Here is an 80,978-nt window from a genome sequence, read left to right as displayed (position 1 = left end):
CAGATGCTGGAGACGGGGTATCAACATATCTGGCGTTGATTTTTGGCACGCTGTTGAGTTCTCAAGGAACGGTCGCTTCCTTTGTACTCACCCTCGCGGGCTTTCCTCCGGGCGCTTCCCTTCGTTCTTGCGTTTCCGACTCTATCAGATCTTTTCTCGACCCGATTTCCTCGGTGCTTTCCAGGTTCTCGCTTCCGCGTTTCCCTTTCCGGCGGTTCCGACTCTATCAGATCCTTTCGGTGTCTGACCCCCAGTCAGCGGGGCTTGTCTTCGCGGCTGTTGGGCCGTTCCGACGTCTCAAACCCTAGCGGATCCGCTCGGCGATTCCCAATCGGGCCGTCGAGTCCCTATTCGAATTGAATTCCGGCATGCCGAAATCAATCCCGCAGGGAGATCGTGCTGATGGTGTGAGGTGCCGCTCGACGCGGCGGGAGTGCTGCCGAGAAACCGATACGGCTCCGTGGCAACCCGAAGAACTGTACGGATCGGGCAGGGGGGTGTCAAGCGCCCCTGTCAAGATCTTTTGCGGGCTCAGTCCAGGTCGGTGAGCCGGCCGCCGGCGTCCGGCTGGGCGTGCTCCACCCGGCGCAGGAGCCTGGTCAGCACCTCGCCCAGCACCGTGCGCTCCGCGGGGCTGAGGTCCTGGAGCAGCTCTTCCTCGAAGACGGTGGCGAGGCGCATCGCCTCCAGCCACTTCTCTCGGCCCTCGGGGGTCAGCTCGACGATCACCCGGACGCGATTGGTCTCGTCACGCTCACGGGTGACAAGACCCTCCGTGACCATGCGGTCGATCCGATGGGTCATCGCGGCCGGCGTGAGGCCGAGCCGCTTGGCCAGCTCGCTGGGTCCCAGGCGGTACGGAGCGCCGGAGAGGACAAGGGCCTTGAGGACCTCCCACTCGGCGTTGCTGATGCCGAGGTCGGCGGTCTGGCGGCCGTAGGCCACGTTCATGCGGCGGTTCAGCCTGGACAGCGCCGACACGATCTTCTCGACCTGGGGGTCGAGGTCCTGGAACTCGCGCTGGTAGGCGGCGATCTGTTCTTCGAGGGTCGGCTCCGTGACGCCGGGCGTGTCGGCCATGGCCGCAGTATGGCACGACGCCCCTTTGCTTTGAAGTCCTTGACTGTGTACTCTTTAGCTTCGAACTTTAGCTTCGAAGTCTTCACTCCTAACTAGTGAGAGAGGTGAACGTGACCAGGGCGATGGGCGCAGCGATGCGCCGGATCCACGTGGGCAACGCACTCAGCGCATTCGGGCTCGGCTTCACAGTCCCCTACCTGTACGTCTATGTGGCGCAGGTGCGGGGTCTGGGGGCCATGACGGCGGGTCTCGTGCTCGCCGTCTTCGCCGTGGCCGCGCTGATCGTGCTGCCGTTCGCCGGCCGGGCGATCGTGCGCCGCGGCCCGCTGCCGGTCCTGCTCGCCGCCCTGGTCACCGCCGCGCTCGGCGCGCTGAGCCTGGGGCTCGCGGGCAGCGCCGGCGCCGTACTGCTGTCGGCCGCGGCGCTCGGCGCCGGACAGGCCGTGATGCAGCCGGCCCTGGCGACGATGATCGTGGACTGCTCCACGGCGGAGACCCGGTCGCGGGCGTTCGCGACGCAGTTCTTCCTGCAGAACCTGGGGCTGGGTGTCGGCGGCCTGATAGGCGGCCACCTCGTCGACGCCACCCGGGTCTCCTCCTTCACTCTGCTGTTCGCGATCGAGGCGGGGATGTTCCTGCTGCTGGTCGCGGTGATGGCGACCGTGCGCATGCCGCACTCGCCGCGTATCGCCGACGCTCCGTCCGGTGGGGCGCGGGGAAGCTGGAAGCGGCTGCTCGGGAACCGGGCGATGGTGCAGCTCTGCGTGCTGGGCTTCGTGCTGTTCTTCGCCTGCTACGGACAGTTCGAGTCGGGTCTGAGCGCGTACGGCGTGGAGGCCGCGGGGATATCGACCTCGGCGCTCGGTACGGCGCTGGCCGCGAACACCCTGATGATCGTCGTCGCGCAGTTCGCCGTGCTGAAGTTCGTCGAGCGCCGCCGGCGGTCGCGGGTGATCGCCGCCGTGGGGCTGGTCTGGGCGGTGGCCTGGCTCGCGGCGGGGTACGCCGGGCTCGGGCACGGCAGCCAGGAGATGGCCACGGCCGCGTTCGTCTCGACGTACGCGCTGTTCGGTCTGGGCGAGGCGATGCTGTCGCCGACGGTCGCCCCGCTGGTCGCGGATCTGGCGCCGGAGGGTATGGCTGGTCAGTACAACTCGGCGTTCGCGCTGGTCAAGCAGTTGGCGCTGGCTGTCGGACCCGCGGTGGGCGGGCCTCTCGGTGCCTCGCTGCACGCGCCGTACGTCGTGACCTTCCTGCTGTTCTCGCTGGGGATCACCGTGCTGGCGTTGCGGCTGGGACGGGGGCTGACCGTCGCGCAGGATCAGCCGTGGGCCGCCACGAGGAGTCGAGTGGTGGCCCGGGGCGCGGCCGCGGAGCCGGTCGCCGCGGAGGCGTAGGCGCCCGGGGGTGGCGCGGGCCGGAGGGTGTCGCACTCGCGGGGTGCCTCGACCGTCGGCCCTCCGTGCCAGTGGCTGTGGAGGGCTCCTAGCTCTTCGACAGCAGGAACTCGCACCAGACCGCCTTGCCTCCGCCCGGGGTTCTTCGTGAGCCCCAGGTGGAGGCGATGGTGGCCACGATGGCGATGCCCCGGCCCGATTCGTCGGCCGGTTCCGCCTGACGGCGGCGGGGGAGGTGGTCGTCGCCGTCGGTGACCTCGATGATCAGGCGGCGGTCGGTGCGGCGCAGCCGCAGCCGCATCGGGGGCGTGCCGTGCTGGAGGCTGTTGGCGACCAGCTCACTGGTGGCGAGGACGCCCAGGTCGTGCAGTTCGGCGGGGAACCGCCAGCTGGTCAGGACACCCGAGGCGAACGCTCTGGCCCGGGGGGCCGCTTCCACACCGCCCAGCAGCTCCAGGGCCGCGTTGCGGAAGAGGTCGCCCTCGGCGCCCTTGTGGGCGGGGTGCTGGAGGACGAGGACGGCCACGTCGTCGTCGTGGTCGGCGGTGACGCCCGCCGAGCGGACCAGGCGGTCGCAGACGACCTGCGGGGTGCCGGTGGCGCCGGACAGGGCGCGTTCCAGGGACGCGATGCCCTCGTCCAGGTCCTCGTCCCGGCGCTCGACCAGGCCGTCGGTGTAGAGGACCGCCGTGGAGCCGGGGCCCAGCGGGATCGAGCCGGAGGCGTGCATCCAGCCGCCGGTGCCGAGCGGCGGGCCGGTCGGTTCGTCGGCCCGCAGCACCGTGCCGCTCTCGTCGCGGACCAGGATCGGCAGATGGCCGGCGGACGCGTACACCAGGCGGCCCTCGTTGGGGTCGTGGACGGCGTAGACGCAGGTGGCGATCTGGTTGGCGTCGATCTCGGTGGCCAGGCCGTCGAGGAGCTGCAGTACCTCGTGCGGCGGGAGGTCGAGGCGGGCGTAGGCCCGGACGGCCGTGCGGAGCTGGCCCATGACCGCGGCCGCCCGCACGCCCCTGCCCATCACGTCGCCGATCACCAGGGCCGTGCGGCCGCCGCCGAGGGTGATCACGTCGTACCAGTCGCCGCCCACGGCGGCCTCGGTGCCGCCCGGCTGGTAGGTGGCGGCGATCCGCAGGTCGTCGGGCTGTTCTAGTTCCTGCGGGAGCAGGGAGCGCTGCAGGGTGACGGCGGTCTCGCGCTGGCGGCGCTCGCTGGCGCGCAGGCGTTCGGCGGCCTCGGCGTGGTCGGTGACGTCGGTGGCGAAGACGAGCACCCCGGCGTCGCGCTCCCCGTCCTCGGCGACCGGGGTGCAGGTGAACGTGTACGAGCGGCCGTCGACGGCCTTGCGGGACTTCAGCGTGCGGGATCTGCCGCTGCGCAGTACCTGGTCGAGGAGCGGCAGCAGGCCGAGTTCGGCGAGTTCCGGGAGGGCCTCGCGGGCGGGGGCGCCCGGTGGCCGCAGGCCGAAGGCCGAGGCGTAGGCGTCGTTGACGTAGGCGATGCGGTGGTCGGGGCCGTGGACGAGGGCGACGAGGGCCGGGACGCGGTCGAGGACGTCGCGCGCGGGCAGTTCGTCCACGGCGGACGCCGGCGCGCTTGCGTCGGCCGGCTGTCCGGCGCGGGCCATGGGCACGGAGCCTTCCCCCCGGCGGTCCGGGGAGACCGCGGTGTCGGTGCGCGCGGCGGCGCGGCGCTGCGTTCCGGGGAGCCGGGCGCTCCAACGCGTGAAGTTCACAGTGAGGAAAGCCTCGTGGGTGCTGAGGGCGGGCGGGTGCCCGTCCGAGGACGTGGGGCAGTCTGGCAGGTGGCCGTCCGCGGCGATATTCGTCAGACGCCGGGGCGGCCCGTGGAGTTCCCGGGTCCGGTCAGGACGACCCCTTCGGGTCGTCGGAGGGGCTGTGGGGAGGCTTTCCACCGGCCGCGAGTTCGAACTCCGCCCGGGGATGCTCGAGTGAACCCAGCGAGACGATCTCCCGTTTGAAGAGCCCGGCGAGGGTCCACTCCGCGAGGACCCGGGCCTTGCGGTTGAAGGTGGGCACCCTGCTGAGGTGGTAGAGGCGGTGCATGAACCAGGCAGGGTAGCCCTTCAGCTTGCGCCCGTAGATCTGGGCGACGCCCTTGTGCAGGCCGAGCGACGCCACCGAGCCGACGTACTTGTGCGCGTACGTCTCCAGGGGCTCGCCGCGCAGTGCGTGGGCGATGTTGTCGCCGAGGACCCTGGCCTGGCGGACGGCGTGCTGGGCGTTGGGCGCCGTGAGGGTGCCGGGTTCGGCGGCGGTGACGTCGGGGACGGCCGCGGCGTCGCCCGCGGCCCAGGCGTGCGGGGCGCCGTCGACGGTCAGCTCGGCGGTGCACCTCAGGCGGCCGCGCGCGTCGAGGGGCAGGTCGGTGGCGGCGAGCAGCGGGTGCGGTTTGACGCCGGCCGTCCACACGAGCGTGCGGGTCGGGAAGCGCTGGCCGTCGCTGAGGACGGCGACGCGGTCGGCGCAGGACTCCAGGCGGGTGTCGAGCAGGACCTGGATGTTGCGGCGGCGGAGCTGGGTGACGGTGTAGCGGCCCATCTCCTCGCCGACCTCGGGCAGAATGCGGCCGGAGGCCTCGACGAGGATCCACTTCATGTCCTCGGGGCGGACGTTGTGGTAGTAGCGCGCGGTGTAGCGGGCCATGTCCTGCAGTTCGCCGAGCGCCTCGACCCCGGCGTAGCCGCCGCCGACGACGACGAAGGTGAGGGCGGCGTCGCGGACCGCGGGGTCGCGGGTGGAGGAGGCGATGTCCATCTGCTCGATGACGTGGTTGCGCAGCCCGATGGCCTCCTCGACGGTCCGGAAGCCGATGCCGTACTCGGCGAGGCCGGGGACGGGCAGCGTCCGGGCGACCGAACCGGGGGCGAGGACGAGTTCGTCGTAGCCGATGAGTTCGGCGGTCCTGTCCTCCTCGGCGGTGGCGAGGGTGGCGACGGCGGCGGTGCGCACCGCGTGGTCGATGGAGGTGACCTCGCCGACGACGATGTGGCACTGGTCCAGGACGCGGCGCAGCGGTACGACGACATGGCGCGGGGAGATGGAGCCCGCGGCCGCCTCCGGGAGGAACGGCTGATACGTCATGTAGGGGTCGGGAGTGACGACGGTGACGTCGACCTCCCCCCGCCTGATCTCCTGCTTCAGCCTCCGCTGCAGGCGCAGGGCCGTGTACATCCCGACGTAGCCGCCGCCGACAACCAGAATGCGCGCACGTTCCTTCACCATCCCATGACGCACCCGACGCTCTTGTTTGTCCACAGCCCCGGCAATTTGTGTGACCGCGAGCTGGTGCGCGCGCGTCGGTGCGCGCTGCCGGAGCCGGGAGAAAGCGGGCAGGTCAGCAGGGGTGGGCGAGAGCGGGCGAAGGTGCGTTATCGGGGCGTAACTGACCCGTACTCCGATCGAGGGGCGCACTGTGCGGAACCTGCCCCTTCTGAATTGACTGTCTCTCAACTATGTTCGTGTGTCGACGGGGTGTAGGGGATGTGGTCGAACGGGTCCGCGAAGGACGGTCCCGCTCGGGACCGATGCCAGGTCCGCGCACTCCGGACTCAGCGGCGGGGAGAGTCTCCGGGGGGAGACGTCATTTACCGGGGGAAACACATGCATGCTCAGGACACTCATTGGTCGTCGGCAGCCGCCCTCGCCTCGGGCGGCACGGCGGTGACCGCGACGGCGGGCAACGGACGCGCGGACTCATCGCGTACGACGCCGCTGCGGGTGGACGCACAGCGCAATCTGGAGCACGTGCTGCGAGCGGCACGTGAGGTGTTCGGCGAGCTGGGGTACGGCGCGCCGATGGAGGACGTGGCACGGCGGGCGCGGGTCGGGGTCGGCACGGTGTACCGGCGCTTCCCGAGCAAGGACGTGCTGGTCCGGCGGATAGCCGAGGAGGAGACCACGCGGCTGACCGAGCAGGCGCGGACCGCGCTCGGCCAGGAGGACGAGCCGTGGTCGGCGCTGTCCCGCTTCCTGCGGACGTCCGTCGCGTCGGGTGCCGGCCGGTTGCTGCCGCCGCAGGTGCTGCGGGTCGGCTCGACCGGTCCGGGCGAGCCGGGCGGTCCCGTCGGACTGGTGGGCGCGGTCGGTGCGGGCGGTCCGGTGGGCTCGGGCGACGAGCCCCGGGTGCCGCAGCAGCGGACCCAGCCGGGCGCCGGTGAGCTGCGGCTGGTGCCGGAGGACGCGTCCTCGGCCGTGCCCGACGACGCCGGGGTCGGCGCGCTGCTCGAGGTCGTCGGGCAGCTGGTCGACCGGGCCCGGGAGGCCGGGGAACTGCGGACGGACGTGTCCGTGGCGGACGTGCTGCTCGTGATCGCCACGGCGGCGCCCTCGCTGCCGGACGCGGCGCAGCAGGCCGCGGCTTCGGCACGGCTGCTGGACATCCTGCTGGAGGGGCTCCGGTCCCGGCCGGCGTAGCGGCGGCCGGCCACGGCCCCGGCTCCGTTCCGGCGGGTCCTCCACACCCGCGCCCCCGGTGCGCCATCGCGGCCGGAGGCGCGGGTGTCGTGCGTGTGCTGCGCGTGGTCGCGGTCACGGCCGGTTCGGCCCCAACTGGTCGTGGTGCGGCCGAATTTCTCGTTCGGGTGACGCCTGGTACTGCGCGGATGGCCGCTGTGGCACCCTGAGCCGGTGATGGGTTGGGCTTTGCCGGTTTCGGGGGCTTTGCGCGATGGATGTTGACGGGTGGGACGAGTCTCGTGGGGACGGGGACTCCGAGACCGGTGGGCTGACCTCGCCGCAGGTGCCGAAGCAGGGCGGTCCGCCCGGGGTGCCCGCCGAGACGGGCGTGCCCGCGCAGCGGGACGGCAGGGTGCCCGCACCGCACCGGACACCGCCCGCGGACGGCGAGTTGATCCACCGGATGCGTACGGGCGACGACTCCGCCTACGAGGAGCTGTACCGGCGGCACGCGGAAGCCGTGCGGCGCTACGCCCGGACCTGCTGCCGTGACGCGCACACCGCCGACGACCTGACCGCCGAGGTCTTCGCCGGGATGCTCCAGGCGGTACGGGGCGGCACGGGGCCCGAGTACGCCGTGCGCGCCTATCTGCTGACCTCGGTGCGGCGCGTGGCCGCGCACTGGGCCAGGACCGCCCGGCGCGAGCAACTCGTCGACGACTTCGCCGTGTTCGCCCAGCAGGCGGCGCGGCCCGTCGAGGGCGCCGGTGACGAGGCGGTGGACGTGGGCGCCGATGTGCGCGCGCTGCACGAGGCCGAGCAGTCCATGGCGCTGCGGGCCTTCCGTTCGCTGCCCGAGCGCTGGCAGGCGGTGCTGTGGCACACCGAGGTGGAGGACGAGTCGCCCAGTGAGGTGGCCGTTCTGTTCGGGCTGGACGCCAACGGCACCCGGGTGCTGGCGAGCCGGGCCCGGGAGGGGCTGAAGCAGGCCTATCTGCAGGCCCATGTCAGCTCGGCGCTGACCGCTGACGAGGAGTGCGCCCGCTACGCCGACCAGCTCGGCACCTACGCCCGGCGCAAGCTGCGGCTGCGCGCCGAACGGGGACTGCGCAAGCACCTGGAGGAGTGCGCCAGGTGCCGGCTGGCGGCCGCGCAGATCGAGGAGGTCGCGGGCGGAATCCCGGCGGTGGTGCCGGTCGCGGTCATCGGCTGGCTGGGGACCGCCGGGTACGGGAAGGTCCTCGGGATCATCGCCGGTGGCGCGGGAGCGGGCGCCGCGGGGGCCGCCGCGGCGGGCGGGTCCTCCGCGGGTTCAGGCGCGGGTGCGGGCGGCGCGGCCGCCGCCGAGGGGCTCGGAGCGCCGGTGAAGGCCGGGATCGCGGCCGGGGTGGTCGCGGTGGCGGCGGCCGCGGTGGCGCTGGCCCTGGTGAACGACGGGCATCCGGTGAGAGAGGCGGCCGGGCCGGCGCCCTCCGCTCCCGTCGTGCGGACCCCGCGGCCGTCGGTCCCACCGCCGGCGTCCGCATCGCCGCCCGCTTCGCCGCCCGCGTCATCGGCCGCCACGAGGAAGCCGCCCGTCGCGCCGCCGGTGGCGCCGGCCTCCGGGACGAGCCCGGCACCGGCCTCGTCGGCTCCCGCTCCCGCGCCGGAGCCGCCGGGTGCTCCCCGGCCCACTTCGGAGCCGAGTCCCGCTCCGAGTCCGACGGCCACTCCCAGTCCGGCTCCGACTCCCCCGCCGGCTCCCGTCGTCTACGAGTGGGGCCGCCTGCGTTACGACGTCAACGGGGACGGGAGCGGGCCGGAGATGCGGCTCCTGGGGAGCACGTGGGTGTGGCAGCGGTACGGGATGTCCGTCGGCGGGAAGCGGTACGGGCGCGGGGTCAGCGTGCACGGGGGATCGTCCGTGGTCGTCGACCTCAATCGCCGGTGCACCGCGTACGACGCGCTGGTCGGCGTCGACGACATGACTCTCGGGCTCGGCAAGGCCGTGTTCTCCGTGTACGCCGACGGGGTTCCGGTGTGGCGGTCCGGGGTGGTCCGGGGGCGGGACGCGGCGGTGCCGGTGCACGTCGATCTCACCGGGCGGGAGAGCGTGCGGCTGGTGGTGTCGCCCGGGGGTCTGGGGCTCGGCCGGGTGGCGCTCGCCGACTGGGCGGAGGCGCGGTTCAGCTGCTGACCGTCGTCGGCGGGGTTTCGCCGGGCCGGTGCGCGCAGGCTTGCTGAGCCGTCGCTGTTCGGCGCCTTGAGCCACGGTGGGCCGGGGCCCGGGGCGTGCTGAGCCGGCGGCTGCTCGGCGCTATCAGCCACGATGGGCCGGTGCCGCAGAGCCTGCCGAACCTGCTCGGCCCCCTCAGCCACGACGGACCGGCACCACGGGAACTACCGAACCGACGGTTCTCGACCCCCTCAGCCACGGTGGGCTGGGGGCCTGGACGCGCATCCGCGCCGAAGGGATGCCGCCGCGCCCACCCGTGCCGCCCGTGGCGGCACGCATGCCCGCAGCCACGGGGTCGCATCAGCCGCTGCCGGGTGGGCGCCGGCCCTGGCGACACGCAAGCCCGCGGCTACGGCGGCACGTGGTCAGGCGCCGGAGGCGAGGGCGTTCTTGCGGGGCTGGATGCCTGCGGGGACCGCTCGGGCCCGGGCCGGGGTGCCGGTCCAGCAGGTGCCGCGGCGGGACAGCAGGCGCCGGAGCCAGAGTTCGAGCGCGGTCAGGTCGGCCAGGCCGTCCAGGGGGAGGGGTTCGCCCGTCGCGGCGGCGCGGACGGCCTTGCGGATCACCCGGGCCTCCACCAGGCCGGCGTCGGCCAGCAGGGGCGTGGCGAAGAGGTCCATCAGGTCGTCGGCGGCGAGGCGCAGGCCCGCGCGGGTGGCCGCCGCCGAGGAGGCCTGGGACGGGGCGCCCCAGCCGGGTGGGAGGTCGGTGACGCCGGCGCCCTCCAGGACCCTGCGCAGGACGGAGGCGCGGGCGCCGGGCTGGACGCGCAGGGCCTCGGGGAGGGCGCGGCAGGCGCGGACGACCTGGTTGTCGAGGAAGGGCGCGTGCAGCCGCTGGGAGCGGACCTCGGCGGCCTGTTCCAGGACACGCAGGTCGGCGGCGTACCGGGCGAGTGCGGCACGTGCCCGGTAGTCGCCGGGGCGCTGGCCCGAGCCGAGGGCGGACCGGTCCGCCTCCCCCTGCAGCAGAACCGATACTTCAGCCAGTGCCTCCCCGGTCAGCCAGCGGGCCGCCGGCCCGGGTCTCGCCCAGGTGAGCCCGGCCAGGGAGGCGCCGACCGCGCCCTTGGGGTCGTCGAAGCGGTGGCGCATCAGCCGCTCGGCGAGCAGTTCCAGGCCCGTCCGGTACGGGGTGCGGGCCAGGCGCCGGGCGGCGCTGTACACGCGCGCGGGGACCATCACCGAGCCGTCGGCCCGGGCGAGCGCGGCGACCGGCCGGACCAGATGCCGTCGTCTGCGGTCCAGCAGGAGGTCCGCGAGGCGGGCGGGGTGGGCGTCCAGGACCTCGCGGGCGCCGTGTCCCGTGAAGTGGTCGGCGCTGCCGGCGGCGAGGCGGGCGCGATGGCGGGCGGCGGTCACCAGCGAGGGACCCGGCTCGTCGGTGAGGGGGCCGTCGAGATCGGCGTACGGCAGGCTCTCCTCGCCGCCCGTGACCACCACGTGGTGCAGGCGCGGGTTGGCCGCGAGGGTGCCGGCGCGCTCGACCTCGGACTCGCGGCCGCGCACGGCCAGGTCGTTGAAGGTGACCGCGAGCAGCCGCTCCCCGGCGCCCGTGCCGTGCCCCAGCAGGGTGCCGGGTCGGCCGGGCAGCCCGGCGGCGAGCAGGGCGAGGGTGCCGGAGGCCGGTCCGCCGGACAGGTCGGCGCCGATGCCGGGCACGGGCATCCCGCGCGCGGCCCGCCGCTCGGCCGGACCCATCCCGGGCACCGGCCCGGGGTCGAGGTCGGGCACGTGCCGGGGTGCCGAGAGCCGCGCGCGCACCGCCTCGACGAGGGCGTCCCGTACGGCGTCCACCGCGACGTCCGGGTCGGCGGGGGGCGCGGCGACCGCGAGGGAGGCGACCGGCTCGTATCCGGTGATCTCGCGCGCTCCGGCGCGCAGGACGAGCGCGTGCCCCGGCGGGACGCGCCGCACCCCCTCGTACGGGGTGGTGTCGCGCAGCGCGGCCGGTACGTCCGGGGCGGCGAGCAGGGCGGCCAGGTGGCCGAAGTCGAGGTTGGCCTCGATGAGGTCGGCGAGCGGCAGCGCGGCGGTGGCGTAGGCCGTGCCGCCGTCCCAGGGGGTGTGGAAGACCGGGCGGGCGCCCGCGAGGTCGCCGCAGACGGTGATGCGGCGGCCCACCTGGACGACGGCCGTGTAGCTGCCCGGCCAGGTGGTCAGATGGCGCAGCGCGCCCCCGCGGGCGGTGAACAGACCGCGCCGCAGCTCCTCGTCGGTGGCGCCGCAGGTGCCGAGGACGGCGATGCGGTTCTGCGCGTCGGCGTGCACCACGCGCACCTCGTCGGGCCGCCAGTCGCCGACGGCCCACAGCGGGTCGGGGTCGCCCCACAGGAGGTGGGAGCCGACGGGGCGCAGCGTCTCGCCGTCGTATCCGGTGGCACCCGCGGAGCCGATTTCGGCGACGCCAGCGGCGGTGCTGCTCCAACCCACCAACCACCGCATCGACGCCTCCACACAGCGTGGACAACCAGTGCACCGTACGAACCGGGACCCATGCTGCCATGAAGAACGCGCCACGGAGGCGCGGCGACGCCGCCTTCGATCGAGGGAAACCGGTGCCGGAAGCCGCAGGGGGCGGCAGAGTATCGGTTGCGGGCCGGTGGGTGAACACCTGGGCGGCCGGGGGAGGATGCCGGAAGTGCGTGTGAGGGGTGCGACGCGAATGCGCCCCCTGTATGCGCCCCGAAAACGCCCTTCACGCCCTCAAGTCCCGTGGTGAGAGCGGTAATCGCTCTTGGGGGCGAGGACTATTTTCAGCCAAATCGGTGACAGCCGCGGGGGTTTGAGCACGCTCCGTACAGGCTCGCGCAAGGGTTCCGGCACGGGCACGCGCACAGTCCGGGAGGCGGTCTTCGCCTCCCGGACCGGTCCGCCACCCGCGGGGATGAAGGCGGCGGTGTCCCCCAGCCCACTGGATCCAGTACAGCGGGCCGACCCACGCGACAGCCATGGAACCGCTCCCCGGGTGGCCGGAGAAGAGCGCACGGACGGGCGCACGGCCACACGTGCGGGGGCACGCCGCGACGCCCCGTGCACGGTGCGTACAGGGCCGTACTCCCGTACGGACCACAATCCCGCCATCCGGAACAATGCCCCTTAACGCTTGGGATGCGGCGAACTACGCTGGGTTTACGAATGCCGCACGGTTATGCCAGCGCGGCAGCCGTCTGTGTCGAGGGGTGACGCATGTCCAGGGAGCAACGCGGGCCGAACGACAAACTCGGCACCGTTCTCGCCCTCGCGGGAATCAGCAACGCGGGACTCGCGCGACGCGTCAACGACCTTGGCGCCCAACGCGGGTTGACGCTTCGCTACGACAAGACCTCGGTGGCGCGCTGGGTCTCGAAGGGGATGGTGCCGCAGGGTGCGGCGCCGCACCTCATCGCGGCCGCCATCGGCCAGAAGCTCGGCCGCCCGGTGCCGCTCCACGAGATAGGGCTGGCGGACGCGGATCCGGCACCCGAGGTGGGCCTGGCCTTCCCCCGGGACGTGGGGCAGGCGGTGAGGTCGGCCACCGAGCTGTACCGGCTCGACCTGGCCGGACGCCGGGCCGGCTCCGGCGGCATCTGGCAGTCCCTCGCCGGGTCGTTCGCGGTGACGGCGTACGCGACGCCCGCGTCACGGTGGCTGATAACCCCCGCCGACAGCTCCGTCGCGCGGGAGGCGAACGCCGCCGAGGGCTCCGGCGCGCCGATCAAAGTCGGCCACAGCGATGTGCAGAAGCTACGGGAGGCCGCCGAGGACGCCAGACGCTGGGACTCCAAGTACGGAGGCGGCGACTGGCGTTCGTCCATGGTGCCGGAGTGCCTGCGGGTGGAGGCGGCGCCGCTGCTGCTCGGCTCCTACTCGGACGAAGTGGGCCGCGCCCTCTTCGGGGCCTCCGCCGAACTGACCCGGCTGGCGGGCTGGATGGCCTTCGACACCGGACAGCAGGAGGCGGCGCAGCGGTACTACATCCAGGCGCTGCGGCTCGCCCGCGCGGCGGCGGACGTCCCGCTCGGGGGCTACGTACTGGCCTCCATGTCGCTGCAGGCGACGTACCGGGGCTTCGGCGACGAGGGCGTCGACCTCGCGCAGGCGGCCCTGGAGCGCAACCGGGGACTGGCGACCGCCCGCACGATGAGCTTCTTCCGGCTGGTGGAGGCGCGGGCACACGCGCGTGCGGGGGACGCGCCGGCCGCCGGCGCGGCGCTGAAGGCGGCGGAGAGCTGGCTCGAGCGATCCAGGGAAGGTGACAACGATCCTTCTTGGCTTGGTTTTTATGGCTATGACCGGTTCGCCGCCGACGCGGCGGAGTGCTACCGCGATCTGAAGGCGCCGCGCCAGGTGCGGCGGTTCACCGAGCAGGCGCTGTCGAAGCCGACGGAGGAGTTCGTGCGGTCGCACGGGCTGCGCCTCGTGGTGTCCGCCGTCGCCGAGCTGGAGTCGGGCAATCTGGACGCCGCCTGCGAGCAGGGGGTGCGGGCCGTGGAGGTGGCCGGGCGGATCTCCTCCGCGCGTACCACCGAGTACGTGAAGGATCTGCTGCACCGGCTGGAGCCGTACGGGGACGAGCCGCGGGTGGTGGAGCTGCGCGAGCGGGCCCGGCCGCTGCTGGTGGCTCCCGCATAGGACCCCCGGTCCGGGTTTGAAGGCATTGTCAGTGGCGCAGTGCACTATCGGAGCCGGGAGGTGGTGCGGGTGCGTGAGGGTGCGTACGACTGCGACGTACTGGTGATCGGAGGGGGGATCGTCGGCCTGTCGACGGCCTACGCGATCACGCGTGCGGCGCCGGGTACGCGGGTGACCGTGCTGGAGAAGGAGCCGGGGCCCGCCCGGCACCAGACAGGGCGCAACAGCGGGGTCATCCACAGCGGTGTCTACTACCGGCCGGGCTCGCTCAAGGCGCGGTACGCCGTGCGCGGCGCGGCCGAGATGGTGAAGTTCTGCGCCGAGTACGGCATCGCGCACGCCGTCACCGGGAAGCTGATCGTCGCCACCGAGCGGGACGAGCTCCCCCGGCTGCACGCGCTCGTGCAGCGCGGCCGGGAGAACGGGATACAGGTGCGCGAGCTGGGCGCCGCCCAGATCGGCGAGTACGAGCCGGAGGTGCGCGGCCTCGCCGCGATCCACGTCGGCACGACGGGGGTCTGCGACTTCGTGGGCGTGGCCCGGCAGCTCGCCCGGGCCTCGGGGGCGGAGATCCGGTACGGCGCGCGGGTGGTCCGGGTGGACCGGCGCCCGGAGCGGGGCGTGGCCGTGCTGACCGCGGCCGGCGACGTCGTACGGGGCCGGGTGCTGGTGAACTGCGCCGGGCTGCACTGCGACGAGGTGGCGCGGCTGACCGGGGACGAGCCCGGGGTGCGGATCGTGCCGTTCCGGGGCGAGTACTACGAGCTGGCGCGGCCCGAGCTGGTGCGCGGGCTGGTGTATCCGGTGCCGGATCCGGCGTTCCCGTTCCTCGGGGTGCATCTGACCCGGGGGATCGACGGCGGCGTGCACATCGGGCCGAACGCGGTCCCGGCCCTGGCCCGGGAGGGGTACGGGTGGGGCGTCGTACGGCCCGGGGAGCTGGCCGGGACGGTCGCCTGGCCCGGCTCGTGGGTGCTGGCCCGGCGGCACTGGCGGTACGGGGCCGGGGAGCTGCGGCGGTCGGTGTCCAAGGGGGCGTTCCTGACGGCGGTGCGCAGGCTGCTGCCGGCCGTCGATGAGGCGGACCTGGTGCGCGCCCCGGCCGGGGTGCGGGCACAGGCGGTGCTGCGGGACGGGACGCTGGTGGACGACTTCCTGATCCGGGAGGGGAGCCGGGCGGTGCACGTGCTCAACGCCCCGTCGCCCGCGGCGACCGCCTCGCTGCCGATCGGCCGAGAGATCGGGCGCCGGGTGCTGGACATGCTCGGTGCGCTGTGACGCCCGCCCGCTGTGACGTCGGCCTCCGCTGCGGGCGGCGGCCCGGGAAATCGCGCCGCCGCCGTAAAATCGGTGTCACTGTGTCTGACTCGCTGAACCTCCCCGAAGCCCCCCGGCCCGCGACCGCCGCCGCGCCGCGGCCCTCGCACGTCCCCGGTGTGTCCGTGCGGCACAGCCGGGACAAGGGGGAGCCGCGGTTCCCCGACGGGCCCAAGGCCGACCCGGCCGGATCGCACTTCGAGCGGCGGATCCGGAGTTTCCAGCCCCGGCGGAGCCGGGTCACGGCGGGACAGGCCGACGCGCTGCAGCGGCTGTGGCCGAAGTGGGGTCTGGACATCGACGGACAGCGGGTCATCGACCTCGGCGAGCTGTTCGGCGACGACCGTCCCGTCGTGCTGGAGATCGGGTTCGGGATGGGCGAGGCCACCGCGCGGATGGCGGCCGGGGACCCCGGCACCAACATCCTCGCGGTCGACGTGCACACCCCGGGCCAGGGCAACCTGCTCAACCTCGCCGACCAGGCCGGACTGTCCAACGTCCGGGTGGCCAACGGCGACGCCATCATCCTGCTCCGGGAGATGCTCACGCCCGACTCGCTCGACGGGCTGCGCGTGTACTTCCCCGATCCCTGGCCCAAGAAGCGGCACCACAAGCGGCGGCTGATCCAGCCCGAGTTCCTGACGCTGGCCGCGAGCCGGCTGCGGCCCGGGGCGGTCGTGCACTGCGCGACCGACTGGGAGCCGTACGCCGAGCAGATGCTCGAGGTGCTCACCGCGCACCCGGACTTCGAGAACACCCGGGCCGACGGCGGTTTCGCGCCGCGTCCGCCGTTCCGGCCGCTGACCCGTTTCGAGGGGCAGGGGCTGGAAAAGGGACACGTGGTGAACGACCTGCTCTTCCGCCGCGTACCGCACCGGGATCGCTAGGCCCTGTCCCGCCGTCCAGCACCAGCCCGTTCCCCGGTCACCGTTAGGGTCGATGCCGTGGCCATCAGTCCTCCGTACCCGAGCTACTCCCCCGGCCCCGGAAGCGGAACGCACCCGCACTGGTGGCAGCGCCGGTGGGTGCGCTACGGGGCGCTGATCACGCTGCTGGCGCTGTCCGGCCTGGTCATCCTGGCGCTGGTGCGCCGGCAGACCGGCACCACGGGCTTCCTGGTCGGTCTCGGGCTCGCCGTGCTTCCCGTGCCCTGGCTCCTCGCCGCCTTCCGCTGGCTGGACCGGGTCGAGCCCGGCCCCTGGCGGAACCTGGTCTTCGCGTTCGCCTGGGGCGCCTGCGCGGCGGCGCTGATCGCCATCGTCGCCAACAGTTTCGCGACGAAGTGGATAGCCACCTCGACCGCCGATCCCGCGGGCGCCGACACCCTCGGCGCCACCGTGATAGCGCCCGTGGTGGAGGAGTCCGCGAAGGCCGCGGCCGTGCTGCTGGTCTTCCTCTTCCGCAGACGGGACTTCACCGGGATCGTCGACGGCGTGGTGATAGCCGGCGTCACCGCCACCGGCTTCGCGTTCACCGAGAACATCCTCTACCTGGGCACGGCCTTCGGGACCGACCAGCTCAGCGGCGGCCACGGCATCGCCTCCGTCACCGCCGCCACCTTCTTCGTGCGCGTGGTGATGTCCCCCTTCGCGCACCCCCTGTTCACCGTGCTCACCGGCATCGGATTCGGCGTCGCCGCGCTCTCCACCGAACGGCAGCCCGCCCGGCGCGTGCTGGTCCCGCTCGGCGGACTGCTGCTGGCGATGAGCACGCACGCCCTGTGGAACGGCTCCGCGACCTTCGGCCAGTTCGGTTTCCTCGCCGTCTACGCCGCCTTCATGGTGCCCGCGTTCGGGCTGCTGACCTGGCTGGCGGTCTGGACCCGGCAGCGGGAGCTGCGGACCGTGCGGGAGGAGCTGCCGGCGTACGTGCACGCCGGGTGGCTCGGGCCGGCCGAGCCGTTCGTCCTCGGGTCGATGCGGGCGCGCCGCGCCGCCCGGGACCACGCCCGCCGCCACTTCGGCGGGCGGCCCGCGGCGCGGGCGGTCGCGCAGTACGAGGCGTACGCCACCTCGCTGGCCTTCCTGCGGCACCGGGGGCGGCGGGGACGGGCCGGCGCCGACTGCGCCGCGCGGGAGCAGGAGCTGCTCGCCGAACTGTGGCGGCGCCGGGAGGTGGCCCGGCCGGCGCTGGAGCAGGCTGCCAGGACGGTGGCCCCGGTGCCGGCGCCCTCGGCGTACTGGGCGCGGTACGGGTATCCGGCGACACCCGCCGCCGGGCACCCGGGGGCGTACGGGCAGGGTCACCCGACGGCGTACGGGCACCCCGCGGTGCCGTACGGACATCCGGCGGCGCCGTACGGCGGCCAGGGGTCCCCGTACGGGAACCCGGCGGCGCCGTACGGGGGCCCGGGGGCGCCGTACGGGAACCCGCCCGTGCCGCCGGCCCGGTACCCCGGGTACAACCCGTACCGGCCCTAGGGGGCGTCTCCGCGTCGCGGACCCACGAAGATCGGGGAGACGCCCCCTAGCCGGGCACCCGGCCGGGAATCAGGCGGAGGCCTGGTTCAGGCGGTCCACTTCCTCCTGGGTGAGCCGCAGCTCCGCCACGCCCAGCAGCGCCGGGAGCTGTTCCACCGTGCGGGCCGAGGCGATGGGAGCCGTGACCGTCGGCTGGGCGGCCAGCCAGGCGAGGGCGACCGTGGCGACGGGCGCGTCGTGGGCGCCGGCGACCTCGTCCAGTGCCGTGAGCACCCGCTGACCGCGCTGGGAGTCCAGGTGCTTGGCGGCCGAGCCGGCGCGGGCGCTGTCGACCTTCGTGCCGGGGCGGTACTTGCCGGTGAGGAAGCCGGAGGCGAGCGCGAAGTACGGGACCGCCGCGAGGCCCTCACGGGCGGCGAGGTCCTGCAGCGGACCCTCGTAGGTGTCGCGGGAGACCAGGTTGTAGTGGGGCTGGAGGGCCACGTACCGGGCCAGGCCCTCGCGGTCGGAGAAGTCGAGGGAGGCCCGCAGCCGCTCGGGGCTGATGTTGGAGGCGGCGATCTGCCGGACCTTGCCCGCCTTCACCAGCTCGTCCAGGGCGCCGATGATCTCCTCCACCGGCACCTCGGGCTTGTCGAAGTGCGTGTAGTAGAGGTCGATGTAGTCGGTGCCCAGACGGCGCAGGGAGGCGTCGGCGGCGGCCTTGATGTTGGCCGCGGTGAGCCCCTGGTACTCCGGGTGCTGGCTCACCTTGGTCGCGACGACGACGTCGGAGCGGTTGCCCCGAGCCGCCAGCCACTTGCCGATGAGGGTCTCCGACTCACCGCCCTCGTTGCCCTCGATCCACGCCGAGTAGGAGTCGGCGGTGTCGACGAAGTTGCCGCCGGCGGCCGTGTAGGCGTCGAGGACGGCGAAGGAGGCCTTCTCGTCGGCGGTCCAGCCGAAGACGTTGCCGCCGAGGGCGAGCGGGAAGACCTCGAGGTCGGAGGAGCCGAGTTTGCGCGGGGAAGCAGTCATGCCCTGTTACAACGATCATTCCGGTACCGCCCATTCCGCGATCGCGCGAACGGTGTGTGAACGCGGCCGGCGGCCCCGGCACCAGGGGTGGTGCCGGGGCCGCCGGGAGAGCGGTCCGGGGTGCCGGGCGGGTTCAGGAGGCCCGGGTGGGGCTCAGGGGTTGAGGCCCTTGCCGTGCAGCCACGCCATCGGGTCGATGCCGGTGGCCGCGCCGCCGGGGTGGACCTCCAGGTGCAGGTGCGGGCCGGTGACGTTGCCGGTGGCGCCGACACGGCCGATGACGTCGCCGGTGCCGACCTTCTGGCCGACGGAGACGCTGATCGAGGACTGGTGGCAGAACCAGAGCTCGGTGCCGTCGTCGAGGGTGAGGATGGTGCGGTAGCCGTAGGAGCCGGCCCAGCCCGCCTCGGTGATGGTGCCGCTGTGGATGGCCTTGATCAGCGTGCCGGTGGGCGCGGCGAAGTCGAGGCCGGTGTGGTAGCCGGAGGACCACATCGAGCCGGCCTGGCCGAAGGTCGAGGTGATCGTGTACGAGGACGTCGGCAGCGTGTACTGCTTGGCCAGCTCGGCCAGCCGCTCCGCCTCGGCCTTCTTCTCGGCGGCGGCCTCCGCCTCCTTCTTGGCCTCGGCGGCCTTGGCGGCGGCTTCCTTCTTCGCCTTGGCGGCCGCGTCGGCGGCCTGCTTCTCGGCGGCGGCCGCCGCTGCCGCGGCCGCCTTGGAGTCGGCCTTGCTCTGCTGCTGCTCGGCCTGGGCCATGATCCGGCTGCGCAGGGTCTCGCCCGCGTCGGAGCCGTCCTGGCCGGTGTCGGCGGCGGCGGCGGTGGTGGTGCCGACCGTGCTGAGCGAGGCGGTGGTGGCCTCGGACGCCCCGGAGGGGCCGTCGTCGAACAGGGAGCCGACGGACGGCAGATCGGGCATGGAGATGGACACCGGGGGCTTGCCGGTGTGGGCGCTGGCCATGCCGCCCGCTCCGACGGCCGCTATGACGCCGACGCCGAGGACGGTGGAGCTGCGAGCGAGTCCGCCGCCGCGCTGCTTGGCGACGCGGTGCCGGCCGCGTACGGGGCGGATGGACTCCTCGGTGGGGTTCCACTCCTCCCAGGGGCCCTCTTCGGCGCGGTAGCCGCCGTAGACGAATGTTTCGGTGTCAGGCTGGCTGGGCACGTATGGGGCTTCGGGGGCAGGCCGGTTGGACGCCACGCGGGCGTACTCCTTTCCTTCCTCCGCCTACCGGGTTAGCTGACGGGTTCGGAGCAGGAAGGTCTCCTACGCGCGTATACGTACCGGGAACCGGATCGGTTCACGGTGGCATCCGCGTGATTCACCCCAAGGTGGTGGTTCCCCGGTTCCCTCGCGGGATTCGGCGCGTGCGCACGGAGCCGTCTCTTGTGACGGCTGGGACGACCGCGCTGCGTTATCGAACGTTAATAGACTCACCTGTGAGATTCCAAGCCGTTCGGCTTGATCATTAACGTTCCCCGGGGTGGACGTACACCGCACGTCCGTGAAAAACGGGCGAGTTGACCGGCTTTCAGGAGTCACCGGGTTTTTGATGGTGACTCAGCGGGCAAGCGGAGGGCGCCCGTCCGATCACTCCTGGTCACATCGGCCCGGGGCGGCGTAAGGCCAGCAGCGCCATGTCGTCCGCCATACCGCCCCCGGAGTGCCGCCTGACCTCCGCGGCGAGCCGGGTGAGCAGGGTGCGCGGGTCGGGGAAACGGCGCCCGGCGAGCCGGCGTACCGGGTCGTAGAACCGGCCGTGGGCGTCGCGGGCCTCGGTGAGTCCGTCGGTGAAGAGCAGCAGGGTGGCGCCGTCCGGGAAGCGGGACTCGGCCGCGCGGTCGGGCCGGCGGCCCAGTTCGCCCATGCCGAGCGGCAGCGCGGGCTCGTCCGCGGTCAGCGCCCGCAGGGTGCCGTCGGCGTGGAGCAGCAGGGGCGACGGATGACCGCGGTTGACGATCCGCACCACCCCCTCGCCGTGCGGCAGTTCGGCGAGGACGACGGTGGCGAAGCCCTCCAGCGCGTCGATCCCGTCGCGCCGGGCGCCCTCGCGGGCCAGCGCCCGCTCCAGCCGCCCGGCCACCGCCTCCAGCGTGGCCTCCTGCTCGGCGGCCTCCCGGAATGCCCCGATCAGCACGGCGACGGCGGCGACCGCCCCCATGCCCTTGCCGCGCACGTCCCCGACGACCAGCCGTACGCCGTGCGGGCCGTCCTGCACCGCGTAGAGGTCGCCGCCGATGAACGCGCCCTCCTGCGCCGCCTCGTACCGGGCCGCGATGTCGAGACCGGCGATGCGGGGGGCGGGCTCGGGCAGCACGGCCCGCTGGGCGGCCTCGGCGATCTCCCGGACGGAGGCGAGCCGGCGGTCGCCGAGACGTACGACCCGGTTGATGGCGACGGCCAGCAGGGCGACCGTGGCCACGGTGACGACCTGGGTGACGGTGTTGACGTCCAGACCGGGGCCGAAGTGGGCGTGCACCACATAGGTGGCGGCCAGGGCGGCCAGGCCGGTGAGGAGCGTGGTGCGCAGGGACGTCAGGGGCGCGGCGACCAGCGGGGCCGCGGTGAAGAACGGCACGGCGGTGAAGTCGCGCGGGGTGAGCAGGTCGTACAGCAGCCCGCCGACGACGAGCAGAAGGGCGAGGGCGCGGGGCAGGGTGCGCGTCACGGGGCGGGGGCACCGCTCCGGCGGCGTCTGCGCGGGGCCGGCGCCGAGGCCCTGGTCCGGGACGGACTCACCGGAGAGCCGGCCGCCCGCCCTGGCGTACGGGCTCTCCTCCACCTCACCAGGGCGCACTGCTGGTCTCCCGTGTCCTCGACGTACGACCAGCGTGGCGGGGGCGCGGGAGGCGGGCGACTGCTGTGGCCCGAGCGGATGACCTGCTGTGACGTACGCCACTCACCGGGCGCCACGGCGTCCCGGGCGCCCGGCGGGACCCGGAAAACACTCAGGGCCGGAATCCATGAACTGGATTCCGGCCCTGAGTCTTCAGTAGCGGGGACAGGATTTGAACCTGCGACCTCTGGGTTATGAGCCCAGCGAGCTACCGAGCTGCTCCACCCCGCGTCGTTGTGTCTCAAGCATACGCCATCCACGGGGGTGCTCCGCACACACGTTTTCGCGCGGCGCCGCTCAGGGCAGCAGATGCGCGTTCGGCGCCTTGGCCGGGCCCTCGCACTCGGGGAGCAGGACGACGTCCACGCCGGCGGCCGCCAGCACACCTGTGCCGTCGGCGCCGGGGACGAAGGTGTCCGGCTCCCGCCAGGCCGTGACCACCCGGCGCACGCCCGCGCGCAGGATCAGCTCGGCACAGGGTGCGGGGCGGGAGGCGCGGCGGGAGCAGGGCTCCAGGCTGCTGTAGACGGTGGCGCCGGGCAGCCGGGGGTCGGCCGGGTCGAGCTTCGCCAGGGCCGCCTCCTCGGCGTGCACCACGGGGTCGCCGCCCTCGCGCGAGTGGCCGCGGGCCAGCTCGGTGCCGTCGGCGGCCACCACCACCACGCCGACACTGAACGCCGTGCGGGAGGGCGGGCACAGGGCCGCCAGCTCACAGGCGGTGGCCAGCCAGCGCCGGTCGGCGGCGGCCGGCAGGGGGCCGGCGCCCGGGGCGGTGGGTTCGTAGCGCATGAGGACGACGTCCTCGATCCGGCGGGACTCGGTGAGCCGGAGCCGGCCGCCCTGGTAGGCGCCGGGGCCGAACAGGCGCGGGGCGGCCGGGTCGCCGACGAACAGCGGGGCGAGGACGAGCTGGAGTTCGTCGGCGAGTCCTTGCTGGAGGAGCTGGGTGTGGACGGTTCCGCCGCCCTCGACCATCAGGCGCCGCACGCCGCGCACGTCGTGCAGGTGCTCCAGCAGGGCGCGCCAGCCGAGCTCGGGGCCGAGCGGGACCACGTCGGCGGTCCCGGCGAGGACGCGGGCGGCCCGTTCGGCGCCCCGGTCCGTGGTGCAGACGAGCTTCTCGCCGCCGGTGTGCCAGAAGTTCGCGGCCGGGTCCAGGTCGCCGGAGGCGGTGACGGCGATCTTCAGCGGGTACGCGGGCCGGCCCTCGGCCACCCGGGCGGCACGGCGCGCGGGCGAGTTGACGAGGAGCCGGGGGTTGTCGGCGCGGATGGTGCCGGCGCCGATCAGGATGGCGTCCACCGAGGCCCGCACCTCGTCGACGCGGTCGAAGTCGGCCGGGCCGGAGAGCAGCAGCCGCTCGGGGCCGGTGTCGTCGAGGTAGCCGTCGAGGGAGACGGCGGCGGACAGCAGGACGTACGGGTACGGCATCGGCGCGCTCCCTCGCGAAGACCCCGGCGGAGCCTTGGTTCAAGTTTGAAACAAACCTACACTGGCGGCATGACGACCCGCTGGCTCACCCCCGAGGAGCAGCGCGCCTGGCGCGCCTACATCGCCGCCTCCCGGCTGCTGGAGGACGCCGTCGACCGGCAGCTCCAGCAGGAGGCCGGCATGCCCCACCTTTTCTACTCCGTGCTGGCCAACCTCTCCGAGACCCCCGACCGGCGACTGCGCATGACCGACCTGGCCGAGACCCTGAAGATCACTCGCAGCAGGCTGACCTACGCGGTGACCAGGCTGGAGCGGGACGGGCTGGTGCGCCGGGAGGACTGCCGCCAGGACCGGCGCAGCAGTCTCGCGGTGCTGACACAGGAGGGGATGGCCGTGCTGGAGCGTACGGCACCCGGACATGTCGAGACGGTCCGCACGACCCTGTTCGACCGGCTCACGCCCGAGCAGGTGGGACAGCTGGAGGAGATCTGCGCCGGGGTGGCCCGGGTGCTGGAGGGCGAGGAGACCGGGACCGCCGCGGAGGACGTGCCCTGGCGGCGGCGGGCGTCGCCCTGTTCGGGACAGCCGGCCGGGCCGCCCGGTTCCTGAGCGCGGCCCCGCGCGACCCCGCGTGGCGCCGCGCGGAATCCGTTGCTTGAACTTTTAAGCATGAGGTAGGGTCCCGGACGGAGCTGCTGCTTCAAATCTGAAGCAGCAGCCAAGGGACGGAACCCGGAGGCCCGCATGTCCGACACCCCCGCCGCCACCCCGCGCGCCCGCGTCCGGGTACCGCTGCGGTTCCACGACGGCTACCGCGTCGACGCCGAACTCGTCACCTTCCACGGTCTGGAGGACGGCCAGGAGCACGTCGCCGTCGTCCTCGGCGAGCCCGGCGCGGTCCCGCTGGTGCGGCTGCACTCCGAGTGCCTGACCGGGGACGTCTTCGGCTCGGCCCGCTGCGACTGCGGGCCGCAGCTCCGTGAGGCGGTCGAACGCATCGCGGAGCGCGGGGGCGTGCTGCTCTACCTCCGCCAGGAGGGGCGCGGCATCGGCCTGTACAACAAGCTCGACGCCTACGCCCTCCAGGACCAGGGGCTCGACACCTACGAGGCCAACGCCGCGCTCGGACTCCCGGAGGACGCCCGCGACTACACCGCCGCCGCCCAGATGCTGCGCGCGCTCGGCGTCGGGGAGCTGGACCTGCTGTCCAACAACCCGGACAAGGCCGAGCAGTTGCGCTCGCTCGGCGTCGTCGTCCGGGACCGGGTGCCGACCGGGGTCTTCACCACGGCCCACAACGTCCGTTACCTGCGCGCGAAGGTCCTGCAGACCCAGCACACGCTGCCGCTCGGCGAGTTGGAGGCCCTGCCGGAACTGAGCGCGGGCTGAGCGGGGACGGCACGGCGCCCGACGGTGCCGGACGGTCCCGGAACTAGTGCACGGAGAGGCCGCCGTCGACGAAGACCGACTGGCCGGTGACGTAGCCGGAGGCGCGGCTCGCCAGGAACACCGCGGCGCCCGCGAAGTCCTCGGCCAGGCCGTTGCGCCCCACCATCGTGCGGGCGGCGAGCGCCGCCACCCGCTCCGGGTCGGACGACAGACGCGCGTTGAGCGGCGTCATGACGAACCCCGGCACGAGCGTGTTGCAGGTGACCCCGTACGGCGACCAGGCCTCGGCCTGCGACCGGGCCAGCGACTCCAGCGCGCCCTTGGAGACACCGTAGGCACCGCTCTGCACGAACGCCCGGTGCGCCTGCTGGGAGGTGACGTGGATGATCCGCCCGAAGCCGCGTTCGGCCATGCCGGGTCCGAACCGCTGCCCCAGCAGATAGGGCGCCTCCAGGTTCACCGCCATGGTGGCGTCCCAGACGTCCTCGCCCAGCTCGCCCATCGGGGGCCGCAGATTGATCCCGGCGGAGTTGACGAGGATGTCGGGTTCCCCGAACACCCCGGCCACCTCCTCGGCCGCCGCGCGCACCCCCTCGCGGGTGCCGAGGTCGGCGCGCACCGAGGCCGCCCGGCAGCCGTCAAGGGCCAGCTCCTCGACCGTGGCGGCGAGTTCCGCCTCGCCGCGCGCCACGACCACCACGCTCGCCCCGGCCCGCGCCAGGGCACCGGCGACGGCCCGCCCGATGCCGGAACTGCCCCCGGTCACCAGGGCGACCAGGCCGTCCAGCGAGAACAGCTCCGAGAGATAAGCCCGCGAACCCATCCCCGCACCCTAGGCCGTGCCCGCACGGTCCCCCGGCCGGCCCCACCCGTCGAGGGACACCCGGGGGCCGCCGCCGAGGTACCCGGACAGGGCGTGGCGGGTGCCGGGCACGCAGTTCACGGGCAGCTCGTCGATGCCGGTCCAGCGGACCTCGGCGTGCTTGGCGGGTTCCCGGTTCTCGGGCTCTCCGCTCCACTCGTGGGCGGCGAAGACGACGGTGAGGTAGCCGCCCGGCGCCTCGACGCCCCGGGCGCCGTGGATGAGGTGCGCGACCTCCAGCGCCTCGGGCCGCACGGTCAGACCGGTCTCCTCGTACAGCTCGCGCACGGCGGTGGTGGTGACCGGCTCGCCCGGTTCGCTCTTGCCCACCGGGAGGTCCCACAGGCCCCGGCCGAACTTGGCCCGCTCGCCGCGCCGGAGGAGGACGACCCGGCCGGCGGCCCGGTCGTGGACGATGACGGCGGCGGCCAGCAGCGTCATGGACGCGAGAGCGGGGGGCAGGGCCCCGGGTCGGCCGCCGGTCTGCGGCTGGGTCACGGCATGTCCCTTCGGCGGGCCGCCGGGCACCGGCCCGCGGTCGCGGAGAACCCCGGGAAACGGCTCGCCCCCGGCTCGGTGTGTCGTTGAACCGGGGGCGGCACTGCGTAGGCCCTGTGGGACTCGAACCCACAACCAATGGATTAAAAGTCCACTGCTCTGCCAATTGAGCTAAGGGCCCTGGCGATGTTGCCTGTCCGAGCATAGCCGGACGCGGCCGGGGTTCCGATCGGGTATCGCCGACCCGGCCGCGTCGGGCGGGGGACGTGACTACTTCTCGGCCGGTTCGGCCGGCTCGGGGGCGTGGACGCGGGCCGGGCGCAGGAACCAGTGGCGGGCGGAGGCCAGCCACCAGGTCGCGGCGAAGCCCAGGACGACGAGGACGGCGACCGGGGCGTAGTTGAAGGTCTTCCAGGTGACCGGGGAGACCTGGGGGAGCATGAACAGCACGGTGATGACGCCCACCCAGGTGACGGAGACCAGACCGATCGGGACCGACCAGCGGCCCAGGTGCCACGGACCCCGCTCGAAGGCGTCGCCCTTGCGGACGCGGAGGAGGGTCGGCACGACGTAGGCGATGTAGAGGCCGATCACCGCGATCGAGGTGACCGCCGCGTACGCCGTGGTGTTGATGAGGTAGGGCAGGCCGAGCGCCAGGGCGCCGAGCGCGGCCAGCCAGACCGCCGCCACGGGGGTGCGGGTGCGGGGGCTGACCGTGTGCCAGACCCGGGAGAAGGGCAGCGCGCCGTCGCGGGAGAAGGCGTAGATCATGCGGCTGTTGGCGGTCACCGAGGCCATGCCGCAGAAGAGCTGGGCGCCGATCACCACCAGGAGCAGCAGCTTGCCGGCCGTGGCGCCCAGGGCGTCCAGGAGGATCTGGGCGGGGGGCGCGCCGGTCGGGGACGCCAACTCCCTGTCGTACGACTGGATGGCGAAGGTGAAGCCGAGGAGCAGGACGAAGCCGGCGATCCAGGAGGTCCAGATGGAGCGGACGATGCCCTTCGGGCCGGCCGTCGAGGCGTCGTGGGTCTCCTCCGTCATGTGGGCGGAGGCGTCGTAGCCCGTGAAGGTGTACTGGGCCATGAGCAGACCGAGCAGGACGACGTAGAGGCCGCTGCCCCAGCCCGTCCCGTTGACGAACTTCGTGAACACGAAGGACGCCGGCTGGTGGTGGTCCGGGACGAGGGCCAGCGCGCCGACGATCACCGCCACGCCCAGGACGTGCCACCACACGCTGACGCTGTTCAGGAAGGCGACGATCCGGACGCCGAAGGTGTTCAGCAGACCGTGCAGGAGCAGGATCGCCGCGAAGAGCAGGACGGTACGGCCCGGGGTCACCTCGAAGCCGAACTGGAGGTTCAGCCAGGCGCCGAGGAACGACGCCGCGCCGAAGTCGATGCCGGCCGTCACCGCCACCTGGCCCAGCACGTTGAACCAGCCGGTGAACCACGCCCAGGCCGCCGCCGAGCGGGGCGGCGCCAGCCGGTGGGCCCAGAAGTACAGGCCCGCCGACGTCGGGTACGCCGAACAGATCTCGGCCATCGACAGCCCCACGAACAGGGTCATCAGACCGACCGCCACCCAGCCCCAGGTGATCACCGCGGGTCCGCCGGTGACCATGCCGAAGAGGTACAGGGTCAGGCAGCCGGACAGGACCGAGATGATCGTGAAGGACACGGCGTAGTTCGAGAACGCCGACATCCGGCGGGCGAGGACCTGGGTGTAGCCGAGCTGGGCGAGCCGTTCCTCGTCCGACGGCCCGTCCGGGCCACTCTTCGCTATCGCGTCTTCTGTCATGCCCCCAGCGATTCCCTTCCGCACGTCGTGACATGCGTCACACGAGTGTCGCCCTGGTGCGCCGTCAGGGGGTGGCAGGGTGTGCGGCACGGCGGGGGCCTCGGTCTCAACGAGGATCTGGCAGGATAGGCCGCAGACCAGGAGTCCCTCCAGCAGCGAGGCGGGCTGGCCGCCGCCGGCCGGGCCGAAGAGGGCAGCGCACCCGGCACGCGATCCGCTCCCCGCTGTCCACCTGCTGAAGCCGGAACGGCCGCGGGCCCCGGAGAATCTCCGGGGCCCGCGGCCGTGTGCGGTGGGGACCGGCGGTGGGCCGGTCATCCGATGTCAGCCGTTGCGCTTCCAGCGCGGCTTGTCGTCACGGCGGCCGAAGGAGCCGGAGCCGGAGCCGGTGCCACGGTGGTCGTCACGACGGCCGTAGGGGCGGTCGTGACCGCCCGAACGGAAGCCCGGACGGTCGTCACGGCGCTCGCGGTTGAACGGACGGTCGCTGCCACGGTGACCACCGCGGTCGTCGCGGCGGAAGCCGCCCCGCTCGTCACGGCGCTCGAAGGACCGGCCACCACGGTCGCGGTCGGCGGGACGGCGGTCGTCACGGCGCTCGAAACCACGGCCACCGCGGTCGCCGCGGTCCCCACGGTCGTCACGACGCTCGAAGGAACGGCCACCGCGGTCACCGCGGTCGTCACGACGCTCGAAGCCACGGTCGCGGTCCCGGTCGAACGGACGGCGGTCGTCACGGCGCTCGAAACCACGGCCACCGCGGTCGTCACGACGCTCGAAGGAACGGCCACCGCGGTCACCACGGTCGTCACGACGCTCGAAGCCACGGCCACCGCGGTCGTCACGACGCTCGAAGGAACGGCCACCGCGGTCACCACGGTCGTCACGACGCTCGAAGCCACGACCACCGCGGTCGTCACGACGCTCGTACGGCGCAGAAGCCGCCGGACGGTCCTCACGCTCGGTCTCGCGCTCCGCCGGCTGCTGCGCCGCGGCCTCGACCACGGCCTCCGCCGCGGCCGCCTGGGCCTCGGCCACCGCGGTCTCCGGGTCCTCGCCCCGCTCGCGGGCGACCCGGGCGACGAGGCGGTCGGCCTCCTCGCGCAGCTCGGTGGCCCGGCGCTGGGCGCGCTCGAGCTGCTTGGTGAGCTGGGCCAGGTCGCGCTCGGCCTGCTGGGCCGCGTTGTTCGCGGACTCGGCCTGGACCTCGGTCATCGACCGGGCGCCGGTGATCTCGGCGACCTCCGGGTCGAAGGCGCCGGCGCCCTGGATGATGTGGCGCGCGGCGTCGACGCCCGCGTCCTCCATCAGCCGGAAGATCTGGCGCCGCTGGTGCGGCAGCGACAGAGAGACGACCGTGCCGGTACGGCCCGCACGCGCCGTACGGCCGGCGCGGTGCAGGTAGTCCTTGTGGTCGCCGGCCGGGTCCACGTTCAGCACCAGGTCGATGCCGTCCACGTGGATGCCGCGCGCCGCGACGTCCGTCGCGACCAGGACGTTGACGTAACCGTCCTTGAAGTCGGCCAGCGTCCGGGTCCGGGCGCCCTGGGTCATGCCGCCGTGCAGCGCGTCGGCCTTCGCACCGGCCTCGCGGAGCTGCTCGGCGACGCGGTCGGCACCGAGCTGGGTGCGGACGAAGATGATCGTGCGGCCCTTGCGGGAGGCGATCGCGGCCGTGACCGGCGCCTTGTCCTTCGGCTTCACGATGAGGATGTGGTGGGACATGGTCGTCACCGCGCCCTGGGCCGCGTCCACCTCGTGGCTGACCGGGTCGTTCAGGTAGCGGTCGACGAGCGTCTTGATCTCGTTCTCCATGGTCGCGGAGAACAGCATCCGCTGGCCGCCCGCCGGAACCTGGTCGAGCAGCTCGGTGACCTCGGGCAGGAAGCCCAGGTCGGACATCTGGTCGGCCTCGTCGAGGACGGCGATCTGGGTGTCCTCGAGCGAGCAGGCGCCGCGGTTGATGATGTCGCGCAGCCGGCCCGGGGTGGCGACGAGGATGTCGACGCCGCGCTCCAGGGCGTAGATCTGGTTGCCCATCGACGTACCGCCGCAGACGACCTTCATCTTCAGGCCGAGGACGTCGCCGTACGGCTGGAGAGCGTCGGCCACCTGCATGGCCAGCTCGCGCGTCGGGGTCAGGATGACGGCGCGGGGCTTGTGCTTCTGGGTGCGGCCGCCGGCCAGCGTGGCCAGCGTCGGCAGACCGAAGGAGAGGGTCTTGCCGGAGCCGGTGCGGCCGCGGCCGAGGATGTCCTTGCCGGCCAGGGCGTCCGGGATGGTCGCGGCCTGGATCGGGAAGGGGGTGGTCACGCCGTTCTGCGCGAGCTTGCGCACGACGCCCTCGGGGAGACCGAGGTCGGCGAAGGTGATCTGGGGGGACTGAGGGGTGTCAGTGGTCTCGGGGACCTCGGTGATCTCGGTCGTCCCGTCCACGAGTTCGTCCTTGACGTTCTCGTTCTCGGGCATGACGATCTGATCAGTACTGGACACGGACATGCGAATGCGAAACCTTCCGGAGTCTCTTCGGCACGCGCCCGTCAACTCCGTGATTCGCATACGACCGCCTCAATGCGGTCCGCCACGGCAAGGGAGAGTACGCGCCACACGGCGCGCTCTGTGGTGGCGCCGGGCAAATGGGATCAAACGATCTACCACCATACGCACTCACCACCCCCGAAGGCAAACCGGACCCTGTCGTCACAGGTCAGCGGCGCTCCAGGCGGCTCGCCTCACGCGGGTGCGCCCGCCGCGGGAGCCGGTTCACGCAGCGACAGTTGCGCCCTCGCCTCCTCGTGGGCCGACGAGGACGGCTCCGCCGACGGCGGCTCCGAGGTCGGCCCGGGCGGCGTCGACACCGGCGGCTCGGGCGGGGCGGAGGTCACCGGAGGCGACGGCTGGGCCTTGGTCGGCTCCGGATCCCCCGGCTGCGTGCTCTTCCCCGGCCGCGCGGACGCCGACGGCTCGGCGTCCTTCCCGGACGGCGACGCCGAGGCCGAGGCCGACTTGCCGGGCTTCGCCTTTCCCCCGCGCTCGTGTTTTCCGTCACTCCCCGGACCGCTGTACCCGTAGCCGCCCCCGCCGCCCCCCGGAGAGCCGTCCGGCGCCTCGCCGCCGCGCTGCCCCGCCGAGTGCGCGGGCCTGGCCCGGCCGTCGTCGTCACCGACGCTCACACACCCCGCGGCCACGGACACCGCCAGCGCCGTGACGGCCAGACGGACGGGTACGTACAAGCGGCGCACGGCGGCCACCTCCGGAGGCGGGAAAGGAGTCAACCTCCCCAACTCCCGCCGCCCGCAAGAGGACACGCACCGGGTCCGAACCCGTTCGCTCACCCGTACCCGAGCGCGTGCAGCCGGGCGTCGTCGATGCCGAAGTGGTGCGCGATCTCGTGCACCACCGTGACCTCCGTCTCGGCGACCACGTCCTCCCGGGACGCGCACATGCGCAGCGTCGGCCCCCGGTACACCGTGATCCGGTCCGGCAGCACCCCCGCGTACCACTCGCCCCGCTCCGTCAGCGGCGTCCCCTCGTAGAGCCCCAGCAGCTCGGGATCGTCGGCCGGCGGTTCGTCCTCGACGAACACCGCGACGTTGTCCATCAGCCGCGTCAGCTCCGGGGGGATCCGGTCGAGCGCCTCGGCGACCAGTTCCTCGAACTCCTCGCGCGTCATCTCCAGCACACGGTCATTGTCCGGCACGCGGCGGCCGCACGAGAGGGCCGGAGCGTCGCATATCCGCGCCGGAGCGTGGGCATACGGGCCCAATGGTCCGCGTCCCCGTCGCAGCCCTGAACCGCAGACTCCACCGCACACCCGACCGCAACCGCACCGCCCGCGCCCTGCCCGCCCTCGAACCGGCCGCCCGTCCCCGCCCCTGGCTGAACGCCCTCGGCCTCGGCGCCGTGGTCCTCGCCGGCGCCTGGCTCGGCCTGCTCGTCGTCGGCAACGTACGGGCCCCGGTCGGCCCGATGGACACCACCATGGCGCTGCGCCCCTCGCTCACCGGCGGCACGAAGATCAACGTCTCCCCGCTCGGCGCGCTGACCCTGGACAGCCACGTCGCCCCCGTCCGCCTGGACGTCAACGTCGACCAGCTCGACCCGCCCCGCGCCCAGGCCCTCGTCGACCACCCCGAACGCATCTCCGGCCTCCAGGACGAGGTCGCCCGGGACGTCGAGCACGGCACCCTCGACCTGGCCCTGCGCTCCGGGGTCGCCGTGGTCACCGGCGCCACCGCCCTCGGCCTCGCCGTCTACCGCCGCCCCCGGACCGCCGTCACGGCCGGCGGACTCGCCCTCACCCTGCTCGCGGCCTCCGGCGCCTGCGCCTACGCCACCTGGAACCCCAAGTCCGTCCTCGAACCCCGGTTCTCTGGCCTGCTGTCCTCGGCGCCGTCCGTGGTCGGCAACGCGCGCAGCATCGTCACCGAGTTCGACGTCTACCAGCAGGAGCTGGCCCGCCTGGTCACCAACGTGACCAAGCTCTACGACGTCACGTCCACCCTCCCCGCCTACCAGCCGGACCCGGCCACCCTCCGCGTCCTGCACGTCTCCGACATCCACCTCAACCCGGCGAGCTGGAAGATCATCGGCTCTCTGGTGAAGCAGTACAAGGTCGACGTGATCGTCGACTCCGGCGACACCATGGACCACGGCACGGCGGCGGAGAACGGTTTCCTCGACCCGATCGCCGACCTGGGCGTCCCCTACGTCTGGGTCCGCGGGAACCACGACTCGCGCGTCACCCAGCGCTATCTGGAACGCATGAAGAACGTCCACGTCCTGGACGACGGCCGCGCGCGGACCGTCGCCGGCCTGCGCTTCGCCGGCATCGGCGACCCCCAGTACACCCCCGACCGGTCGGTGGCACCCGGCGGCGACGCGGCCGAACGGCTCGCCGGCGACCGCCTGGCCTCGGCCCTGCGCGACCAGCGGGCGGCCGGCACCCCGGTGGACGTGGCCGTCGCCCACGAGCCCGTGGCGGCCCGGGAGACGGACGGCCAGGTGCCCCTCGTGCTCTGCGGCCACCTGCACCACGAGGGCACCGAGCTGCTGAAGTACGGCACCCGGCTGCGCATGGAGGGCTCGACCGGAGGCAGCGGCCTGCGCGCCGTGGAGGGCAGGTACCCCGACCCCATCGAGGCCTCGATCCTGTACATCGACCGCGACAGCCACCGCCTGCAGGCCTGGGACGAGATCAGGCTCGGCGGCCTCGGCCTGACCACGGCGGAGGTGAGCCGCCACCTCCCGGAGGACGTCCTCGACCACCGCCGGTCCGGCACCACAATCGGCCCGGACACCGCCTCCCCGGCCTCCCCGTAAACCGTTTTGGCGAACCCCGCCGCCATCCCATATGCTTCTCACGTCCCCGACGCGCTGAGAAGCGCCCAGGCGGGCCGATAGCCCTCATCGTCTAGCGGCCTAGGACGCCGCCCTTTCAAGGCGGTAGCACGGGTTCGAATCCCGTTGGGGGCACGCAATACCGTGTGCGACACTGTTGCACGCAAGCTTGGTCCTGTGGAGCAGTTTGGAGTGCTCGCCACCCTGTCAAGGTGGAGGCCGCGGGTTCAAATCCCGTCAGGACCGCTGAGGCTTCCCCGGAAGCCTCGTGGCTGGGTAGCTCAGTTGGTACGAGCGATCGCCTGAAAAGCGATAGGTCGCCGGTTCGACCCCGGCCCCAGCCACAACGAAGGCCCCGATCCCCGGATCGGGGCCTTGTTGTGTTCCGGGTGCCGCTTCGGCCCGGGCACCCGATCCGGTGGCGTCCGGCAGCCGGGGGCGCTACGTTCTCGCTGCTGGAGACGGTTCACCGGGGGACGGGGGAATGATGGGCCGGGACACGGCACGTGTGGTTCGGGACGTCGAGGTGGAGAAGTACCGGGCCCGGTACGGACTGCTGGCCGTCGTGGTCAGCAACATCGCCATCGCCGGGGTCGCCGCCTTCGGGGTGTGGCGGCTGGACGGGGACAAGGCCGTGATCGTCGGGGTGCTGACCGCCGCGTTCACCGCGGTGAGCAGCATGACGACCGCCTATCTGGGGATCAAGGCCGTGTCCAACACCGCGCGGTCGATCGCGCTCGGGGACGGCGCGGCCCGGAGGGACAGGGCGGCGGCGCCCGCGGATCCGCCCGCCGCCTAGCCGCCCACCGCCCGGCGGGTGCTCAGGGGGGTCGTGGCGCGGCCCTCGGGCAAATCGTTCGCCAGGGATTTCCGTGAGGTGAGATCCTGGACGGCGTATGTCTACGCATCCCGCCCCCGCCCTCGGCACCCTCGCCCCCCGCCTGACCGAGCTCTCGCTGCGCGACGCGCACCGGCTCGGCCGGCGGCTCGAGGGCGCGCGCAAGATCCGTAAGCCGGAGGCCCGCGCCGCCGTCCTCGCCGAGATCGAGGACGAGGTCGGCAGGGCCGAGGCCCGGATGGACGAGCGGCGCGCCCGTGTGCCCGCCGTCGACTATCCGGAACAACTGCCGGTCAGCCAGAAGAAGGACGAGATCGCGGCCGCCATCCGCGACCACCAGGTCGTGATCGTGGCCGGGGAGACCGGCTCGGGCAAGACCACCCAGATCCCGAAGATCTGCATGGAGCTGGGCCGCGGCGTGCGCGGCATGATCGGACACACCCAGCCGCGCCGGATCGCCGCGCGCACGGTCGCCGAGCGGGTCGCGGAGGAGCTGCGGACACCGCTCGGGGAGGCCGTCGGCTGGAAGGTCCGCTTCACCGACCAGGTCAACCCGGACGCCACGTTCGTCAAGCTGATGACGGACGGCATCCTGCTCGCGGAGATCCAGACGGACCGCGAGCTGCGCGCCTACGACACGATCATCATCGACGAGGCCCACGAGCGGTCCCTGAACATCGACTTCCTGCTGGGCTACCTCGCGCAACTGCTGCCGCGCAGGCCCGACCTGAAGGTCGTCATCACCTCCGCCACCATCGACCCCGAGCGCTTCTCCCGGCACTTCGGCGACGCGCCGATCGTCGAGGTCAGCGGGCGGACGTATCCGGTGGAGGTGCGCTACCGGCCGCTGCTGGAGGACTCCGACGACGCCGACCGGGACCAGATCACCGCGATCACCGACGCCGTCGAGGAGCTGATGGCGGAGGGTAAGGGGGACATCCTCGTCTTCCTGTCCGGAGAGCGGGAGATCCGGGACACCGCCGACGCCCTCACCAGGAAGAACTACCGGTTCACGGAGATCCTGCCGCTCTACGCGCGGCTCTCGCACGCCGAGCAGCACCGGGTCTTCCAGCCGCACACCGGCCGCCGGATCGTGCTGGCGACGAACGTGGCGGAGACGTCCCTGACGGTGCCGGGGATCAAGTACGTCATCGACCCCGGTTTCGCCCGGATCTCCCGGTACAGCCACCGCACGAAGGTGCAGCGGCTGCCCATCGAGCCGGTGTCGCAGGCGAGCGCCAACCAGCGCAAGGGCCGCTGCGGCCGCACCTCGGACGGCATCTGCATCCGGCTGTACGGCGAGGACGACTTCCTCGCGCGGCCGGAGTTCACGGACGCGGAGATCCTGCGGACGAACCTGGCGAGCGTCATCCTGCAGATGACCGCGGCCGGCCTCGGCGACATCGAGAAGTTCCCCTTCATCGATCCGCCGGACCACCGCAACATCCGCGACGGCGTGCAGCTGCTGCAGGAGCTGGGCGCGCTGGACCCGGCCCAGAAGGACCCGCGCAAGCGGCTCACGGAGACCGGCCGCAAGCTCGCCCAGCTCCCCGTCGACCCGCGGCTGGCCCGGATGGTGCTGGAGGCCGACAAGAACGGCTGTGTCCGCGAGGTGATGGTCATCGCGGCCGCGCTGTCCATCCAGGACCCGCGGGAGCGGCCGGCGGAGAAGCAGGCCCAGGCGGACCAGCAGCACGCCCGGTTCAAGGACGAGACCAGCGACTTCCTCGCGTACCTGAACCTGTGGCGGTACGTCCGTGAGCAGCAGAAGGAGCGGGGCTCCAGCTCGTTCAGGCGGATGTGCAAGCAGGAGTACCTGAACTTCCTGCGGATCCGCGAGTGGCAGGACATCTACACCCAGCTCCGCACGGTCGCCAAGCAGATGGGCATCCACCTCGCCGAGGAGGAGGCCCCGGCCGACCGCGTCCACGTCTCCCTGCTCGCCGGTCTGCTGTCCCACATCGGGATGAAGGACGTGAAGGACGGCAACAAGAACGAGTACCTGGGCGCCCGCAACGCCAAGTTCGCGGTCTTCCCCGGCTCGGCGCTGTTCCGCAAGCAGCCGCGGTTCGTGATGTCGGCCGAGCTGGTGGAGACCAGCCGGCTGTGGGCCCGGGTCAACGCGAGGATCGAGCCGGAGTGGGTGGAGCCGCTCGCCGGCCATCTGCTGAAGCGGACGTACAGCGAGCCGCACTGGGAGAAGGACCAGGCGGCGGTGATGGCGTACGAGAAGGTGACGCTGTACGGCGTCCCGATCGTCGCCCAGCGGAAGGTGAACTACGGCCGGATCGACCCGGAGGTCTCGCGCGAGCTGTTCATCCGCAACGCCCTGGTGGAGGGCGACTGGCGTACGCACCACAAGTTCTTCGCGGACAACCGCAGGCTGCTCAGCGAGGTCGAGGAGCTGGAACACCGGGCGCGGCGCCGGGACATCGTCGTGGACGACGAGACGCTGTTCGACTTCTACGACCAGCGGGTGCCCGAACACGTGGTGTCCGGTGCCCACTTCGACTCCTGGTGGAAGCGGAAGCGGCACGAGCAGCCCGAGTTCCTGGACTTCGAGCGGGCGATGCTCATCCGGGAGTCGGCGGAGGCGGTCACGAAGGCCGACTATCCGGACACCTGGCGCCAGGGGCCGCTGAAGTTCCGGGTGACGTACCAGTTCGAGCCCGGCGCGGACGCGGACGGCGTCACCGTGCACATCCCGCTGCAGGTGCTCAACCAGGTCGGCGACGAGGGCTTCGACTGGCAGATCCCGGGTCTGCGGGAGGAGGTGGTGACGGAGCTGATCCGTTCCCTCCCGAAGCCGGTGCGCCGCCACTACGTGCCCGCGCCCAACTACGCCAGGGCGTTCCTGGAGCGGGCGGTGCCGCTGCAGGAGCCGCTGACGGTGACGATGGCGCGCGAGCTGAGGCGCATGGTCGGTGTGCCCTTCGACGCGGAGGACTTCGACTGGACGAAGGTCCCGGATCACCTGCGGGTCACCTTCCGCATCGTCGACGAGCGGCGCCGCAGGATCGCCGAGGACAAGGACCTGGAGGCGCTGCGGCTGCGGCTGAAGCCGAAGGCGCGTGAGGCGCTCTCGCAGGCCGCGGCGGCCACCGCCTCCCGGCAGGGCGGGGAGTCCCTGGAGCGGTCGGGTCTCACCGACTGGTCGATCGGCACGCTCACCCGGGTCTTCGAGACGCGCCGTGCGGGTCAGCCCGTGAAGGCGTACCCGGCGCTGGTGGACGACGGCGACACGGTCTCGGTGCGGCTGTTCGACACCGAGGCCGAGCAGGCCGAGGCGATGTGGAAGGGCACCCGCCGGCTGATCCTGCGCAACATCCCGGTCAATCCGGCGAAGTTCGCGAGCGACCGCCTCAGCAACGCCCAGAAGCTCGCCCTGTCCGCCAACCCGCACGGGTCGGTGCAGGCTCTCTTCGACGACTGCGCGATGGCGGCGGCGGACAAGCTGATCGCGGACTTCGGCGGCCCGGTGTGGGACGAGGAGTCGTACCGGAAGCTGTACGACAAGGTGCGCGCGGAGATCGTCGACACGACGGTCCGCACGGTCGGGCAGGTGCAGCAGGTGCTGGCGGCCTGGCAGGCCTGTGAGCGGCGTCTGAAGGCCGTGCGCAGCCCCGCGCTGCTGGCGAACCTGACGGACGTCCGCAAGCAGCTCGACGCGCTGGTGAAGCCCGGCTTCGTGACCTGGGCGGGGATACGGCGGCTGTCCGACCTGATGCGCTACCTGGTGGCCGCGGACCGGCGCCTGCAGCAGATGCCGACGGGCGTCCAGCGGGACACCACCCGCATGGAGAAGGTCCACGAGATGCAGGACGAGTACGCCTGGCTGCTGGAGCAGCTTCCCCGGGGACGGCCGGTGCCGCGTGAGGTGCTGGACATCCGGTGGATGATCGAGGAGCTGCGGGTCAGCTACTTCGCGCACGCGCTGGGCACGGCGTACCCGGTCTCGGACAAGCGGATCGTGAAGGCCATCGACGCCGCTGCTCCGTGACCGTACGGACACGGTGGGTGAGTTCGACCAGGGGGCTCACCCTCCTGTACAGTCCTTCTCGCAGCACAGCGCAACAACAAGTGCCGCGAAACCTGGTCCTGTGGAGCAGTTTGGAGTGCTCGCCACCCTGTCAAGGTGGAGGCCGCGGGTTCAAATCCCGTCAGGACCGCAACAAGAGGCCCGCATCCGAGTTCGGATGCGGGCCTCACGCATGAGGAAGGGCCCCGCGCGGGGCCCTTCTCGTTCGCGCCGCGGGTCTTCGCGCCTCCGATCCGCCCACCACGGGGCTCACAGGGGCTGCCCGCGCCCTTGACGGCGTCATCTTCGCTCGGTACCCAGAAGGCAGGGCGTGTTCGCCCCTCGGGCGGCCTCTGGAGGTGGCGTATGGCGGCATCGGCCAGGCACGAGACGCGGGCGCTGCTGAGGGCCCACCTGTCGGCCGCCTCGTCCTACGGGCACCTCACCCGCCACTGCCCCATCTGCCACCGCCTGCTGCGGCTGGTGCTGGACGCCGGTCCTTATTCCCCGGACCCGGATGAGGAGCCCGCCGAGGACGAGCGGCCGCGCAGCGCCTGACCGTCGCCGGCCCGGCCCAACACCCTTGCGTGCGGGGGACGCTGGAGTACGCCATGCTCCATTAGCGCACCGGTGCCGCGGGCAACAAGCACCCCGGCATGTGACGGGAGTCACCGCATGAGTTTTCAAAACCGCGGAACTTAACCCCCTCATACAACTGGTCAATTTAATATGTGCAATTGCACCACCCCCAGAGGTCACGCACAGTCGATCCGACAGCCCTCCCCAGAGTCCGACAAGGACGCTCACAACCGCCGCACCGGCCCCTGGACCAGCGCACAAAAAAGATCGCGCTGGACCCGGCGGAGTCCAGCGCGATCTACGACGCACCCTGTGTCGCTGCCAACAACGTTCTCTTCGGCTTGGGCGTGGGCCCTGTTGGGGCAGGTCCCGCGTCGCTTGGAGCTAGGGTTTCGGGCGCCGCGGCCGGTGGGGGACCGACCGTTTGGCCCGGTTTTCAGTTGTTCAGGCCTCGCTGCGCTGCTGCGGGATGCCCGCGAGCAGTGCGCGGACCTCGGCTTCGCGGTAGCGGCGGTGCCCGCCGAGCGTACGGATCGACGTGAGCTTGCCGGCCTTCGCCCACCGCGTGACCGTCTTGGGGTCGACACGGAACATGGTGGCGACCTCAGCCGGGGTCAGCAGCGGCTCGGCATCAGGGGTGCGAGCGGTCATGAGCGGCCTCCTCGGGAGAACCGAACCTTCTCGGTTCTTTCCTCTAAATTCTGCACCTTGACCCGCGTTGCCCGAAATGGTGGACGCGGGTCGAGTCGGTTATAGGACGAACGGCTTGTCCTCGGCACTACAACTACACCATCTGTCCAGCCGCGTCGGCCAAACCGATGGAATTGCCCTCCCAGGTGTTCATCAGCGACGGAAGCCGATGGACCATGCCATAGCGGACAGTCACGCCACTGTGACGATCAGTCACAGGGGCGATCAGGAGTCGCCAGACCCCCTATAGCGTGCAATGCGGAGAATCCGCCCATGTTGGAGCATAGTTGAGCGGAGGAGCCCTCCCCGGACTCCTTGTCCTATTTTGGCACGAGGGGTGGCAACCAGGGCAAGGCACTTGTAAGTGCTGTCCATCACCCTTGGGACATAAGCCCGGATCAGGACAACATCCCGTCAGGTGCCTCAAGTGCCCTAGACCGTACGCTGTTCGGGGCGATTCGGACCGTGACCTACGTCACTCAGTTGGCGGAGCGCCGGTCCCGTACCGTCCGCCACCGCTCCACCAGCCGCCCGTACGCCTCACCGGCGGCCGTGCCGTCGCCCCGGCGCAGCGCCTCGATGCCCTCGGCGACGTCCGCCGCCGAGTGGTCGTCGGCCAGGTCCACCGCCGGCACCGCGTGCACCAGCCCGCCGTAGTCCAGCTCGACCACCGAGCGCGGGTGGAACTCCTCCAGCCAGCGGCCGACGTCCACCAGACCGTCGATCAGCGGCCCTTCCTCGATGGTGTCCTTCAGGGTGCGCAGCGCCCGGGCCACCCGCCGCCGCGCCTGCACCATCGGGGTGCGGTAGCGCAGCATCGGCGGCACGTCGCCGGACGGCTTGTCGTACCGCCGCTCCTCGTCGGCGACCAGCACGAACCAGTTCAGCGGGATCTGCCAGGTCGCGGTGCGGATCCAGGGGCGGGCGTCGGGGTTGCGGGCCAGCCAGCGCTCGTAGTCCTGGGCGGCCTGGTGGCGCACCACCGGCGGCAGCACCGCGTCCAGCACCGGCGGGGGCAGCTCCTCGCCGAGGCCCGCCAGCGCCAGCCAGCCGCGCAGCCGGGTCCGCCAGGGGCAGACGCAGAGCACCCCGTCGGTCTCCAGCACGAAGGCGTCACCGCTCTCGTGCACCGGCACCGCGACCGGCGGTGTGGGCAGCAAGTCGGCGAGCGACCGGCGCAGTTCGTCCTGGTAGGAGGGACGGTCCGGGCGCCGGGCGTAGCGGGCCCAGTGGGTGCGTTCCGGCTCCGGGAAGGCGGTCAGCGGCTCGTACACACGCAGGTACGCGGCATACGGGACGACCACGGAGGACACCTTGGGCACGCCTGCTCCCTCCCCATCGGGCCCGGCTCGAAACCACACCAAATCGTTTCACGGTGATACGTGCGTACACGGCCCGGGAGAGTGATCCTGAACACTGCGCGGATGGTGAGGGACCCGAGGCTCTACGCTCATGCCACGACCCCGCCACCCGTACGGGGTCGCACCCCACTCGCCGCTACTTACACAGGAGTCACCACAGTGACCGACGTAACCGGCGCGCCTGCTGATGTCCTGCACACCCTGTTCCAGTCGGACCAGGGCGGCCATGAACAGGTCGTGCTCTGCCAGGACCGCGCCAGCGGCCTCAAGGCCGTGATCGCCCTCCACTCCACCGCCCTGGGCCCGGCCCTCGGCGGTACGCGCTTCTACCCCTACGCCACCGAGGCCGAGGCCGTCGCCGACGCCCTCAACCTCGCGCGCGGGATGTCGTACAAGAACGCCATGGCCGGTCTGGACCACGGCGGTGGCAAGGCCGTGATCATCGGCGACCCGGAGCGCGACAAGACCGATGAGCTGCTCCTCGCCTACGGTCGCATGGTCGCCTCGCTCGGCGGCCGCTACGTCACCGCGTGCGACGTCGGCACCTATGTCGCCGACATGGACGTCGTGGCCCGCGAATGCCGCTGGACCACCGGCCGCTCCCCGGAGAACGGCGGCGCCGGCGACTCCTCCGTGCTCACCGCCTTCGGTGTCTACCAGGGCATGCGCGCCTCCGCCCAGCACCTGTGGGGCGACCCCGTCCTGCGCGGCCGCAAGGTCGGCATCGCCGGCGTCGGCAAGGTCGGCCACCACCTGGTCCGCCACCTGCTGGACGAGGGCGCCGAGGTCGTCGTCACGGACGTGCGCGCGGAGGCCGTCCAGCGCGTCCTCGACCAGCACCCCGAGGTGACGGCGGTCGCCGACACCGAGGCGCTGATCCGTCTGGAGGGGCTCGACATCTACGCACCCTGCGCGCTCGGCGGCGCCCTGAACGACCTTTCCGTGCCGGTGATCACCGCCAAGGTGGTCTGCGGCGCGGCCAACAACCAGCTCGCCCACCCGGGCGTGGAGAAGGACCTCGCCGACCGCGGGATCCTCTACGCGCCGGACTACGTGGTGAACGCCGGTGGGGTCATCCAGGTGGCGGACGAGCTGCACGGGTTCGACTTCGACCGGTGCAAGGCCAAGGCGGCGAAGATCTTCGACACCACCCTGGCGATCTTCGCACGTGCGAAGGCCGACGGGATCCCGCCGGCCGCGGCGGCCGACCGGATCGCCGAGCAGCGGATCGCCGAGGCCCGCGCGGCCCGCTGAGCCCCGCCGCGACCGGCCCCCGACCTGTGCGATCGGACGTCCGATCGCACGGGTGCGCGGTACCCGCCGACAGGAACTTGGAGAGAACTCTCACTTCCGTCGGCGGGTCGTACCCCGATAAGTGGTTAAAATCGCCATTGACCAGCGAGGACGGGGCACCTCGAGGGTCCTGTGCACACGCGCGTGCTGCGGGCGACGTACCGTATGGGCGCGGGCTCAGGTACCGTGGAAGCCCTACGGACCGGCCTCTCCACGGAGGGCCCGTTCCGATCATGAACGCGTGTCAGACTCTGGGGCCGTCGAGCCCCGTCACCGAGGGGGTCGAGCCATGGGGCGCGGCCGGGCCAAGGCCAAGCAGACAAAGGTCGCCCGCCAGCTGAAGTACAACAGCGGTGGGACTGACCTGTCACGTCTGGCCAATGAACTGGGCGCATCGACTTCGAGCCAGCCGCCGAACGGCGAGCCGTTCGAGGACGATGAGGACGAAGACGACGACCTGTACTCGCGCTACGCCGACCTCTATGAGGACGACGAGGACGAGGACGAGGGTCCCTCACAACATCGTCGCGGCGCTTGACCTTGCACTGAGCACGTATCCGGTCGGTGGCACTGCCACCGACCGGCTTCTGTGCTGTCCGCAGGTTCAGACCGCGTAGTCCCCGACCAGCTCGGCGCCGGTCTCCTTGGCGCCGCGGTCGGTGATCTCACCCGCGACCCACGCGTCGACCCCGCGGTCGGCCAGGGTCGTGAGGGCCACGTCCGTGGACTCCTCGGGAACGATCGCGATCATGCCGACACCCATGTTGAGCGTCTTCTCCAGCTCCAGGCGCTCGACGTCGCCGGTCCTGCCGACGAGGTCGAACACCGCGCCCGGGGTCCAGGTGGAGCGGTCGACCACGGCGTGCAGTGCGTCCGGGACGACCCGTGCCAGGTTGGCCGCGAGTCCGCCGCCGGTGACGTGGCTGTACGCGTGCACCTCGGTGGTACGGGTCAGCGCGAGGCAGTCCAGCGAGTAGATCTTGGTGGGCTCCAGCAGCTCCTCGCCGAGGGTGCGGCCCAGTTCGGCCACCTCCGTCTCGAGGGCCAGGCCCGCGCGGTCCAGCAGCACATGGCGGACCAGGGAGTACCCGTTGGAGTGAAGCCCGGAGGACGCCATGGCGATCACGGTGTCACCCTTGCGGATACGATCCGGGCCCAGCAGGCGGTCGGCCTCCACGACACCGGTTCCGGCGCCGGCGACGTCGAAGTCGTCCTCGCCGAGCAGGCCCGGGTGCTCCGCCGTCTCGCCGCCCACCAGGGCGCAGCCGGCCAGGACGCAGCCCTCCGCGATGCCCTTGACGATGGCCGCGACGCGCTCGGGGTGAACCTTGCCCACGCAGATGTAGTCCGTCATGAACAGCGGCTCGGCGCCGCACACCACGATGTCGTCCATGACCATGGCGACCAGGTCGTGGCCGATGGTGTCGTAGACGCCCAGCCGGCGCGCGATGTCGACCTTCGTGCCGACGCCGTCGGTGGCGGAGGCGAGCAGCGGGCGCTCGTAGCGCTTGAGGGCGGAGGCGTCGAAGAGTCCGGCGAAGCCGCCGATGCCGCCCAGCACCTCGGGGCGCCGGGTCTTCTTCACCCACTCCTTCATGAGTTCCACGGCGCGGTCGCCCGCCTCGATGTCGACGCCCGCCGCTGCGTAGCTGGCACCAGTTGTCTCAGACATGACTGTGAGAGCTTTCGTGTCGTACTGCAGGGGTGTTACGGGCGCCGGATCGCGTCGGAGGCGGCCGTGGCGGCCGGGCCGGCCGCGAGCTCGGTCTCCAGCAGCTGCTTGCCGAGCAGCTCGGGGTCCGGCAGCTCCATCGGGTACTCGCCGTCGAAGCAGGCGCGGCACAGGTCCGGCTTGGCGATGGTGGTCGCCTCGATCATGGCGTCGATGGAGATGTACGCCAGCGAGTCGGCGCCGAGCGAGGTGCCGATCTCGTCGATGGTCATCCCGTTGGCGATGAGCTCCGCGCGCGTGGCGAAGTCGATGCCGAAGAAGCAGGGCCACTTCACGGGCGGGGAGGAGATCCGGATGTGGACCTCGGCCGCGCCCGCCTCGCGCAGCATGCGGACCAGGGCCCGCTGGGTGTTGCCGCGCACGATCGAGTCGTCGACGACGACCAGCCGCTTGCCCTTGATGACTTCCTTCAGGGGGTTCAGCTTCAGGCGGATGCCGAGCTGGCGGATGGTCTGCGAGGGCTGGATGAAGGTCCGGCCGACGTAGGCGTTCTTCACCAGGCCGGCGCCGAACGGGATGCCGGAGGCCTCCGCGTAGCCGATGGCGGCCGGGGTGCCCGACTCCGGGGTCGCTATGACCAGGTCGGCCTCGACCGGAGCCTCCTTGGCGAGGCGGCGGCCCATCTCCACACGGGAGAGGTACACGTTCCGGCCCGCGATGTCGGTGTCCGGGCGGGCCAGGTACACGTACTCGAAGACACAGCCCTTGGGCTTCGCTTCCGCGAATCGGGAGGTGCGCAGGCCGTTCTCGTCGATGGCGACGAACTCGCCCGGCTCGATCTCCCGCACGAAGCTGGCGCCGCAGATGTCGAGGGCGGCGGACTCCGAGGCCACCACCCAGCCGCGCTCCAGCCGGCCGAGGACCAGCGGGCGGATGCCCTGCGGGTCACGGGCGGCGTAGAGGGTGTGCTCGTCCATGAAGACGAGGCTGAAGGCGCCCTTTACCCGCGGGAGGACCGCGTGGGCGGCCTCCTCGATGGTCAGCGGCTTGCCGTCCTCGTCGACCTGGGCGGCCAGCAGGGCCGTCAGCAGGTCGGTGTCGTTGGTGGCCGCGACCCGGGTGGAGCGGCCGTTGTTGTCCTTGGGCAGGTCGGCGACCATCTCGGCGAGCTGGGCCGTGTTGACCAGGTTGCCGTTGTGGCCGAGCGCGATCGAGCCGTGCGCGGTGGCACGGAACGTCGGCTGGGCGTTCTCCCACACGGACGCGCCGGTGGTCGAGTAGCGGGCGTGTCCGACCGCGATGTGACCCTGGAGCGAACCGAGCGAGGTCTCGTCGAAGACCTGGGAGACCAGGCCCATGTCCTTGAAGACGAGGATCTGGGAGCCGTTGCTGACCGCGATTCCCGCGGATTCCTGACCCCGGTGCTGGAGGGCGTAGAGCCCGAAGTACGTGAGCTTTGCGACCTCTTCACCCGGAGCCCAGACACCGAAGACGCCGCAAGCGTCCTGGGGGCCCTTCTCGCCGGGAAGCAGATCGTGATTGAGTCGACCGTCACCACGTGGCACGGCTCCGAGTGTAGGCGAGGTCGACCACTGGTCCGAATTGGGGATACGCGGCCGCCGCGGAGCGCCGTTCGCCGATCACCTTGTCGGATTCCTGGCTTTCGCAGGTCAGCGGGGTGATACGGGGCCCGGAACGGGTGTGGGAGCGCGTCGCGGGCCGTGGTTCGGGGCCGTGCGCGGGGACGCGTGAGTGAGGTGTCGCACATCAATCGGGCGCCCCGCGGCTGAGGTGCAGCCGGTCGCCGTCGCCGTCGGTGAGCGTCAGCTTGCCGTCGGCGGTCCGGGCGGTGATCGTGCCGGTGGTCAGGAACCGGGCGAAGGCGCGCTCGAAGGTCATGCGGTCCTTGTCGCAGGCCATCCTGGTGGACCGGATGCCGCCGAACGTGATCCGGTCGCCGTGCACGGTGGCCCGGGCGCCGAAGCCGTTGCAGCCGAGGTTGCCGCCCGCCCGCCCGTCGGTCCCGATCCGCAGGCGCGCGGAGGCGGGCGCCCGCAGGGTGGTGCCGCCGGCGGTGAGGCCGTCGACCCGCCAGTCGACGCCGGTCACGGGCTGCCGCGCGCCCGCCGAGCCGCTGTTCGCCTGCCCGGCGGGGGTGCTGCCACAGGCCACCGTGAGCGGGACGAGCACGGCGGCCGCCGTCAGGGACATGCGCTGCTTGTACCGGTTCATATGGATTCGACGTGTCCGCCCGACCGCCGGTTCCGTCACGCCATCAGAGGCAGCAGTTCCCCCAGCTCGGCCCGCTCCCCGCTGGCGCTGACCAGCGCACCGGCCACGGCGGCGCCGAAGTCCAGCCGGCCGGTGGCCAGCCGGATCCAGGTCAGCGGATCGGTCTCCACGACGTTGGGCGGGGTGCCCCGGGTGTGCCGGGGACCCGCCACGCACTGCACCACGGCGTACGGCGGCACCCGCACCTCGGTGGCGGCGCCGGGCGCCTTCACGGCGAGGGCGTCCGCGAGGAGCCGGGTGGCCGCGGCCAGCGCCTGGCGGTCGTAGGGCACCTCGATGCCGGGCACGGCGGCGTTGAGGTCGTCGGTGTGCACGACGAGTTCCACGGCGCGGGTGACGAGGTAGTCGTCCAGCGGGAGGGCGCCCGCGTTGGTCCGCATCAGCCGGCCGCCGGGGTGGGCGTCGAGCAGGGCGCGCAGGCCGGCGTCGACCTCGGTGAGATAGGCGTCGAGGTCGGGCCGCTCGGTGGCCAGGCCGCGGGTGAACTCGTCGATCGCGGTGGAGGCGGCGGCGGTCGCGAAGGGCCACTCGGCCACCGGGACGTCCTGCCTCGGCGGGGCCGGCAGCTCCAGGGACCGCTGGACGGCGGTGACGGCCATGCCGATGTGCGCGACCAGCTCCCGCACGGTCCACGAGCCGAGCCGGGTGGGCAGGCCGAGCTGCTCGGGGCTCAGGCCCCGGACGGCCTGACGTACGTTGCCGAGCTGGGCGAGGACCGCGGCACGGGTCCTGGCGGGATCGTATGCGCGGGCGCGCCTCTTGGCCGGGGACATGGCAGTGACCCTATGCCGCGCGGCGATGCGGGTTCAGCCGGTTTCCGAGGGCCCGGCGTGGTCGGGACGGCGACGACCCGGCCGGGGCTCGCGCGGCCGCGGTGGTGCCGCTCCGGCCGCTCCCGCGCCCTCCCGCGGCCGGAGTCCGGTCCCGCGTGGGGCCGCTGCGGCGGACGGAAGGGCGCGGGAGCGGCCTCGCGGGCCGGGTCCCGCGGACGCACGAGGCCCCGTCCGGTGCGCCGGACGGGGCCTGGGTGCGCGGTTGCGCGAGCGAGGGTTACGCCAGCAGGGCCGGGATCGTCGCCTCGTGGGCCTCGCGCAGGTCGGTGAGGGAGAGCGCGAACTCGCCCTGGACCTCGACGGCGTCACCGTCCACGACACCGATGCGGGTGACCGGGAGGCCGCGGGCGCCGCACATGTCGTTGAAGCGGAGCTCCTCCGAGCGCGGTACGGCGACGACGGCGCGGCCGGCCGACTCGGAGAACAGGAAGGTGAAGGCGTCCAGGCCGTCCGGGACGACCAGTCGCGCGCCCTTCCCACCGAGCAGCGCCGACTCCACGACCGCCTGGACCAGACCGCCGTCGGACAGGTCGTGCGCGGAGTCGATCATGCCGTCGCGGGAGGCGGAGATCAGGATCTCGGCCAGCAGCCGCTCACGCTCCAGGTCGACCTTCGGGGGCAGACCGCCGAGGTGGTCGTGGACCACCTGGGACCAGGCCGAGCCGCCGAACTCCGCACGCGTGTCGCCGAGGAGGTACAGCAGCTGGCCGTCCTCCTGGAAGGCGACCGGGGTACGGCGGGCCACGTCGTCGATGACGCCGAGCACGGCGACCACCGGCGTCGGGTGGATGGCCGCCTCACCGGTCTGGTTGTAGAGCGAGACGTTGCCGCCGGTCACCGGCGTGCCGAGCTGCAGGCAGCCGTCCGCGAGCCCGCGGACGGCCTCCGCGAACTGCCACATCACCGCCGGGTCCTCGGGCGAGCCGAAGTTCAGGCAGTCGGAGACGGCGAGCGGCTTGGCGCCGGTCGTCGCCACGTTCCGGTAGGCCTCGGCGAGCGCGAGCTGGGCGCCCGCGTACGGGTCCAGCTTGGCGTACCGGCCGTTGCCGTCCGTCGCGATGGCGACGCCGAGACCGGTCTCCTCGTCGATGCGGATCATGCCGGAGTCCTCGGGCTGGGCGAGGACGGTGTTGCCCTGCACGAAGTGGTCGTACTGCGAGGTGATCCACTTCTTGGAGGCCTGGTTGGGGGAGGACACCAGCTTCAGGACCTGGTCCTTCAGCTCCTCGCCCGTGGCCGGCCGCGGCAGCTTGCCGGCGTCGTCCGCCTGGAGCTCGTCCTGCCAGGACGGGCGGGCGTACGGGCGCTCGTAGGTCGGGCCCTCGTGGGCGACCGTGCGTGGGTCGACGTCGACGATCTTGCCGCCGTGCCAGAAGATCTCCAGCCGGTCGCCGTCGGTGACCTCACCGATGACGGTGGCGATGACGTCCCACTTGTCGCAGATCTCGAGGAACCGGTCGACCTTCTCCGGCTCGACCACCGCGCACATGCGCTCCTGCGACTCGCTCATGAGGATCTCCTCGGGCGAGAGCGTGGAGTCGCGCAGCGGTACGTCGTCCAGGGTGACGCGCATGCCGCCGGAGCCGTTGGAGGCCAGCTCGGACGTGGCACAGGACAGACCGGCCGCGCCGAGGTCCTGGATGCCGACGACCAGCTTCTCCTTGAACGCCTCCAGGGTGCACTCGATGAGGAGCTTCTCCTGGAAGGGGTCACCGACCTGGACGGCGGGACGCTTCGACGGCTTGGCGTCGTCGAAGGTCTCGGAGGCCAGGATGGACGCGCCGCCGATGCCGTCGCCGCCGGTCCGGGCGCCGTACAGGATGACCTTGTTGCCCGCGCCGGAGGCCTTGGCGAGGTGGATGTCCTCGTGCCGCATCACGCCGATGGCACCGGCGTTGACCAGCGGGTTGCCCTGGTAGCAGGCGTCGAAGACGACCTCGCCGCCGATGTTGGGCAGACCCAGGCAGTTGCCGTAGCCGCCGATGCCGGCGACGACGCCGGGCAGCACGCGCTTGGTGTCGGGGTGGTCGGCCGCGCCGAAGCGCAGCGGGTCGACCACGGCGACCGGGCGCGCGCCCATCGCGATGATGTCGCGCACGATGCCGCCGACGCCCGTGGCCGCGCCCTGGTAGGGCTCGACGTACGACGGGTGGTTGTGCGACTCGACCTTGAAGGTGACCGCGTAGCCCTGGCCGACGTCCACCACGCCGGCGTTCTCGCCGATACCGACGAGCAGCGCGTCCGACTGGGGCGCCTTCTCGCCGAACTGGCGCAGGTGGACCTTGGAGGACTTGTACGAGCAGTGCTCGGACCACATGACCGAGTACATGGCGAGTTCGGCGCCGGTCGGGCGGCGGCCGAGGATCTCCACCACCCGCTCGTACTCGTCCTTCTTCAGGCCGAGTTCGGCCCAGGGCAGCTCGACGTCGGGGGTCGCGGCCGCGTGCTCGACCGTGTCCAGAGGCGTCCGGCTCATGCGTTGACCAGCTTCTTGAGGATCGAGGTGAAGAAGGGGAGGCCGTCGGTACGGCCCGTGCCGATCAGCGGCTCGACGGCGTGCTCGGGGTGCGGCATGAGACCGACGACGTTCCCGGCCTCGTTGGTGATGCCGGCGATGTCGTTGAGCGAGCCGTTGGGGTTGAAGTCCAGGTAGCGGAACGCGACCCGGCCCTCCGCCTCCAGCTTGTCGAGCGTGTACCGGTCGGCGACGTACCGGCCGTCCATGTTCTTCAGCGGGATGTGGATCTCCTGGCCCTGGCGGTAGTCGCCGGTCCACGCCGTCTCCGCGTTCTCCACCCGCAGCTTCTGGTCGCGGCAGATGAAGTGGAGGTGGTCGTTGCCCAGCATGCCGCCCGGCAGGAGGTGGGCCTCGGTGAGGACCTGGAAGCCGTTGCAGATGCCGAGGACCGGCAGCCCGGCCTTCGCCTGCTCGATGAGCGTCTCCATCACCGGCGAGAAGCGGGAGATGGCGCCGGCCCGCAGATAGTCGCCGTAGGAGAAACCGCCGGGCAGCACAACGGCGTCGACCTGCTTGAGGTCCTTGTCCTTGTGCCACAGAGCGACCGGTTCGGCACCCGCGAGGCGGATCGCGCGCTGGGTGTCCCGGTCATCAAGACTTCCGGGGAAAGTGACGACGCCAATACGAGCGGTCACTTGGCCGCCTCCGCGACTTCCGCACCCTCTTCCACCTTGACGATGAAGTCCTCGATCACCGTGTTGGCGAGGAAGGATTCCGCAAGATCGTGGATGCGGGCGAGCGCGGCCTCGTCGACCGGCCCGTCAACTTCCAGTTCGAAACGCTTTCCCTGACGGACGTCCGAGATCCCTTCGAAACCCAGGCGCGGCAGCGCACGCTGGACCGCCTGGCCCTGGGGGTCGAGGATCTCCGGCTTGAGCATGACGTCGACTACGACGCGTGCCACTGGCACTCCCGGTGTGTGGTGCTGAGCAGGTTCCTTCAGACTACCCGCACAAAATTTCTACGCGGGTAGAGTTGTAGGAAACTACGTGAGCCGCATCACGATCGGGTGACAGGCGCGCCCCCTCGCGAAAAGTTCTGGGAAAGTTCCACGGACCCACCCACGACATCTATTGCACGGGGACACGCGGGCGGATTTAGTCGGGCTTCACTTTGCATTGCCGGGCACTGTACAAATGAATTGGCAATAGCCGATACTCGGCACGTCATCGCCGGATGAGCTGTATCGACGTGCCGTACGAAGGGACCGATATTCGTGGCGCAAAAGGTCGTGGTCACTCTCTTTGACGACATCGACGGCTCGGAAGCGGCGGAGACGATCGCCTTCGGACTCGACGGCAAGTCGTACGAGATCGACCTGAACGAAACCAACGCGGGAAAACTGCGCAAGGCGCTCGCGCCCTACGTGGAGGCGGGCCGCAAGCGCTCGCGGTCCGGCAAGGCGTACAAGCAGACGGAGGTCGCCCCGGACCCCGCGGCCGTCCGCGCCTGGGCCCAGGCGAACAAGATGGACGTGCCGGCCCGCGGACGCATCCCGAAGAAGGTCTACGAGGCGTTCAGCGCCGCGCAGTGAGGACCCGCGAAGGGGCGAGCCCTCAGGGTCCGTCAGCGGGCCCTGAGGGCCGTGCACTTGGCCGCCCGAGGAGCCGACTTGCGCTACCCCCCTGCTGATCAGCTAATGTCTGGGACACGCCGAGGGGCGAGGCCGAAAGGCCGGATCCCGCGGAGCGTGCGGGTGTAGTTCAGTAGTAGAACATCCCCCTTCCAGGGGGAAGGCGCAGTGTGCAATTCCTGTCACCCGCTCTGGCACCGGTCGTCCCGACCACTCTTGTGGATCAGGTAGGCTGGTGCTCGCACCGATCGGTGGGAGCCGGTCGGGGGCAGTGCGGACGTAGCTCAGTTGGTAGAGCGCAACCTTGCCAAGGTTGAGGTCGCGAGTTCGAGCCTCGTCGTCCGCTCCGGTTAAAAAGCCCCGGTCTTCTGGACCGGGGCTTTTTCGTGTGCCGGCCCTCCCGGACGCTCTTCGCGGCGACCGGACATGTGACCGCGCATGTGAAGGACGCCACATCCTCCGGACTCGCGCCGGGAAGCCGGGTGCGGGACGGCTCACGCGCACCATCCGCACCACGCACCCCGGAAACCGCTGCGCCGACGTGGAGTTGACCCCCGCCGCAGACGCACCGGGCGGGCGGGTCAGGCCCGTCCCGGCTCCCACGGGGCCCGGCGCCCGGACCGTCGTGCGGCGGTGCGTCCCGCGCACCCGCCGGGTTGGGTATAGTTGCTCTCGCGCCACGGCGCAGTGCGGACGTAGCTCAGTTGGTAGAGCGCAACCTTGCCAAGGTTGAGGTCGCGAGTTCGAGCCTCGTCGTCCGCTCCATGGAGAAGCCCCCGGTTCCGGCCGGGGGCTTTTCGCATGCCCCCGGGATTTCTCCCGGGGGCCGGGGCGTCAGGACCAGGCGGTGCCGGTCAGCCGCTCGAACGCGTCCACGTACTTCTGCCGGGTCGCCTCGACCACCCGCTGGGGCAACGCCGGCGGGGGCTGCTCGCTCCTGCGGTCCCAGCCGGACTCGGCGGAGGTCAGCCAGTCCCGGACGTACTGCTTGTCGTACGACGGCTGCGCGCGGCCGGGCTGCCACTGGTCGGCCGGCCAGAAGCGGGAGGAGTCCGGGGTGAGCACCTCGTCGGCGAGGACCAGGGTGTCGCCGTCGAAGCCGAACTCGAACTTGGTGTCCGCCAGGATGATTCCGCGGTCGCGGGCGATGTCCCGGGCACGGGAGTACACGGCGAGCGTGGACTGCCGGAGCTGGGCGGCGGTCTCCGCGCCGACCTGGCGGGCGACCTCCTCGTAGGAGACGTTCTCGTCGTGCTCGCCGACCTCGGCCTTGGTGGCCGGGGTGAAGATCGGGGCGGGCAGCTCCGAACCGTCCACCAGGCCCTCGGGCAGGGCGAGTCCGCACACGGTGCGGGACTCGTCGTACTCGGCGAGGCCGGAGCCGGTGAGGTAGCCGCGGGCCACGCACTCGACCGGGACCATCCGCAGGGACTTGCAGACCAGCGTGCGGCCCGCCCAGTCGGCCGGGGCGTGCTCGGGGAGCTCGGTGCTGATCACATGGTTCGGGGCCAGGTCGCGCAGCTGCTCGAACCACCACAGGGACAGCCGGGTGAGGACGCGGCCCTTGTCGGGGATCTCCGTGGGCAGCACCCAGTCGTAGGCGGACATGCGGTCGCTGGCGACCATCACGAGGTCGCCCGCCTCGTTCTGGTACAGCTCGCGCACCTTGCCGGTGTGGAGGTGCACCAGGCCCGGAACCTGGATCGGTTCGGGCTTTTCTACGAATCCGGACACGGTTCCTCCCCGTGGTTGAACAAGAGGGGCGCCCGCGGGGCTCCCCTAGGGTGGCGGCGGGAGACGGGCGGGCCAATGGCTCGATTGTCCCGGATCGGACACGCGCCGACGACAGCGGGTCAGTCCCGTTTGCAGATGCGGTCCAGCAGGTTCGCCGTGGCCCGCTGGATGCGCGCGTCCACATGGCCGGGGCGGTCCAGGGCCGGGGACCAGGCGAAGGTGCCGGAGGCGAACACCCAGGCGCCGGAGGGGGCCCGGTAGAGGGAGGTCTCCTGGTGCCGCCGGACGCCTTCGTTGTCGGTGTAGGGGGAGTGGGCGAGCAGGACGCGCTCGTCGTGCTCGGGCAGCGGGGTGCGCGGGAAGTAACGGTCCGCCTCGCCCGCCACCAGGCCGTCGATCTCGTCGCCCTCGTGCGCCCCGGTCGCGTCCCACAGCCAGTGGCCCGCGTTGCGGACGATCAGCGGGTGCGGCTCCGGCACGCGGCCCGCGTACTGGATGCCGACGACCTGCTGTTCGGGCCGGTCGATCTCGCGCCACAGCACCGGCTTTCCCGGACCCCTGCGCTTGCGGCAGGTCAGCAGCCGGTCGGGCACACCGGACGCCGACGGGCCCAGCTCCACCTGCCAGTACATGCTGTTCGCGGAGAGGAAGACCAGGGAGGTGCCGTGGTCCCGCGCGTTCTCCACGGCCCGGCGCATCGGCACCGACCAGTACTCGTCGTGGCCGGGGAAGACCAGCCCCCGGTACCGGGTGGGGTCGACGCGGCCGGCGTGCAGGTCGCGGGCGTCGGCGTAGGCGATGTCGTAGCCGTAGCGCTCCGCCCAGCGGATGAAGTCGTAGGCGTGGCCGACGTGCAGGGGCAGCCCGGCACCCGCGTAGGGGCGGTCGAAGGAGACCGTGGTGGCCGCGTCCGCCTCCCCGAGCAGACAGCCCTTCTCGTCCCAGGCGTGGTAGAGGCTGGCGCCGGTGCGGCCGTCCTCCGGGTACAGGTTGTACGCCTGCCAGGTGATGTCGGGCAGCAGCAGGAGCAGGTCGGCCGGGTGGTCGTCGCGGACCGTGAAGGGCACGTGGGAGCGGTAGCCGTCGGCGGTGGTGAGGACGGCCACGTAGGCACCGACGGTCCAGTTCGAGGGCACCTGGAGGCGCCAGGACAGCCACCAGTGGTGGCAGGACACCGTGCGGTCGGCGGCCAGCGGCGGGAGCTGGACGATGCCGGAGAGGCGGGGGCTGGTGGTGATCTTCGAGGCGCCGTCGCCGCCGTAGTGGCCGATCCGGTAGATGTCGACGCCGAACTGCTGCGGCGGGTCGACCGTGATGTGGAAGTCGATCGCCTCGCCGGGCGCGACCGCCCCGGTGGAGGTGAAGCCCTTGATCTGGCGGAACACGTCGTCCGCCGAGCGGGGCCCGGGACCGGACGTCCGCGGCGCGGGGACGCGCGGCCGCTCGCCGGCGGGCTGCTGCGGGCTCGGGTCCACGTACCAGGGCACGACGTGCCCGGTGTCGTCGAAGTAGGTCTCACTGCCGCGCAGCCAGGGAACCGGGCCCTGGCCGAAGGGGTCCGTGACGGCGTGCGCGAGCGCTCCGGACTCCCAGCGGCGGATGTGGTCCGAGGCCATGGACGCTCCCCTCCCTCATGCCCCCGTTGCCAGCGTGGTGCGTGCTGCTCGGTCGTGCTGTCGTATGTCGCATGCCTTTGCCATGTGCGCGGTCGGTCCCAGCACATCACATAACGCACGGACCTGGTCACTGTTCGTTGCGAATTGACCTGAACTGGAAGTCCGCCCTCCGTTAAGGTGCCGAATCCGCCGACGTCCCCGCGGGGCGCCGGCCGACGGGTCAGACGAGCCGTACCGGCTTCTCCGGACGTATCCCGGACGCGCTCAGCCAGTCGCGCAGCGGACCCGGGTCGCCCTCCTCGATCAGGTGCAGCACCTTGGGCCCGAGGTCGGCGGCCCGCTCGCCGTCCAGCAGCAGGGAGGGGCCGTCCAGCCAGTCGAGGGCGGGGGCCGCGCCCGCCGTGTCCACGGCGGCGCAGCAGACCATCGCCGTGACGTGATCGGCGAGCAGGTCGCGGCCGGTGCGCGGGGGCTGGAGCGGGAACAGCGGCAGGGCGCCGTCGTCCCAGAGCGAGCTGTCCGGAAACAGCCCGGCGGCGGTCGCGCCCTTCGGCGCCGAGGCCTCCTCCCGGGCCAGCTCCGCCGTCAGCCCGGCGGCGAGGAGCGCGCTGCGCTCGGTCCCGCGGTCGGCGTCGTCGTCCTCGACGGCCGGGACGAGGGCCTCGGCGGCGGTGTCGTCGACCTCGGCGGCGAGGGCGGTCGGCTCGGCGTGCGGTTCCGGGCGGCGGTCGGCCGGGGTGGCGTCCACGGCGGCGGTGGGGGCGCCCCCGGGTGCGGTGGGGACGTCCGTTTCCACTTGCCCGGCGTCCACGGCGGCGGCCCGCTCGACGGCCGGGCCGGGGCCGTCCGCCGGCGGGAGGGGCCCGTCACCGGCGATCCGCTCCGGGGCCGCCGTACGGCCGCCGTCCGGGCTCCCGGCCGGCCCGGGCGCGGAGCAGGCGGACGGTTGGCCGTGCTCGGTGAGGTGGTCCAGGACCCGGGCCAGCGTGGGGCCGCCCTGGCCGGGAGCGGCGGGGGCGGGGCGGACACCGAGGGAGTCCAGGACCCGGTGCAGCCGTGCCGCGTGGGCGCGCCAGGTGCGGTCGACGACCTCCTCCGGGTACGCCTGCCAGTCCACCGGCGCCCAGTCCGGGCCGGTCTCGGCCGGACCGCCGTGGAACAGGCGGGCGGCGAGCAGGGAGGCGGCCTCGTCCACCGCGCCCGGCTCCTCCAGGAGGTCGCAGGCGGGGCGTTCACCGAGGCGGGAGGTGAAGCCCTCGGCCAGCCGGTCGCGCCGGGACAGCTCGGTCAGGGCGGACACCACACCCGCGTCCAACCGCGACGGCCAGCGGCCCATGCGCCAGGCGGGCAGCGCCACCTTGGTCAGCAGCCGGTCCCAGCCCGCGTAGGCGAGGCCGACCTGCTCCTGGGCGACGATCCGCAGTCCGTAGTCCACGCTCTGCGCGCGCTCCGCGGCGGCCGCGGCGACCCCGCGCTCCATCAGGGCCGCGTGCTCGCGGCACCCGCGCAGCATCAGCCGGGCGACCCAGCCGAGGGCCGCGCACACGACCCGGGTCAGCACACAGCGGCCGGGTGTCGAGGCGACCGCCACCGCCGCGTCGAGACCGCGAACGAAGCGGCGGGCGGCGGCTATGTCCGGGTGCGCGGAGGGACCCGTTCCGGCGACGACCGGGGCGAGGACCGCGCGCAGCTCACCGACGCGCATCCACCACAGGAACGGGGAGCCGATGACGAGGACGGGGGCGGTGGCGGGCCGCCTGCGGCCGTCGAGGCCCGGCCCTGGACCGGGTCCCGCCGCTTCGCCGTGCGCAGGACGCGGGGGCGGGCCGTGGGCCGGGTGGGCCCGGTCCTCCAGCCAGCTGTCGCAGTCCGGGGTGAGCGCTATGGCCGACGGCGCCGGGACGTCCAGCCGGTCGGCGAGGTCACGCACCAGCCGGTACAGGTCCGGGGCCGATTCCTCGGCGACCGGGACCGTAGGGCTCACGGCCGGGCGGGCCCGGGCCACCACGAGCGCGACGCCGGCCGCGGCCAGCAGGACGAGCGCGGCCGGCACGCCCACGGCCCGGCGGGCGGTGTCCCAGCCCGGACCGGTCATCCGGCCGGTGGCACCGCCCGCCAGCAGGACCACCTCGACGGCCGCGGGCAGCAGGGCCACGCCCAGTGCCCGGCCGCGGACGCGCAGCACGGCCAGGGCCCACGAGCGCGCGGCCTGCGCACCCGCCTCGCCTCCGGTTCCGGTCATGATCGGACCTCACCCCCTCCCTGCCGATCCCGCGCTGTCCTGGCGTTGCTCACTCCCCCACTGTGGCACCCGTCACTGACATCGCAATGCCGGTGGGCCAAGTGCCGGAACGCCTGCGCCGCACCATAGTTGGGGCCCCGGGCCCCGTCAGCCGTATGGGGGATCGGTCACTCGATGGAATGGCTTTGGTCAGAGGTGGGCGACAGACAGCAAGGATCAGGCCCCGGATTCGGGTTCCGGGGCCTGGGGTGTGCGGGAGGGGCGGAGAGGGCCGGTCAGGCGCCCGCCGCCCGTGCCGCGATGTCCGTGCGGTGCTGGGAGCCGTCGAGGCGGATGCGGTCCACCGCCCGGTAGGCCCGCTCGCGGGCCGCGGTCAGGTCCTCACCGGTCGCCGTGACCGAGAGGACGCGTCCGCCGGCGCTGACGACGGCGTCGCCGTCCCGCTTCGTCCCGGCGTGCAGGACGTAGGCGTGCGGGGCGTCCTCGGCGGCCACCTCGTCCAGACCGGTGATGGGGTCGCCGGTGCGCGGGGTGCCGGGGTAGTTGTGCGAGGCGACGACGACGGTGACGGCCGCGTCCTCGCTCCAGCGCAGCGGCTCGAGGTCGGCCAGGGTGCCGTTGGCGGCGGCGAGCAGCACGCCGCCCAGCGGGGTCCGCAGACGGGCCAGCACGACCTGGGTCTCGGGGTCGCCGAAACGGGCGTTGAACTCGATGACCCGCACACCGCGCGAGGTGATCGCGAGACCGGCGTACAGCAGTCCGGAGAAGGGGGTGCCCCGGCGCCGCATCTCGTCCACGGTCGGCCGCAGCACGGTCCGCAGCACCTCGTCGACCAGCTGCGGGTCCGCCCACGGCAGCGGCGAGTAGGCCCCCATGCCACCGGTGTTGGGGCCCTCGTCGCCGTCCAGTGCGCGCTTGAAGTCCTGGGCGGGCTGGAGCGGCACGACGGTCCGGCCGTCGGTGACGGCGAACAGCGACACCTCGGGGCCGTCGAGGAACTCCTCGATGACCACGCTCCCCCGCTGTCCGGAGGGCGCGGGAGGTGTCCCCATGCAGGCCGCCGCGTGCGCCTTGGCGGCGTCGAGGTCGGAGGTGACCACGACGCCCTTGCCCGCGGCGAGGCCGTCGTCCTTGACGACGTAGGGCGCCCCGAAGGCGTCCAGCGCCTCGGCCACCTCGGCCTCCGTGGCGCAGACGTACGACCGCGCGGTCGGCACGCCGGCCGCCGCCATCACCTCCTTGGCGAAGGCCTTGGAACCCTCGAGCCGGGCGGCCTCGCCGGAGGGGCCGAACACCGGGATGCCCGCCTCGCGCACCGCGTCGGCCACACCGGCGACCAGCGGGGCCTCCGGGCCGACGACGACGAGGTCGGCTTCGAGGTCACCGGCGAGCGCTGCCACGGCCTTGCCGTCGAGCGCGTCGACCTGGTGCAGCTCGGCCACCTCGGCGATGCCGGCGTTGCCGGGTGCGCAGTGCAGGGCGGTGATGTCGGGGTCGAGGGACAGGGAGCGGCACAGGGCGTGTTCGCGGGCACCGCTGCCGATGACGAGGACCTTCACGGGGCTCAGCCTAATGGCAAGGTCGCCGAAGTCCGCCGGGCGGGTTTCCTGTGGGTTCCTACGAACGCCGGGCCGGACCCGCAGCCGGACGGGTCCCGCTACTCGTGGGTGAACTCCTCCACCACCGTCGCCCCCAGCTCCCGCACGATCAGGCCCTGGCCGGACAGGGCGGACTCGTCGAGGTCGGGGTCGTCGTCCTCCGGGATGTCGTCCTCGGGCGCGACGGGGGCCGGCTCGGGGGCCCGGGCCGGCTGGGGAGCGGGGGACTGCGCCGAGGCGGCGGGGCCACCGCCCGGGGAGGCTCCGGGTGCGGGCGGGGCCGGCTGGGGTGCCGCCGGACGGGGGGCGGCAGGCGCGCCGTAGCCGCCGGCGGACGGGCCGCCGTGGCCCGCGGGACCGGCACCGCCTCCGCCGAAGCCCGGTGAGCCGCCGGGCGGCGGGGACGCGGAGCCGCCCGAGGGGTCGACGACCGGCTCGATCTTCCACTGCACGCCGAACTGCTCGGTCAGCGCCTGCCGCAGCACGTCCTCGCTGCCGCTGCTCGCGAAGTTGTCCCGGGCGCCGGCGTTGACGAAGCCGATCTGGAGGGTGGTGCCGTCGAAGCCGGTCACCTGGGCGTTCTGGCTGAGCAGGATCCAGGTGAAGCGCCGGCGGTTCTTGACGGCCTCCAGGATGTTGGGCCAGAGCACGCGGGGGTCGAGCCCGCCGGCCTGGGGGGCCGCCGGGGCCGGGGAGCTCACCGGGGAAGCCGCCGGAGCGGGCGGCTCCGGGCGCTGCGGCTGGGAGGGGGCCGGGGCGGCGGCGCCCTGCTGCGGGCCCGTAGCGGCCGCGGTGGGCCAGCCACCGGGCCGCCGACCGCCACCGGCCGCGGCGGCGGTCGGCCAGGCGCCGGGGGCCGGGCCGGCCGCAGGGGCCGAGGGTTCGGGAGCGGCGGGGGCGGGCGCGGCGGCCGCGGGGGCCTGCGCCACGGGTGCGGGAGCCGCCGGGGCGGGGGGCGGCACCTGAGCCGGAGCGGGTGCCTGGGGCTCTCCGGCGCCGCCCGGGCCGCCGTGTCCGGCGCCGGGCCCGGCGGGCTGTCCGCCCGGTCCCCGTACGGCCGCGCGGGCCGCGGCGGGACCGCCGCCGGGCTGCACCGGCGCGCCTGCCCCGGCCGGCCCCGCGTGGACCTCGGGGCCGGGGACGTACCCCATGGCGGGCGCACCGCCGCCGCCCGAGAAGGCGACCCCGCGCTCCAGCCGGTCGAGGCGGGCCAGCAGGGACCGCTCGTCGCCGTAGGCGGCGGGGAGCAGCACCCGGGCACAGATCAGTTCGAGCTGCAGGCGCGGGGAGTTGGCGCCGCGCATCTCGGTGAGGCCGTCGTTGACCAGGTCGGCGGCGCGGCTCAGCTCGGCGGCGCCGAAGGTGGAGGCCTGCGCCTGCATGCGCTCCAGCACATCGGCCGGGGCGTCGATGAGCCCCTTCTCGACGGCGTCCGGGACCGCGGCCAGGATCACCAGGTCCCGCAGCCGCTCCAGCAGGTCGGCGACGAACCGGCGCGGGTCGTTGCCGCCCTCGATGATCCGGTCGACGACCTCGAAGGCGGCGGCCCCGTCGCCGGTGGCGAACGCCTCGACGACGGAGTCGAGCAGCGACCCGTCGGTGTACCCGAGCAGGGACGTGGCCATGGCGTATGTCACACCCTCCGCCGTGGCGCCGGCGAGGAGCTGGTCCATGACGGACATCGAGTCACGCACGGAACCGGCGCCGGCCCGGACGACGAGCGGCAGCACGCCCTCCGCGACCGGGATGTCCTCCCGGCCGCACACCTCGCCCAGGTAGTCCCGCAGGGTGCCCGGCGGGACGAGCCGGAAGGGGTAGTGGTGGGTCCGCGACCGGATGGTCCCGATGACCTTCTCGGGCTCGGTCGTGGCGAAGATGAACTTGAGGTGCTCCGGGGGCTCCTCCACGACCTTCAGCAGCGCGTTGAAGCCGGCCGACGTGACCATGTGGGCCTCGTCGATGATGTAGATCTTGTACCGGCTGCTCGCGGGCCCGAAGAAGGCCTTCTCCCGCAGCTCACGGGCGTCGTCCACACCACCGTGCGAGGCCGCGTCGATCTCGATGACGTCGATCGACCCCGGACCGTTCCTGGCGAGGTCCTGGCACGACTGGCACTCGCCGCACGGCGTCGGGGTGGGACCCTGCTCACAGTTCAGGCAGCGGGCCAGGATGCGCGCGCTGGTCGTCTTCCCGCAGCCACGCGGCCCGCTGAACAGGTACGCGTGATTGACCCGGTTGTTCCGCAGCGCCTGCTGCAGCGGGTCGGTGACATGCTCCTGCCCGATGACCTCGGCAAAGGTCTCCGGGCGATAGCGGCGGTACAGCGCGAGAGACGACACGCATACGAGGTTATAGGCGCCCACCGACAACCCACCCCGCCCGAGACTCCCCGCCCGGTCCCGCCCCGTGAACGCAAGCGCCCCCCACGCACCCGCCAGAGCCGACCTACCCTTGCTGCCTTCCGGCCCTGGGGGAGTTCAGTCAGATAGCGCCGCGTGAGGGGCTGCGCCCACAGTACCCGATGACGGCCCGCGAGAAGTACCAGGCGACGGCCCGCGAGAACGGGTTCGCGAGCACTCCCCTCGGTCATGTAATGTTTCCGGCGGAGGATTCGCCTAGAGGCCTAGGGCGCACGCTTGGAAAGCGTGTTGGGGGCAACCCCTCACGAGTTCGAATCTCGTATCCTCCGCCAGTGCCTCACCGGGCACGATGTCGAAGGGCCCCACCGCTTGCGGTGGGGCCCTTCGTCGTTGTCCGTCCGGTTGTCCGTTTCAGCCGCGGGCAACTCGGAGCCGGTGTTCGTGCGACTGGCGGCGGTGTGGTCGATCACATTGCCGTCGGCGCAGTTGTTCTTGTGGTCGCCGGTCCGGTCGGACAGGGCGGGGACCACGGCCGGCTCCTGCAATCAGACGTCCGGCGCCGTGAAGTTCCAGTTGTCCGCGGCGTTGACGCCCGGACCGAAGTTGCTGTCGTTGTCGGCGTGAGCGGCACGGCATCACGAACCGGCGCTGCGGCGGGCGGGCACCCGTCAGCCCGCCGGCTCCGGGCCCCAGTGCCCCGGCCCCGCCCCGCGCCAGTCGATCCACGGGGCCCCGGCCACCTCGGCCGGGTCGATCTCCAGGCCGGCTCGGCGGAGGAACTCCGCGATGTCGGTCACGTTGTGGGCCAGGCCCAGGAACTCCCCGTCCACGCGCACACGCCGGCCTCCGGAGGGCGCCGGCGGATGCACGGTCACGCGGATCGTTCCGGGCGGTATGCCTTCGGAGCCGTCCGGGACGTCCTCGCCCGCGTCCCAGCGCGTCATCGGTGAAGCCGCTCGTTCACGGGCCCGTCCGCCCGCCCGAGCTCACGAAGCTCCCACCATGCCGCGGGGCCGGGGCGCCGTCGCCGCCAGTACGGATGGAAGAACGTCCGGGTCGACAGCCGGTAGAGACGCCGGCGCAGTTCGGTGCGGCCAGGATGCTCGGCGAGCTGCCGGTACGTGGCACTCCACTCCCTTTGAGCCTGCGCGAGGTCGTCGGGAAACGTTCGCATGACCGAATTCAATCACGTGTTCGATTTTTGACGCCACCGCGGCGGACACGCCCGCCCGGCCCGGTGCCGCCCCGGGGGGAGGGCGGGGCGGCCGGGCCCGGCGGTCTCGCCCGCTCCCGGGCCGGGCAGTGGTGCTATCAAGGGGATATGGAGGTATTTGCCGGGCGGTCCCCGGGCTCGGCGGAGCACTGGTCCGCCGGCAGTCCGCGGCGGCGGCGTACCTCCCTGCTGGACCTGCGCAGCGTGGCCGGTCAGGTGCTCCTGCTGCAGATCGCGGTCGTGGTGCTGCTGGTGGTGACCGCGGTGGCGGCCATCGTGCTCCAGGCGGCGCGGGACGCGCTGCGGGAGGGACGGCGGGCGTCGGTCGTCGCGGCCCAGTCGTTCGCGAGCGCTCCCGGCGTGGCCGGGGCGATGCGCGGCCCGGACCCGACGGCGGTGCTCCAGCCGAGGACCGAGGCGGCCCGCAAGCGCTCGGGCCTCGACTTCGTCGTCGCCATGAACACGGAGGGCATCCGCTACACGTATCCGTACCCGAGCGAGATCGGGAAGAAGTTCGTCGGCACCATCGGCCCGGCGCTGCGGGGGGAGACGGTCGTCGAGCAGGCCGGCGGGCCGCCGCTGCCGACGGGCAGGGGGACGGCCGTGCAGGCGGTGGTCCCGGTGACCGACGCGCGGGGCAAGGTCGTCGGCCTGGTCTCCGCCGGGATCACGGTCCGCAACGTGGCGGCGCTGTGGATGCCGGAGCTGCCGATCGCCCTGGGCGCGGGCGCCGCCGCGCTGGCGCTGGCCGTGACCGGGACGGCCCTGGTGTCCCGGCGGCTGCTGCGGCAGACCCGCGGCCTCGCCCCCGGGGAGCTGGCGGAGCTGTACGAGCACCACGAGGCGGTGCTGCACGCGGTGCGGGAGGGTGTGCTGATCACCGACGCCGAGGACCGCCTGCTGCTGGCCAACGAGGAGGCGACGCGGCTGCTCGGGCTGCCGGACGGCGTGCGCGGGCGCCCGGTGCGGGAGCTGGACCTGCCCGAGCCGGTCCAGCGGCTGCTGGCCTCACCGGAGCCGGTCGACGACGCGGTGCATCTCGCCGGGGACCGGCTGCTGGCGGTGAACAAGCGGCCCACGTACCCGGGGACCGGGCGCAGGGGCAGCGTGGTGACGCTGCGGGACACCACGGAGCTGGCGGCGCTCACCGGCCGTGCCGAGGTCGCGCGGCAGCGGCTGAACCTGCTGTACGACGCCGGGGTGGGCGTCGGCACGACGCTGGACGTGGAGCGTACGGCCCAGGAACTGGCCGATGTGGCGGTGCCGCGGTTCGCCGACCTGGTGACGGTGGACCTGCTGGACGCGGTGCTGCGCGGCTGGGAGCCGACGGCGGAGGGCTGGCGGCATCTGCGGCGCGCGGCGATCGCCGGCGAGCGGCGGAAGGTGCCGGTGTACCCGCTCGGCGAGGTCATCGACCTCTCTCCACTGGCCCCGCAGACGCGGACGCTGCAGGAGGGGCACGGCCTGCTGGAGGCGGACCTGCGCAAGGCCGACGGCTGGCGGGACCAGGACCCGGAGCGGGCCCGGCAGTCCCTGGAGTGCGGGCTGCGTTCGCTGGTGGCGGTGCCGCTGCGGGCCCGGGGTGTGCCGCTGGGCGTGGCGAGCTTCTACCGGCGGCGCGAGGCGAAGCCGTTCGAGGCGGACGACCTGTCCTTCGCCGAGGAACTGGCCGCGCGGGCGGCGGTCGCCATCGACAACGCCCGCCGGTTCACCCGGGAGCACGCCATGGCGGTGACGCTGCAGCGCAGTCTGCTGCCGCGCGGGCAGCCGGAGCAGGACGCGCTGGAGGTCGCCTGGCGGTACCTGCCCGCGGAGGGCGGGGTGGGCGGCGACTGGTTCGACGTCATCCCGCTGCCCGGCGCCCGGGTGGCCCTGGTGATGGGCGACGTCGTCGGACGCGGACTGCACGCGGCGGCGACGATGGGCCGGCTGCGCACCGCGGTGCACAACTTCGCCACCCTGGACCTGCCCGTGGACGAGGTGCTCGGGAACCTGGACGACCTGGTCGTCCGCATGGACAACGAGGAGGGCGCGGCCGATGCCGCGGAAGGCCTGGAGGGCGAGGGGGTGACCGGGGCGACCTGCCTGTACGCGGTCTACGACTCGGTGACCGGGGCCTGCACGATGGCCCGCGCGGGGCACCCGGAACCGGTGCTCGTGCGCCCCGACGGCACGGTCGCCTGTCCGGGCGTACCGGCGTCGGCGCCGCTCGGCCTGGGCGGCTACCCCTTCGAGACCGCCGAGCTGTCCCTGCCGGAGGGTTCGCAGCTCCTGCTGTACACGGACGGCCTGGTGGAGGACCGCGGCCAGGACATCGACGTCGGCATGGAGCGGCTGCGCCGGGCGCTGGACGGGTCCGGGGACCGCACTCCGGAGGAGACCTGCCGGACGGTGATCGACGCCCTGAGGCCGGTCCACTCCTCCGACGACATCGCGCTGCTCGCGGCCCGCACCCGGCGGTTCCCGCCCTCGCGGGTGGCCGAGTGGGACGTGCCCGCGGACCCGGCGCTGGTGCCCGCGGCGCGGGCCCGCTGCCGGGAGACGCTGCTGGCGTGGGGGCTGGAGGAGACCGGGTTCACCACGGAGCTGATCCTCAGCGAGCTGGTCACGAACGCGATCCGGTACGGCTCCCCGCCGGTCACCGTACGGCTGCTGCGCGGCCGCTGTCTGATCTGCGAGGTGTCGGACGGCAGCAGCACCTCGCCGCGGCTGCGGCGGGCGGCGACGACGGACGAGGGCGGCCGGGGCCTGTTCCTGGTCGCGCAGTTCGCCCAGCGCTGGGGCACCCGCTACACCAGCCGCGGCAAGGTCATCTGGACGGAGCAGCAGTTGCACGACGGCGCGGTCTCCGCCGCCGGGCACACCCCGGTCGACTTCCTCCTCGATCAGTTCGACGACCTGGAGCCGTGAGCCCGGCCCCGGTGCGCGCGGCCGGTCAGCCGGGACGCTCCGCCGCCAGCCCGCCGACTCCGGCGGTTAGTGCGTCCGCCACCGCTCGCGGGGGCGTCTCGGGCGCTCCCTGGACCTTCTCCGGGCGCGCGGTCCGCGCGGCCAGCGGCAGTTCCACCTGTACGCCTCCCGCGCGGGTCAGGTTCACGGGGTTGCGGGGATTCAGGCCCCGCAGCCCGGCCGGGATCAGCTCCAGGTCCGTCACCGTGGCGAAGGCGGGGGCGAGCAGGGCGAGCGGGCGCCCGAGGGCCAGCGCCGCCGCGCGGTTGGCGCCGCCCAGGAAGATCGAGCGGGTGGCGTCGGGCCGCAGGTGACCGTGCAGCGAGACGGTCAGCGACACGTGGGCGAGGAACTCCCGCAGGGCCTCGCAGGGGGCCTCGGACATCCGGTGCGAGGGGATGTGGACCGGGGTGCCGGCGGGCTGGGTGAAGACCAGGGCGGTCGCCCCCGTGCGGGCCGCCACCTCACGGGCCAGTTCCGCCGTACCGCCCTCCTTGGAGCCGTGCAGGGCCAGCACGCCGATGTCCGACCGGACGGTGAGCGCGGCTTCGAACTCCACGCCCTCGATGACCACTCGCTCGCCGTGCTCCATCTCGCCCTCTCCCCCGGGACCGTCACCGCACCACCCGTACGGTCTTCGAGACGGTCACCTGGTCCACGTCCGACACCCGCACCGTCACCCTCATGGTCCACGTCCCGGGGATCGGCAGAGCGAAGGAGTCGGCCGCCCAGTAGCCGCCGCGGTCGGTGACCTTGGCGTCCAGGGGGCCGACCCGCTGGGCGGCGAGGGTCATCGAGAGGCGTAGTTCGGGGACGGAGGCCAGGCCGCCGTCGGGGCCGTAGACCACCGCCTGGACGGAGTTGGTGCCGGCCCGGCCGGGGTCGAGGGTGATCTGCACCTTGCCGTGGCCGCCGGGGGTGCCGACGTCGAACGGGATCGTGGTGACCGAGGCGGCCGGGATGCCGGCCGGTGCGGCCTCGGACCGCGCCGCCTCGGCCGCCGCCCGGCCGGGCAGGGTGCTGGTCAGAAGGGTGGTCAGGACGAGGACGAGGACGCCCGTGGCCAGTTCGGCCAGCACCGGACGGCGCAGGTGGTGCGGGTCCGGGGCGGCCGGTGCGGGTTCCGGCCGGGGTTCGGGTGGCGGCGGGCCGGTGGCCGGCTCGGGAACGCGGGCCGGGCGGACCGCCGGGGCCGGACGCACCAGGCGGGCCGTCCAGCGCCGGGAACGGGAGGCGGCCGCGAGGAGCAGGGCCACCGCCGCCAGCTTGGCCAGCAGGACGTGGCCGTACGTGGTGCCGGTCAGCGCGTCCAGGGAGCCCAGGCCCCGCCAGGACTGGTAGACGCCGGTCACCGCGAGAACCGTCACCGAGGCGAAGGCCAGGCGGGAGAAGCGGGCGACGGTCCGCACCAGCGGCTCCGGCGTCCCCGCGGGGGCCGGCTCGGCCGCCGGGTCCCGGCGCAGCGTCAGCAGCAGGGCCGCGAGACCGCCCAGCCAGGCGGCCATGGCCAGCAGGTGCAGCGCGGCGGACGCGACGGCGACGGGTACCTGCGGTCCCGCCGAGGCGTGTTCGGCCGCCGCCCAGGTCAGGGAGAGGGCCACGGAGAAGACGGCGGCCGCGGTCAGCAGGGCCCGGCGGGGGACGCGCCGCCACGCCCCCCGGCGCAGCACCGGGACGCAGGCGGCCGCCAGGAGCAGCAGGGCCAGCCGGGCGAGCAGGAGCTCACCGGGCCGGGTCGTGGCCGTGCGGGTGAGCGCGGACAGCGCGAAGGCCCCCGTCGGGGAGGTGCCCTCCTCGTAGGGCGCCCTCAGCAGGAAGAGGGCGGCGGTCGAGGCGAGCAGGACCCACCAGGCGGCCAGGGCCGGGCGGCGCAGCCGGGCCCGGCCGGGCGGGCGGCAGTACGCCACGAACGCGACCGTGCCGAGCAGGAGCGCCACGGACAGGTAGGCGAGGTAGCGCGCGATGTCGTAGAGGCTGGTCGTCGCCCGGTTCTCCGCGCGGTCCGGGAGCGGGACCGCCGGTGCCGCCGTGCGCTTGCCCACCGAGAAGGTGAGCGCCCCGGACACCGGGTGGCTGTCCGCCGACACCACCCGCCAGGTCACCGTGTAGGTGCCGGTGGCGAGCCCGGCGGGCAGCGGGACGCGGGCCGTGTCGGAGCGGCCGGGGGCGTGGTCCGCCTCGCCGGTGCGGAGGCGGTGGTTCTCCGGGTCGTAGACGCGGAACGAGTCGGTGAGCAGGCCCACGGACTCCGTGAACGTCAGGGTCACCCGGCGCGGGGCGGACTTCAGGACACCGCCGTCGGCGGGGTCGGACCCGCGCAGGGCCGCGTGGGCCGAGGCGGGGACCGCGGTGCCGAGCAGGAGCAGGAGCAGGCCCGTGCCGAGCACGGTCAGCCGCCGCAGCCACCGGTGTGCGTCGCGCACCTCACCCCTCCGTCCAGCGGCCCCGGGCGGCCGCACGCGCTCCGGGCACGTCAGCCCTCCACATACGTACGCGGAGATCGGCCGCCGTGCTCACCGCACCCGCCACCCGGTCCGCCGGGGCGGCGGGTTCTCGTCCGGACGGCGCGTCAGGCCGGATCGTCCGGGAAGGCCGCCGCCCGTTCCAGGAAGGCCAGTCGGGCCCGCTTCTCGGGCAGGTGCACCTCCGGGACGTCGACCTCGGGCAGCACGACCGCCGGGCCCTGCTCGAAGCCCTGGCGCCGGAAGCGCTCGACGGCCCTGGTGTTGCGCACGTCCGGGTCGACCACGATCCGGCGGCGGCCGAGCCCGAGCAGGGCGTACGCCGTGACCCCGGTCAGCAGGGCCGAGGTCCAGCCGGGGCGCCGGCCGGCGGGTCCGGCGGGGGCGAGGAGAACGTGGACGCCGATGTCGCCGGGGCGGACGTCGTAGGTCTCGCCGACCCGGTCGGCCCCGGGTTCGTAGGTCTGCAGCAGGGCGGCCGGTTCACCGTCCTTGGTGACGAGGTGGGCGTGGTGGGTGTCGAGGGTCGCCATGTGCGCGTAGATCTCGGCCACCTGGGCGCGGGTAAGGCCGGTCATGCCCCAGAACACGGCGCGTTCCTCGCTCACCCAGGCGTGCACCAGCCGCGCGTCGCCGGCCGGGTCGAGGGGCCGGACGCGGACGGTGCCGTAGCCGTCGACGTGCCGTTCGAACAGGTCAGACATCGTTCTCCTGGGTGTCTTCGAGGGTGAGCCGGGCCCAGTCGGTGACGACCGGGGCGAGTTCCCCCCGGAGCCACAGGGGGAGCTGGTCGCGGTGGTGCGGTGCGCCGGGGACGCCGTCGGCGCCGAACGGGACCACCCAGCGGCTGTCCTCGCGGCGCGCGAGGTCCCAGACGTAGCGGGCGGCCGGGCCGCGGGCGGCGAGGTCGGTGAGGCCGGGGACGGCCGAGGTGCACAGCACGCAGTCGTGGTCGCCGGCCAGGCCCGGTTCCGCGTACGGCTCCTCCCCCGGCAGCGCCTTCCAGGGAGCGAGCCGGTGGGTGTCCGACCAGGTGCCGGCCGGTTCCGCCGCGGCCGTCTCCGTCAGGGCTTCCCGCACGACGGCGTCCCGGTCGACGCCGTACAGATCCTCCGCCGTCAGCAGGTGTTCGAGGGCGTGGCCGATGCGCGGGACGAGGGCCAGCCAGGGGAGCAGGACCTCGGGGTAGGCGGGCGGTTCGGTGAGGGCGGCGAACGCCGGGTGGGCGGCGAGCCCGCGGACGACCGCGGTGCGCACCGCGGCGTAGGCGGCGGCGCCGGTGCTGCCGGCGTCCATGCGGCGGTCCCAGGCCAGCAGCCGGTCGCGGAGGCGGGCCGCGCCGGGGGTGAGGCCGTCGAGGGCCGCGAGGCGGTCGAGGAGCGCACCGGCCGAGGCGAGGTGGGTGTCGGTGTGGACGGTGTGCAGGTCGGCGGCCGACCAGGCGGGGCGCTCCCGGAGCAGGGCGCGGATGCGGTCGGCGCGGTGCGGCGGCGCGAACTCCACGCCGAGGGGCGCGGCCGGGCCGCGCTGGTTGGCCATGACGGCGACGCCGTCGGTCAGCGGGGCGTACGGCGTCTCGTGCCAGCCGCGCCACTCGTGGCCCGGGAGCCAGGCGGGCACCACCCGGACCCGGTTGTCCGCCGCGCGCACGGGGACTCGGCCGGCGACCCGGTGCAGCAGACCGCCCTCGGTGTCGGCGGCCTGCACGACGTTGACCGGCTCGGCCCAGCCGTCGAGCGCCCGGTCGACGTCGCCGACCCGGCGGGCGCGCAGGAGGGGGAGCAGGCAGCCGAAGCCGAGGTCCTCCGTGACGCGGGGCGGGTAGCGCAGAGCGAGGGCGGTGGGCGGTCCGGCCGCGTCGCCGGTCTCGTCGTCGGCGGCGTTCCGGCCGTCCGGCGGGGCCGCCGTGACGCCCGCATCCAGGCCCTCCGGGCCGCCGACGATCACCGGCCCCCGCTCGGTCTCGATCACCTCGATCGCGACCGGGGCCTCCCCGGCCACCTCCACCGTCTCCGTGTGCCGCGGTGCCCGGCGCCAGACGCCGTCGGGGCCGAGTGCCTCCACGCCCGCGCCGGTGCGCCGCAGCCGCTCCCGGTAGACGTCCTGGTAGTCGGCCATGGCGTTGGTGATGGCCCAGGCGACGGTGCCGGTGTGGCCGAAGTGGGCGATGCCGGGAACGCCGGGCACGGCGAGGCCGACGACGTCGAACTCCGGGCAGCACAGGCGGATCTGCTGGTAGACGCCCGGATCCTCGATGAAGCGGTGCGGGTCACCGGCGATGATGGGCCGCCCGGTGACGGTGCGGTCGCCGGACAGGAGCCAGCCGTTGCTGCCGGCGGTGCCGGGGCCGTCGGTGGCGAACAGGCCGACCGACCCGGGGCCGAGGTGCCGTATCGCCTCCTCGCGCCACAGCTTGGCCGGGAAACCGGCGAACAGGATGTGCGTGGCGAGCCAGACCCCGAGCGGGGTCCAGGGCTCCCAGCGGCCCGGGGCGAGGCCGGACCGCGCGAACTCGGGCGCCCGGCGGGCGCCGTCCGCCAGGCCCTGGTTGACGCCGTCGACGTACGCCCGGACCCATTCCGCCGTCTCCGGGTCCCGGCTCTCCAGCGCGCCGAAGCAGCGCCGGGCGGTGTCGTCGAGACGGGCCCGGCGGGCGAACACGTCCCACGGCAGGGCGGCCGCGCCGAGGAAGGAGGCCGAGGTGCCCCGGGCCCGGTGCCGCTCCACCTCGAGTTGCCAGGCGCGGTCCAGGGCGGTCACCCGGCCCTGGACGCGGGCCAGGGCGCGGGCGTCGGCGGCCCGCAGATGGGGGACGCCCCAGGCATCGCGGTGGATCTCGCTGGTCACCTCGGAGCACCCCTTCACTTCACTTTAGGTAAGCCTTGCCTAAGTAGATGCGGGAATCGTACGCGACGCCCGGCCGCCCGGACAGAGCCGCCCCGCACGGGTGCCACGGGCCCCGTGCGGCGGCGTTCTCGGGGTTCGGGGAGCCCCGTCGCGCGAAGCCGTCGCCGCCGGGGCACCATCGACCCATGGACGCGACAGTGCACCTCGCCCAGGACCCCGAGGCCGACGCGCTGCTCGGGCGCAGCCCGCTCGCCGCGCTGACCGGGATGCTGCTCGACCAGCAGGTCCCGATGGAGTGGGCGTTCAAGGGCCCGGCGACCATCGCGGGCCGGATGGGCGCCCGGGACCTGGACGCCCACGACATCGCGGCCAGGGACCCGGAGGCGTTCGCCGCGCTCCTCTCCGAGAAGCCCGCCGTGCACCGGTACCCGGGCTCGATGGCCAAGCGGATCCAGCAGCTGTGCCAGTACCTGGTCGAGCACTACGACGGCGACGCCGAGGCCGTCTGGCGGGACGCCGGGGACGGGGCCGCCCTGCTGAAGCGGCTGGAGGACCTGCCCGGGTTCGGCCGGCAGAAGGCGCAGATCTTCCTGGCGCTGCTCGGCAAGCAGCTGGGCGTGCGGCCCGCCGGCTGGCGGGAGGCCGCGGGGGCGTACGGGGAGGCGGACTCCTTCCGGTCCGTCGCCGACATCACCGGCCCCGAGTCGCTGGCCAGGGTGCGGGCGCACAAGCAGGAGGCGAAGGCGGCGGCCAAGGCCGCCAAGGCGGCGAAGACCGCCGGCGAGTAGCCCTCAGCCGGATGGTCCCGCCCGGGTGGCGGCGCCGCCCGGGACGATCCGAGCATGAACCATGACCGAGGCACCCAGCGGTGGTCCCTCCTGGGACCGTGAGTACGACGACCGGAGCGTCCACGGGGGCCACGCCCCGCAGGGACACCACGAGCCCGAACCTCCCCTCGAAGGACCCCTGCACGCCCTCTCCCGGGCCGCCTGGCAGGTCGTCCTCGGCACCGGGATCGCCTCGCTGATCCTCGGCGTCGTGGTGCTGATCTGGCCGGGCCCCTCCCTGCTGGTCGCCGGGGTGCTGTTCGGGATCTACCTCGTCATCAGCGGCGTCTTCCAGCTCGCCGCCGCCTTCGGCACCCACCAGCGGACCTCGCTGCGCGTGCTCGCCTTCATCAGCGGCGCGCTGTCGATCCTGCTGGGCCTGTTCTGCTTCCGCGGCCCGATGCAGTCGTCCCTGCTGCTCGCCCTGTGGATCGGCATCGCCTGGCTGATCCGGGGCATCACCCAGACCCTGGCCGCCGCCTCCGACTCCCGCATGCCCGCCCGGGGCTGGCAGATCTTCCTCGGGATCGTCACCTTCGTCGCCGGCATCGTGCTGATCGACTCGCCCTTCACCTCGGTCGCCGTGCTGACCCTGGTCGCCGGCTGGTGGCTGGTGATCGTCGGCATCGTGGAGATCGTCACCGCGATCCGCGTCCGGGGCATGGCCCGCCAGGTCCCGCGCACGGTGTGAGGCCGTCGGTACGCCGAACGGGCGTATCCCGGGCGGAACGCGATGCGCCGGGGCGGCCGGGCGGGCACAGACCCGGTGTGAGCAGGACCGCGCGCCTCCCCCGCAGCCGAACCTGGCTGCGGGTGCTCGTGCTGCTCCTGGCGGTGTGGGTGCCCGGCGCCCATGTGCAGGCCCAGCCGGCGCCCGCCCCGGCCGCGTCGGCCGCCGCCTCCGAGCACGACCACCTGGACACCCTGCCGCGGCCGCCCGCCCGCGTCTCCCGCCCGGCCGGGGCCCCCGAACGCCCCTCGCCCCTGCCCGGCCCGGCGCCCGCCGGCGCGGCGGCGCCCCCGTGCCCGGCCGCGCCCCGGGCGCCGGGCGCCGCCGTCTGCCTGCTGCGCACGGTGGTCCTGCGCTGCTGACCGGTCCCGCCCCCCGGTCCAGTCAGCTCCAGGCGAGGAACGACCATGCCCACAGACCCGTACGCGGTCCTGCGCGCCCTGCTGCGCGCGGAGGCCAGACGCAGCGCGCCGCCCCGGCCCGAGGACACGAACCAGCGGCCACCGGGGCCGGCGAAGGAGGAAGGACGCTGATCGGCCGGCGGAGGCGGTCAGCGCCTCCGCCGTGCGGTACCGAACAGGGAGCGGGTGATCTCGCGGCCGATCTGGGTGCCGACCGAGCGGGCCAGCGACTTGAACATGCCGCTGCCCACCACCTGTTCGACCAGCGACTGCTCGTCCTTCGGCGCCTTCGTCTCCGGGCCCCGCGCGGTCTCCCGGGCCCGGCCCGGCTCCGGCGCCCCGGCCGCCGGCCGCTCGCTCAGCCGCTCGTACGCCGACTCGCGGTCCACAGCCTGTGCATAACGCCCGTGCAGCGCGGACTCCCGCACCGCCCGGTCCAGCTCCGGCCCGTCCACCGGGCCCATCAGGGACTCCGGGGCGCGCAGCCGGGTCGCGGCGACGGGGGTGGGGGCACCGGTCTCGCTGAGCACGGTCACCACCGCCTCGCCGGTGCCGAGGCCGGTGAGGAGTTCCTCGAGATCGTAGGCGGAGTCGGGGAAGGTCTTCACGGTCGCCTTCAGCGCCTTATGGTCGTCCGGCGTGAAGGCCCGCAGCGCGTGCTGGACGCGGTTGCCGAGCTGGCCGAGGACGTCGGACGGCACGTCCTTCGGGGTCTGGGTGACGAAGAAGACGCCGACCCCTTTCGAGCGAATCAGGCGCACGGTCCGCGTGATCGACTCCAGGAACGCCCGGGAGGCGTCGCTGAACAGCAGGTGCGCCTCGTCGAAGAAGAAGACCAGCTTGGGCCGGTCGGCGTCGCCCACCTCGGGCAGGTCGTGGAAGAGGTCGGCCAGCAGCCACATCAGGAAGGTGGAGAAGAGCTGCGGCCGGTCCTGGACCGCGGGGAGTTCGAGGACGGAGACGACGCCCCGCCCGTCCGGCGCCGTCCGCAGCAGCTCGGCCGTGTCGAACTCCGGCTCGCCGAAGAAGTCCGCCATGCCCTGCGCCTCGAAGGCGGTCAGCGAGCGCAGGATCACCCCGGCCGTGGCGGTGGACAGCCCGCCGATGTCCCTCAGCTCGGCCTTGCCCTCGTCCGAGGTCAGGAAGGCGACCACGGCCCTGAGGTCCTTGAGGTCGACGAGTTCGAGGCCCTTGGTGTCGGCGTAGTGGAAGATCAGGCCGAGGGACTGCTCCTGGGTCTGGTTGAGCCGGAGCACCTTGGACAGCAGCACCGGCCCGAAGCTCGTGATGGTGGCCCGCACCGGGATGCCGTGGCCGAGCCCGCCGAGCGCGAGGAACTCCGCGGGGAAACCGGCCGGCGTCCAGCTCTGGCCCACCTCGGCCGCGCGCCCCTGGACCCGGTCGTTCGACACGCCCGGCCGGGAGATGCCGGAGAGGTCACCCTTGATGTCCGCGAGGAACACCGGCACGCCCTGCGCGGAGAGTTGCTCGGCGATCAGCTGGAGCGTCTTGGTCTTGCCGGTGCCCGTGGCGCCCGCGACCAGCCCGTGCCGGTTGAGCATGGGCAGCGGGATGCGCACCGGCGCGCGCGGCAGGCACCGTCCGTCCCAGAGCAGGGCGCCCAGATCGAGGGCGGGGCCGGTGAAGGCGTATCCGGCGCGGACGCGCTCGGCGTCGGCAGGGAGCGTCTCACTGTCACCCATGCACGGCCCCTGTCTCCGATAGCACCCGTTATGAGCGTCTTCGCTCCGGCAATTCCAGCGTCGCACTGCGGCGCCATGGCTGCGCCCGGAACGTCTGGACCGGTAGGCTTTCCGTGTGATCTTCAAGCGCATCGGAAACGGCCGGCCGTACCCCGACCACGGCCGGGAAAGCACCCGGCAGTGGGCGGACGTCGCGCCGCGCCCGGTCCGCCTCGATCAGCTCGTGACCACCAAGCAGCAGCTCGATCTGGAGACCCTGCTGGCCGAGGACTCGACCTTCTACGGCGACCTCTTCGCCCACGTCGTGAAGTGGCAGGGCGACCTGTACCTCGAGGACGGCCTCCACCGGGCGGTGCGCGCCGCGCTCCAGCAGCGCCAGGTGCTGCACGCACGCGTGCTCGAACTCGACTGACCCGCACGACACGCCGGTTGCCCCTTTCGGGTTCCGCTGTGCTGCATCTGGTGATCATCTAATAGGCATCGCCGCTCAGGCACACTACGCTGCGCTCATGAGCATGCTGACTCCTCCCGGCATGGGCGGCCAGTACCGGATCACGGGGGACAAATACCCTCGGATGCGCCCTCCCCGGCGGCGCGGCAGGCTGGCGGCCGCCGCGGTGGCCTCCGTAGCCGCGCTCGGCCTGATCGGCTGGGGCACCCTGCAGCTCATCGACGTCTTCACCGGGGGCGGCGAGAAGTCGACCGCGGGCGGCACCAAGGCCGAGTGCCCCGTCGCGAAGGCCTCCGCCGCGCCCGCCAGGGCCCTGCCCGAGCCCCGCACGATCACCGTGAACGTCTACAACGCCACGACCCGCAGCGGCCTCGCCAAGGCCACCGCGGACGAGCTGAAGAAGCGCGGCTTCAAGATCGGCGACGTGGGCAACGCGCCCAAGGAGCTGGACAAGAAGGTCAAGGGCGCCGGAGTGCTCCTCGGTCCCGCCTCCGCGCTGGACACCTCGCTGCCGGTGCTCGCCACCCAGCTGGCCGGCGCCGAGCGGCGGACCGAGGCCGGCCGCAAGGGGGCCGGCCTCGATCTGGTCATCGGTGACAAGTTCGGCGGCCTGACGCAGCGGGCGGCCGCCGACCAGGCCCTGGCCCGGCTGAGCGAACCGAAGCGGACGACCGCCGCGGCGAAGAACGGCTGCTGAGCGGGACCGCCCTACTCGGCCGCGCCGTACAGCCGGTCGCCCGCGTCCCCGAGGCCGGGGATGATGTAGCCGTGCTCGTTGAGGTGGTCGTCGACGGCCGCCGTGACGACCGTGACCGGGGTGCCCGCGAGCTCCCGCTCCATGACCTCGACGCCCTCGGGCGCGGCGAGCAGCACCACGGCGGTGACGTCGTCGGCGCCGCGCTTGATCAGTTCCTGGATCGCCGCGACCAGCGTGCCGCCGGTCGCCAGCATCGGGTCGAGGACGTACACCTGGCGGCCCGAGAGGTCCTCGGGCATGCGCGAGGCGTACGTGGAGGCCTGCAGCGTCTCCTCGTTGCGGATCATGCCCAGGAAGCCCACCTCGGCGGTCGGCAGCAGCCGGACCATGCCGTCCAGCATGCCGAGACCGGCCCGCAGGATCGGCACCACCAGCGGACGCGGCCGGGCGAGCTTGACGCCCGTGGTCCGGGCGACCGGCGTCTGGACGTCGACGGCCTCGGTGCGCACGTCCCGCGTGGCCTCGTAGGCGAGCAGGGTGACCAGTTCGTCGGCGAGCCGGCGGAAGGTCGCGGAGTCGGTGCGCTGGTCGCGCAGCGTGGTGAGCTTGTGAGCGACCAGGGGGTGGTCGACGACGTGGAGACGCATGTCCCTAACAGTAACCGCGCTCGGCCGCACTCCGCGCTGGCATCAAACCGCCCGTCCGAGGGAAAGTGGGAGGGACGGACCCGGGGTGGTGTGACTGTGCCTGACCTGCCTGATCATGAGACCGACGCCGCCGTGGACGCCGGGAGCGCGACAGGCCCCCGGCGGCCCGAGTCGGACGCCGAGCGCCGGCGCCGCCGCGCCCAGTTCCTGCGCGACCTCGCCGAGGCCCGGGCGCTGCGCGACCGCGTCCAGCCCCGGCGGGCGAAGGCGGCGCGGCTGCGCCACGCCATGCGGATGCGAACCTTCCGCTGGTAGGGGGATTCCGGCGTACGGTCGGGTGGGAAGAGACCGGTGGGAAGACAGCCGGTGGGAAAGACCGGTGAACGCACCGGTGTTGCCCGGGTGGACGTGCGGCGGCGCCGGTGGGGCCGCGTACGATCCGCAGGTGGCGGCAACGGACGCACACGTGGGCCGGTGACGGATCCACGATCGAAACTGACGGACACAGGGAGCCGAAGACGTCCCCTGGGCGCCTTGTTTCTGCCACGATTCCGAATGGGCGGGGCCCGGAGCCCGTATCCACCCCGCCCAGAGACCTCCGCCGGGGGGACCCCCAACCGGCACGCCTATGACCAGTGGGAGAGTCACGGTGTACTTCGCCGCACTGCTCGCGCGCACCGAAGACGGGTGGGAAGCGAGCGACACGGAGCTCGACGATGTGGAGAGCCTGTCGGATCTCGCCGACCTGGCCCGGGAAGCCTCCCCGGAGGAGGACACCGTGCTCGTCCTGATCGAGCAGGAGGACTCCTGGTTCGGTGTCGTCCGCGTGGACGGCGAGGACGACCCTCGCATCTACGTCTCGGACGCGGCCGCCGCCGCCCGCAGCGCCTACGGCGAGCTGCTGCTCACCGATGAGCTGCTGGGGCGGGAGCCGGGCGCGGACGACGGCCCCGACCTCGATGCCCTGGACCTCGACGGCACGGAGGACGGCGAGTCCGACGACGACGAGGACGACACGGACGGCGCCGCCGCGGACGCGGTGCCGCACAGCCCGGTGGGCGACAGCGAGATCCTCGACGACCTGGGTATCGGCGAGAAGGAGCTGCGCACCCTGGAGGCCGAGGACGCGCTGGGCACGATCGCCGAGGCCCTGGGCGCCTCGGAGGTGCTGGAGACCGTCCGCTGAGCACCGAGCACACCGACGGCGCACCCGACCCGGTGCGCGGTCCCTGGCGGTCCGCGATGCGGCTCGCCCTGGACGAGGCCCGGCTGGCGGTGGAGGGCGGCGACGTCCCCGTCGGCGCCGTCCTGCTGTCCCCGGACGGCACGACGGTGCTGGCCGCCGGGCACAACGAGCGCGAGGCCACCGGAGACCCGACGGCGCACGCGGAGGTCCTCGCGCTCCGGCGGGCCGCCGCGAAGCTCGGCCAGTGGCGGCTGGCCGGCTGCACGCTGGTCGTCACGCTGGAGCCCTGCACGATGTGCGCGGGCGCGCTGGTCCAGTCCCGGGTGGACCGGGTGGTCTACGGCGCCCGGGACGAGAAGGCGGGAGCGGCCGGCTCGCTGTGGGACGTCGTGCGCGACCGGCGGCTCAACCACCGCCCCGAGGTCGTCGAGGGCGTCCTCGCCGAGGACTGCGCCCGGCTCCTCACGGAGTTCTTCCGGGACCGCTGAATTCCGATTTCAAACCATGCCCCACCTTGCTGTAGGGTCTCCCTCGGTAGCGTGTCCGAGCGGCCGAAGGAGCTCGCCTCGAAAGCGAGTGTGGCGCAAGTCACCGAGGGTTCAAATCCCTCCGCTACCGCTCCGAACGAGAGGCCCGGTCCCATGGACCGGGCCTCTCGCGGTTTTTCCAACTCCCCTCGGCCCGGCCCGCGTTCCGGTCCGCCACGACTCGCACACAATTCCCCGGCCGGAACACACGAGCGGACGGATAAACTCACCGCCGACAACAGGGCACCAAGAGTCGCAGCAGGTACAGGGGAGGCCGCGGTGGCGGTGAACGCCAAGAAGATCGCCGTCTACGTGCTCGCGGTCTTCGCGCTGTACGTGATCATCACCGACCCGGCCAAGGCGGCCGACTACGTCCAGATAGGCTTCGAGGGCATATCGGACGCGGCCAAGGCCATCGGCGACTTCATGACCTGGGTCGCCAACGGAGCACAGAGCTGAGGTACACCCCATGATCCGTCACCTGGTCCTCTTCAGGCTCAACGAGGGCGTCGAGCGCGACGATCCGCGGGTCGTGGCGGGCGTGGAGGCCTTCAGGGCGCTCGGCGGCCGGATCGAGGAGCTGCGGTTCTGGGAGTGCGCCTGGAACATCAGCGACCGGCCCATCGCCTACGACTTCGCGATCAACTCGGCGGTCGAGGACCAGGACGCGCTGCGGCGCTACCTCGAGCACCCGGCCCATCAGGCCGGCGTGGCGCTGTGGCGGGAGTTCGCCACGTGGGTGATCGCCGACTACGAGTTCTGACCCGCGCGCACCCGAAGCCCCCCATGGGAAGCATGGGGGGCTTCTTCGCGTCCTGGACCCCGAACTGGGCGCCATCCGGCCACAACACGGCGTTATACGGTGCTTGCACACAGTGCACATGTCTTGTGATGCTATGACCGCTTTTGACGGATGACTGACCGATGAAGAGGTGGCGTTGACCGTGTCGGCCAGTACTGCGCCGCCCCAGGACGAGGTGCCCAGCCCCTCCCCTCCGGCCCCCGAGAAGCGCCGCGGCGCCGACACCCGCGCCCTGACCCAGGTGCTCTTCGCCGAACTGAAGGACCTGACCCCGGGCACGCCCGAGCACGACCGGGTGCGCGGGGCGCTGATCGAGGCGAATCTCCCGCTCGTGCGCTACGCGGCCGCCCGCTTCCGCTCCCGCAACGAGCCGATGGAGGACGTGGTCCAGGTCGGCACCATCGGGCTGATCAACGCCATCGACCGCTTCGACCCCGAGCGGGGGGTGCAGTTCCCGACCTTCGCGATGCCGACCGTGGTCGGCGAGATCAAGCGGTACTTCCGGGACAACGTCCGCACCGTCCACGTACCGCGCCGGCTGCACGAGCTGTGGGTGCAGGTCAACAGCGCGACCGAGGACCTCACCACGGCCTTCGGACGCTCCCCGACGACCGCCGAGATCGCCGAGCGGCTCAGGATCAGCGAGGAGGAGGTGCTCTCCTGCATCGAGGCGGGACGCTCGTACCACGCCACCTCGCTCGAGGCCGCGCAGGAGGGCGACGGAATGCCCGGCCTGCTGGACCGCATCGGCTACGAGGACCCGGCCCTGGACGGCGTGGAGCACCGCGACCTGGTCCGCCATCTCCTGGTCCAGCTCCCCGAACGCGAACAGAGAATCCTGCTGCTGCGCTACTACAGCAATCTGACCCAGTCACAGATCAGCGCGGAACTCGGTGTGTCCCAGATGCACGTGTCCCGGCTACTCGCGCGTAGCTTCCAGCGGCTGCGATCCGCGAATCGCATCGAGGCATAACCGGCGCACAGGAGCACACTCCGGAAAACGCCAGCCCACGGCGGATCGAAAGCGGGATCGATCACTCACCGCTGAGAGCGAATCGCCCGCCAGGGCGGTTCCCGACAGTTGTGCGCCGAAAGGCCGTCAGACCCCTTCTTTCCAGGGCCGATTCACAGCTGGCATGTCGACATGTCACTACAGCGTGTTGCCGACATGTGACATTCTGCGGGAAGCGCGTTTGCCGGGGCTCCGGCGCCGGTATTCAGGTGAAGGCTGCGTTGCTCGAAAGGCAGCGCCGCCGCGACCGTCCCGCGACCCAAAGGGGGTGGCATGTCCGCAGACCAAGGCAGCTCGAAGGTCCTCACGCCCACGAGCGAGGCAGCGCCCAAGGAGCTCCACGCTCTCGACGTCCTCGACGGCATCGAGGGCGTCACGGCCCTCGATGCCGTGCCGGCCCAGGCCGACCCGGCCGCCGCCCCTGTCCCGGCCCCGCCGGTCACGGCGGACATCGACACCCGGACCCTGTCCCGGTCCCTGTTCCTGCGGCTCGCCGCACTGGACGAGAGCAGCCCCGAGCGGGCGTACGTCCGGGACACCCTGATCGAGCTCAACCTCCCCCTCGTGCGCTACGCGGCGGCCCGCTTCCGCTCCCGCAACGAGCCGATGGAGGACATCGTCCAGGTCGGCACCATCGGCCTGATCAAGGCGATCGACCGCTTCGACTGCGAACGGGGCGTGGAGTTCCCGACGTTCGCGATGCCGACGGTCGTGGGTGAGATCAAGCGTTTCTTCCGCGACACCTCGTGGTCGGTGCGCGTCCCGCGCCGGCTCCAGGAACTGCGCCTGGCCCTCACCAAGACCAGCGACGAGCTGTCCCAGAAGCTGGACCGCTCCCCGACGGTCACGGAGCTGGCCGCCGCGCTCGGCGTCTCCGAGGAGGACGTGGTCGACGGCCTCGCGGTCGGCAACGCCTACACCGCCTCCTCGCTCGACTCCCCGGCCCCCGAGGACGACGGCGGCGAGGGCTCCCTCGCCGACCGCCTCGGCTACGAGGACAGCGCGCTGGAGGGCGTGGAGTACCGGGAGTCCCTGAAGCCGCTGCTGGCCAAGCTCCCGCCCCGGGAGCGCCGGATCATCATGCTGCGCTTCTTCGCCAACATGACCCAGTCGCAGATCGGCGAGGAGGTCGGCATCTCCCAGATGCACGTCTCCCGGCTGCTCACCCGGACCTTGGCCCAGCTGCGGGAGGGCCTCATCTCGGACTGACGGGCACGCGGACAGGGCCGCCGAGGCGCCGTTGCGGCAGCGTCGGCGGCCTTCCCGTGCCCGGGCGGCCGGGTGTCCTACTTGAGCGCGAGCCAGGCGACGGCGGCGACGACGATCACGGCCGCCACGACGCCGATGATCAGACCGACCCGGGGCCCGGAGGAGGCCGGCTGCTGCTGCTGCCGGCCCTGGGGGCCCTCGTCGACGAACGCGCGGAACATCTGGGTGCTGCCTGCGGGGTCGTAATTGCCCTGGGGGCCCTGGGTGTTAGCCATGGCCCGAGACACTAGCGAATCCGGTGGTGCGACCCAAGTGGGGGGCCACCGGGACAGACGGGGTGCGGGCGGCCACTCCGACCAGCATATTTACGATCGCAATACTTGCCTTTGCCAAGTTTTTGCGCCCGCGGACTCCTGGTTGTTTGCCTGCAGCAACCAACCTCCTCTATGGTTGCCCTAAGCAACGAATACGGGAGGTGTGATGGCCGAGCAGACGCAGTACGAGGAGCTGGTGCGTCAGTTCAGCGCCTTCGGAGCCGTGAAACGGGACCTGGGACGGATCCTGCCGTCCGAGTGCCCGGCCGGCTCGGCCGCCGTGCTGACCCTGCTCGGCCGTCACGGCGACATGCGCATGAGCAAGCTCGCGGAGCTGCTCTCCGTGGACATGTCGGTCACCAGCCGGCATGTCGCGCACGTCGCCGCGCGCGGCTGGATCGAACGGCACCCGGACCCCGCGGACAAGCGCTCGCGCATCCTGCGCCTGACGTCCGACGGCCTGGAGCAGCTGGACGAGCTGTCCCGGCGGACCACGCGTCTGCTGGAGGAGCGGCTCGCCGACTGGACCGACGAAGAGGTCGGCCAGCTCATCAAGCTGATGGCGCGCCTGCGCGCGTCCTTCGGCGACTGTCGCTCGACCCCGGTCCGGATCCCCGCGCCCGTAGTCGAAGAGACCACCCGTACACCCGCGAACACGAAGTAAAGGAAGCCCATGGCAACGACCACACCAGCCGGTGTGCGGGCTCACGCCAAGCACGGGGGAGGCACAGGTCACGCCCCGATGACCCACCGGCAGATCATGGAGGCCCTGTCCGGGCTCATGCTCGGCATGTTCGTGGCGATCCTGTCGTCCACGATCGTCTCCAACGCCCTGCCGGAGATCATCGGCGACCTCGGCGGCGGTCAGTCCGCCTACACCTGGGTGGTCACGGCCGCCCTGCTGTCGATGACCGCGGCCACTCCCCTGTGGGGCAAGCTCGCCGACCTGTACAGCAAGAAGGCGCTCGTCCAGATAGCCCTGGTCATCTACGTCGTCGCGTCGATGGCGGCCGGCCTGTCGCAGAACCCCGGCATGCTGATCGCCTGCCGCGTGGTGCAGGGCATCGGCGTCGGCGGTCTGTCGGCCCTGGCCCAGATCGTCATGGCGGCGATGATCTCCCCGCGTGAGCGGGGCCGCTACTCCGGTTACCTCG

Annotated in this window: 68 protein-coding genes, 11 tRNA genes, 1 other RNA gene and 1 riboswitch (1 of these 81 only partly in view); of the genes, 41 read left to right on the top strand and 39 right to left on the bottom strand. The window is 72.8% G+C overall.

Annotation, left to right across the window (positions count from 1 at the left end):
- Nucleotides 1–531: 531 nt before the first annotated feature.
- Nucleotides 532–1,080, bottom strand: coding sequence for a MarR family winged helix-turn-helix transcriptional regulator (locus ACWCPN_RS07055; RefSeq protein ID WP_199211098.1), 549 nt, complete (start codon nucleotides 1,078–1,080; stop codon nucleotides 532–534).
- Between the two features lie 110 nt (nucleotides 1,081–1,190).
- Between ACWCPN_RS07055 and ACWCPN_RS07050 the strand changes: the two genes are divergently transcribed.
- Nucleotides 1,191–2,477 carry an MFS transporter gene (locus ACWCPN_RS07050; RefSeq protein ID WP_451202991.1) on the top strand — a complete coding sequence of 429 codons (1,287 nt, stop codon included), beginning with the start codon at nucleotides 1,191–1,193 and terminating at the stop codon, nucleotides 2,475–2,477.
- A gap of 88 nt (nucleotides 2,478–2,565) precedes the next feature.
- Here ACWCPN_RS07050 and ACWCPN_RS07045 read toward each other — a convergent pair whose 3' ends face one another.
- Entirely contained in the window at nucleotides 2,566–4,212 is a 1,647-nt protein-coding gene (locus ACWCPN_RS07045) for an ATP-binding SpoIIE family protein phosphatase (RefSeq protein ID WP_365122286.1), read from the bottom strand.
- Nucleotides 4,213–4,342: 130 nt separating this feature from the next.
- Nucleotides 4,343–5,722 (bottom strand): NAD(P)/FAD-dependent oxidoreductase, encoded by a 1,380-nt coding sequence (locus ACWCPN_RS07040; protein ID WP_451202987.1) that lies wholly within the window; start codon nucleotides 5,720–5,722, stop codon nucleotides 4,343–4,345.
- Between the two features lie 378 nt (nucleotides 5,723–6,100).
- Between ACWCPN_RS07040 and ACWCPN_RS07035 the strand changes: the two genes are divergently transcribed.
- Together ACWCPN_RS07035 and ACWCPN_RS07030 are read left to right on the top strand one after the other, a co-directional pair.
- The gene (locus ACWCPN_RS07035) at nucleotides 6,101–6,913 is read left to right on the top strand and encodes a TetR/AcrR family transcriptional regulator (RefSeq protein ID WP_451202984.1); all 813 of its coding nucleotides are present in this window, start codon (nucleotides 6,101–6,103) and stop codon (nucleotides 6,911–6,913) included.
- Between the two features lie 253 nt (nucleotides 6,914–7,166).
- The gene (locus ACWCPN_RS07030; RefSeq protein ID WP_451202983.1) at nucleotides 7,167–9,071 is read left to right on the top strand and encodes a sigma-70 family RNA polymerase sigma factor; all 1,905 of its coding nucleotides are present in this window, start codon (nucleotides 7,167–7,169) and stop codon (nucleotides 9,069–9,071) included.
- Between the two features lie 404 nt (nucleotides 9,072–9,475).
- Here the strand turns inward: ACWCPN_RS07030 and ACWCPN_RS07025 are convergent, their stop codons facing one another.
- Nucleotides 9,476–11,554 (bottom strand): asparagine synthase-related protein, encoded by a 2,079-nt coding sequence (locus ACWCPN_RS07025; protein WP_451202981.1) that lies wholly within the window; start codon nucleotides 11,552–11,554, stop codon nucleotides 9,476–9,478.
- Nucleotides 11,555–12,298: 744 nt separating this feature from the next.
- Between ACWCPN_RS07025 and ACWCPN_RS07020 the strand changes: the two genes are divergently transcribed.
- The 4 genes from ACWCPN_RS07020 to ACWCPN_RS07005 all read left to right on the top strand — a co-directional run bounded on the left by ACWCPN_RS07020 (nucleotide 12,299) and on the right by ACWCPN_RS07005 (nucleotide 17,460).
- Complete coding sequence (locus tag ACWCPN_RS07020; protein ID WP_451202979.1) at nucleotides 12,299–13,723, top strand: MFS transporter; 1,425 nt, start codon at nucleotides 12,299–12,301, stop codon at nucleotides 13,721–13,723.
- Nucleotides 13,724–13,783: 60 nt separating this feature from the next.
- Nucleotides 13,784–15,001, top strand: coding sequence for an L-2-hydroxyglutarate oxidase (gene lhgO / locus ACWCPN_RS07015; protein WP_451202977.1), 1,218 nt, complete (start codon nucleotides 13,784–13,786; stop codon nucleotides 14,999–15,001).
- Nucleotides 15,002–15,081: 80 nt separating this feature from the next.
- Nucleotides 15,082–15,927 carry a tRNA (guanosine(46)-N7)-methyltransferase TrmB gene (trmB, locus tag ACWCPN_RS07010; RefSeq protein WP_451202974.1) on the top strand — a complete coding sequence of 282 codons (846 nt, stop codon included), beginning with the start codon at nucleotides 15,082–15,084 and terminating at the stop codon, nucleotides 15,925–15,927.
- 57 nt (nucleotides 15,928–15,984) lie between these two features.
- The gene (locus ACWCPN_RS07005) at nucleotides 15,985–17,460 is read left to right on the top strand and encodes a PrsW family glutamic-type intramembrane protease (protein WP_451202972.1); all 1,476 of its coding nucleotides are present in this window, start codon (nucleotides 15,985–15,987) and stop codon (nucleotides 17,458–17,460) included.
- A 69-nt stretch (nucleotides 17,461–17,529) separates the two neighbouring features.
- On the opposite strand, the gene ACWCPN_RS07000 is transcribed toward ACWCPN_RS07005, so the two are convergent.
- The 5 genes from ACWCPN_RS07000 to ACWCPN_RS06980 form a co-directional block, all read right to left on the bottom strand.
- Nucleotides 17,530–18,477 carry an aldo/keto reductase gene (locus ACWCPN_RS07000; protein ID WP_451202970.1) on the bottom strand — a complete coding sequence of 316 codons (948 nt, stop codon included), beginning with the start codon at nucleotides 18,475–18,477 and terminating at the stop codon, nucleotides 17,530–17,532.
- A gap of 153 nt (nucleotides 18,478–18,630) precedes the next feature.
- The gene (locus ACWCPN_RS06995; protein ID WP_451202967.1) at nucleotides 18,631–19,677 is read right to left on the bottom strand and encodes a M23 family metallopeptidase; all 1,047 of its coding nucleotides are present in this window, start codon (nucleotides 19,675–19,677) and stop codon (nucleotides 18,631–18,633) included.
- A 9-nt stretch (nucleotides 19,678–19,686) separates the two neighbouring features.
- Nucleotides 19,687–19,853: riboswitch (cyclic di-AMP (ydaO/yuaA leader) on the bottom strand.
- 224 nt (nucleotides 19,854–20,077) lie between these two features.
- A complete protein-coding gene (locus tag ACWCPN_RS06990) occupies nucleotides 20,078–21,274 on the bottom strand; it encodes a PP2C family protein-serine/threonine phosphatase (protein ID WP_451202964.1) in 1,197 nt (398 codons plus the stop codon).
- A 196-nt stretch (nucleotides 21,275–21,470) separates the two neighbouring features.
- Nucleotides 21,471–21,544 (bottom strand) — tRNA-Met (locus ACWCPN_RS06985).
- A gap of 66 nt (nucleotides 21,545–21,610) precedes the next feature.
- Nucleotides 21,611–22,744: a dihydrofolate reductase family protein gene (locus ACWCPN_RS06980; protein ID WP_451202961.1), complete on the bottom strand. Its 1,134-nt coding sequence runs from the start codon at nucleotides 22,742–22,744 to the stop codon at nucleotides 21,611–21,613.
- A gap of 69 nt (nucleotides 22,745–22,813) precedes the next feature.
- On the opposite strand from ACWCPN_RS06980, the gene ACWCPN_RS06975 reads away from it, so the two are divergent.
- Nucleotides 22,814–23,353, top strand: coding sequence for a MarR family winged helix-turn-helix transcriptional regulator (locus tag ACWCPN_RS06975; RefSeq protein ID WP_451202958.1), 540 nt, complete (start codon nucleotides 22,814–22,816; stop codon nucleotides 23,351–23,353).
- 135 nt (nucleotides 23,354–23,488) lie between these two features.
- Nucleotides 23,489–24,133 (top strand): GTP cyclohydrolase II, encoded by a 645-nt coding sequence (locus tag ACWCPN_RS06970; protein WP_451202955.1) that lies wholly within the window; start codon nucleotides 23,489–23,491, stop codon nucleotides 24,131–24,133.
- 43 nt (nucleotides 24,134–24,176) lie between these two features.
- Here ACWCPN_RS06970 and ACWCPN_RS06965 read toward each other — a convergent pair whose 3' ends face one another.
- The 7 genes from ACWCPN_RS06965 to ACWCPN_RS06935 all read right to left on the bottom strand — a co-directional run bounded on the left by ACWCPN_RS06965 (nucleotide 24,177) and on the right by ACWCPN_RS06935 (nucleotide 30,972).
- On the bottom strand, nucleotides 24,177–24,956 hold the full coding sequence (locus tag ACWCPN_RS06965; RefSeq protein WP_451202953.1) for an SDR family NAD(P)-dependent oxidoreductase: 780 nt from the start codon (nucleotides 24,954–24,956) through the stop codon (nucleotides 24,177–24,179).
- A 9-nt stretch (nucleotides 24,957–24,965) separates the two neighbouring features.
- The gene (locus tag ACWCPN_RS06960; protein WP_451203058.1) at nucleotides 24,966–25,436 is read right to left on the bottom strand and encodes an NUDIX domain-containing protein; all 471 of its coding nucleotides are present in this window, start codon (nucleotides 25,434–25,436) and stop codon (nucleotides 24,966–24,968) included.
- Between the two features lie 165 nt (nucleotides 25,437–25,601).
- Nucleotides 25,602–25,674 (bottom strand) — tRNA-Lys (locus ACWCPN_RS06955).
- 89 nt (nucleotides 25,675–25,763) lie between these two features.
- Nucleotides 25,764–27,290 (bottom strand): amino acid permease, encoded by a 1,527-nt coding sequence (locus ACWCPN_RS06950; RefSeq protein WP_451202950.1) that lies wholly within the window; start codon nucleotides 27,288–27,290, stop codon nucleotides 25,764–25,766.
- 324 nt (nucleotides 27,291–27,614) lie between these two features.
- Nucleotides 27,615–29,789 carry a DEAD/DEAH box helicase gene (locus tag ACWCPN_RS06945; protein WP_451202948.1) on the bottom strand — a complete coding sequence of 725 codons (2,175 nt, stop codon included), beginning with the start codon at nucleotides 29,787–29,789 and terminating at the stop codon, nucleotides 27,615–27,617.
- A gap of 233 nt (nucleotides 29,790–30,022) precedes the next feature.
- Entirely contained in the window at nucleotides 30,023–30,532 is a 510-nt protein-coding gene (locus ACWCPN_RS06940; RefSeq protein ID WP_451202946.1) for a hypothetical protein, read from the bottom strand.
- Nucleotides 30,533–30,621: 89 nt separating this feature from the next.
- Nucleotides 30,622–30,972 (bottom strand): metallopeptidase family protein, encoded by a 351-nt coding sequence (locus ACWCPN_RS06935; RefSeq protein ID WP_365882569.1) that lies wholly within the window; start codon nucleotides 30,970–30,972, stop codon nucleotides 30,622–30,624.
- Nucleotides 30,973–31,055: 83 nt separating this feature from the next.
- On the opposite strand from ACWCPN_RS06935, the gene ACWCPN_RS06930 reads away from it, so the two are divergent.
- The 8 genes from ACWCPN_RS06930 to ACWCPN_RS06895 all read left to right on the top strand — a co-directional run bounded on the left by ACWCPN_RS06930 (nucleotide 31,056) and on the right by ACWCPN_RS06895 (nucleotide 38,044).
- Entirely contained in the window at nucleotides 31,056–32,612 is a 1,557-nt protein-coding gene (locus ACWCPN_RS06930; protein ID WP_451202943.1) for a metallophosphoesterase family protein, read from the top strand.
- An 80-nt stretch (nucleotides 32,613–32,692) separates the two neighbouring features.
- Nucleotides 32,693–32,765, top strand: a tRNA-Glu gene (locus tag ACWCPN_RS06925).
- Nucleotides 32,766–32,801: 36 nt separating this feature from the next.
- Nucleotides 32,802–32,876: transfer RNA gene (locus ACWCPN_RS06920), tRNA-Asp, on the top strand.
- Nucleotides 32,877–32,900: 24 nt separating this feature from the next.
- A tRNA-Phe gene (locus ACWCPN_RS06915) sits at nucleotides 32,901–32,974 on the top strand.
- A gap of 143 nt (nucleotides 32,975–33,117) precedes the next feature.
- A complete protein-coding gene (locus ACWCPN_RS06910; RefSeq protein ID WP_392293186.1) occupies nucleotides 33,118–33,429 on the top strand; it encodes a hypothetical protein in 312 nt (103 codons plus the stop codon).
- A 97-nt stretch (nucleotides 33,430–33,526) separates the two neighbouring features.
- A complete protein-coding gene (gene hrpA, locus ACWCPN_RS06905; protein ID WP_451202940.1) occupies nucleotides 33,527–37,468 on the top strand; it encodes an ATP-dependent RNA helicase HrpA in 3,942 nt (1,313 codons plus the stop codon).
- Between the two features lie 94 nt (nucleotides 37,469–37,562).
- A tRNA-Asp gene (locus ACWCPN_RS06900) sits at nucleotides 37,563–37,637 on the top strand.
- A 215-nt stretch (nucleotides 37,638–37,852) separates the two neighbouring features.
- Nucleotides 37,853–38,044, top strand: a complete 192-nt coding sequence (locus ACWCPN_RS06895) for a DUF6274 family protein (RefSeq protein ID WP_199211117.1) — start codon at nucleotides 37,853–37,855, stop codon at nucleotides 38,042–38,044.
- A 465-nt stretch (nucleotides 38,045–38,509) separates the two neighbouring features.
- Here ACWCPN_RS06895 and bldC read toward each other — a convergent pair whose 3' ends face one another.
- Together bldC and ACWCPN_RS06885 are read right to left on the bottom strand one after the other, a co-directional pair.
- A complete protein-coding gene (gene bldC, locus ACWCPN_RS06890; RefSeq protein ID WP_003949541.1) occupies nucleotides 38,510–38,716 on the bottom strand; it encodes a developmental transcriptional regulator BldC in 207 nt (68 codons plus the stop codon).
- Between the two features lie 518 nt (nucleotides 38,717–39,234).
- Nucleotides 39,235–40,077 carry a hypothetical protein gene (locus tag ACWCPN_RS06885; protein ID WP_451202938.1) on the bottom strand — a complete coding sequence of 281 codons (843 nt, stop codon included), beginning with the start codon at nucleotides 40,075–40,077 and terminating at the stop codon, nucleotides 39,235–39,237.
- A gap of 198 nt (nucleotides 40,078–40,275) precedes the next feature.
- Here ACWCPN_RS06885 and ACWCPN_RS06880 point away from each other — a divergent pair, with 198 nt between their 5' ends.
- Nucleotides 40,276–41,370, top strand: a complete 1,095-nt coding sequence (locus tag ACWCPN_RS06880; RefSeq protein WP_451202936.1) for a Leu/Phe/Val dehydrogenase — start codon at nucleotides 40,276–40,278, stop codon at nucleotides 41,368–41,370.
- Between the two features lie 328 nt (nucleotides 41,371–41,698).
- Entirely contained in the window at nucleotides 41,699–41,947 is a 249-nt protein-coding gene (locus tag ACWCPN_RS06875; RefSeq protein ID WP_199211120.1) for a DUF3073 domain-containing protein, read from the top strand.
- Between the two features lie 66 nt (nucleotides 41,948–42,013).
- On the opposite strand, the gene purM is transcribed toward ACWCPN_RS06875, so the two are convergent.
- The 7 genes from purM to purS all read right to left on the bottom strand — a co-directional run bounded on the left by purM (nucleotide 42,014) and on the right by purS (nucleotide 49,628).
- Entirely contained in the window at nucleotides 42,014–43,081 is a 1,068-nt protein-coding gene (purM, locus tag ACWCPN_RS06870; protein WP_392293130.1) for a phosphoribosylformylglycinamidine cyclo-ligase, read from the bottom strand.
- 35 nt (nucleotides 43,082–43,116) lie between these two features.
- Nucleotides 43,117–44,646: an amidophosphoribosyltransferase gene (purF, locus tag ACWCPN_RS06865; protein ID WP_365122155.1), complete on the bottom strand. Its 1,530-nt coding sequence runs from the start codon at nucleotides 44,644–44,646 to the stop codon at nucleotides 43,117–43,119.
- Nucleotides 44,647–44,848: 202 nt separating this feature from the next.
- Complete coding sequence (locus ACWCPN_RS06860) at nucleotides 44,849–45,292, bottom strand: META domain-containing protein (RefSeq protein ID WP_451202931.1); 444 nt, start codon at nucleotides 45,290–45,292, stop codon at nucleotides 44,849–44,851.
- Between the two features lie 56 nt (nucleotides 45,293–45,348).
- Nucleotides 45,349–46,146, bottom strand: coding sequence for a sterol carrier family protein (locus ACWCPN_RS06855; RefSeq protein ID WP_451202928.1), 798 nt, complete (start codon nucleotides 46,144–46,146; stop codon nucleotides 45,349–45,351).
- A 277-nt stretch (nucleotides 46,147–46,423) separates the two neighbouring features.
- Nucleotides 46,424–48,682, bottom strand: a complete 2,259-nt coding sequence (purL, locus tag ACWCPN_RS06850; protein ID WP_451202925.1) for a phosphoribosylformylglycinamidine synthase subunit PurL — start codon at nucleotides 48,680–48,682, stop codon at nucleotides 46,424–46,426.
- Entirely contained in the window at nucleotides 48,679–49,359 is a 681-nt protein-coding gene (gene purQ / locus ACWCPN_RS06845; protein ID WP_199211124.1) for a phosphoribosylformylglycinamidine synthase subunit PurQ, read from the bottom strand. The genes purL and purQ overlap by 4 nt, the downstream gene beginning before the upstream one ends.
- Nucleotides 49,356–49,628: a phosphoribosylformylglycinamidine synthase subunit PurS gene (purS, locus tag ACWCPN_RS06840; protein ID WP_199211125.1), complete on the bottom strand. Its 273-nt coding sequence runs from the start codon at nucleotides 49,626–49,628 to the stop codon at nucleotides 49,356–49,358. The genes purQ and purS overlap by 4 nt, the downstream gene beginning before the upstream one ends.
- Before the next feature lie 312 nt (nucleotides 49,629–49,940).
- Between purS and ACWCPN_RS06835 the strand changes: the two genes are divergently transcribed.
- The 4 genes from ACWCPN_RS06835 (at nucleotide 49,941) to ACWCPN_RS06820 (ending at nucleotide 51,062) form a co-directional block, all read left to right on the top strand.
- The gene (locus ACWCPN_RS06835; protein ID WP_199211126.1) at nucleotides 49,941–50,258 is read left to right on the top strand and encodes a histone-like nucleoid-structuring protein Lsr2; all 318 of its coding nucleotides are present in this window, start codon (nucleotides 49,941–49,943) and stop codon (nucleotides 50,256–50,258) included.
- Nucleotides 50,259–50,416: 158 nt separating this feature from the next.
- Nucleotides 50,417–50,488, top strand: a tRNA-Gly gene (locus tag ACWCPN_RS06830).
- Between the two features lie 82 nt (nucleotides 50,489–50,570).
- Nucleotides 50,571–50,643, top strand: a tRNA-Gly gene (locus ACWCPN_RS06825).
- 343 nt (nucleotides 50,644–50,986) lie between these two features.
- A tRNA-Gly gene (locus ACWCPN_RS06820) sits at nucleotides 50,987–51,062 on the top strand.
- Nucleotides 51,063–51,131: 69 nt separating this feature from the next.
- Here the strand turns inward: ACWCPN_RS06820 and ACWCPN_RS06815 are convergent.
- The 6 genes from ACWCPN_RS06815 to ffs form a co-directional block, all read right to left on the bottom strand.
- Nucleotides 51,132–52,031 carry a phosphoribosylaminoimidazolesuccinocarboxamide synthase gene (locus ACWCPN_RS06815; RefSeq protein WP_451202922.1) on the bottom strand — a complete coding sequence of 300 codons (900 nt, stop codon included), beginning with the start codon at nucleotides 52,029–52,031 and terminating at the stop codon, nucleotides 51,132–51,134.
- A 119-nt stretch (nucleotides 52,032–52,150) separates the two neighbouring features.
- Entirely contained in the window at nucleotides 52,151–53,647 is a 1,497-nt protein-coding gene (locus tag ACWCPN_RS06810; RefSeq protein ID WP_451202920.1) for a N,N-dimethylformamidase beta subunit family domain-containing protein, read from the bottom strand.
- A 220-nt stretch (nucleotides 53,648–53,867) separates the two neighbouring features.
- The gene (locus ACWCPN_RS06805) at nucleotides 53,868–55,889 is read right to left on the bottom strand and encodes a hypothetical protein (protein ID WP_451202918.1); all 2,022 of its coding nucleotides are present in this window, start codon (nucleotides 55,887–55,889) and stop codon (nucleotides 53,868–53,870) included.
- Between the two features lie 275 nt (nucleotides 55,890–56,164).
- Nucleotides 56,165–57,448: a phosphoribosylamine--glycine ligase gene (gene purD, locus ACWCPN_RS06800; protein ID WP_451202916.1), complete on the bottom strand. Its 1,284-nt coding sequence runs from the start codon at nucleotides 57,446–57,448 to the stop codon at nucleotides 56,165–56,167.
- A gap of 98 nt (nucleotides 57,449–57,546) precedes the next feature.
- Nucleotides 57,547–59,826, bottom strand: coding sequence for a DNA polymerase III subunit gamma and tau (locus ACWCPN_RS06795; RefSeq protein ID WP_451202914.1), 2,280 nt, complete (start codon nucleotides 59,824–59,826; stop codon nucleotides 57,547–57,549).
- 70 nt (nucleotides 59,827–59,896) lie between these two features.
- Nucleotides 59,897–59,995, bottom strand: an RNA gene (gene ffs / locus ACWCPN_RS06790) — signal recognition particle sRNA small type.
- Between the two features lie 96 nt (nucleotides 59,996–60,091).
- Here ffs and ACWCPN_RS06785 point away from each other — a divergent pair.
- Nucleotides 60,092–60,179: transfer RNA gene (locus ACWCPN_RS06785), tRNA-Ser, on the top strand.
- Between the two features lie 336 nt (nucleotides 60,180–60,515).
- Here the strand turns inward: ACWCPN_RS06785 and ACWCPN_RS06780 are convergent.
- Nucleotides 60,516–60,791, bottom strand: a complete 276-nt coding sequence (locus ACWCPN_RS06780; protein WP_451202911.1) for a hypothetical protein — start codon at nucleotides 60,789–60,791, stop codon at nucleotides 60,516–60,518.
- Nucleotides 60,792–61,168: 377 nt separating this feature from the next.
- Between ACWCPN_RS06780 and ACWCPN_RS06775 the strand changes: the two genes are divergently transcribed.
- Nucleotides 61,169–63,970, top strand: coding sequence for a SpoIIE family protein phosphatase (locus tag ACWCPN_RS06775; protein ID WP_451202909.1), 2,802 nt, complete (start codon nucleotides 61,169–61,171; stop codon nucleotides 63,968–63,970).
- A 25-nt stretch (nucleotides 63,971–63,995) separates the two neighbouring features.
- On the opposite strand, the gene ACWCPN_RS06770 is transcribed toward ACWCPN_RS06775, so the two are convergent.
- The 4 genes from ACWCPN_RS06770 to ACWCPN_RS06755 all read right to left on the bottom strand — a co-directional run bounded on the left by ACWCPN_RS06770 (nucleotide 63,996) and on the right by ACWCPN_RS06755 (nucleotide 69,318).
- Complete coding sequence (locus ACWCPN_RS06770) at nucleotides 63,996–64,601, bottom strand: poly-gamma-glutamate hydrolase family protein (protein ID WP_451202907.1); 606 nt, start codon at nucleotides 64,599–64,601, stop codon at nucleotides 63,996–63,998.
- A gap of 22 nt (nucleotides 64,602–64,623) precedes the next feature.
- On the bottom strand, nucleotides 64,624–66,432 hold the full coding sequence (locus ACWCPN_RS06765) for a copper resistance CopC/CopD family protein (protein ID WP_451202904.1): 1,809 nt from the start codon (nucleotides 66,430–66,432) through the stop codon (nucleotides 64,624–64,626).
- A gap of 146 nt (nucleotides 66,433–66,578) precedes the next feature.
- Complete coding sequence (locus ACWCPN_RS06760; RefSeq protein ID WP_451202901.1) at nucleotides 66,579–67,175, bottom strand: GNAT family N-acetyltransferase; 597 nt, start codon at nucleotides 67,173–67,175, stop codon at nucleotides 66,579–66,581.
- The gene (locus ACWCPN_RS06755) at nucleotides 67,168–69,318 is read right to left on the bottom strand and encodes a penicillin acylase family protein (RefSeq protein WP_451202899.1); all 2,151 of its coding nucleotides are present in this window, start codon (nucleotides 69,316–69,318) and stop codon (nucleotides 67,168–67,170) included. Before ACWCPN_RS06755 ends, ACWCPN_RS06760 begins: the two co-directional genes overlap by 8 nt.
- A 185-nt stretch (nucleotides 69,319–69,503) precedes the next feature.
- On the opposite strand from ACWCPN_RS06755, the gene ACWCPN_RS06750 reads away from it, so the two are divergent.
- From ACWCPN_RS06750 to ACWCPN_RS06735, 4 genes are all read left to right on the top strand, one after another.
- Nucleotides 69,504–70,106, top strand: a complete 603-nt coding sequence (locus ACWCPN_RS06750; RefSeq protein WP_365122126.1) for an HhH-GPD-type base excision DNA repair protein — start codon at nucleotides 69,504–69,506, stop codon at nucleotides 70,104–70,106.
- Between the two features lie 61 nt (nucleotides 70,107–70,167).
- Complete coding sequence (locus tag ACWCPN_RS06745) at nucleotides 70,168–70,836, top strand: HdeD family acid-resistance protein (protein WP_199211139.1); 669 nt, start codon at nucleotides 70,168–70,170, stop codon at nucleotides 70,834–70,836.
- A 77-nt stretch (nucleotides 70,837–70,913) separates the two neighbouring features.
- Nucleotides 70,914–71,237: a hypothetical protein gene (locus tag ACWCPN_RS06740; RefSeq protein ID WP_392293105.1), complete on the top strand. Its 324-nt coding sequence runs from the start codon at nucleotides 70,914–70,916 to the stop codon at nucleotides 71,235–71,237.
- A gap of 45 nt (nucleotides 71,238–71,282) precedes the next feature.
- The gene (locus ACWCPN_RS06735; RefSeq protein WP_392293104.1) at nucleotides 71,283–71,408 is read left to right on the top strand and encodes a hypothetical protein; all 126 of its coding nucleotides are present in this window, start codon (nucleotides 71,283–71,285) and stop codon (nucleotides 71,406–71,408) included.
- Nucleotides 71,409–71,425: 17 nt separating this feature from the next.
- Here the strand turns inward: ACWCPN_RS06735 and ACWCPN_RS06730 are convergent, their stop codons facing one another.
- A complete protein-coding gene (locus ACWCPN_RS06730; RefSeq protein WP_451202896.1) occupies nucleotides 71,426–72,979 on the bottom strand; it encodes a helicase HerA-like domain-containing protein in 1,554 nt (517 codons plus the stop codon).
- Nucleotides 72,980–73,094: 115 nt separating this feature from the next.
- On the opposite strand from ACWCPN_RS06730, the gene ACWCPN_RS06725 reads away from it, so the two are divergent.
- Both ACWCPN_RS06725 and ACWCPN_RS06720 read left to right on the top strand, forming a co-directional pair.
- Nucleotides 73,095–73,391, top strand: a complete 297-nt coding sequence (locus ACWCPN_RS06725) for a type II toxin-antitoxin system VapB family antitoxin (RefSeq protein WP_004943146.1) — start codon at nucleotides 73,095–73,097, stop codon at nucleotides 73,389–73,391.
- Between the two features lie 121 nt (nucleotides 73,392–73,512).
- Entirely contained in the window at nucleotides 73,513–74,127 is a 615-nt protein-coding gene (locus ACWCPN_RS06720) for a LytR C-terminal domain-containing protein (RefSeq protein ID WP_451203055.1), read from the top strand.
- Nucleotides 74,128–74,138: 11 nt separating this feature from the next.
- Here the strand turns inward: ACWCPN_RS06720 and upp are convergent, their stop codons facing one another.
- On the bottom strand, nucleotides 74,139–74,774 hold the full coding sequence (upp, locus tag ACWCPN_RS06715) for a uracil phosphoribosyltransferase (RefSeq protein ID WP_199211140.1): 636 nt from the start codon (nucleotides 74,772–74,774) through the stop codon (nucleotides 74,139–74,141).
- A gap of 96 nt (nucleotides 74,775–74,870) precedes the next feature.
- Between upp and ACWCPN_RS06710 the strand changes: the two genes are divergently transcribed.
- The 8 genes from ACWCPN_RS06710 (at nucleotide 74,871) to ACWCPN_RS06675 (ending at nucleotide 79,510) form a co-directional block, all read left to right on the top strand.
- Entirely contained in the window at nucleotides 74,871–75,089 is a 219-nt protein-coding gene (locus tag ACWCPN_RS06710; protein WP_365122116.1) for a hypothetical protein, read from the top strand.
- Between the two features lie 334 nt (nucleotides 75,090–75,423).
- Nucleotides 75,424–75,960, top strand: a complete 537-nt coding sequence (locus tag ACWCPN_RS06705; RefSeq protein ID WP_451203052.1) for a tRNA adenosine deaminase-associated protein — start codon at nucleotides 75,424–75,426, stop codon at nucleotides 75,958–75,960.
- Between the two features lie 56 nt (nucleotides 75,961–76,016).
- A complete protein-coding gene (gene tadA / locus ACWCPN_RS06700) occupies nucleotides 76,017–76,448 on the top strand; it encodes a tRNA adenosine(34) deaminase TadA (RefSeq protein ID WP_365122350.1) in 432 nt (143 codons plus the stop codon).
- Between the two features lie 45 nt (nucleotides 76,449–76,493).
- Nucleotides 76,494–76,578 (top strand) — tRNA-Ser (locus ACWCPN_RS06695).
- A 188-nt stretch (nucleotides 76,579–76,766) separates the two neighbouring features.
- Nucleotides 76,767–76,946: a hypothetical protein gene (locus tag ACWCPN_RS06690; RefSeq protein ID WP_199211143.1), complete on the top strand. Its 180-nt coding sequence runs from the start codon at nucleotides 76,767–76,769 to the stop codon at nucleotides 76,944–76,946.
- Between the two features lie 10 nt (nucleotides 76,947–76,956).
- Complete coding sequence (locus ACWCPN_RS06685) at nucleotides 76,957–77,250, top strand: Dabb family protein (protein WP_392293101.1); 294 nt, start codon at nucleotides 76,957–76,959, stop codon at nucleotides 77,248–77,250.
- Between the two features lie 175 nt (nucleotides 77,251–77,425).
- Entirely contained in the window at nucleotides 77,426–78,262 is an 837-nt protein-coding gene (locus tag ACWCPN_RS06680) for an RNA polymerase sigma factor SigF (RefSeq protein ID WP_365122348.1), read from the top strand.
- 312 nt (nucleotides 78,263–78,574) lie between these two features.
- On the top strand, nucleotides 78,575–79,510 hold the full coding sequence (locus ACWCPN_RS06675; protein WP_199211146.1) for an RNA polymerase sigma factor SigF: 936 nt from the start codon (nucleotides 78,575–78,577) through the stop codon (nucleotides 79,508–79,510).
- 77 nt (nucleotides 79,511–79,587) lie between these two features.
- Here ACWCPN_RS06675 and ACWCPN_RS06670 read toward each other — a convergent pair whose 3' ends face one another.
- Nucleotides 79,588–79,785 (bottom strand): hypothetical protein, encoded by a 198-nt coding sequence (locus tag ACWCPN_RS06670; RefSeq protein ID WP_199211147.1) that lies wholly within the window; start codon nucleotides 79,783–79,785, stop codon nucleotides 79,588–79,590.
- 205 nt (nucleotides 79,786–79,990) lie between these two features.
- Between ACWCPN_RS06670 and ACWCPN_RS06665 the strand changes: the two genes are divergently transcribed.
- Both ACWCPN_RS06665 and ACWCPN_RS06660 read left to right on the top strand, forming a co-directional pair.
- Complete coding sequence (locus tag ACWCPN_RS06665) at nucleotides 79,991–80,488, top strand: MarR family winged helix-turn-helix transcriptional regulator (protein ID WP_451202891.1); 498 nt, start codon at nucleotides 79,991–79,993, stop codon at nucleotides 80,486–80,488.
- A 9-nt stretch (nucleotides 80,489–80,497) separates the two neighbouring features.
- Nucleotides 80,498–80,978: the start of an MFS transporter gene (locus ACWCPN_RS06660; RefSeq protein WP_451202888.1), read on the top strand. 2,039 nt of this gene lie beyond the right edge of the window; only the first 481 of its 2,520 coding nucleotides appear in the window; its start codon is at nucleotides 80,498–80,500; its stop codon lies beyond the right edge, outside the window.

It is taken from the genome of Streptomyces sp. NPDC002386 (assembly GCF_053593175.1).
This window is presented reverse-complemented; position numbering and strand designations above follow the sequence as displayed.

What these genes read in the sequence shown, in the direction of transcription:
- ACWCPN_RS06685 (WP_392293101.1), top strand. Translation starts at nt 76,957, where the DNA reads ATGATCCGTCACCTGGTCCTCTTCAGGCTCAACGAGGGCGTCGAGCGC.
- ACWCPN_RS06760 (WP_451202901.1), bottom strand. Translation starts at nt 67,175, where the DNA reads ATGTCTGACCTGTTCGAACGGCACGTCGACGGCTACGGCACCGTCCGC.
- ACWCPN_RS06735 (WP_392293104.1), top strand. Translation starts at nt 71,283, where the DNA reads ATGCCCACAGACCCGTACGCGGTCCTGCGCGCCCTGCTGCGCGCGGAG.
- ACWCPN_RS06875 (WP_199211120.1), top strand. Translation starts at nt 41,699, where the DNA reads ATGGGGCGCGGCCGGGCCAAGGCCAAGCAGACAAAGGTCGCCCGCCAG.
- ACWCPN_RS07000 (WP_451202970.1), bottom strand. Translation starts at nt 18,477, where the DNA reads ATGACTGCTTCCCCGCGCAAACTCGGCTCCTCCGACCTCGAGGTCTTC.
- ACWCPN_RS07055 (WP_199211098.1), bottom strand. Translation starts at nt 1,080, where the DNA reads ATGGCCGACACGCCCGGCGTCACGGAGCCGACCCTCGAAGAACAGATC.
- ACWCPN_RS06750 (WP_365122126.1), top strand. Translation starts at nt 69,504, where the DNA reads ATGGACGCGACAGTGCACCTCGCCCAGGACCCCGAGGCCGACGCGCTG.
- ACWCPN_RS06895 (WP_199211117.1), top strand. Translation starts at nt 37,853, where the DNA reads ATGGCGGCATCGGCCAGGCACGAGACGCGGGCGCTGCTGAGGGCCCAC.
- ACWCPN_RS06910 (WP_392293186.1), top strand. Translation starts at nt 33,118, where the DNA reads ATGGGCCGGGACACGGCACGTGTGGTTCGGGACGTCGAGGTGGAGAAG.
- tadA (WP_365122350.1), top strand. Translation starts at nt 76,017, where the DNA reads ATGCGGCTCGCCCTGGACGAGGCCCGGCTGGCGGTGGAGGGCGGCGAC.
- ACWCPN_RS06770 (WP_451202907.1), bottom strand. Translation starts at nt 64,601, where the DNA reads ATGGAGCACGGCGAGCGAGTGGTCATCGAGGGCGTGGAGTTCGAAGCC.
- ACWCPN_RS06775 (WP_451202909.1), top strand. Translation starts at nt 61,169, where the DNA reads ATGGAGGTATTTGCCGGGCGGTCCCCGGGCTCGGCGGAGCACTGGTCC.
- ACWCPN_RS06675 (WP_199211146.1), top strand. Translation starts at nt 78,575, where the DNA reads ATGTCCGCAGACCAAGGCAGCTCGAAGGTCCTCACGCCCACGAGCGAG.
- hrpA (WP_451202940.1), top strand. Translation starts at nt 33,527, where the DNA reads ATGTCTACGCATCCCGCCCCCGCCCTCGGCACCCTCGCCCCCCGCCTG.
- ACWCPN_RS07030 (WP_451202983.1), top strand. Translation starts at nt 7,167, where the DNA reads ATGGATGTTGACGGGTGGGACGAGTCTCGTGGGGACGGGGACTCCGAG.
- ACWCPN_RS06965 (WP_451202953.1), bottom strand. Translation starts at nt 24,956, where the DNA reads ATGGGTTCGCGGGCTTATCTCTCGGAGCTGTTCTCGCTGGACGGCCTG.
- ACWCPN_RS06780 (WP_451202911.1), bottom strand. Translation starts at nt 60,791, where the DNA reads ATGACGCGCTGGGACGCGGGCGAGGACGTCCCGGACGGCTCCGAAGGC.
- ACWCPN_RS06745 (WP_199211139.1), top strand. Translation starts at nt 70,168, where the DNA reads ATGACCGAGGCACCCAGCGGTGGTCCCTCCTGGGACCGTGAGTACGAC.
- ACWCPN_RS06860 (WP_451202931.1), bottom strand. Translation starts at nt 45,292, where the DNA reads ATGTCCCTGACGGCGGCCGCCGTGCTCGTCCCGCTCACGGTGGCCTGT.
- ACWCPN_RS06970 (WP_451202955.1), top strand. Translation starts at nt 23,489, where the DNA reads ATGTCCGACACCCCCGCCGCCACCCCGCGCGCCCGCGTCCGGGTACCG.
- ACWCPN_RS06945 (WP_451202948.1), bottom strand. Translation starts at nt 29,789, where the DNA reads ATGTCCGTGTCCAGTACTGATCAGATCGTCATGCCCGAGAACGAGAAC.
- ACWCPN_RS06930 (WP_451202943.1), top strand. Translation starts at nt 31,056, where the DNA reads ATGGTCCGCGTCCCCGTCGCAGCCCTGAACCGCAGACTCCACCGCACA.
- ACWCPN_RS07025 (WP_451202981.1), bottom strand. Translation starts at nt 11,554, where the DNA reads ATGCGGTGGTTGGTGGGTTGGAGCAGCACCGCCGCTGGCGTCGCCGAA.
- ACWCPN_RS07035 (WP_451202984.1), top strand. Translation starts at nt 6,101, where the DNA reads ATGCATGCTCAGGACACTCATTGGTCGTCGGCAGCCGCCCTCGCCTCG.
- ACWCPN_RS06810 (WP_451202920.1), bottom strand. Translation starts at nt 53,647, where the DNA reads ATGGCCTCGGACCACATCCGCCGCTGGGAGTCCGGAGCGCTCGCGCAC.
- ACWCPN_RS06805 (WP_451202918.1), bottom strand. Translation starts at nt 55,889, where the DNA reads ATGACCGGAACCGGAGGCGAGGCGGGTGCGCAGGCCGCGCGCTCGTGG.
- purM (WP_392293130.1), bottom strand. Translation starts at nt 43,081, where the DNA reads ATGTCTGAGACAACTGGTGCCAGCTACGCAGCGGCGGGCGTCGACATC.
- ACWCPN_RS07040 (WP_451202987.1), bottom strand. Translation starts at nt 5,722, where the DNA reads ATGGTGAAGGAACGTGCGCGCATTCTGGTTGTCGGCGGCGGCTACGTC.
- ACWCPN_RS06960 (WP_451203058.1), bottom strand. Translation starts at nt 25,436, where the DNA reads ATGACGCTGCTGGCCGCCGCCGTCATCGTCCACGACCGGGCCGCCGGC.
- bldC (WP_003949541.1), bottom strand. Translation starts at nt 38,716, where the DNA reads ATGACCGCTCGCACCCCTGATGCCGAGCCGCTGCTGACCCCGGCTGAG.
- ACWCPN_RS06720 (WP_451203055.1), top strand. Translation starts at nt 73,513, where the DNA reads ATGGGCGGCCAGTACCGGATCACGGGGGACAAATACCCTCGGATGCGC.
- purL (WP_451202925.1), bottom strand. Translation starts at nt 48,682, where the DNA reads ATGAGCCGGACGCCTCTGGACACGGTCGAGCACGCGGCCGCGACCCCC.
- ACWCPN_RS06730 (WP_451202896.1), bottom strand. Translation starts at nt 72,979, where the DNA reads ATGGGTGACAGTGAGACGCTCCCTGCCGACGCCGAGCGCGTCCGCGCC.
- ACWCPN_RS06975 (WP_451202958.1), top strand. Translation starts at nt 22,814, where the DNA reads ATGACGACCCGCTGGCTCACCCCCGAGGAGCAGCGCGCCTGGCGCGCC.
- upp (WP_199211140.1), bottom strand. Translation starts at nt 74,774, where the DNA reads ATGCGTCTCCACGTCGTCGACCACCCCCTGGTCGCTCACAAGCTCACC.
- ACWCPN_RS06665 (WP_451202891.1), top strand. Translation starts at nt 79,991, where the DNA reads ATGGCCGAGCAGACGCAGTACGAGGAGCTGGTGCGTCAGTTCAGCGCC.
- ACWCPN_RS07020 (WP_451202979.1), top strand. Translation starts at nt 12,299, where the DNA reads ATGTCCAGGGAGCAACGCGGGCCGAACGACAAACTCGGCACCGTTCTC.
- ACWCPN_RS06855 (WP_451202928.1), bottom strand. Translation starts at nt 46,146, where the DNA reads ATGTCCCCGGCCAAGAGGCGCGCCCGCGCATACGATCCCGCCAGGACC.
- ACWCPN_RS06980 (WP_451202961.1), bottom strand. Translation starts at nt 22,744, where the DNA reads ATGCCGTACCCGTACGTCCTGCTGTCCGCCGCCGTCTCCCTCGACGGC.
- ACWCPN_RS06670 (WP_199211147.1), bottom strand. Translation starts at nt 79,785, where the DNA reads ATGGCTAACACCCAGGGCCCCCAGGGCAATTACGACCCCGCAGGCAGC.
- ACWCPN_RS06950 (WP_451202950.1), bottom strand. Translation starts at nt 27,290, where the DNA reads ATGACAGAAGACGCGATAGCGAAGAGTGGCCCGGACGGGCCGTCGGAC.